Origin of the sequence: Gordonia oryzae (assembly GCF_003797185.1) — a bacterium.
In the GTDB taxonomy this organism is placed as follows: domain Bacteria; phylum Actinomycetota; class Actinomycetes; order Mycobacteriales; family Mycobacteriaceae; genus Gordonia; species Gordonia oryzae.
Genome location: NZ_RKMH01000004.1, coordinates 1 through 115,343 on the forward strand (window position 1 = coordinate 1; position 115,343 = coordinate 115,343).

The window sequence follows — 115,343 nt, forward strand, 5'->3', positions numbered from 1 at the left end:
CACAAACCAGGAAAGCAAACCTGACAAAAACAAACCAAAAAACTGGCACAAAAAACTGCACACCACACCCCACAAAATAGAGCGCAATGCACAAACTCCAATGCCACAAAAAATGGCACCAAACAATCCACCAATACACTATCGAGTTCTCAAAGAACACACACCCACCAACACCACCCACACAAGAGGCAGAATCCGATGAGTTGTTCTATTTCCGAAATGTTAACCCCTTCCGGAGCAACTCTTCCAGAGTACCAGAACCTCACAGTACTCGCAACACGCTGGTCGCGGCCGATCGGTCATGGCAAACCCGGGACCTCATCCCGACACATGACTGTGCCCAGATCGAATTCTCGGGGCGGTCAACGACTACCCGGTTTCCACTCCCCTACCAAACTCCTCACGGAGCCCTCCGGGGCGGCGCCGCGGCGCGCTGACTCCGACTAAGTTACGCACCACGGCCGGAAGTTCCAAATCGGCAGGTCAGGCGCCTCGCAGTGCAACAGCTGGGACGTCATCAGGGTGGACGCAACGGCGATTCAGCGCTGTCACGTGCCACACGATTCGGTACGGACGTACCCGTCGTCCATCGGAGTGCCCCTGTAATGCGGCGCTCGGAGGGATTCGGACCGATCACCCCCGTCGGCAGACAATTCTCCCCCAAGACGAGGGATCTCGTTGCGATTGGGTCGCAGTGGGGCGCGGCGGGCGTCCCACGCGTTAGCGTATGACGACCAGCGTCCGGTTCGCCCGGATCCACTGGTCAACCGGGAGCAGTGTCGCCTCGAGACCGCGGGCCGCTCTTGGTCATCATCTCGGTCGTGCGCGCGCGACCGAACATTCACAGAGAGGTGGACACCATGCTCTGGACCATCATCAGCGCAATCGTCGTCGGTCTGATCGTCGGCGCACTCGCGCGACTACTGATGCCGGGCAAGCAGGACATCGGGGTGATCATGACCATCGTTCTCGGCATCGTCGGGTCACTGGTCGGATCGTGGCTGACCTACCAGCTTGGCTATAACAACAGCAACGGGGGCTGGGAGGTCATCCCGTTCATCGTCGGCATCGTCGTGGCAATCGTGTTGATCGCCGGCTACCTGGCGATCCGCGGGCGTGCCGTGCGGCAATAGCTCCCACACACCCGTAGGCGTACACAGCGCAGGACGTCCGACAACACAGATGACCGCGTCCGGCCGCTGAGGCCGACGCGGTCATCTGTCTTTCCCGAGGTGTTTGTCGTGGGCTGTTGCCCCACGCACAGCTACTTGAAGACGTCGAGCTTGCCGAACTTGTCGGCGAGCAGGTAGTACACCGCCAGGCGTGGATTGGACTTGCCGTCCTTCATGCCGGCCAGGACGTCGGTGATGGCCTTGTCGAGTTCGGCGTCGCTCTGGGTGAGTCCGAGCTTCTTCTTCAAGAAGTTCTCGCGGACCGTCTTGAGTTCCGCGGGGTCACTGGCCGAGACCAGCGCCGCGTCGCGATTGCGTAGCGCGAGGGCGTAGGTCGACGCCATCTTGTCGACCACCGCGGTATCGGCGTTCGGTGCGTAAGCGAGAACGGTGTCACGTGCATCGGACATCGGGAGCCTCCATTAGTTGATGTCGGACTTCTTCACGGCCGTGGGTCACGTTACGCGCGTGAGCGTCGCCGGGAGGCCGACTCCAAATGAATTCTCACCTGCGTGCTTCGCCTCGACGGTGATGCAGTACGTCGGTACCTCCGGTTGGCAATACCGGGTTGGCGAGGACATTTCTCTCCGCGTCGAATCCCGGAGCGATAGTGGTTGGCATACTTCCCTTCCCAGCTCTGCACCGTCGAGGTCAACAACACCTTTTACCGACTGTTCGACAGCGCGACCTTCGAGTCGTGCCGCGGACGTCCATGCGCGCCCACGGCCGTCGTGGCCGCTCACATCGTCAGGTGAGGTGATCGAACTCAAAGACCGACAGGGTCTCCCGATATCCGTCGGGCTCGGCCGACGCGGATAGTCGTCAGGGGGGTGATGCCGCACTCCTTCCACCCGCGGTCCAGTTCGGCGGGTCGGCCTTCGATGACGACGTCATGTCCGAGCACCTCGCGCAGCTGTTCGGCGGTGTGCCAGGCGCGCCGCATGGAGCTGCTGACGATCGAGTGCACTGCGCCGTACCGTCCACCACCGTCGGATTGCGCCAGACGTTTGGCCTGCACTCACCCCTCATCGGTGAGGTCCCGGTCGGCACCGGAATCGTCGATAAGATGAAGCGGATCGGCATGACGAATCAGCAACAGCTCCACGCAGGTCAGCTCACGCTCAGCACAGAGGTGACGTTGCGCAGGGCCGCGACCGAACGCCAGTCGATCACCGCCGTGCAGTTGCGACCACCTCCGTGCGGTTGCGACGAAGCAGCGCCAGGATCAAGGTGTTGACGACATCGTTGTCGGGGAGCACGTCGATGGCGGCCAAAATGATGTAGAGCCCGCTGGGCAACTGGATCTGGTAGTCGGCCACCGCTGTGGTCTCGTCGTATCCGTCGGACTTGCGCGAAAACTCCTCGAGTACCGACGGATCAACCGCATCTCGTGTGTTCTCCGCACCTCGAGGCCGGTGACCTGCCAGTCGATGATCACCGCACCGACGCCATCGGCGAGGCGCTCGAACACGATGTTGTCGACCCGCAGATGAAGACGTGGCCGAGCCCGAGTTGCGCGGCCTGCGCAACTCATCGAGTGAGTCCGGAGGGTTGCTGACATATCCACCGAGGGTGCAGAAACCCAGTTGGTCGGGTGCCGACAGTTGCGTCCTCGAGCACCGCGGCTCCGGCGGCCTCGGACATGCGTCGCTCCCGAATTCGTTGCAGTCGAACGTATGCGGTCGAGCGCACCGTGATCGCGGGCATGCACGAGGGCGTTGCGGGTCATTGACACGAACAGGTGATCGCCCCGGTCGCTACGCGTGACGCCGCTGCGACCCCAACGACGAGATTCGGAAACGTGGCGATGGGGTAGTCGGCGAGCAGCCTGTCGAAGGGGTAGTCGGCGACGCCATGCGCCGGCAGTTCTTTGTGATAGACGTCGAGTAGATCGCGTTCGTGGGCGCGCTGTGTCGCGGTGACGAGCGCGCCGATGAAGTAGGCGACGTCGTCGATGCCCGGTCCGTAGATGACGGCCTACCAGTCCAATGCAGCAAGCATGCCGTCGCCATCGGCGGCGTCGAAGAGGACGTTGTTGGGTCGGAAGTCGCCGTGCTGCACGGTGAACGGGATGCGAGGGAAATCACGGCAGGTGGAATCATCCGGTCCCACCGGAGGCGACTGACGGGACCGGACGAGTCAGGGGGGACGTCAGAGGAGGGTGACGGTACCCGCAGTACCGTCGACCTCGACCATCGCACCGTCGGTGATGCGTTTGGTGGCTTCGGTTGCCGAAACCACGCACGGAATCCCAAGCTCGCGGCTGACGATCGCGGCATGGGAGAACGGTGCACCCACGTCCACCACCACGGCCGCGGCCGCGACGAACAGTGGGGTCCACGACGGGTCGGTGATGGGCGCGACGAGGATGTCACCGGGCTCGAGTGCCGAAGGATCATCAGGGCTGGTGATGACGCGCGCCCGACCCCGTGCGGTGCCCCCACACGCCGGGACACCGGCGATGCTCTCGCCCGGCGCGGCGACCGTCGCTGTGTGCGACGACCGCAACGGCCATTCGGTCACCGGCGTCGGGGTGCCGTCGACGACGAACGGTGGTGTGCGGTCGAAGAGATCAAGGTAGATGCGTTCGCGCTCGATGAGCGTGTCGCGATAAGCCGCCGGGTCGGCGATGAAGCCGTCGAGTTCATCGGCGAAGACCATGAAGACCTGGCGCGCATCGTCGATGACGTTCTTCGCAGCCGCACGACGGCCCAGTTCGAGTGCGGGTAGACGCAATTCGTGAATCAGCATCGCCGCCGTGGTCCGACCGCGTTCACGCCCGCGCATCCACAGGGCCGACGCGTTGAGCACGGCCTCGAACTGTGCCGAAGCCTCGGGGTCGGCGGCCAGCATCTCACCGATCGCGGCCGCGGCCGCGTCGCGCTGCGCACCACGATCGGCCGATTTGGTCTCCGGGGCCTCCGACGCGTCAACCCCGCGCATGCGGTCGATCGTGGCCAATGCCAGGTCCGGATCGACTCCCCAGGTCGTCGCCCGGATCTCCCACTCCGAGGGTCCGCGAAAGTCCCAGTCGGCCAGGAAGCGGTCGAGTTGTTCGGTAAAGGCCACGACGGCCGGCGACTGCGATTCCTTGAGCTTGGCATAGAGTCCCCGCGTGCCGGCATCGAAGAGCGCGGCGACCTCGAGATCGCCTGCGGCGCGACTCAATTCCCACATTCGCAGGGAGGGACCGGCGGAGTCGACATTGCCGAGCCCGGCCACCAGGGTCAGCGCCTGCTCGGGCTTGCCGACCGCCTCCGCGAGTTGAGCGATGGCACCGAGTCCGACACCGCTCTTCAGGCTGGCCTCGATGTGGTGTTTGAACAATCGGCGCAGCAGGGTCTCGAAGGAGTTCATCCGCTCGACGAGCTCCGCATCGGTCATGGCGCTCAGGTCCGGTCGCGTGCGCCGGATCTCCTCCACCTCCGCCCGATCGGCGTCATAGGCGGCGAGATCCGTTGCACCCAAGACCTGTTCGGCCAGCCAGGCGCCGGCCTTGGCCTCGAACTCCGGGTTTTCGTCGAAGTCGCGCCGCTCGCTCTCGTACGAGGGGATGCCGGGCATGTCGCCGAAGTACTGCAGGTCGACGGCCTCGGCACTCATACCCGGGACACGGACCCCGAATAGGCGCATCAGCGACATGTTGATGTAGAGATAGCTACCGAACGCAGGCAAGATGTTGAAATCCACCTGGTTGTCGTAGAGATCGTGATCCCAGACGCCGCAGGCGACGAACGCGTCGCGCCAGCCCGGCTCGAGCGTGTGCTGGAATCCGAGGGACGCATTCAGCGGGGTGATCGGGTCGGGAAAAATCTCTCCGACATTAGCCCGCGAGTACAGCGGGTACAGCTTCGAGGTCTCGTCCATCAGGGGCCAGCTGTTCATCCGTGGCGTCCTTCCCTGTCGTGTGTGATCGTCATGGCGTCGGGTGTCGAGGAATCGATTCGAGGTCCATTAGCGAATCAATAGTCACATTATGGTGTGACTGACCTCACGCTGTCAATGGATTACCCGCCCGAGTTTCCCTCTGGTAGCGCGATGCATGCGATACCGCACCGGAGCAAACTAGACACTTATGTGATTCGTCAGTCACACTTACGGGATCGAGACGCGACGGACGAACGGAGATCGCGATGCGGATTCTGGTGACCAACGACGACGGCTACGACGCACCCGGGCTGAATGCCGCGGCGTCGGCCCTGATCGAGGCAGGTCACGAGGTGATCGTGGCTGCGCCGCTCACCGAACGCAGCGGAAGTGGCAGTTCGCTCGGCAGCATCGAGGACGGCGCTCACATCCCGGTGCTGTCCACGTCATTGCCGGGGCTGGGCGCAACGCCGGTTTATGCCTTCGACTGTCCGCCTGCGCTCGCCGTGGTCGCCTGCTGCGCCGGAAGCTACGGCCGGGCACCCGATCTCGTGGTCAGCGGCATCAATCCGGGCCACAACACCGGTCGGTCAATCCTGTTCTCCTCGACCGTCGGTGCCGTCCTGGCGGCTCGTGTGGCGGGCATCAGCGGACTCGCGGTCAGTTGCGGGTTCCCGCCGGCGCATCGCTTCGACACCGCCGCGACGGTGATCACCCGCCTCGTTGAGTGGATGACGGCATCGGGGGCACCGCGAATGTCGTTGAATGTCAACGTGCCCGACGTCGACTACGCCGACCTGGGCGGTATTCGGATCACCGGCCTGGCCGCCCGTAGCATGTTCAGCATCCGCATGTCGCCGACCGAGAGTGGGCTGATCCTGCATCGCGAGGAACGCTCACGGGGCTTCACCGAGGGCACCGACAGCGCCGCCGTCGCGGCGGGATTTGTGTCGGTGACCGCGCTGAGCGGTGTCGGCGACGAGAACGAAACCCTCGAGCTCGGCTCCCGACACGACGAGATCCTGGGCGCCCTCGAAAGGCTGTGAGTCAACGCCTTTCGAGGGTGCCGGCCCTGGTTTGGGTCACTCCTCGTCTGCGGCCTCGCGTTCGCGGCCCGTCGTCAGCAGCAGGTCCTGATGCAGTTCCATCCAGATGTCGTGGTAGCTGTCGTACATCGGCCGGGCGAAGGCCGCCGAATCACCCCCACGAACCTTCTTCAGGGCTGCCTCGAGCCGCCCGGCGTAGCGATACAGGCGGGGCGCAGCCGTGTCGGCGGGAGCGAGGGCGGCGGCGACGCGCTCGTGAATCCCGCACAGCTCGTCGATAACCCCGGCATCATAGGCGGCATCGGAATGATCGTTCGGCGACCCGTCGGCGGTCATCTGCCATGCGGCACAGACCTTCTTGAAGTCGGAGTTGATCGGTAGGAACTTCTCGTAGATGCCGAGGACCTGGGCCAGGACGGCATCGTCGAGGGCGGCCTCCGCGGAGCGCCGGTCGTACTCGGAGCGTCCGGCCGGGGTGATCATGGTGCCGCTCATCCGCGGAGTATCCCGACGGATCGCCCACCCGTTTTCCACGACGCGGGCGAGCGCCGTGGCACGCGTGGCGTCGTCGAGTCCGGTCATGTCACCCAGGACGGTGTCCGAGGCAAGGCCTTTGACCTTCAGGGCATGCAGGATCTCGACGACAGCGGGGTCGGTGACATTGAGAGTGCTCATACTCTTTCTCCTTGGTGTGCAGTCGATTCCGACTGTTGTACGGGTGGGGTGGCGAAGCGGGCAACGAGGGCACGTTTGTCGAGTTTTCCGGTGGCCAGCCGCGGCAGATCCGCGGTCACCTCGACGATCCGCGGAGCCTTGAAGTGGGCGATACGGTCACGGGAGTAGGCAATGATGTCGGCCGGGGCGGCGGTCCGGCCCGGACGCAGCTCGACGACGGCCTTGACCGACTCGCCGAACTCGGCGTCCGGTACGCCGATCACCCCGACGTCGGCGATCGCCGGGTGGGTCAGCAAAGCCGCCTCCACCTCGTCCGGGTAGATATTCACACCACCGGAGATGATCATGAATCCGGCGCGCCCGACGAGATAGAGGAATCCGTCGTCGTCGAGGTGCCCGATATCGCCCATCTGCTTGAGTTTGCCGCCGGCAGCGCCCGGACTGCGGTATGCCTGCTGCCAGAGCGCCTCGAAACACACTCGGCCGTCGACGCCCGCCGGCACCTCGGCACCGGAGTCGTCGACGATGTGGACGCGTGTCGCGCCCAGCGGGCGGCCCACCGAACCCGGATGTGCGCGTGCCTGTTTCGGATTGATGTAGGTGTGGCCGTATCCCTCCGAGGCGCCGTAGTACTCGTGCAAAATGTCGCCCCACCAGTCGAGGATCTGCTCCTTGACGTGCACCGGGCAGGGCGCTCCCGAGGTGAAGGCCACCCGGTGCGTCGGGGACAGCGACAGCCGCTCCCGATCGGGTAGGCGCAACAATCGGATCAGCATGGTGGGTACCCACTGGGAATGGGTCACGCCGTAGATAGAGATCGCTGCCATCGCGCCCGCCGCGTCGAAGCGCTCCATGCACACCACGGTGCCGCCGGCGGCAAGCGTGATGAGTTGGAAGGTGAAGGGCGCCGCGTGATAGTTCGGCGCCGGCGACAGCAGCACGGTGTGCTCGTCGACGCCGAGGTTGGTGACCAGACCCGAGTGACGTTGCGGCGCATCGGCCGGGTGGACGCCGAGTAACTGTTGCGCGAACCGCTTCGGCCGGCCGGTGGTGCCGCCGCTGTAGAGGACACGCGCACCGAGCAGTTCGTCGGCGACGGGGGTCTCCGGCAACCCCGCGGTCGCGGCGGCGAGGTCGGCGCATCCCTCGGGAGCGCCGTCGGCGCACAACACCAGCGGCGTCACCGGAAGCGCGGCCACGGCGGCGACGACCGTCTCGGCGAGCGCTGCACTGGTGACGATCACATCGGGGGCCGCCTCGTCGAGCAGGATGGCGAGCTCGGTGCCGGTGAGGTGCCAGTTGACCGGGGTCACGAAGAGTCCGGTACGCATGCCGGCGGCGACAACCACCGGCCAGGCGAGGTTGTTCTCCATGACGATGACCATGGTCGATCCCGGCGCCACCCCGTGTCGGCGCAGGTAATGGGCCACGCGGTTGGAGCGACGGTCAAGGTCGTCGTAGGTGAGCCGCTCCCCCGACCCGGCCATCACGTACGCCAGGTCGTCTGGGCGCTCACGCGCTGTGGTGGGTGGGTACACGTTCCTCCTGAGGCTGAGTACACGGGCGATGGCGGACGATTAGTTTGCGAACTGTTAGTCGCATTGGAGCTTGTCGCCCGCGGCGTCGACATCACATCGGTGTGTCATATTCGGTTCAGATTTGTGGTTCACACCACACCCTAGTCTATGATTTAGTGAAACTACAGTCGCAAACCACAGCCTTCTGGAGATGAGATGACCATCGCCGACCACATCGACCTGATGGACCTGGCCCCGTTTGCCGCGGGAACCGACGGCGCACTCTTTGCGCGCCTGCGCAACGACGACCCGCTGCACTGGAACGAGGAGCCAATGGGTCCGGGTTTCTGGTCGGTGACGCGTTACGCGGACATCAAGACCGTCGCCGCCGACGCCGAGACGTTCTCGGTGACCCAGGGGACCCAGATCCAGAGCCGACGCGCCGAGGGTGAGGGCGCTCGCAGCATCCATCACGTCGACCCGCCGGAGCACACGAAACTCCGCGGTATCGTCACACCGCAGGTCCGGCCGGTCAAGCTCAAAGCACTCGAGGCCGATATCACCGCCGTCATCGATCAACTGCTCGATGACGCCGCGAGCAACGACGGCATCGATTTCGTGTCGGCGGTGGCCGCGCAGCTGCCGCTGGTGATGATCGGGCGCCTGCTCGGCGCTCCCCTCGAGGATTGCCCGAACCTGCTGCGCTGGACCAATCAGATGGCCAGTGAGGACCCCGCCTACTCCGAGGGGCCGCAGACCGCCGTCCGCGCCCGGGACGAAGTGTTCGACTACTTCCGTGGTCTCGAGCGGCTGCGGCGCGAGTGCCCGGCCGACGACCTGATCAGCGTCCTGACCGCCGCCGAACTCGACGGGGTGCCGCTGAGCCGCGGATACCTCGACGCCTACTACCTGATCCTGATGGTCGCGGGGAACGAGACCACCCGGAACCTATTGTCGGGTGGGGTGACCGTGCTCGCCGAGAATCGGCAATGGTGGGACCACATGCGGGAGAACCCCAACAAGATCCGGGTCGTGGTGGAAGAGATGGTCCGATGGGTGACGCCGGTGATCTCGATGCGCCGCACCGCAACCCGCGACGTCGAGATGCACGGCAAGACCATCGCCGCCGGGGACAAGGTGGTGATGTGGTTCTGTTCGGCCAATCGCGACGAGCGGGTCTTCGACGACCCGGACACCTTTATCGGCACCCGATTCCCCAACGAGCACCTCGGTTTCGGTTGGGGTGCCCACGCGTGCCTCGGATCCAATCTGGCCAAGCTGGAAGCGAAGTTGTTCTTCACCCGGGTCATCGAGCGTGGCCTGGCGATCGACGTCCTCGATGGCCCGGACCGATTGCAGAGCAACTTCTTCCGCGGCATCAAGTCGTTGCCGGTGACGGTACGGGCGCACCGATGACCGCCTCCGTGCGCACCCGGCACGCGCCCGCCGCCGTCATCGGGCACGACGAGGTGGCGGGCTCGGCCACGGTGGACGTGGTGGACCCGTTCTCCGACCACGTGATCGGCACCACCGGGATCGCCGAGCCGGCGATCGTGGCGCAGGCCGTCGACGCGGCGGCAGACGCCTTTCCCGGGTGGTCGGCGACCCCGGCTGCCGACCGGGTCGCGGTGCTGCAGCGCGCCGCCGACCTGATCGAGAATCATGGCTCGCTGGCCGCCACCGTGACCGGCGAGATGGGCATGCCGATCAGCCTCGCGGGCGTCACGCAGCAATCGATGCCGGCATCGGTGCTCCGCGAGTTCGCTTGCGCGCTCGAGACATTCGCCTTCACCGAGGACATCGACGGCGCGCGGTTGCGCCGCGTACCGGCCGGTGTGGTCGGTGCGATCACACCGTGGAACATGCCCGTTCACCAGATCATCGCCAAGGTCGGGGCGTCACTCGCGGCCGGCTGCACCGTCGTCCTCAAACCATCGGAGGCCACGCCGTTCGACGCGCTGTTGGTGCGCGAATGCCTGCTCGCCGCCGGGCTTCCCGCCGGCGCGCTGGCCGTCGTCAACGGCACCGGTGAAAGCACCGGGGCCGCGCTCGCGAGCAACCCGGGGGTGGCGCACGTATCGTTCACTGGCAGTGTCCGGGCTGGGCGCTCGGTGGCCGCCAATGCCGCCGTCTCACTGCGCCGGGCGACACTCGAACTCGGCGGCAAATCGCCGGCCGTCGTTCTTCCCGACGCCGACCTCGACGCGGTGTTACCCCGGGTGCTGGCCTCCGGGCTGGTCAATTCCGGGCAGGCCTGCAATGCGACCACGCGCCTGGTGCTGCCGGCGAGCCGCGCCACCGAGGCCGAATCCATCATGGCCGAGGCAATCTCGGCGTTCCGACTGGGCGATCCGGCCGATCCGTCGACCACCCACGGACCACTCGCGTCCCGCGCGCACACCGAAAAGGTGCTCGCCTACATCGAGGCGGCCCGCGCTGACGGCGGGCGCATCGTTGCCGGCTTCGGCGAGAACCTGGCCCTCGGCCGGTCACGGTGCTTCGTCACGCCGGTGGTGTTCGCCGACCTCACCGCCGACGCCAAGGCCGTCCGCGAAGAGATCTTCGGCCCTGTGCTCGTCACGCAGTACTACGACGACCTCGCCGACGCGATCGCCATCGCCAACGACTCCGACTACGGCCTGTCGGCCGAGGTCTGGTCGACCCGAACCGAATTCGCCGTCGAGATCGCCGGCCATCTCGACGTCGGCCAGGTCAAGATCAACGGCGTGCGCACCCGCGAACGCCCGGCGGTGCCCTTCGGCGGCACCAAGAACTCCGGCTACGGCCGCGAACTCGGCGCCATCGGTATCGCCGAGTTCACAGAGATCAAGGCGGTGATGTCATGAGCGACCATCTCGATATCGTCAATGACCACGTCGAGGGCACCGCGGACGCTCCCGGGGGACGCACGATCGTGGTGACGGGCGCGGCGTCGGGTATCGGTGCAGCCCTGGTGCGTCGCCTGCTCGACGCCGATCCGCAGACCACGGTGATCGCACTCGATCTCCGCGAGAGCACCGACCCGCGAGCACGATCCGTCCACTGTGACCTGTCGGATCCGAGGTCGATCGACGCTGTCGCACTCCCCGACCACATCGACGCGCTGGCCAACGTCGCCGGGGTCCCCGGAACCGCATCGGCGTCGGTCGTCCTGGCGGTCAACACGTTCGGCGTACGCGCACTGACACTCCGCGTCCTGGAGCGGATGACCACCGGTGCGGTAGTGGTCAACGTCGCCTCTCTCGCCGCCCATCGCAACACCCAACCGCCCGAACGCATCACCGAGCTCCTCGCGGCCGAGAGCCGCGCGGACATCGACCGCTGGGTCGCGCAGACCGGAGTCGACGGCTCGGCGGCCTACGACACTTCCAAACGCGCACTGGTGGACTGGACCGTCGCGCTCTCCGCGGCGTTGCAGCCCCGTGGAATCCGCGCCGCCTCGGTGAGCCCCGGCCCCACCGAGACACCCATACTCGGCGACTTCGAGCAGACCATGGGAGTCGAGGCAATCAGCCGATCGGCCGGCGCGGTGGGCCGGCACGGCACCGCCGCGGAAACCGCCGCCGCCATCGACTTCCTGCTCTCCCCGGACGCCTCATGGGTCAACGGCATCGACATCCCGGTCGATGGTGGGCTCAGCGCCATCCGTGCCGCCACCGTCGAGAACCCACTGCGCCCCGTCGCCACTGACTCCCGCTCCTCCTCGCCCGTCTGAACGCACCGGACCAAAGGATCACCCCGATGACCACCACACACACCCGACACGTACTCGCACTCGATGGTTCGGCCCCCGCCGACCGTGAACTGCTGGGCGGCAAGGCCTTCAGCGTCAACCGGATGCGGGCGCTCGGCCTTCCGGTCCCACCGGCCTTCGCGCTGGCGACCCCGCTGTGCGGCAGGTATCACGATGCCGGCGGTCACCTACCCGACGACGTGTGGCACGACGCCCTGGCCGCGCTCCAACAACTCGAGCGCGATACCGGAAAGCGCTTCGGGCAGGGCCCCTTCCCGCTGTTGGTGTCGGTACGGTCCGGAGCCGCCCAGAGCATGCCGGGGATGATGGACACCGTGCTCAATCTCGGGCTGACCGAAGCGCTGGTGACCGACCTCGGCGCGGCAACCGGGGACCCGGCGTGGGCCCACGACACCTGGCAGCGTTTCTGCACCGGTTACGGCGAGATCGTGCTCGGCGACAACACCGCCCTGCCGCCGGCGGATCCCTACGACCAGCTGCGGGAGGCGATCGGGGCGGTCTTCGGGTCCTGGACCAACGACCGCGTGGCCGCCTACCGACGGCGCCATGGTCTCGGAGTAGGCGGCGGCACCGCGGTGACCGTCCAGGCGATGGTCTTCGGCAATCGGGATGACCACTCGGGTACCGGCGTGGTGTTCAGCCGCGATCCGGCCACCGGCGAGCGAAGGTTGTTCGGCGAGTGGCTGTCTCGCGCACAGGGCGAGGACGTGGTCTCCGGTGAGCGGACACCCGAGACGATCGCGCAGTTCGCCGCACACGACCCGGAGCTCTATCGGCAGCTGGCCGAGATCGCCGAGGTCCTCGAGCAGGAGAATCGCGACCTCGTCGACATCGAGTTCACCGTCGAATCCGGACGTCTCTACATGCTGCAGTGCCGTTCGGGCAAACGGTCGGCACGTGCGGCGGTGCGGATCGCGGTGGAACTGGTGCGCGAGGGTGTGATCTCCGAGGCCGAGGCGCTCCAGCGGGTCAGTGCCGAGCAGGTGCACACACTTCTCGAGGACTCCACCGTCAGCGGGGTGGCCGAACCGATCGCGCGAGGGGTCGGTGCGGGACCCGGAGCCGCGACGGGCACCGTTTACACCGACACCGATGCCGCGTGCGCGGCCGCCGCCGTCGGCGAGTCGGTGGTGTTGGTACGTCCATCGACCTCACCGGTGGACGTCCCGGCGATGTTCGAGTCCGTGGCGGTGGTCACCGAGGTTGGGGGCACCACCTCGCATGCCGCCCTCGTCTGCCGCGAGATCGGCGTGCCCTGCGTGGTCGGCTGCGGCACCGGGCTCAGCGCGGAACTCGACGGTCGCACCGTCACCGTGGACGGGACCACCGGAACGATCTACGACGGCGACACCCTCGCGGCCGGCGACGGGCAGGACGAGTACCTGACCGCGCTGGTCGGGTTCCTGCCCGATCCGCTGCCCGCCGACCATCCGCTCGCACTGCTCGCGCGACCCGCTCAGGAGGACTCAGACCGATGACATCCGAGTCAGGCAGCCCCGGCACCGACGGAATCGATGCGGTCTACACCGCCGCCGGGTTGATAGACGGGTCTGCGTCGATTGCCAAGCGCCCCAACCGACGTGGCGAGCAGACCCGGGACAAGCTGGTCAAAGCCGCGGTCGAGTGCTTCACCGAGTATGGGTACACCCGCACCAGGATCTCCGATATCACCCACCACGCCGACACCGCGCAGGGAAACTTCTACCGACACTTCACCAGCCTCGACGATATTTTCCTCGCAGCTCTACGCCCGTCACTGACCGAACTCGCCGCCGCGCGACTACGACCGGATCACGCGCACGGCGAACTCGAATCACTCATCGAGGTGAACACGACCTACCTACAGTCCTATGCACGCAACCGGCACATGCTGCGCCTTCTCCGTGAGGCGGCCGCCGCGAGCGAGAACAAGGGATTCCAGCAATTGTGGCTGAACCTGCGCGCCGACTTCGTCCGGCGCACTGAGCGGTGGCTGACGCGACTGGAGGATCAGGGGGTCATCGCGCACTGTGACAAGAGCCTGCTGGCCGAGACCCTCGGTTGCGCCACCGAACAGATGGCCTACGTGCACGTCGGCCTGCCGGTGACCGCTCCACGACGCGAACGAATCGAAGATCTCGGTCGCGCGCTGGGGGAATTGTGGTACCGCGCATTGCCACTCGCGGAGGCCGTCAGCGAGGTGCACCGGTGACGGCGGCGACCACGGGGACCGGCGAAGTGCCGGTCGAATCACGCTCGCGCACTCTGGGTATCGATGTGGAGGTGGTCGGGGTCGTCGACGAGACCACTGATGCCCGCACCATTCACTTTCGGCTGCCCGACGGAATCGAGCAACGTCCGGGACAGTTCGTCACCATCCGCATCCCCAGCGACCGGACCGGTTCGGTGGCGCGCAGCTATTCGTTGAGCACCGCACCCGGAGTCGACGACATCCCGGCGGTGACCATCAAGCGCGTCACCGACGGCTACGGTTCGAACTGGTTGTGTGACAACATCTCCGCGGGCGATGTACTGCATATCATCGCACCGTCGGGGCTGTTCACCCCGCACTCGTGGGACCACCGGCTGACGTTGTTCGCAGCGGGCAGTGGCATCACCCCGGTCATGTCGATCCTGCGATCGGCGCTGGAATTGCACACCTGTCCGGTCACCCTCTTCTACGCCAACCGCGACCGGCCGTCGACCATCTTCGCCGACGAGCTCGACCGGCTGATCGCACGCCATCCGGAGCGGCTCCGCGTGCACCATTGGCGAGAGGACTCCGACGGGCTACCGACCGCCGAGGCCGTGGCCGCGCTCTGCGCCGCTTCCCGCGGTGAGGTCGCCGGCGGAGAGGTCTTCGTGTGCGGACCCACTCCGTTCATGGATCTGGTGGAGCGCCAAGCGCTCGCAGCGGGAGTGCCACACACCGATCTGCACATCGAGCGCTATGTGTCGTTGACCGGCGACCCGTTCACGTTGTCGGTGACCGACGAGTGCTCAACACAATGCACGCTGACCATCCACATCGACGGTACTGTCTCAGAAATTGTTTGCGCCACAACGACTCCCCTGCTCGACGCGATGCTGTCGGAGGGTATCGACGCACCCTACTCGTGTCGGGAGGGTGATTGCGGGTCCTGCGTCGCCCGCCTGGTCTCGGGCACCGTCGACCACGGGAACGGCGTCGCGCTCGAACCCGAGGACATCGACGACGGCTACCTCCTGACGTGTCAGGCAACGCCTCGCTCGCTCGAGCTGGAGATCGAAATCGAGTAGTCGGCGTCAGCCGTCGTAGGCCAGACCGACACCCCATCGACCTGTAGGTGCCCGGAACTGGGTGTCGTTGCCGTGCGGAACACGGCGCGGTGTCTGGGCGATCACACCGGCAGCGAACTGTATCGGTGTCGTGCTGAACCGTGGGTGAGGCGGTGACGAGCGGCCGTCGACATCGGGGGTCGTGGACGATTGGCACCTGGGTCCTACGAATGGGGGGATCCTCGCGCGCGACACGGCACTTGATGGTGAGGATCCGTAGCCTCGCTACCAGCGCATGAGGCAAGCCCGGTCATGATGCAGCCCGAATAGAACCAGACGGGCCCTCGAGGAGCCGGATCGCCGAGCGGTGGCGGACGCGGGTTACACCCGGATGAGAGGTGCGGGATGGGCGCAGAGCGTGCAGACGACATGCGCGGCCACGTCGACTTCGACACGGCCGTCAACGAGGCCTGGGCCCGATACCGTCATCTGCTCGCGGCCCTTCTGTCCGACCTCGACGACGGCCAGGAACTCGTCGTCCAACAGAGCCTCGAGATCCCCGAAGGATCCCACGGCGTACTGAGCTTCTCTGCCCGCGACGACCGTATCGTATGCACGATCGTCGAGGACGATCTGCATCCGCACCCCGACGTGATGCGCGGGAACATCGCCGATCTCACACTCCTCGGCTGGGATCGCAACGACGGTGACGGATCATTCACCTCGCAAGCCGATCGAGCACAGGTCGACGCTCTCGCCGCGCTGACCACCACCACACTGATCGAGGTTTGGGGTGTCGGACATCCGGCCTTCCTGACCGGTGACGCACCTGCCCGACACGAGCCGGCGCTCGAGGTGATCGCTCTGCCCGCGCGGCACAGTGACCTGCGGGCCATGGTGGTCGAGGCGCTCGGGACCATGTCGGGGCATCCGGTGATGGTCGACGACGACGGTGACATTCCATTGCCGACCGGCGAGGTGAAGTCGTGGCTGCGGATTCTGCGCGAGCGCCCGACATTGGAGTTCTTCGGCATCGTCGTCGATCGCGTCGCCGATCTGCCTGCGGCCTACCGCTTCGTGGCAACCGAGACCCTGCCCTACACCGGGATCAAACTCGTCGTGCACGACACCTGCGTCGTCGCCGTCCTGACGGTCGAGGCCACCGCGTTCGCACGCCACAACGTCGCGGCTGGTATCGGCCAGTGGTTGCAATTCGTCGACGAGGTGCGCCCGAAGATCGTCTCGGCGCTCACCGACGACGCATGCGGACCAGGTCTCTGAAGCGAGTCCCCGCCTACCGCGCCCACCCCAGCGCATCGGCCCACGTGAGCGCAGCGGTCTTGGTGTATGCGCCGAGTGGGTAGTCACCACCGTGCGGGTTCTTCCCGGTGATCGAGACGCTACCGCGGACGGGGATCCGCTCACCCTGGCGTCCTCCGAGAGATGGGTCATGGCGATCACCTGCCGGCCGATCATGCGGGCGTCCCTCTGATTCGTGGGTCCGGCGGTACCGGGCACTGTGCCCGCGCCCGTCGTGGACGTGAGACTCGGGGACTCGGGGGACGCCTGCGCACGTGATGACCTGGAAAGGGGCGGCCACACCCCGGGCGAGGTCTCCGATCAATAGCGCACTCAGCAACGGTGCTCGTCGACGCACTGCAACGCGTCCCCCTCACGCATCGGCTGCGGGCCGTGGCTCGCTGCACACCCAACATCCCCACCGTCGGTGAGGTTGGTTGACCGCATCCACCGTGAGCCTGGTTGGCCACGACCATCGAGGCGGGTTGATGCAGATGAGGAACCCACATCCGCCGGCCGGGGTGACTGTGCCCCCCGTGATCCGGCACCCTGGTTGCTGTGCCGGATGACCTGCTGATAGCGCGCAATCCCGAGGAGGGCACGTCGCTGCCCTATCTCGTGCGTTTGCCCTTGGGCCCCGACGGGATTGTGTTGAAGACCCGGGAGACCTGGCCACGTACCACCAAGGTGTACTGCCAGCGCGTCGGCGAGTGGCCGGAGGACCCCGAGATCGTCGAGTGCCTGGCGGTACGGTCGATCAGCCGTCGTGGCGCGGCCATCGACCTGGTGCTCGAACGCGGACGGGAGAATCGCTCGCAGTTCGTACTGACCCGCGCTCGCGGGCGCGAGATGGTGTTCTGGCAATCACGACGCACCGCCAAACAGGCCCGACCAAACGTGACGGTCCCCACCGCGCGAGCGCACGGTCGCATTGTCGACATCGTGGTCGACACCCGAGAACGCTACGGCTACAAATTTTCCGCACAGCAGGCGCACACGAGCAAGCGTGGTCTCCCAGTCGGCGACTATGCGGTCTTCGACGGCGAGGACCTGGTGGCGACCGCCGAACGCAAGAGCATCGAGGACCTCGCGTCGAGCCTGTTGTCCGGCAAGATGACCTACGTCATGGCCGATCTCGCCGCACAGCCGCGTGGCGCGGTGATCGTCGACTCCGGGTACTCGAAACTCTTCAAACTCGAACACGCACCGGCCTCCTCAGTGGCCGATGCCGTCGCCGAGGCCCAAGCCAGGTTTCCGACGGTGCCGATCGTGTTCTGTGAGACACGCGCTCTCGCACAGGAATGGCTGTACCGCTGGTTCGGCGCCTGCCTGGCCGAGTGGGATCTCGACCGGGCGGGAAAGAGCTCGCCGACACAGCTCAGCGGCGGCATGGTGGGCATGCCGACCGACCCGGATGGCCTATGACCACTCTCCCCCGGAGCAGGTGATCGATGAGCCCTGGCTCCACCGTGTGAATGATTGCGATGCTCGCGGTGGCCCCGAGCATCCCGCCTCCAACTCGCTCCGCGCGAGGGGACGGTGCAGAAATGGCCTTGCTTCCTACGCTATGCCGATCGCCCTGGTCGGAGTGTGCATCGTGGGATTCGGCGTCGGCGACGGTATCGTCGCCGCGTGCTCCGTCATGATACTTCCCACGATGGCGTTCCTGCGCTGCAAGAACCTCCGATGATCTATTGACCCTCGCGTCGCAGACCGATCGACGTGGGCAGTCGGCGGCGGCCTCGGTTCGTTCGCGGTAGCACCTCCGCCAAGACCGCGATCGCTGATGCATTCGATGTACGGTCTCACTCCCCGTGGATCGGGCAGTACCCCGAAGCAGTTGCACATGCGCGCCACTCAATGGCCATCGCGTACATTGACTGCCAGCCACGCTGGCCCGGCACGCGGGTCGATCGATCGAGGGGGAATTGGGTGAACAGTCCGAATCCGCCCTACGGGCAACCCAGTCCGTACGGGCAACCACCGCCGGGGCAACCCCCGTACGGGCAGCCAGGGTACGGGGCGCCAGGGTACGGGGCGCCGCAACCCGGAAGTCAACTGCCCGGTCAACCCCAGTACGCGCAACCACCGAGCCCCGGTCAACCCCAGTACGCGCAACCACCGAGCCCCGGTCAACCCCAGTACGGGCCGCTACCCCAGCATCCGGGTTCACTGCAGAAGAATCCGGCCCCGGACGCCTATCACCCCGGAGGCGGGCAAGGCGCGCCGCCGGTGCAAGCAGGTCAGCAGCAGGGCGTCACCATCGACGCGAAATTCTTCCCGCTCATGTGGTTGCTGTTCTTCATCAAGCCGAAGATCGCCGTCGACGGCCAGGAACGCCCCGGCACGTGGGGCCGCAACGAGATCCCGCTGCCGCCTGGAGCGCATCACGTGCACGTCCATGTTCCGTACCTTCTGCCACCGCGTATCGGGCCTGCCGATCTCCCGGTGCTCGTGGCGCCGGGCCAGGGCGTCGAACTGGAGTATCGGGCGCCGGTGTGGGCATACTCCCGCGGGTCGCTGGGGCCCGCGCCACAGCAGTACAACGGTGTCGGTCTGGCCATCGCTGTGTCGGTCATCCCGATCGTGTTGATCGTGCTGATCGTCATCCTGAACGTGGCGATCGCGACGAGCTGATCGCACTCGCGTCAAGCGCATCGCATACGAACAACCCCGCCCGGTATCGGGCGGGGTTGTTCGTATGTCGCACTGGTCAGGGCGCAGCGCGCTGGCTCACTGCCACGTCCAGAGCCACCGGCGCGAACGCGGGTCGTAGCGGCGGACGCGGCGGCGGCGCTGGACCGGGGCGGGGTGGTTGTTGCGACTGGGTGCGGCCATGTGTGGCTCCTTTTGGTTGGCACCTCCGAGATCCGCTGTGTGCGTTTCTCTCTGACGGGTTCTACGATGCACGGTCAGACTTGGCAGACGATGCCTGTCGCCTTCGGAGTTGCTGCTTCCCTTGAAATATGGGGTGAGTCACCGCAATCGGGGTGCTTGCGAGGAGCTGCTCGGATCTTGACGACATCTTGGCGCCGGTATACCTGTTGCTGTGTTGCAGAGCCGGGTAGACCAAAGAGGTGAGCTTGTTCGAGCTACTGCCCTCTCTGAAAGGTGTTCTGGTGTCCCGATCCTTCGATCCCGCACTCTGGCCGGTCGTGATTCATTCGTCGGGGACCGATCTTTTCATCGGTGGGACCGCCCTGCGCGCCGAATCACTGCGTCACACAACAGGATTCTTCATCGATGCCGCAGGCGAACCGCGCTGCCCGACGACCGATGAGTGCCACCCCGCATCCTTGATGGACTCAGCACGCCGGGTTCTAGTCACCAGGATCATCGCAGCGCACGTCACGGGTGGACGCGCGCTGGTGCGTGTCGATGCTGCACTGCCGCAGACCACCGCGATCGCCGATGTGGCGTTCGTCGGTGTCGGGCTGACCGGAGCGGCCATGGCCGACATCACCGTGGTCGATACCACCGGGCATCGGCGGACGGTGCATGCCGAGTTGCCTGCCGGGGCCATCGCCACCGCGACACTGGTGATCGCATTGCGTCCGGTCGCCGATCGGGCCGTCGCCGATCAGGCCGTCGTTGGTACCCACGGCCCGCGCGCCGCCTCACCCTCGAGCTGCATGGAGTCGCCGGGAGGCAGACGGTAGACGCTTCGCCCCCTTTCCCGGACTCGTCGCCTAGCCTCGGGCACATGAGTGTCCTGGTAACGACGCCCACGGCGGCAGCCACGCGGCGCCGGGAAAATCGTCGTCCGCCCTGCCTTGACGCGGCGGTGGTCGCCACGGTCATCGCCTTGCTTCTTGCGGCGGCGGTGTACGGCATCGCGGGGCGCACGTCGTGGGGGTCAGCTCGTCAACCAGTACGTCCTCGACGCGAGCCGGCGCGCATCCGCCGTGGCCCACGTGCCGCACGCCGCAGTCACCTCATGCGTGGTGGTGGTGATCACGGCGGCACCGACGTGGCTGCAGCCCATCATCGGTGCGACGTGGGCCTCGGTCATCGGATTCGGACTGATCGCCGACGGTCGGCACCGACCCAGTGATGTAGTGATGTCGGTGCTTGTCGTCGTCTGTCTCGGCGCCTTGCTGCCCGATCCGTGGGCCGACTCCCCGCCACCTCGGGCTCGTTCCTGATGCGTTGCCTGGCAATTCTCGTCACCGTCAGCGCCAGGGGCAGCGCTGTGCGGATTGCTCGCCGTGTGTGAACGACGCGAGGGAGATTTCCGCGAGCCGTCCAGTGTTCACCGAGGCAGTCACTGCTCGACGCCGTCGGCGTCGGCTCGGGGCTCACCGGTGATCTCTCGACCATCCGGGATCCAGCTGACCCGGCGGTGCATCGATCAGGCCGTGTGCGACGGCGAGTTCACCGCGGCCGACATTGCGCAAACAGTGGGAGTCACTCTGCGGCCCTGGAATCGGGCATGCGCGGAGTCCGCAACATCGGCGAGCCAATAGTCCGCGGACAGCGCCTCGCCGTACTCTCGACGACCTGCGTATCAGGAGCCGGACGAACGTCGGCGACATCGCGGCGAAGTCCGGATTCAGCGCTCACGCGCAGTTGTGCACCACGGTGCGACGGCGACGCGGTATCTCTCACCGATCGGATTGAGGCGCAGCGAGATCGCGCGTCCCTCGTCGGCCTAACGGTGCCATTGACTAATGGCACGGTTGGTGCTGTCATGTATGCATGACCGTGGCACCGCTCACCTCCTCCACCGATTCGGGTCCCGACGAGGTCTCGGCGCGTCTCCTCGCTTCGGCTGCGCGCCTATCCCGCAACGCTATGACCGAGATCGACTGGGACGCCCCTATGGACCCGACCAAATACGGCTGTAGTCCCGAATGGTCGACGCTCTATGGAACTCCGTACTGGCAGGAGATGACCGAAGAACAGCGAATCCGACTGACTCGGCACGAGTTCGCCTCGATCATGTCGATCGGGATCTGGTTCGAGATGATGCTGCAGGCGGTGGTGATCCGCGACCAATATCTCACCGACTACCATCGCCCCGAATTCCAGTTCGCGCTCACCGAGATCGCCGACGAATGCCGCCACTCGATCATGTTCGCCAAGGCGACCGAGAAAATGGTCGGTACGTCCTACACGCCGCATCCACGGCTCGGTCGGTTCGGCAAGTTCTTCATGGCGACGGTCAAGGACGAGGTGGCCTACGCGGGCATCCTCGTGGCCGAGGAGATCCTCGACGTGTTCCAGCGTGGTTGCATGCGTGACGAGCGCGTGCTGCCGTTCATTCGCACCGTCAACGAGATCCACGTGCTCGAGGAGTCGCGGCACATGAAATTCGCCCGCGAGGAAGTCCGTGAGTCGGTGCGCGACCTCGGCTACATCAAGCGGCAGTGGAGTGCCGTCTACCTCGCCACCGCTGCGTCCTACATCTTCACCAGCCTCGTCCGCCCCCAGGCCTACATTGACGCCGGGCTCGACCATCACCGCGCAATCAGCGAAATGCGGCGCAACCACCACTTCCAGTCCATGGTGCGCACCGGCTGTGCGCATCTCATGGAGTTCCTCGACGAGGTGGGACTCCTCACCCCAGCCGCAGCGCGGATCTATCGTAAGGTGCACATGCTCTGAGAGGTCTGACGCGGTGCCCTCATCAGGCAGGGCGCACCGACGAATTCTTCAACTCACGCAACGCAGTCCGAAGTCCGCGACGCTTTCCCGTCACCGGGTCGACACCAAATTGTGTGCGGATGCCCTCGCGGAAGGCAAAACGCAACTCCGAGGCGGTCTCGGGAGCGTCGTCGGCGGTTGCCTTGAGAAATGCGTTGGGCACCGACAGCTTCAGGATCGTCCGGAACGTCTGCGCGTACTGATGCACGATGCTGCCGGTGGTGTAGGGCAGGTCGTATGTGTCGCACAGTTCCCGCACCCGCACTCCGATCTCCTCATAACGATTGCTCGGCAGGTCGGGGAACATGTGGTGCTCGATCTGGTGACTGAGATTGCCGCTCATGAAGCGCATGATCGGTCCGGCCCGGAAGTTGGCTGATCCCAACATCTGTCGCAGATACCACCGCGGCTGATCCTCTTCCTCGTACTCGGCGACGGTGAACTTCTCGGCACCGTCGGGGAAATGACCGCAGAAGATCACCATGTACGCCCAATAGTTCCGGATGAAGTTGGCGGTCAGGTTCGCGGTGAGCGTGGTGCGCCAGTAGGGGCCCGACAGCGCCGGGAAGATCAGGTAGTCCTTGGCGGCCTGCTTTCCGATCTTGCGGCCGATGATGCGCAAATCCTTGGCGGCCTGCCGATAGGTCTTCTCCTTCTTGCGCAGCTTCTCGGTCTCGAGATGGTGCAGCGCGACACCGTATTCGAAGAACGTTCCCAGCGTCAGGTTGATGAACGGGTTACCGAGATTCCACCATTCCCACGGTTGATCGCGGGTCACGCGCAGGATGCCGTAACCCACGTCGTCGTCCATCCCGACGATGTTCGTGTACTTGTGGTGCACGAAGTTGTGCGAATGCTTCCACTGCACGCTTGGGCACGCGGTGTCCCACTCCCACGACGACGAGTGAATCTCGGGATCGTTCATCCAGTCCCATTGACCGTGCATCACGTTGTGGCCGAGTTCCATGTTCTCGACGATCTTGGCGAGCCCGAGCATGCCCGCTCCCAAGAACCAGGCTGGACGCCGATTGCTGAACATCAGTACCACTCGGCCACCGGCGGCGAGGGATCGTTGAATGGTGATGACGCGCTTGATGTAACGAGCGTCATCAGCCCCGCGCGATTCTTCGATGTCGCGTCGGATGGCGTCGAGTTCGGCGCCGAGCGCCTCGACGTCGGCCTCGGTCAGATGGGCATAGGTGTCGATGTCGGTGATCGCCATGAGCATCGTCCTCCCGATGATCGGACTGGTGTGCGGCGACGTGAGCCGCAGGATGGGATGCGGCCGCGGGCTGGACCGGCATCAGTGGTTTCTTCTACAGGTCGAGCGTGCATTCCCCGGATACTGCGCTGATACACGTCTGGATACGTTCGCCCTCGCGACGTTCTTCTCCGGTGCGCAGGTCACGCGCGTACCCCTGGGCCAGCGGGACCACACAGGTTTGGCAGATGCCCATCCGACAGCCAAAGGGCATCTGGATTCCGAGATCCTCACCGGCCTCAAGGAGTGTGGTCGCCCCGTCGAGCTCCGCGGTCCTCTGGGACTTGGTGAAGGTAACGGTGCCGCCCTCGCCGCCGACGTCGGTCCGCGCGATGGCGAACCGCTCGATGTGCAGTTGATCGCGGAGGTCGGCCGCCGAATACGCCGACTCGATGTCGTCGAGGAAGGCGACCGGCCCGCATGCCCAGCACGACCGCTCCCGCCAATCGGGGACCTGCGCGTCGATATCGTCGATGGAGAACTTGCCGTCCGACCGAGTCAGTTGCAGCGCAAGCGAATACGTCGGAACCTGCTCGTCGAGGGACTCGAGTTCGTCGAGGAAGATCACCTCGTCGCGGGTGGGCGCGGAGTGCACGTGGACGGTGTCAGGGATCGCGCCGCGTGCACTCATCGAGCGCAGCATGCCCATGACCGGGGTGATCCCGCTGCCCGCGGTGAGGAACAGAATCGACTCGGGCAGCGGCTCGGGAAGGTGAAAATCGCCTTTGGGGGCGGCAAGGCGAATCACCGTCCCTGGGGCGACACCGTCGACGAGGTGCGTCGACAGGAAGCCGTCGGGGTTTGCCTTGACGGTGATAGAGATGGTGTCGTCGGTGTTCTCGCCGAACGATGTCAGCGAGTACGAGCGCCAGTGCCAGCGACCATCGACCTGCAGGCCGATCCCGACGTACTGACCGGCCTTGTAGTCCGCGGGGAATCCCCAGCCCGTCTTGATGACGACCGTCGCCGAGACGTCGGTCTCCTTACGAACCTTGATGATGCGTCCGCGCAGCTCGCGCGCCGACCACAGCGGATTGATCAGGTGCAGGTAGTCATCGGGCAACAGTGGCGTGGTGGCCCGTGCGACGAGTCCGCGCACGACGTTGGCCTGCGGACTTCTCGCGTTGACCCCCGCGGCTGGACGTTTGCTCCAGCGGAGAAGATTCATCGGCCTCCCTCGGTCACAGTGTGCACGACTGTACACCCACAGAGTGGCCTACATCACCGCGTTCACGGCTTCCTGGTCAGCGGTGAATGTGGACGTCGAGAAGATGCGCACCCCAGCCCGGCAGCATGACGAAGATGTACTCGTCGGGGTCGGCACTACGGTGATGGTCGGTACCGGTGAGCAGATCGGTGAGGGTGGCCGTGGACCCGGCGAGCTGCGGCCACGGGGTCTGCACACGACCGGCAGCCGCGGCGTCGTCGAGGTTGACCACGATCAGGTGGCGACAACCGCCGTCCGAGGCGTCACGCGCATCGGTCCACGCCCAGGCCACCAGTCCCCCGGTAGACCGGTCTGACCAGCCGTGAACGTGCAGTGGGTCGAAAGTACCTGTGCTCATCGGACTTTCACTGATCGCATCCAGAAGGATGCGATAGAAGTCGCGGAGGTCGGGGTCCACGGGTTCGGCAGGTTCGCGCCGCAGTTGGACCGGTAGGCGGATGGTCCGACCGTCGGCCTGGCCGTCGTGGACGAGGCGGGCGCCCGGCTGGGTCAGTGCGGTCAGCGCCGCCGTCCGGTGGCGGTGACCGAACACCGATTGCGCGCGCGGCTCGTCGTGATTCTCGACGAAGCGCACCTTACCTGCGGGGTCCGGATCGTGGTGGATGAGGCGCGCGACCTCGTGCGGATGACGCTCGAGGGCGTCGGTGAACGCCTTGTCGTAGCAGTGGTCGAAGCCCTGGACTCGTAGCAACTGTTCTGTGCCCCAATAGGACTCGGCGACGAATAGGAAGCCGGGGTGCTGCTCGCGGACCGCGGGGATGACCCGCGTCCAGTAGTCCTGCCCCGGTGCCGGACCGACCCGATTGCCCCAGGTCCGGGCGAAGATATCGGTGGTCATGAGCATCGCCATGTCACAACGCGCGCCGTCGCAACGCTCGGCTATCCCGCGTAATTCGTCGATCGCGGCGTCCACGGTATCCACGTGGAAGGCATTGAGCTGCAGAACATCGCGCCACGGTGGAAAGTGAGGATCACGGCCATTGGCCAGCACCCGTCCGCCGACCCCGATGAACTCGGTCGGGCGGGCAGCGAGTTCCTCGGCCGAGCCCGCGACGAAGCGTTCGGGGTGCGTGGTGACCCACGGGTGATCCGTCGCGAGATGGTTGGGGACGTAGTCGAGGATCAGTCCGATCCCTCGGGCGGCGAGCGCCTCGCGGGCGGTGGCCAGCCCGTCGCACCCGCCCAGGTGCTCGTCGACGACATAGTCGCGGATGCAGTAGGGCGAGCCGACGACGTCGTCGGAGGTGTAGTCGGGCAATGCGGCACGAAAGGTGTCGACGAGCGGGCCGTCGGCCAGCGCAATCTGCACACCGGCGGGACTGCGCTGCCACACGCCCATGAGCCAGACGGCGTCGACGGGTCCGACGGCGATGCTGTCCCACACGTCCTCGGGCACCGTGCCGAGGGTGACCGGGTGCCCGAGCTGCCGACCGATCCGCTCCAACCACGGCCAGGTGTTGATCTCGTAGAGGACCGGGTGGGGCTGCACAGCGTTACTGTGCCAGATCTCTGGCCGTCAGCCACCTCGACGGTCGGGTTCGGTGCTCGACCACATGCGTCTTGTACACGAGGCGTTACGCCCGGAGATGCAGCAGTACTTTGTCGAGCAGAACTTCGATAGTCGGCACCGTAGGCGAGACACCCGCATACTGCTTTTCGAATGCGCCAGAGGCGCTTCCGCCGAGCTCCTCGGCACCGAGCGTGACATCGGCCGGCCAGGCTACGAGTATCTTGTCCACTGGAACGCCCCGATTGAGAATCCCCCCGGCCGTTTCACGTCCGTATCGGCGGACCCGACTGCACCCGCCCGTACGTCACGGTGTTGCTGAACGAGTCGTGGATGCGCTTGGGCGCACTCGTGGCGAATGCGTTGCGCGCCTTGAACAAATATGCGATGCAGGGTGGGTTCGTCGAACGACGGTCTTACTGATAATCCTTCCCGACCCCGGTCGTGCAGGTGGCGGGTGTCATGCGTGCCCGCTACTGCGGGCTTTCGCGCGCTGCAAACCGTGCAAGACTCTGTGTCAACTGTTCAGCCGTAATGCCGTTACGCATGACATAGATCGGGATCGACTTTTGTTTGATTGAAGGTTCGAAGTTGCCGCCAACTTCGCGCTGAATCGTATATCCCTGGCTTGGGTAGAGGTAAATCTCTCCTGCACCCTGTGGGAACAGTGAAACCCTACCTATTCCGGCAAGGGGGATATGTAGCCGCCTGCGAAAATATTGAACGGTGACACCTTTGGCGGATATCTCAATGGCAGGTCTCCGCACGTAGTTGATATCCATCAGGATAGATCCGACAAAAGAGATCAGTGATATGAAAATGCAAGCTACTCCCGTTAGTGGGCTGCGGATACTGGGCGAAATTTGCGCCCACGACGGAGCGGCCAGGGCACCTATCGCAATCCATGCGTAGACGAAAGCGCACAGATGCGCGATGAGCTTCAACCCTTGCCACCACCTGCTACCTCGGGCCACAGAAAAGTAGGTCGATGTCTCCGCGGTATCGGGACGTCCGGTGGCCAGAAGTAGGAGTGCAGCACCAATCAATTGCAGCGAAACTATCGGAATCAACGCCTCGGGCTCGCCTCTGACCAGCGCCACGACGATACCGACAATGCCGGCGACGATGAATAGGGCTGCTACTGCCATTCCTGCCGCGGCTACGCGTGGCGCACGCCGATCAAATTCGACGATCTCCTCGTGCGAGGGCAGATCCATATTGCTTCCTTACTTCCACAGCCACTGGATGGCAGATGTCGTAGCGGTCAACGCGACAATGCCAAGTCCCGCACCGACGAGTGCACCGACAGGTCCACCCACTGCGGCCCCGACCAGAGCCCCCGTGGCAATTCCCGCTCCGAGTCCGGCGGTCTCGAAGACAACCGCTTTGGGCACCGACATCCCATTGTCCATCTCGGAGCGGATTTGCGCGCCCAGCGCCGATGGTTGCGCTTCGGGGCTGGCGTAGAGGGCCCATGCGGGTGGCGGCGGTGAGTTGATCGGTGGACACTTGGGCTGGATCGTTGCCGGTGGTGGGATCGGTCACGCGGGCGACCGGGGTGCCGTCATCGGTAACGACTGAGGTGTGACGGCCAAGCGCTACCGGTCTTCTCTTGGTCGACATCGCCGCTCTCGGCGGCCGTGCACTGTGGCGGCTCGGCGCAGACGGCACATCGCGAGGGGTAATCCGGGACGTTGACGCCCGGTTCAGGGATGCACGTTCGCGACAGCCACACGCGATCCCGCCAACAACAGGCCGCGGCGCATTTCCGCAACCTGACTTTGGCATCAAACTGAGCAGGACTGCTCCGTGGTGGGCGAAGGGGGACTTGAACCCCCACGTCCCGAAGGACACTGGCACCTGAAGCCAGCGCGTCTGCCATTCCGCCACTCGCCCGTGGCCGCCGAGTTCTCGGCGGGCATGACCGTGAATCGATGGGCTCGATCAACGGCCTGGACGACGATAGCACGCACGGCACCGCAAGTGAAAAACGACAACTTTGATCCGCCGGACAAACCGCGTCACTGGCTACCCGTCACCGCGGGGGTGGACGTCCAAGCACAGGTCAGGGATGATTTCAGCGGTAGGAGCACGCCGCTGACGGTGGTGATGCGTATGTTGCAGACGATACAGCAGTTGCTTCATGGCAGCCTGGGCCGTCAGTATCGGTATCATCTGTGAAGGCCACACGCACGGCGACACGCCACACAAGCGCCGAAGGGAGGTCGACGGTGGGGATTTTGCAACGCATCGAGCGCAAGCTCGAAGGTGCTGTTGATGACGGATTCGCGCGTGTTTTCGGCGGCGAGGTCGCCCCGCAGGAGATCGAGAACGGCCTGCAGCGAGAAGCCGAGGAATCGTTGGAGAATCTCGGTGACGGTACAATCCTGGCCGCGAACAGCTACACGTTGCTCTTCAGTCCGACCGACCACGACCAGATCTCGGTTGAGTACGAGCTGAACCGCAAGCGGTTCTCCAAACACCTGGAGAACTTCATCAAAGACAACGGGTGGCAGACATACGGTCAGGTCGTCGTCGAATTCGACCAGTCTCCGTCCCTGCACACGGGTATGTTCCGTGCGCGCGGCTCGGTCAACCCGGACGCGCAGCCGCGACCGGTGCGCGACGGAGGCCTACCCGGACCACAGTCACCGCCAGATCCACATCCACACGATGCGGCCAAACAAGTAGGAGCCCCAGAGATGACGCAGAACCCCGGATACGACCAGCGCAGGGCACCGGAACCTGCGTACGACCAGGGCTACGGCCAGCAAGGCGGCTACGACTACCAACAGGGCTACGGCCAGCCCGCCCATGAGAACGGCTATGGCCAACAAGGCTATGGCCAGCAGGGCTACGACCAGGGTTACGGCCAACAGGGCTACGACCACGGCTATGCGCAGCCCGGCCAAGGTTACGAGCAGGGCGGATACAGCCAGCAAGGCTACGAGCAGAGTTACGGCCAACAGGGCTACGACCAGGGTTACGGCCAGCAAGGCGGCTACGACTACCAACAGGGCTACGGCCAACAGGCCTACGACCAGGGCGGCTATGGCCAGCAGGGCGGCTACGACTACCAGCAGGGCTACGGCCGTCAGGCAGCCGGTTACGCGCCGACCGCGATCACGCTGATCCTCGAAGACGGCAGCAACCGCACCTTTGCGCTCCGCGAGGGCTCCAACGTCATCGGCCGCGGCCAAGATGCGCAGTTCCGCCTCCCCGACACCGGCGTCTCTCGTCGGCATCTGGAGATCCGATGGGACGGCAGCACCGCGATGCTCACCGACCTGAACTCCACCAACGGCACCACCGTCAACGACGTCCAGGTCAACAGCTGGGAACTCGCCGACGGTGACCGCATTCGCGTTGGTCATTCCGACATCACCGTCCGCTTCCAGTAAGGCCATCGAGGCTCTACCGCACGACGCGCCTCCACCGTGGCGGCGACGGCCGGACGTACGCAGGCACGACTCCCGTTGATGCGAAACTGACACATCTGAATGACGGGCCCAGGGAGTTGAGCCCATAAGATGCACCTCGGGTCTTCATGCATCCCGGACCCGCACGGGTGGGGATTTTCCATATCGTCGGAGACCGACTCATTCGATCGACGACCGTTGAGATGCGCTGGAGGTGGATGACGACATGCAGGGCTTGGTGCTGCAGCTGACCCGGTTGGGTTTCCTGCTGCTGCTCTGGCTGTTTGTCTATGCCGTGATCCGCACCGTGCGCGCCGACATCGTCACCGCCTCGGGATCATCCCGGCTGCCGCGCTTTCGTGGCACGGCCGAGAAGGGACGGGCGAAGCCGAGCGCGAAGGGGTCCGCGCGGTATCTGGTGGTGACCGCGGGTGCGCTCGCGAACACGCGCATCACGCTGGGAACGCAGCCGGTACTCCTCGGACGGGCCGACGATTCGACGTTGGTGCTCACCGATGACTACGCCTCCGAGCGGCACGCACGACTGTCCCGCCGCGGGGATGACTGGTACGTCGAGGACCTCGGATCCACCAACGGCACCTACCTCGACCGCTCCAAGGTGACCACAGCGGTGAAGGTCCCGTTGTCCACGCCGATCCGCATCGGCAAGACCGTGATCGAGCTGCGCCCGTGACACTCGTACTGCGCTACATCGCGCGTAGTGACCAGGGACTGGTCCGATCGAACAACGAGGACTCGGCGTACGCCGGTCCGCGGTTGCTCGCGCTCGCCGACGGCATGGGCGGTCACGCGGCAGGTGAGGTCGCCAGCCGACTGGTCATCGAATCCATGCGCACCCTCGACGAGGACGACGCCACCGGAGACCTGCTCGATGCCCTCAATCGCGCCACGCAGGCGGGCAACCACGCGATCGCCGCGCAGGTCGAGGCGAAACCCGAGCTTGACGGCATGGGCACGACCCTCACCGCGATCCTGTTCGCCGGCTCCCGAATCGGCCTGTGCCACATCGGCGATTCCCGCGGATACCTCTACCGAGACGGTGCGCTCACCCAGATCACCCGCGACGACACCTTCGTTCAAACGCTCGTCGACGAGGGCCGCATCACCCCCGAACAGGCCCACACCCATCCGCAGCGATCACTGATCATGCGGGCGATGACCGGTACTGAGGTCGAGCCGACCTTGACGGTGCGCGAGGCCCGTGCCGGCGATCGGTATCTGCTGTGCAGCGACGGGCTCTCCGACGTCGTCAGCGAGGAAACCCTCGCCGAGACCCTCGGTTCGATCAGCGACTACAAGGATTGCGCCGACCGGCTTATCGAACTCGCCCTGCGCGGTGGCGGACCGGATAACGTGACCGTCGTGCTCGCCGACGTCGTCGACACCGACTATGGCGAATCACGGCCCATCGTCGGCGGCGCCGCGGGCACCGGTGAGGACGCCTACACCCCGGACCCGAAAACCGCGGCCGGCCGTGCGGCGGCGCTACGCCCAACGCTCGAGGCGCCGCAGCAGCCGACGATCCTGCCCGACGACGAGCCGGTACAGACCGGACACAAGGGCCGATGGTTCACCATCGGGTTCATCATCCTGGTGATCGTGGCCATCCTCGCGGGCTTCCTCGGTTTACGCTACTACCTGCACCGCACCTACTACATCGGCTATCAGGACTCGAAAGTCGTTGTCTACCAAGGCTCTCCCGACGCCGTTCTGTTCTACTCGGTGAGCAACCTGGTACAGAAGGGCTGCATCGTCGACGCCGACAAGGAGTCCGCGCACATCACCTTCGTGCCGGCGGACACCGCCGACTGCACCGCACTCAACGTCGCCGACCTGCAGCCGTTCTCGCAGTCGGCCGTCCGCGAACACCGGATCGCCGGAAAACCGCTCAACGACATCCTCGGCACCACCAGCGAGCTCGAATTGCTGCCGCTGTGCAAGGCGCCGATACCCGGCGTCAACGACCAGTCGATACCGTCGGAATCACCCGCGCCCACCCCACCGTCATCCAGCCCGGCTCCCGCACCGGCGACGCCGGTGCCCGCGACCTTCGGGCCCGGCGGTGCCCACATTGCCCCGGTCACCGAGGCGCCCGCGCCCCCTACCTCGGGTGCCGCGATCAGCTCGGCGCCCGGCAGCTCCGCACCCGCCGGTTCGGCTCCCTCCGACTCGGCGGGATCGTCGACGTCGCCCTCGGCTGACCAGCCCGGAACGAACTGCCGGGAACCGTAGATGACGCAAGCCACCGCTCCGAACCACGCACGGCCCACCCAACCCGACCACACCGGACGCAACGCCGAATTGGCGCTGCTGGTGTGTGCCATCGGGGTGGTCACCGTCTCTCTGCTCATCGTGCAGAGCGCCCAGGATCAGTCGCTGACGCGAGACCTCGCGAAGTACGTTGCCGCCTACATCGTGTTGTTCGCGATCGGCCATCTGGTGGTGCGCCGCTTCGCCCCGCACGCCGATCCCGTGTTCTTGCCGGTGGTAGCGATGCTCAATGGCCTGGGCCTCGTTCTCATCCACCGGCTCGACCTGGGGTCGGGCAACACCGGGGAGTCGATCAATCCGACGACCAAGACCGACAACGCCGACCAACAGTTGCTGTGGGCGTTCCTCGGGATGGCCGTCTTCGCCGCCATCCTGATCCTCATCCGTGATCACCGCACCCTGTCGCGCTATGCGTACACGCTGGGTCTGGGCGGGCTGATCTTTTTGGCGATCCCGGCGATCCTGCCCGCGTCATTGTCGGAGATCAACGGCTCCAAGAACTGGATTCGCACGCCGCTGTTCAACATCCAGCCCGGTGAGTTCTCGAAGATCCTGCTGATCATTTTCACCGCGGCCCTGCTGGTCTCCAAACGCGACCTGTTCACCACCGCGGGCAAGCACTTCCTGGGCATGGATCTACCCCGCGCCCGCGACCTCGGTCCGCTGCTGATCGCATGGGTCGTCGCGATCGGCATCTTCGCCCTCGAGAACGATCTCGGGGGCCCACTGCTGATCTTCACCACGATCCTGGCGATGCTCTACGTGGCCACCGAACGGGTGGGCTGGGTGGTCATCGGCTTGACCATGTTCGCCGTTGGTGCGATCCTCGCCTACCAGCTGTTTCCACATCTGCAGGTGCGCGTGTCGGTGTGGCTCGATCCGTTCGCCGACTTCTACAACACCGGTTATCAGGTGGGTCAGAGTCTGTTCGGCCTGGCCACCGGCGGTTTGTTCGGCACCGGACTGGGCTCGGGGCGACCCAATGCGGTGCCGTTCGCCAACACCGACTTCATCATCGCGACGATCGGTGAAGAGCTCGGGCTCGTGGGTCTGGCCGCGGTGCTCATGCTCTACATGATCTTCGTCGTGCGCGGCCTGCGGACCGCGGTGACCGTCCGCGACAGCTTCGGCAAACTGCTGGCCACCGGGTTGTCGGTGACCATGGCGGTGCAGGTCTTCGTCGTTGTGGGCGGCGTCACCAAGCTGATCCCGCTCACGGGTCTGACCACCCCGTTCATCTCCTACGGTGGCTCATCTCTCCTCGCGAACTATGTGTTGGTGGCGTTGCTGATCCGTGTGTCCAACGCTGCGCGCGAACCGGATCCGACAAAGCGCCGACCGACGCCCAAGCCCGTCGAGTCGCTGCCTACGCAGGCGGTGAAGCGCACGTGAACACTCCGATCCGCCGGGTGTCGGTGGCCGTCATCGCGTTGATCGTCGTCCTGCTCGCCAACGCCACCTACGTGCAAGTGATCAAGGCCGGCAAGCTGCGCTCCGACCCGCGCAACGACCGGGTGCTGCTCGATGAGTACTCCCGGCAGCGCGGCTCGATCATCGCCGGCGGCGAGGTCATTGCGATGTCGCAGGCCACCGACAGCCGCTACAAGTATCTGCGCCGCTACCCGGTGAACCCGCGTGCCTTCGCGCCGATCACCGGCTACTACTCGATCCAGTATGGGTCGGCGGGCCTCGAGCAGTACGAGAACTCAATCCTCTCCGGCAATGACGACCGCCTGTTCGGCCAGCGGTTCACCGACATGTTCTCCGGTCGGGATCCACGCGGCGGCAACGTCGTCACGACGATCGACCCGCGGTTACAGCAGATCGCCTACGACCAGCTGAACTCCGGGGCCACCTGCGACGGACCGTGCGTCGGCGCGGTCGTCGCGATGGACCCGAGTACCGGCAAGATCCTCGCGATGGCCTCGTCGCCCAGCTACGACCCGAATCTGCTGAGCAGCCACGACCAGAACGTGCGGGAGGCAGCGTGGGGTGCCGACACCGGCGCGGACAAACGCCTGCAGAACCGGGCGACCGACGAGATATATCCGCCCGGATCTACCTTCAAGATCATCACATCGTCGGCGGCGCTGCGGGACGGACTCGGCGCGTCGACGCAGCTGACCGCGGCGTCGACCTTTCAGCTGCCCGACAGCACCGCGAAGCTGCCCAACTACGGCGACGAGACCTGCCCGGGCGGTAGCGGCACCGTCAGCCTCGCCGATGCGGTGAAGTACTCGTGCAACACCGCCTTCGCCGACCTCGTGCTCAACAAGATGCCCAACGCCACCGACACGCTCAAGGAAACCGCTCGGCTCTACGGCCTCGATACGCCGGCGCCGAACATTCCGATGCCGGTGGCGCGGTCGACGGTTGGCACGATCCCCGACCGCGCATCGCTCGCGCTCAGTGCGATCGGACAGAAGGACGTCGCACTGTCGGCCCTGCAGAATGCCATGGTTGCCGCGACCGTCGCCAACGCCGGTGTGCGTATGCAGCCGTATCTGGTGGACAAGCTGCAGTCGGCGGACCTGCGCACCCTGTATACGACGCCACCGACCACCATCAACTCGCCGATCACCTCGGAGCAGGCGGCTAGCCTGACATCGATGATGGTCGGGGTGGAGAATGCGTCACACCCGTCCGGCGGGCCGGTGCAGATCGCGTCGAAGACAGGGACCGCCGAGCACGGCGACGAGAACTCCGCCACTCCGTATTCCTGGTACATCGCGTTCGGGCCGTCGACGGATGCGAAAATCGCCGTCGCAGTGGTGGTGGAGAATGGAAAGTTCGGTGTGCAATCGGTCGGTAACACCGTGGCCGGACCCATCGGCCGGGCAGTGATCAATGCTTATGTAGGAGGTGGACGATGACGTTGCAGAACGGCACCATCATCGCCGACCGCTATCGGCTGATGCGTCTCATCGCCACCGGCGGTATGGGGCAGGTCTGGGAAGCGCTCGACACCCGGCTGGGTCGCCGGGTTGCGGTCAAGGTGCTCAAGGCGGAGTACTCCGACGATCCCGAGTTCGCGGCACGATTCCGCACCGAGGCGCAGACCACCGCGAAGCTCAACAACCCGGGCATCGCTAACGTCTTCGACTACGGCGAGACCGGTGACCGCGGCGGCGGCACTCTGGCGTACTTGGTCATGGAACTCGTCGACGGCGAGCCCCTGAACTCGGTGATCTCGCGGATGGGTCGGCTGTCGGTGGCCAACACCCTCGACATGCTCGAGCAAACCGGCCGCGCGTTGCAGGCCGCACACAGCCAGGGGCTGGTGCACCGCGACGTCAAACCCGGCAACATCCTGATCACGCCAACCGGGCAGGTCAAGATCACTGATTTCGGTATCGCCAAGGCCGTCGACGCCGCGCCGGTCACGCAGACCGGCATGGTGATGGGCACGGCCCAGTACATCTCGCCCGAGCAGGCCACCGGCGACGACGCGACCGCGGCGTCGGACGTGTATTCGCTCGGTGTCGTCGGCTACGAGGCGCTCGTCGGGCGGCGGCCGTTCCTGGGTGACGGCGCGATCACCGTCGCGATGAAGCACATTCGCGAGACCCCCCCGCCCCTGCCGGATACCATCCCGCCGAACGTGCGTGAACTGATCGACATCACCATGTCGAAGGATCCCATGCAGCGCTACCCCAACGGCGGAGCGTTCGCCGACGCCGTCGCCTCCGTACGCGCCGGACGTCGGCCGCTGCGGCCCGGCGTCGCAGGGGCCGCAGCTACCGGTGGTGTTGTCGGCGCCGGAACCCCAATGGCGGCCACCAGGGCCAACGCCACTCGCGCGATGACCGACTCGGCCCCGCCGCCGACCTCCGCGCGTCCGCCCACCACCTCCGCCGCTGCTGCCACCGGTCAGGGCGGGAGCGGTTGGACAACCGGGCAGAAGGTGCTCGCCGGTGTCGCGTCGGCACTGCTCGTCGGGGCGATCGCGCTGATCGGGTACTACCTGGCCAGCGCCGACGACAGCCCACCCGCACCGGCGCCATCGTCGACGACCACCACTCAGACCGAAACGGTCACCACCACCGACGACCAGACGACAACCGAGGACACCACGACCACACGGTCGCGGCCGCCGACCAGGACTACCACCACCGAGGACACCAGCACGCCGGAGGCCACGACCCCCGAGGAGACGACGCCGCAGACCACCGATCCGGGCGCGACCACGCGGTCGTGCAACATCGGGCCGATCCAGGTGCCGTGCTGATGCCATGATGTCGACCCCGCACCACCTCTCCGACCGCTACGAGCTGGGTGAGACGCTCGGCTTCGGCGGCATGTCCGAGGTTCACTACGCACGTGATCTCCTGCTGAATCGGGACGTCGCGGTGAAGGTTCTGCGCGCTGATCTGGCCCGGGATCCGTCGTTCTATCTGCGCTTTCGCCGGGAGGCCCAGAACGCCGCCAAACTCAATCACCCCACAATCGTGCAGGTCTTCGACACCGGTGAGGCCGAGACCGACGAGGGGCCGCTGCCCTTCATCGTGATGGAGTATGTGGATGGTGAGACGCTGCGAGATGTATTGCGGCGCAACGGTCCTGTCGCACCGCGGCAGGCCATGACGTGGATGGCCGACGTGGCCGCGGCGATGGATTTCTCCCACCGTAACGGCATCGTGCACCGAGACATGAAGCCGGCGAACGTAATGATCGACTCGTCGGGTGCGGTCAAGGTGATGGACTTCGGTATCGCCCGTGCGATGAACGACTCGACGTCGACGATGACCCAGACCAGTGCGGTGATGGGCACCGCGCAGTACCTTTCGCCCGAGCAGGCGCGGGGGATCAAGGTCGATCCGCGCAGTGATATCTACTCGATGGGCTGCGTGCTGTTCGAACTCATCACCGGCGAGCCGCCGTTTACCGGTGATTCGCCGGTCGCCGTCGCCCATCAGCATGTGCACGAGGATCCGCGCTGGCCGTCGGCGGTGCGCCCGGACATCCCGCCGGAGCTCGACTCCATCGTCATGAAGTCGATGAGCAAGAACAAGGAGAACCGCTACCAGTCGGCGGCCGAACTGCGGTCGGATCTGATCAAGGTCCTCGCCGGCGGAAAGCCGTCGGCGCCGCTGCTGATGAGCGAGGAAGACCGGACTGCCTGGCTCGATACCGGCTCGGGTCCACGTCGCGCGTTGCGTACCGACACCAGTGGCCAGCCCGCCGCCGCGGGCAAGGACTCCGACACCCCGACCCGACACCGTCCCCCATGGCTGATCGCCGGCGCGGTGGCGGCCGCGGTGCTCCTGTTCGTCGGGATGCTGGTGTGGTGGTCGCCGTGGTCGTCCGGCTCGGCGCGCAAGGTTGCCGTACCCGCGGTGGCCGGACTGTCGGCTACCGACGCGCGCAGCACGCTGGAGAAGGCGGGTTTCGAGGTCAAACAACTCGACGAGTCGAGCGAAACCGTCGACGCCGGTAAGGCGACCCGCTCGGCGCCGGGCGAGAACGTCCCGACACCCGAGGGGTCGACGGTCACCTTGTTCATCTCCAGCGGGCGGGAGCGCCAGCGCATCCCCGACGTACGCAACAAGACCCAGGCTGACGCCATCGTTGAGCTGCAGAACGCCGGGTTCTCCAATATTAAAGTGCAGCAGGTCGATTCGGTGTCGGTCAAGGTCGGTCACGTGGTGGACACCAACCCGGCCGTTGGCACCGACACACCCGTGCGAGACCCGTTGATCATCCGGATCAGCACCGGCCCCAAGGACGTCACGGTGCCCAATCTGGTCGGTCAGTTCGAGTCGGCTGCGCGGGCCCAACTCGCCCAGCTCGGCCTGAAGGTGGACGTCGTCGAGGGCGACTCGGATCTGCCGCAGGGTCAGGTCGTCAGCTCCAGCCCGTCGGCGGGAGACTCCATCAAGCAGGGCGCCACGGTGCAGCTGACCATTTCGCGCGGCAACATGATCGTGGTGCCTGATCTGACCGGTCAGACCGCCGACCAGGCATTCGCGACGCTACAGCGGTCGGGGTGGAATGGCGCATTGACCCAGACACCGCGCAATGTACCGCTCGGCAGCCCCGACGATGGGAAGATTCTCTCGCAGAGCCCCGGGGACGGATCGAAGCTGGCCAAGAACGGGGCGATCAACGTCGTCGTCGGGCGCGCGAGCCTGCTCCCCGGCTGAACACAACGGGCTCATCGGGACCGGCGGCTCGGGTGCCGGCGGCTCAGGACTGGGCGGTCAGCGCCGGACCGATCGCCTCGGCCATCTCCTGTTCGAGAGCGGCGACACTCGACTGGTCGACGTCGATGCCGCAGACGTCCAACCAGTTGGCCAGCATCCGGTGGCCACCTTGGGTGAGCACACTCTCGGGATGGAACTGCACGCCGTGGATCGGCAGCTCCCGATGTTGCATTCCCATCACGATGCCCGACTCGGTGCGGCCGGTGACCACGAGCTCGTCAGGAATCGTCTCGGCCAGCACCGTCAGTGAGTGATAGCGGGTCGCGGTGAACGGATCCGGGAGCCCACGCAGCACCCCGATCTGATCGTGATGGACGAGCGAGGTCTTGCCGTGCAGCAGCTCCGGCGCGCGATCGACGGTGCCACCGAACGCCGCACCGATGGCTTGGTGACCAAGACACACTCCGAGCAGGGGTACACCGTCGGCGGCGGCAACCCCGACCAGCGGCAACGTCGCTCCGGCGCGCTGCGGCGTCCCCGGCCCGGGCGAGAGCAGCACGCCGGCAAAGCCGGACCCATCGGGACCGCGCAGCGCAGCACGCAGCGACTCGTCGGTGAACTCGCCGTCGGGTGTCGTCAGCCTGCGATCATCGTTGCGCCACACCGTTGCCTCGACACCGAGCTGGCCCAGGTACTGGACCAGGTTGTAGACGAAGCTGTCGTAGTTGTCGATGACGAGGATGCGGGCCGCGTGGTTCGTGGAACCGGTCGCCTCCGGTACTGCGCTGGTCATCGTGTCAGGTTACCTGGGCACTCGCGGGTCGCTCGTGACGGCGACCTGGTGCGATACCGTAGAGGTGATGCGCTGGGCGTGTCGCGGCCAACACACCGCGTCACGACACCTCCGCCGAACGCGAAACGGAAAGATGCAAGGGGTCATCGCCCGCCGATGTGACCCGCTCGCTGCACAACAGAGGAAGTCATGCCGAAGTCAAAAGTCCGGAAGAAGACCGACTACACCATCAACCCGGCGAGCCGCACGCCGGTCAAGGTGAAGGCCGGTCCCTCCAGCTCTATCTACGTCGGCGTGATGCTCGGCCTCATGCTGCTGGGTCTGGCGTGGCTGATCGTCTACTACCTCGCTGCCGGCGAGACCACCTACGGCGGCCCCGGTCAGGCGCTGCACTGGATGAACAACCTGGGCGCGTGGAACTTCCTGATCGGCTTCTCGATGATGGTCGTGGGCCTGCTGATGACCATGAAGTGGCACTGAGGTTGGCCGTCGATGCCGGTCAGGGCCACGCGCATGGTTATCCACAGGTGGAAATTACATGTGTGTAAGTCATCCCCACTGTGAGTAAGTCCTGTGGATAACCCCGCAGACCTGTCCACGAGGCAGTGGGCGACGCCCCGACCCGCGGCCGCCGCACTCCTGGCCGCAGGAGTCGTGCTGTTGCTGTGCGCGGTAGTCGTCGCATCCGATGCCGTGGGTTCGGTGATTATCGGTGTCGCCGGGTTGATGCTGCTCGGGTTCGGGGCGTATGCATCGCTGATCCGGCCGCGTCTTGAACTGTCGGCCGGCCCACAACTGACGATCCGGCGCATCGGCGGCGCCGTGACACTGACGCCCGCCGACGTCGAGCGCGTCCGACTGCTCACGATGCGCCGCATCGGACGCCGATCCGGTCAACTCGAGATCGACTACATCCCGGCGGGCACCGAAAGCAGCGAGGAGTCGATGCTGGTGGTGTTCAGCCGGTGGGATCTCGGCGCCGATTTACTCGAGGTGTCCGAAGCGCTCCATCACGCCGGGTTCCCGGTGACGGACTCGCGTCGCTGAGCACCTGTGCTCTGGTTGTCGCTGAGCACCTGTGCTCTGGTTGTCGCTGAAACGTACTGTGGTCGGTGTCGAGCGCGGCTCAATGAACGTAGACGAGGATCGGCCCGGTGTAGGTCACCGCTACGACGACGCTGATGGCCACCGCCGCGATGAGCAAGGCACTGGCGGCCACCCAGCCGGCAAGGGTGGCGTTGCGGTCGGTACGCAGGAACTGCGGCAGGAGCCGTGGCACCCAGATGAGTGCGGCGGTGGCCGCCGCGCCGAACATCAGGCCTCCGACATGTGCGGCGAGGGATATGCCGGGGATCGAGAACGACATCACGAGGTTGATGGCGATGATCGTCAGCACCGGCGCCGGTGAGACACGCATGCGCAGGACGACGATGAGCATGGCGCCCATCAGCCCGTAGATGGCTCCCGACGCACCGGCCGAGCGGGCCTCGTTGGATTGAGCGATCATCACCGCTGCGCTGCCACCGAGCAACGCAGTCATGTAGACCATCACGAAACCTCCGATACCGAGGGCGGTTTCAAGTTCGCGGCCGAGGATGTAGAGCGAGATCATGTTCAGCGCAAGGTGTAGCAGGCTGTAGTGCAAGAATCCCGCAGTGAGCAAGCGCCAGTACTGGCCGTCAAAGACGTTGCCACGCACCAACTCTCCGTGTAGAAGTGGCCCGGAAACTTCTACGTTGAAGGAGTGTGCGGCGTAAACGGTGTAGGCAAAGATGACGACGTTGATCGCGATCAGCGTATAGGTGGCCAGCGGGCGGCGAGCGCGTACGGGTCGCGTGACCAGCGACCGGATTCCCCGGTCGCCGAAGTCGGGACGGCGGATGTTCTGGCGGCCGGAGCCCCGCGCGCCGTCGCCGCGCACGCAGTCATGGCAATGGTGGCCGACCGCGGCCGGGTGCAGACAGCCTGGACAGGCCTGCCGCCCGCACCGCGTGCAGGACAGCGCGGTGGGGCGGTCGGGATGCCGGTAACACACCGCCGGCGGACCGACGGGGCCGATGGTCAGTTGACCTCGATCTTTTCGATGCGGACCTCATCGAGCGGACGGTCGCTGCGATCGGTGGAGGTGGTCGCGATCGCGTCGACGACCTGCTGCGACGCGGGATCGGTCACCTCACCGAAGATGGTGTGGCGACGGTTGAGGTGCGGGGTGGGGCCGACGGTGATGAAGAACTGTGACCCGTTGGTGCCCGGTCCGGCGTTGGCCATGGCGAGCAGGTAGGGGCGGTCGAACTGGAGCTCCGGGTGGAACTCGTCCTTGAACTTGTAGCCGGGGCCACCGCGGCCGGTGCCGGTCGGATCGCCGCCCTGGATCATGAAGCCCTCGATGACGCGGTGGAACACCGAGCCGTCGTAGAACGGACCGGAGTCGCCTCCGGAGGCGTTCGTCTCGCTGTAGTCCTTGGTGCCAGCGGCGAGTCCGACGAAGTTGGCGACGGTCTCGGGCGCATGGTTGCCGAAGAGATCGACCTTGATGTCGCCGCGGGTGGTGTGGATGGTCACGGTCTGCGTTGATGTGCTCACCACTCCATCCAACCAAATCGGCGGCGACAACCGAACGGCTCCGTCGGGAACATCGCCGCGACCTCAGCGGCAAGGGCGCATGTTCGGCCCCCGACCACGCAAGTAGCACCGGCAAAGCCGACCTGGCACGCTGTGGGTCATGCCGAACAAGTATCTCCTGCTGATCGCCGTTGCCTCGGCGGCGGCAATGTCGGCCGTCGCAGCGGTGTTCGTCGTACGACGTTCCCGTACCGAACTGCCGCCGGTCTCGCCAACGGTGCCCCGTGTCGACAATCTCGGCTCCGCCGACGGCATCGTCAACCAGGGCACCGCCGGGGGTGACGTGGCTCTCTAGATCCCGGCCGTCGGTGTCCCCGTAAGTCGGACAACCGTGGCCGCCGCGGGACGCACCTTGCACCATCCACCGGGTCCGGAAGGTAATTTGGACCGGTGACCTCCGACGAGAACAGGCTGGGCGGGGACCCCCGTCGCGGCGACGCGCCCGACGGAGTGCCGCCCGTCCCTCGTGACAACGCTCCCGAGGCGGGCACCGGCACGGCGTCGGCGCCCTGGGAGCGTCCGCCGACCGCGCCGGTCAGCGGGCGCAACCCCAACCTGACAGCCGGCGACGTGAGTTCGGACTCGGGCGACGGACCCAGGCTGCCGGGCGCACCGTCGAACCCACGCGTACCGATCTCCGGCACCGGTCCTGGGCTCCGACCGCCCTCAGCCCCCCCTATCGGCCCGATCGCGCCCGGCGCAGCCTCCTCTCGTGGCGGGCTGGGCACCGGATCCGGTGCCCAGCCCCCACAACCGGGTCTGCCAGTGCGTCCTCCCGGTATGTCCTCGACGGGTCAGGGTCCCCGACCGGCCCCGCCGAACCCCGGAGCGGCCGGTGGCCCGGGTGCTCCGGGCGGTCCTCCCCCCACCGGCGCACCCAGAATCACCGGTCCCGGACCGCGTCCAGGCTGGCGCGGAGGACCACCTCCCGGCGCACGCACGGGCCCGGGCACCCGGATGCCGCCGCCCCCGGCACGCCGTCGCCCCGATGCACCGATACCCCCGGGCCCACGGCCTCCGAGCCCCCCATCCGGGCCGGACGGTCCGCCGCGCGGCAGCACTCCACAAACCGGCCGACCACAGGGCCACGGACAACAGGGAACTCCGTCCCGCGGTGGCGTGCCATCCGGCGCTTCTGGAGTCGACGCCGACGAAACGGTCCGGTCCGACGAACAGTCCTCGGGTGTACCCCGTGCCTATTCGGCCGTAGACGCCACACCCAACATCGCCACACCAGCCGAAACCCCACCCGTTGGGGTTCCACCCAGGTCTGGCGACAAGAGTTCCCCACCCTCCGGCGCCGCACCGGCGCCGGAGGCATCATCGGAGTCCAAGGAAGCGCCCGTGAGCGGACAGAGTGCCACCGCAGCCCGGTTGTCGTCGCGGTCAACGACCACGACCAGCACACTCGCCATCTGGGCGATGGTGCTATCGGTCATCGGCTGCACCTCGCCGATCGGGCTGTACCTGGGGTACCGAGCGCGCAACCAGATCCGGCGCACCCGGGAATACGGCGAACCGTTCGCCACCGTCGCGATCATCGTTGGCTGGGCGTACATGCTTGCGCTGATAGTGGCGATAGCGGCGTACATCATCGTGCTCGTCCTGCGGTAAAGGTGCCCGCGATGACGCTGTTCGGGTCGCGCGCCGCCTTGCGTGACCATTGTTCGCGTATCATTCGACGAATGAAGCGTCCACTTCTGATCCTGTTCGGGTTCACCGTGCTCGCGGCCGGGTTGCTCGCGTCTCCTACGCCCCGGGCAGCCGCCGCTTCGCCGTGTGCCGACGTCGAGGTCGTGTTTGCGCGCGGGACCGCGGAGACGGCTCCACCCGTCGGCATCACCGGCCTGTCCTTCGAACAGGCCCTGCGCAATCAGCTACCAGGTAAGTCGGTCAACGTCTACGGCGTGAACTATCCGGCCGGTAGCAACTTCGACAACCGGATTGCCTTCGTCGAGGGTGTGGTCAAAGGCATCAACGACACCCAGCGCCGCGTCAAGTACCTGGCCGCGCAATGCCCGGGCTCACACATCGTGGTCGGTGGGTACTCGCAGGGTGCTGTGGTCGCGTCCTACGCGTTGAGCAACAAGATCCAGCTCGACCCGCGGTACCGGCAGTACCAAGACCGGGTGCCGCAACCGCTGGCCGACAACGCCGCCTCACACGTGACGGCCGCGATACTGTTCGCGCCGCCGTCGGCGAACTGGATCAAGCAGGTCGGTGCGCCCCCGATGAACGTCGGACCTCTCTACGTGGGCAAGACCAAGCGCTACTGCATCCCCGGCGACGTCGTCTGTGACGGTGCCCCGGTCGGGCAGCCCAACGGTCTGCATGTGCTGTACGCCGTCAACGGCATGACTGTCGATGCCGCCCAGTACGTGAAAGCTCGCCTGTAGTAGCACTCACCTCAACCGGCCGTACGTCCTGTGTAGGGACATTCGGCCGGTTGTGTGGTTCGTACACGGCGATACGGCCAGCCACTCGCCTGCCCGCGCGAGCGGTGTTCACCGACGAGCCTGGCGTTGACCGCTCGACGAATCGCCGGATGCAGCCGGTACTTCGTCGATCGCGATCCACAGTCGATTCGGCGGTGCCCGGATCCTGCGAGCGGCCCTGCAAGTTGGGCGTATTCGCCTATCTCGCCTCCCGCACCGATCCGGCGGCCATCGAGGTGGACGAACCCGTGACCGGGCTGCTGCCGCATCGTTGAAACATCTCGATTTCTTTGTGGCACAACCGCATCAGCACCGTTTCAGGTCTATCGAGCCAGGCTGCGCGCGACGAACGAGGACGTACGGCATTCGCAGCGCTGCATTCGCCGATCGAGAGGTGCCTTGCACCGGGCCGATTCCGCCCGGACCCCGAGCCATGCCTACTACGACGCCACAGACCCTTCCGCGATCTGGCCCGCCTGGCTCTGGGCGGATCACACCTGGGTCACGTGTGTGGTACTCACCGACATGATGCCGGCCGTGGTGCGCACCACCTCGTGTGCGACGGTCTGACACGACCGTTGGCCAACTACTGCACCGATGCCGAGCGCGCGGCCCGGTCAGCGGCTGGCAGGGGACCGGTGCGGGACTTGTGCGAGTGTGTCAACCGCGCATGCGGCTCGAAGATGAAGCGAGTGGAGCCTAGGAGATTCGAACTCCTGACATCTGCCTTGCAAAGGCAGCGCTCTACCAACTGAGCTAAGGCCCCGGGTTCGGGTGGTGGGCCTAGGAGGACTTGAACCTCCGACCTCTTCGTTATCAGCGAAGCGCTCTAACCGCCTGAGCTATAGGCCCCTGAACCGAGGACTGAGATTACCCGACGGGGTGGCGAGAAACCAAAACGGTGTCCGCCGTCGTCCGTGAGCTGGGCAGATGGGCCTCGGCACCCGCACTGGTTGGTACTGGTCGGGTCTAGTCGAGGTCGGCCAGAGTGATCTCAAGACCGCCGACGAGGTCGGCGACGAGGTTGTAGATGTAAGAGCCGATGGTGCCCAGCGCCGTGATCAGCACGGCGTTGACTGCGCCTAGTAGAGCTGCGTAGAAGAACACGCTGCCTGCGCCGATGATGTCGTTTTGCGACGTCGAGCCGCCGGTGGTCACCGACGTGCCGAAGGAGCTGTTCACCTGCTCCCAGACACCCATCCCGTCGAGCACCAGATACAGCACGGCGACGGCGATCATCCAGATGACGAAGCCGACGATCGAGAGCACGCCGACCACCTTGAAGGTCGCCCACGGGTCGAGTCGACGGATCTGCACGGCAGCGCGCAGCCCACGACCAGTCGAACCGACGTGGGCCGGCGCCGAGCGTTCCGCGGAGCCGGTCACCTTCGCAGGGTCGACCGCCGCGGCCCGAGCGGCCTCGGTGTTGGTGTGGTGGATCTGGTCGAGATCGGGTAGCTCCGCCTCCACAGACGGATCCCGAGCGATGGTGCGCGTGGGGGTCTCGGTGAAGCGACCACGCGGTGCCTCGGCTGTTGCGGTGGATGCCCCGGTCGGCGAATCAAGCTTCGTCACCGGCGCCTGCTGACCACTCGTGCCCGCCACAGGGGTGTCGCCACCGGTCACCACACCGCGCGGAGGAGGCCCACCGGGACGACCCCCGACGGGGATCTGCTCGGTGGTCCCCGCATCGGGCACGGGAACCTGCGCGCTTGCGGTGGTCTCGGGTCCGGCCACTGCGCCTGGGCCGCGCTGCCACGGAGGAACCAGCCCGCCACCCCGGGGCGGACCCGACTGGGCTGCCGGGCCACCGGACGCGGTCGGCGGCGTGGACGAGGTCTGGTTGTCCGGGTCGTTCGGTTGGCTCACTGGTGTCATTTCCTCCGATTGCGCACGTTGGGTCCACCCTAACGGTTGTGGCCGTCACACAAGACGAGCCACGACGCTGCAATAGCGTCGTGGCTCGTGCGTATGTCCGGAATGCCGATCAGATCAGGCGGTCGTTTCCGGGTCCAGCTCGTCGGCGTTGCGGGCGATGGCCAGCAGCGTGGTCCCCTCGTCGAGGTTCATCAGGCGCACACCCTTGGTCTGCCGTCCGGCCTTGCGGACCTGACGGGCCGCGGTGCGGATGACACCGCCCCCGGAGGTGATCGCGTAAAGCTCGGAGTCGTCATCGACGATGAGCGCGCCGATCAACGTGCCGCGGCGCTTATCGTGCTGGATGGTCAGCACGCCCTTACCGCCACGCCCCTGCACCGGGTAGTCCTCCATTCCGGTGCGCTTGGCGTAACCGCCAGAGGTCGCCACCAGCAGGTAGGTCCCCTCGCGGACGACATTCAGCGACAACAACTCGTCATCGGCGTTGAACCGCATGCCCTGCACACCGGAGGTCTGCCGGCCCATCGGGCGCAGCGCCTCGTCGTCGGCGTGGAAGCGGATCGACTGCCCCTTACGGCTGACGAGCAACAGATCATCCTCAGCACTGCACAATTGAGCGCCGACGAGCTCGTCCTCGCCGCGCAGGTTGATCGCGGCGATTCCGCCGGACCGGTTGGAGTCGAAGTCCTCAAGCTTGGACTTCTTCACCAGTCCGTTGCGGGTCGCGAGCACGAGATACGGTGCATCGGTGTAGGTCTTGATCTGAATGACCTGGGCGATGCGCTCCTCCGGTTGGAAAGCAAGGAGATTCGCGACATGCTGTCCACGTGCGGTGCGGTTGGCCTCGGGGAGCTCGTAGGCCTTGGCGCGGTAGACGCGACCCTTGGTGGTGAAGAACAGGATCCAGTCATGCGTCGAGCAGACGAAGAAGTGCGCGACGATGTCGTCCTGCTTGAGCCCTGCCCCCTGCACACCCTTTCCGCCGCGTCGCTGACTGCGATAGAGGTCGGTTTTGGTGCGCTTGGCGTAACCGGTCTCGGTGATGGTGACGACGACGTCCTCGCGGGCGATCAGATCCTCGTCGGCTACGTCACCGTCGGCGGCGATGATCTGGGTTCGTCGATTGTCGCCGAACTTCTCGACAACCTCCCGGAGCTCGTCACGCACGATCGCACGCTGACGCTCGGGCTTGTCGAGAATGTCCTTGTAGTCGGCGATCTCGCGCTCGATCTCGTCCAACTCGTCGATGATCTTCTGCCGCTCCAACGCCGAGAGTCGACGCAGCTGCATGGCGAGGATGGCATCGGCCTGGATCTCGTCGATCTCCAGTAGATCCATCAACCCGGTGCGGGCTTCGTCGGTGTTGGCCGAGGCACGGATCAGTGCGATCACTTCATCAAGGGCGTCAAGGGCTTTCACCAGACCACGCAGGATGTGCGCGCGCTCCTCGGCCTTACGCAACAGGTAGCGGGTACGCCGCACGATGACGTCGATCTGGTGGGCGACGTAATAGCGAATCATCTGATCGAGACGTAGGGTGCGGGGCACCCCGTCGACGATCGAGAGCATGTTGGCACCGAAGCTGGTCTGCAGCTGGCTGTGCTTGTACAGATTGTTCAGAACGACCTTGGCCACCGCATCACGACGCAGGGTGACCACGATCCGCAGGCCGACACGATCGGAGGAATGATCTTCGATCTTGCTGATGCCCTTGAGTTTTCCCTCGTTCACCTGCTCGGCGATCGATTGGATCATGTTGTCCGGGTTGACCTGATAGGGCAACTCGGTGATCACGATCTGCGTGGCGCCGCCCTTGGCCTCCTCGATCGCGGTCACCCCACGCATACGGATCGACCCGCGACCGGTGGTGTAGGCGTCCTTGATCCCCTGACCACCGACGATGAGGCCGGCCGTCGGGAAATCCGGGCCCTTGATCCGCTCCATGCAGGCGTCGAGGGTGGACTCGTCGTCGGCCTCGTGGTTCTCCAGCGCCCAGAAGATCGCCTCGGCCACCTCGGTGAGGTTGTGCGGCGGGATGTTGGTGGCCATACCGACGGCGATACCGCCAGATCCGTTGATCAGCAGATTCGGGATCCGCGCGGGCAAGACCGTGGGTTCGTTGGTCTTGCCGTCATAGTTGGGTGTGAAATCGACGGTGTCCTTGTCGATGTCGCGCAACATCTCCATCGCCAGCGGAGTGAGGCGGGCCTCGGTGTAGCGCATGGCCGCCGGGCCGTCGTTGCCGCGGGACCCGAAGTTTCCCTGCCCGTCGATCAGCGGGTAGCGCATCGACCACGGCTGGGCCAGGCGTACCAATGCGTCGTAGATCGCCGAGTCGCCGTGCGGATGGTAGTTGCCCATCGTCTCGGCAACTGGTTTTGCCGATTTCACATAGCTGCGATCGGGGCGGAAGCCGGCGTCGAAGGAGGCGTAGAGCAATCGGCGGTGCACGGGTTTGAGGCCGTCGCGGACCTCGGGAAGTGCGCGGCCGACGATCACGCTCATCGCGTAATCGATGTAGCTGTTCTGCATCTCCTGGCCGAGATCGACCGGTTCGACGCGATCGCCTTCCCCGCCGGCAGGCGGGAGGGTGGTGTCAGTCATGAAAAATCCTCACAGATGTGGTGTCCGGTCAGGCTTGGTGCGTGACGTCAGACATCAAGGAAGCGAACGTCTTTCGCGTTACGGGCGATGAAGCTTCGGCGCGCGACGACGTCTTCACCCATCAGCACCGAGAACAGTTCGTCGGCCGCAGCGGCGTCGTCAAGAGTGACCTGGCGAAGTGTGCGGGTGGCCGGATCCATAGTGGTTTCCCACAACTCGCTGGGGTTCATCTCACCAAGGCCCTTGTAGCGTTGGATGCCGTCGTCGGTGTTGATCTTCTTACCGGCCTCGAGGCCGTTCTTGATCATGGCGTCGCGCTCACGGTCGGTGTAGGCGTACTCGGCCTCGGCGCCCTTCTGCCACTTGAGTTTGTAGAGCGGCGGCTGGGCGAGATAGACATGCCCGTGTTCGATCAGCGGGCGCATGAAACGGAACAGCAGGGTCAAGAGCAAGGTGGAGATGTGCTGCCCGTCGACGTCCGCGTCGGCCATCAACACGATCTTGTGATAGCGCAGCTTGGCCAGGTCGAATTCGTCGTGAATGCCGGTACCGAAAGCCGTGATGATCGACTGGACCTCGGCGTTCTTGAGGACGCGGTCGATGCGGGCCTTCTCGACGTTGATGATCTTGCCACGCAACGGCAGAATCGCCTGATACATCGAGTCGCGCCCGGTCTTGGCCGAGCCGCCAGCCGAGTCACCCTCCACGAGATAGATCTCGCACTTGGACGGGTCGTTGCTGCGGCAGTCGGCGAGCTTGCCAGGCAGTCCTCCGATATCGGTGGCGCTCTTGCGCCGCACCAGGTCTCGTGCCTTGCGAGCCGCCATCCGCGCATGAGCGGAGTCGACTGCTTTGTTGATGACGATCTTGGCCTCGGCCGGATTGGCCTCGAACCAGTGCTCGAGATGCTCACCGGAAGCCTTCTGGACGAAGCTCTTGACCTCGGTGTTGCCGAGCTTGGTCTTTGTCTGACCCTCGAACTGTGGGTCGGAGACCTTGACCGAGATCACCGCCGCCAGACCCTCGCGAATGTCATCGCCGGTGAGGTTGGAATCCTTCTCCTTGAGTAACTTCTTGTCCCGCGCATAGGAATTCACCACGCGCGTCAGTGCCGCACGAAAGCCCTCCTCGTGCGTACCTCCCTCGTGGGTGTTGATGGTGTTGGCGAAGGTATGCACCGACTCGGAATATCCGTCGTTCCACTGCATCGCGATCTCAACCTCGTGGCCGGTGCCCTTGCCGGTGAAACCGATGACCGACTTGTGGATCGGATGCTTGGTGCGGTTGAGGTGCTTGATGTAATCGACCAGACCGTCCGGATAGTGATAGGTCCGGGTCTTGGATTTTGCTGCGGCAGCGGCCTTTTCCTCGTCGGACTTCACCTGCTCGGCGGCTTCGGTGGCGCCGTGTTCACCCTCGGCGCTCGGGTCCCCGGGCGCCTCGACGGCCTTGGGTCGCCGGTCGGTGAGGGTGATGGTGAGTCCCTTGTTGAGGAAGGCCATCTCCTGTAGTCGGCGCGCAACCGTCTCGGCGTTGAACGAGGTCGTCTCGGTGAATATCGACGCGTCCGGCCAGAACCGCACCGCGGTACCGGTCTTGCGAGTGGGCTTACCCTTGACCAGGCCATCCGGCTTGGACTCAGTGAAGGTTTCCGACCAGTGGAACCCGTCGACGTCGATCTCGACCTCGACCTTGGTCGACAATGCGTTCACGACGGAAATACCGACGCCGTGCAGACCACCGGAGACCGCATAAGCGTCCGAGTCGAACTTGCCACCGGCGTGCAGCTGGGTCAGGACGACCTCGACGGTGGGTTTACCGGTTGCGTGCATGCCGACCGGGATGCCACGACCGTCATCGACCACCTCGACGCCACCATCCTCGAGCAGCGTGACGTCGACCTTACTGGCGAATCCGGCCATCGCCTCGTCGACGGAGTTGTCGACAACCTCCCAGATCAGGTGATGTAGACCACGTTCACCCGTGGAGCCGATATACATGCCGGGACGTTTACGCACCGCCTCGAGGCCTTCGAGGATGCTGATCGATTCCGCACCGTATTCGGACGGCTTCTTCCGGGGCTTCTTCGATTCCGAACCACCGGTCTTGTCACTGCTGTCGGCCACGAGGTGCGTCCGCTCCTGTTCTCATCGATTTCGACCCGACGATCATGAGATGATCAGCACACAACTGCCAGCACGACATGCTGTGGTCGGACGCAATCGTCCGCTGTCACCGCTGCCATGACCGGCGGCTGATCCCCCTGTCGGGACAACTCCCTGTTCATTGTACTGTCTCAGCCAGTCAGAAACCCACATCTGGTGCCGCTGATTTGCACACAGACCGATTTTTTCCGATACCTACCGGTCCGGGCGTGGTCTGAGGACGAAATCTGGCTCAGAGTCGACGTGACGCGGGAAACTGTCGGTGGGGTGGAGTAGCACGTCACGCTACGCTCCCACCGCTTCACCGAGTCATCCGTAGGTGTCGCGGGGTCCGCGGCCTCGCACGTGTCGCTCCCCCTTGCGCCACGACGGGCCCTTGGGTCCGGTGATCTTCAGCGACGTGACCATTCCGTCGCCGATCGCGGTTGCGATCTTGGCGAGGATCTGTGACTGCACGTACCGCAGTTGCGTCGCCCAGGCCGTGGATTCGGCCTGGATGTATAAGACGTTGTCGCGCAACGATGTCGGTGTGGCATGGGCGGAGATGTCGGAGCCGACGATCTGCTCCCACATGCCAAACAACGTGCCCTCGGCGATGCGCGGTTGCCATCCGCGTTCGCGGGCCAGGCCACCGACGAGCCGCCCGAAAGGCTGCGGATCCCGTGCGTCCGGACCGGAACCCGACCACCGCCGACGGCCACCCTGACGCACACCCAACCGCCGTCGCGGTGGTGACGCGCGACCCTGACCGACCGACTTGCCGGCGGCACGGGCCGAGGCCCTCGCCTCTTCCAACGCGCGACGCGCACGCTCGTAGCCGGTAAGTCCGTCCGGGAGCGCCGCCGAGCCAGGCGCCGGAGGTGCCGTGGCGGGCGTTGGCGTCTCAGGTGCTCCTGCGTCCGGCCAGTCGGTCATAGCCTCAGTCTCCCCGGCAGGTCCGACACACTCGTCTCCGACTCCTCAGGATGTGCGACATCAGATTCGGCAACATCGCGTTTTGAGCCCTCGGCATCTGAGGTCCCGGCATCTGAGGTCCCGGCTGCCGACACGACCACCGAATACCGGACGCCCTCCTCCTCGATCATGTTCACCGCGATCGACCGACCCCCGACTCCCATGGGAACATCCTCGGCGACTGCGGCAGTGATGATCAACTGTTCCGCACCTTCGGTGAACTCGACGAGTTTGCGCCGTCGGGCGGCGTCGAGTTCGGCGAATACGTCGTCGAGCATGATGACTGGTTCTACGCCGTCAGCTCTGGCCAGTTCCACCGATCCCAATCGCAGAGCGAGCGCGAGCGACCACGATTCTCCGTGGCTGGCAAAGCCTTTCGCCACATCGGAACCGAGAACGAGATCGACGTCGTCGCGATGCGGTCCCACCAGCGACAACCCTCGTTCGATTTCTTTGCCACGGATCTCGCCGAGGCGGGTCAGCAGCGCTGCCTCGATGACCTGGGCATCGGCGGATTCTCCTGCGGCAGGAACGATATCGTCGCCGACACTGGGCCGATACCGCAGCGTCGCCGGTCGCGAGTGCGGGGCGATCGCCGCATACGATCCGGCGAAATGTGGTTCGAGATCACCGAGAACGTCGATCCGTGCGGCGGTCACTTGCCCACCAAGAGCGGCGAGTTGGGCATCCCAGACGTCGAGCGTCGAGATCACCGAAGCGGCGTCGGATCCACCGCGCCGCATAGCAGCGCCGGCTGTCTTCAACAGCGCCGAACGTTGTCGCAACACCTTGTCGTAGTCTGAGCGTGCCGCGACGAATCGTGGACCGCGTTGTGCGACAAGCTCATCGACGAAGCGACGCCGGTCACCCGGATCGCCACGTACCAGGAGGAGATCCTCAGGGGCGAAAAGCACCACGCGCAGAACGCCCACGAGATCGCGCGGCCTACGCTGCGGTGCGGTGTTGAGCCACGCCTTATTGGATCCTTCGGCATTGATCTGCAGCGACGCCGTCAATTCCCGGCCGGCGTTCTCGACGGTGGCGGTCACCAGCGCAGACGTCGACGACGAACGCACCAGCGGCGCGTCGGTGCTGACCCGGTGGGAGCGCAAAGTGGCCAGATAGTACAGTGCCTCGACCAGATTGGTTTTGCCGAAACCGTTGCGGCCGGTGATGATGACCGGTCCGGGCGCCAACTCTACGTCGACCCGCGGCCACGAGCGAAAGTCACGCAGATGCAGTTCGCGGACGAACACGGCTTAGCCCGCCGAGGTGTCCGGCGGCGAGCCGGTCTCCCCCACCGAGCGGCCCGTGGTGTCACGAACAGCGTGCCCGCCGAACTGATTTCGCAGTGCCGAGACAGCTTTGAGTGCCGGTGACCCGTCCTGGCGGGAGGCGAACCGCGCGAATAACGCAGCGGAGATGACGTTGGCCGGGACCGAGTGCCGGATGGCCTCCTCGACGGTCCAACGGCCCTCGCCCGAATCCGTGGTGTAATCCGAGATCTGCGCCAGCCCCGGATCTTCCTGCAGCGCTCGCACCAGCAGATCAAGCAGCCACGAGCGGATCACTGTGCCATGGGTCCAGGCCCGCAGGGTGCCCTCGACGTCAGTGATCAGGGGTTCGGCCGAGAGTAGCTCGTAACCCTCGCCATAGGCGTGCATCAGCCCATACTCGATACCGTTGTGCACCATCTTCGCGTAATGACCGGCACCCACCGGCCCGGCGTGCACGAAGCCGTCGGCGCGTTCACCCTCGGGACGCAGTGCGTCGAAGATGGGCATGACCCGTGCGACATCGGCGTCGGCACCGCCGGCCATCAGACCGTAGCCGTTATCCAAGCCCCACACCCCGCCGGAAACACCACAGTCAATATATCCAATACCCTTGTCTTGTAACATCTTTGCGTGCTCAAAGTCGTCGGTGTAACGCGAATTGCCACCGTCGATGACGATGTCGCCCGGCGACAACTCCTCGGCCAGCGAGGCCACGGTGGTGCGCGTCGGATCGCCGGAGGGCACCATTACCCAGATCGCGCGGGGCGCATCGAGCGCTCTGACGAGATCGGTAAGAGTCCTGACGTCGGAGACCTCGGGTCGCGGGTCGTAGCCGATCACCTCATGCCCGGCAGCGACGATACGGGTGCGCATATTGGCACCCATTTTCCCCAGACCGACAAGTCCCAGCTGCATCGCGATCCTCTCGAAGGTGGTGGTGGCGATCCGCTTCTAGTGTGGAAACCGTTGTGTAGGAACGTCGTGAGGGCTAAATCGTCCGCCGAAGAGGCGTATCGGCTCAGCCCGGCAAGCGGACCGGCATGAGCAGATAACTGAAGGCACTGTCGGGAGCGACGAAGGCACCGGACTCGTCGGCGACCGGCTCATCTCCCCTCGATACCCGCAGCACCGCCGGGCGACTGGGTGTGGTGAACCCGAAATCGACCGACTTGGCGTTGATCGCCGACAACCCGTCCTGCAGGTAGCCAGGGTTGAACGCGATCGTCAACGGCTCACCACGGAACTCGACCGGGAGCTCTTCCTCTGCCTTACCCGCCTCGTCGCCGCCTGCGGTGAGTAGCACCGATCCCTCGGTGAATTCCATCCGCACCTGAGCTCCGCGCTCGGCCACCAGCGCCACACGCTTGATCGCCTCGATCAAGGGAGCGCTCTCCACGGTTGCGACCGCGGTGTGAGCCGCCGGCAGTAGCTGACGGAACTTGGGGAACTCGGCATCGAGCAGGCGCGTCGTGGTCTGCTTGGACTCGCCGAGAACGCCCAGGATGCCTTCGGAGCCGATGGCATCGCCGGACCCGAACGCGAGTCGGACGACTCCGGTACCCTCGGCGCCTGCTGTCTTCGCGCTCTCCGACAACGTCTTGGCGGGCACCAGGACCGCTCCACTGACGTCGGGCTGGGCCGGATCCCACTCGAGTTCACGAACGGCCAACCGGAAACGGTCTGTGGCGGCGAGGACGACGGTGTTGCCCTCAATCTCGACGCGCACACCGGTCAGCATTGGGAGCGTGTCGTCACGGCCAGCGGCGATTGCGACCTGAGATACGGCCTCGGCAAAACGGTCAGCCGGAATGGAACCGGTGACTGTGGGCACGTCGGGTAACTGCGGATAGTCCTCTACGGGCATCGTCGGCAGCGAGAACTTCGCGCTGCCACAGGCGATGGCTACCCGGGATCCATCGAGCGTGACATCAACGGGCTTGTTGGGCAGAGCCCTGGTGATGTCGGCGAGCAGGCGTCCCGAGACCAGAACCTTGCCCGGCTCAGCGATCTCGGCGGCGATCGATTCCTGCGCGGAAACCTCGTAGTCGAAACCGGAGATCGTCAGGCCGGCATTGGCGTCGGATCCGGTCTGGTCAGGAGCCTCGAGCACGACACAGCCGAGCACCGGCACCGGCGGACGGGACGGCAGGCTTCGGGCAACCCAGGCGACGGAATCGGAGAACTCGTCGCGCGCGACACGAAACTTCATAACTGGGGATGCGCCCTTCTCTCGTCTGCCTTGGTTGCTGTGGGGTCGGTGTGCGGGACGGCATGGATCCGCTGAAGCGACGTGTGGGGACGCGCTCGGTGCGAATCGGGAATTCCCACTCTAGAACGCCAACGCGCGCGGGTGAGCGGTTGGGGTCAAGTCGCCACGCCGCGAATCAGCGATCTCCACCTCGAACCTGGAGTGGGTGTGTACACAGATCCTTCTTCAGAAGAGATGTATTGAAAGAGAAATCAACAATAGTCATAGGAGCTGTGGATCCTGTGGAGATCGCCGTGTTTGTGCAGGCCATGTGCCTGATCGGGGTGTGCACTGTGGTGGGATGAGCCGTGGAGGTGTGGCGCGGTTGATGTGGATGACGAGTGTTGTTCGATTCCTGTCCACCGTCGATGCACATGTTTGCTCGCCCGATCCCAAGCTCCATCCACAGGGCGGCCGGCACGGATTTCCCGCGTCGCAAGACCGGGATCGGTGAGTGAGGACGGCGCGTGGGAACCACAGAAGGCTCGGGTGCGAGTTGAGAGTTGATGTCGGCGAAGGTGTCGATGCGACGCGGCCGTTGAGGCGGGTCGGTGAGGCGTGCCTGGGCGACCGGTCAGCGGTCGGCGCGTTGTTTGATGCGCGCGGTGAGTTCCTGCACATGGTCGTAGACCTTGCGCCGCTCGGCCATCTCTTTGCGGATCTTGCGTTCGGCGTACATGACCGTGGTGTGGTCGCGGTCGAAGGTCTCACCGATCTTGGGCAAGGAGAGGTCGGTGAGCTCGCGGCACAGGTACATCGAGATCTGGCGCGCCTGGGCGATCGCTCGGGCCTTGCCTGGCCCGCGGAGTTCGTCGACGGAGATGTCGAAGTACTCGGCGGTGATGGCGAGGATGCCGGCGGCGCTGATCTCGATGCTGCCGGAGTTGGGCAGCAACGCTTGCAGCACGACGTCGGCCAGGGATTTGTCGAGCTCGGTGTTGTTCAGCGACGCGAATGCGGTGACCCGGATGAGAGCACCCTCGAGCTCGCGGATGTTGCGTTCGATCTTGGAGGCGATGAGCTCGAGGACGTCGTCGGGCACCACGATGTTGTCCATCTGCGCCTTTTTGCGCAGGATCGCGATCCGGGTTTCCAGATCCGGCGGCTGAACGTCGGTGATCAGGCCCCACTCAAATCGAGTGCGAAGCCGATCCTCAAGTGTCGCAAGCTGTTTCGGTGGACGGTCGGAGGAGATGACGATCTGCTTGCTGGTGTTGTGCAGGGTGTTGAAGGTGTGGAAGAACTCTTCCTGGATACCTTCCTTGCCGATCAGGAACTGGATGTCGTCGACGAGGAGGACGTCGACATCGCGATAGCGGCGTTTGAACGCCACACGCCGATCATCACGCAGGGAGTTGATGAAGTCGTTGGTGAATTCTTCGGTGGAGACGTACTTGACTCGCATGCCCGGGAAGAGACGCTGGGCGTAGTGGCCGGCGGCATGGAGGAGGTGGGTCTTGCCCAGTCCGGATTCGCCCCAGATGAACAACGGGTTGTAGGCGCGCGCGGGTGCTTCGGCCACCGCGACGGCCGAGGCGTGCGCGAATCTGTTCGACGCACCGATCACGAAGGTGTCGAAGGTGTACTTCGGGTTGAGACTGACCGGAGTTCCCGATGCCGACGAGGTGGAAGTGGTGGGTCGCTCGGCGAAATACGACGACCACTCGGCGCCGGGGGTCGCGCTCGGCGCGCGCGGACCGGAGGGATTGGTTGCGCCGGAGTAGTCGGAGCCGGTTGGCGTGGAATGGCGGAACGAATCGGACGGTGTTGGGTGCTCTCGACCGGCGAAACCTTGTCCCGGTAACTGTCCCGACCCGTCTGACGATGGGCGACCGGCCGCTGACGGATCGATCGGCCGCCCGGGCCCTGATTCGTCGAATGCGATGGGAGACAAGGGAACCGGATCGATAGTCGCCGGGTCGGTTGTGTCTTCGAGAGGAGTGGGCGTGGTTGTTCGCACGCCGAGGTCCACGGCTTGACCGAGATGACGGCTCAACGTGGTGCGGATCGTATCGCGTAGATTGCGTTCGATCTGCTCCTGGACCAGTGGCGTCGGCACCGCGAGCAGTGCGAACCCCTCTGCCAGCGTCAGTGGTTGAACGAGGGACAGCCAGGCCTTCTGCTGTCGGCTGAGAGGCTCATGATGGGCGGCGTCGTCGTTGAGTTCGGCGACAACCTGCTTCCAGACTTCGCCGAAGGAGTCGCGATCCGATGTCACACTGACCCTCCTGCTCGACGCCTGTTTACCATCGACGCCTGCTCTTCATCACTGCGGCGAAGGATGGCGGCGTGCCCTACCTGCTCCCGCCTCCGACGAAACTACCAGCATCGGCGAGGGGTCGGTCGGGGGTGGACGGACTCAACCTTGGCGGTCTCGGGCGGACTTGTCCACACACTTATCCACATCTGTGAATAAAAGGATATGGAGGATCACCTGCTGTGGGTCGCGGTCACCGCATACCGTCGACCAAATACGTCACCAAACGTTCCTCGCGTCACCGCAATTGTGCGGCGTGAGAGCAAGGTAACGCGCGAAACCGTAACAGACCTGATCGGCCCCGACAAAGGATGTGAGCCGTCGATCCTCCGATCGGGTGAACGCGCCGGGCTGGCCTGCACGATCGATGCTCGTTTGATTTGGCCGGGTTGACTCCCGTACTCTCGACTGGTCATCCAGGTTGCGGATTTGCGGTGGATCGCGTCCTCAGCAGCGTCGTCGGGCACTCGGCGTCGGTGCGGGGGGCGCCACCACTCCGGCACTAGTCCGGCACCGCGTCAGGATAAGCAGAGACCACCACAGGATGTGGGAACGCGAGTTTTCGGCGTGCCCATCTCACCGAGCACAAGGAGTTACCGTGGCTAAGGGAAAGCGGACTTTCCAGCCCAACAATCGTCGTCGCGCACGCGTGCACGGCTTCCGGCTGCGTATGCGCACCCGTGCGGGTCGCGCCATTGTCAATAGCCGTCGCAGCAAGGGCCGCGCGAAGCTCACGGCCTGATCTCGACTTGCGCTGCCGGTCGTGACCACAAGTCCGGCCGGCGTCGTGTTGTGTGATGATGTCGGCCCAACATGGGATCTCTCGTGGATCTGACTTCTCCCGCACGCTGAAACGCGGTGTGCGGGTTTCGACGCGTGATCTTGTGGTCAGCATCGCCGTGGTGCCCTTGGTTTGGCCGGACCCGTCCGGACGTCGTGCCCAGGTGGCTATGTCTGGCGGTCCCTGGCTGGGGCTGATTGTCAGTAGGTCCGTCGGCCCGGCAGTGGTTCGTCATCGCGTGGCGCGTCGTTTGCGCGCCGCGTTCCGTGAGGTCAGTGGGCGGGTTCCGGCCGCGGAGAGCTTTGTAGTGGTCCGTGCTCTCCCAGGCGCGGCACATCGTTCTAGTGATGAGCTGGCCGATCAACTGCGAGAAGTGATGGGTCGTAAGCGTGTTCGCGAGCTTGCGGTGCGTTCCGCACGGATCGATGCCGTCGCTGGCGGGGTGTCGGCATGACCGGTGTCGAGACCTTCCCCTACTCCCCCTCGCCCACCGTCATCGAGGACTCGCGGCTAACGCGGGTCAGGCGCCGGATCCATATGTTCCCGCGACGCGGACTGATCTTTGTCATCGAGCTGTATCGCACCTGGGTGTCGCCGATGCGGCTGCCGACCTGTCGGTTCGAGCCGACCTGCTCTGCATACGCGGTCGAGGCGTTGACTCAACACGGGTTTTTCCATGGCGGTGCGCTTGCGGTGATCCGGCTGCTCAAGTGCGGACCGTGGCACAAGCCCGGCTATGACCCTGTCCCCGATCGTGGATTCCGCCATCCGCGGGTCCGCTCGCAGGGCACGCGGGGTGATAGCGCTGCGAGCAATACCGCTTACGAAGACCTTTCTCAATCGGACGCGGCGGAAACGTCGTATCGCATCGCCGACGACGGCGTACGCGCATCTATGGAAGTGAGGGATAGCTGACCCGTGCTGAACTTCATCTATTGGCCGGTATCCGCGATCATGTGGTTCTGGCACTGGCTGTTCGACTTCATTACGCCGGACTCTCCCGGCGGTAACGGTGTCGCCTGGGCATTGTCTGTGGTGTTCCTGGTGTTCACCCTGCGCGCGATTCTCTACAAGCCCTTCGTGAAGCAAATCCGCACCACGAAGAAGATGCAGGAAATCAACCCACAGCTGCAGGCGATCCGGAAGAAGTACGCCAAGGACCGGGTCAAGATGACCGAGGAGATGCAGAAGCTGCAGAAGGAGCACGGTTTCAATCCGCTGCTCGGCTGCCTCCCGATGCTGCTGCAGGTTCCGGTGTTCATCGGCCTGTTCCACGTGCTGCGATCGTTTAACCGCACTGCACACGGTATGGGTCAGCTCGGCATGTCTCCCGAGGAGACGCGATCTGTAGGCAACTACATCTTCAACGTCGATCAGGTGCAGAACTTCCTCGACGCTCGCCTGTTCGGGGTGCCGCTGTCGTCATTCATCACCGAACCGAAGACAGAGTGGGCGGCGTTCGTCCAGCCGGGGCAGCCGATTGACTTCACGCGAGTTGACATCGCCATCGTCGTCATCCCGATGATGATCATTGCGTCTATTGCGACCCATATGAACTCCCGTGCGTCGGTCGCGCGTCAGCCCCAGGCTGCTCTCGAGAATCCGCAAACCCGGATGATGAACATGCTCGCGCTGTACATCTTTCCGCTCGGCATCTTGGTCACGGGCGCATTCTTTCCCGTCGCGATCCTGTTGTACTGGATGAGCAACAACCTCTGGACCTACGGGCAGCAGCACCTCGTGTTCGGTCGCATTGCCAGGGAAGAAGAAGAGGCCAGACTCGCCAAGCAGGAGAAGTTGAAGGCGAATGCTCCTAAACCAGGCGCCAAACCCGATCGCACCAAGAGACTCGGTGACGGTCAGGGGTCGGGGAATGGGGCGGACCTCGAGAAGGCCGACGGTGCGGGTGAGGCCTCCGATGGTTCGGCGGAGGGCACCTCGAACGCATCGCTGATGGATCGACTAGCCAAGGGGCTCGGGATCGGCGGAGCCGGAACAGTGAAGCGGAGTGCCATCAAGGCGAGTGTGTCGACGGGCCCGGGATCGGCGGTGGATGCCTCGTCATCCTTTGCCGCCACTGAGTCCGAGTCCAATGAGGCGGGTGCCGGCTCCTCGTCACAGGCAACCGGGTCCACACCCGCCAAGCCGAAGCCAGGGCAGAAGCCCGCCGCGCAGACTCCCGGAGCGTCGGGTTCGAGCTCGAAGAATCAGGGGACGAAGAATCAGGGGACGAAGAAGGGCGGGAAGCGAGGCGGCCGCAAGGGCGGCCGGCGCTGAACCGTTGCAGTATTGCCCCATCGCGGGCCGGGTCATACCGGCGACCGCCCCAGACATCGTAAGTACTAGTAAGAAGGTGGAACCGAGATGACAGCCGAGACCGCGACGCACGGTGAGTCAGATGTGAGAAAACCCGCAGTAGGTGATTCTTTCGAGACCGAGTCTTCTACGACCGATTCGCCTGTGACAGCACTCGATGTCGCTGGGTCCGGATCGACGGGATCTGGTGTCGCCGAGTTGGAAGGGCCGAACGGTGATGACTCGGTACAGGTGGGTGCTGACGAGGAGCGCGCTGAGGACGAGGGAGACCGCCTCTTCGAAGAGGGCGAGATCGCTGGTGATTATCTCGAGCAGCTCCTTGACGTCTTGGACTTTGACGGCGACATTGATTTGGATGTCGACGGCGACCGCGCGGTGGTGAGCATCGATGGCGGTGACGATCTGTCGAAGCTTGTCGGTGGCAAGGGCGAGGTTCTCGACGCGCTACAGGAGCTGACCCGGCTCGCGGTTCAGCAGGTGACCGGTGACCGCAGCCGGCTGATGCTCGATATCGCACGGTGGCGCGCCGACCGTCGGGATCGTCTCGCGCGTCTGGGCACGGAGGTGGCCGAGCGAGTCCGCGATGGTGGCGGGCGTGAAGCGCTGGATCCGATGACCCCGTTCGAACGCAAGATTGTGCACGATGCCGTAGCGGCTGTAGATGGTGTCATCAGCGAGAGTGAGGGCGTCGAGCCCAGGCGAAAGGTCGTCGTCATCAAAGTCGACTGACATTGGGTCGCGGTACGACACGCTCGGTGCCACGAAGCCGACCACCATTTCGGTAGTTGCGAAGTCCCGGTTAGCGCCGGGACTTCGCCATTTGCGGCCTACTAATGACATGGATGTCATTTCTACCGAGCGCGTGTGTTTCACGTGGAAGTGTCGGCGTGGGGACTACGAATGGAAGGATCACGTTTCACGTGAAACATGACGGCGACGGTGCGCCCGGTGATGGAGTGGACCCCTCCCCTCCCCCAGCGGCCCATGCGGTATTCGAGGGCCGGGTGGAACTTGCGATGCGCTATCGCGAGATTCTCGCGACCGACGGCATTACGCGTGGCCTGATCGGTCCGCGGGAAGTCCCGCGTCTGTGGGATCGACATATTGTCAATTGCGGCGTACTGGGTGAGGCTATCGCCGGAGGAGAGTACGTCATCGACATTGGTAGCGGCGCCGGTCTACCAGGCATCCCACTCGCGCTGGCGCGACCAGACTTGCGCATCACGCTCGTTGAGCCTCTGTTGCGTCGATCAACGTTTCTGGAAGAGGTCGTGACTCTCCTTGGGCTGGATGTCACAGTCGTCCGGGGTCGCGCCGAGGAGCGATCAGTGCGCGCGGAGGTCGGCGTTGCCGACGTGGTGACCTCGCGTGCTGTTGCGCCTCTGGATCGGTTGGCCTTATGGTCTGCTCCGTTGATCAGAACCGGCGGACGACTGGTAGCGATCAAGGGATCGTCTGCGTCCGACGAGATCGATCGGGATCGGTTGGCTGTATCGCGTCGTGGTCTGATCGATCTTGAGGTGCGGCGGTGCGGTGTCGGCGTGATCGACCCGCCGACGACGGTTGTCGTAGGCGTTCGAAATGATCGTGTCAGCGGGTCTCAGTCGTCCAAGAAGAAGCGGGTTAATCGGCGTAGCCGATCGGACCCTCGTGGGTCAGGGAGGTAGTTGGTGCGCATCGGTCGCAGGGCGCAGAATAGAAGAGCATCATCAAGTGGCTCGGAGGTCGTTGGTGATGGCGCCCCATCTGTCGGTCGAAGGAGTCCTCGCGTGGTCCAGCAAGATCGCAACGTTTCACGTGAAACCGTACTTACCGGCAAGAGTGGATCCGACCCTCGCGCTACCTCTCCCACTACTTCGACGGCCTTGGAGGCATCGTTGGACGACACACCCATTGCCGCCGCGGCCGCCCGAGCCAGCCAGGTCCTGACACCCGGTGCGGCTGGACGACTACCCCGGCCGCGGGATGCTCGCGTCCTGACGGTTGCGAACCAGAAGGGTGGCGTCGGTAAAACGACGACAGCCGTCAATCTTGCAGCGGGACTGGCCGTCCACGGCCTCCGCGTTCTCGTCGTCGATCTCGACCCTCAGGGCAATGCCAGTACCGCGCTCGGAATCGATCATCGCGCGCCCGACATTGCCTCGGTATATGAACTGCTCCTCGGAGAGGTCGGGGTCCGCGAGGCGATCAAACAAAGTCCCAGCAACGAGAACCTCTACTGTGTCCCCGCAACACTCGACCTTGCCGGTGCCGAGATCGAGTTGGTGTCGCTCGTCGCGCGTGAGAACCGCCTTCGGAACGCGTTGAACGATGACGCAATGGCGGACTTCGGCTTCGACTACGTCTTCATCGACTGCCCACCGTCGCTCGGTCTACTGACCGTCAACGCGATGGTCGCGGCGCGCGAGGTGCTCATCCCCATCCAGTGCGAGTATTACGCGCTGGAAGGTGTCGGGCAGCTACTCCGCAATATCGAGTTGGTCCAGGCACATCTCAACAAAGAGCTCCATGTGTCCACGATCCTCCTCACCATGTACGACGGGCGCACGAAGCTTGCCGACCAGGTAGCCGAGGAAGTGCGCCGACACTTCGGCGAGAAGGTCTTGTCCACGATCATCCCTCGAAGCGTGAAGGTCTCCGAGGCACCCGGATATGGCATGACGATCATCGAGTACGACCCGGGTTCACGTGGGTCAATGAGCTACCTCGATGCTGCCCGGGAACTCGCGATGCGCGCTGACACGGCGCCCGTGCCCTGATAGCGCCCGATACCGAATATCGCCCGAGGGTGTCAGCCCGCCTTGCCTGAGAGGAATGCAGTGAGTCAGAAAGAAACCGCACACCGACGAGGTGGACTCGGCCGCGGTTTGGCGGCATTGATCCCCACCGGTCCCACCGAGGAGGACCTGACCACTCCGAGGCTTGGAGCTGCCGCTGCAGACGTCGTGATCGGCACCGGAAATGGTGGCGGTTCGGTAGCGTCGTCGGCCGGCGCGCCGAGCTCAAAGATCGCTGCGGCTACAGCCAACGCTGCCGGTGAGCGAGGTGCATCCACTCCCCCGGCCGTGATCGGCACACCCGATGAGGTCGGCGCAGTCTACCGGGAGATCCCACCAACGCTCATTCAGCCGAATCCGAATCAGCCGCGGACCGTCTTCGACGAGGATGCGCTGAATGAGCTGATTCATTCGATCCGCGAGTTCGGTCTCATGCAGCCAATCGTGGTTCGCAAGTTGCCCGCCCCCACCGCGGAGGGTGTCCAGTTTCAGATCGTCATGGGCGAACGTCGGTGGCGAGCAAGTCAAGAGGCCGGCCTCGAGGCGATCCCGGCGATTGTGCGAGAGACGCCCGACGGTGACATGCTCCGCGATGCACTCCTGGAGAACATTCACCGTGCGCAGCTGAATCCGCTCGAGGAGGCGGCCGCGTACCAACAACTCCTTGAAGAGTTTGACGTGACACATGAGGAGTTGGCCGCGCGGCTCGGGCGATCGCGCCCGGTGATCACCAACATGATCAGGTTGCTCAAGCTACCCATTCCGGTCCAGCGACGCGTCGCGGCCGGGGTTCTGTCCGCAGGACACGCTCGCGCGCTGTTGTCTCTCGAGACCGGAAGCGATGCTCAGGAGGCGTTGGCGGCGCGTATCGTCGCGGAAGGAATGTCGGTCCGTGCGACCGAAGAAGCGGTCACTCTCGAAAACCATGACGGCGGATCGACGACCCCCTTGCCGACCGCCAAGCGCAAACCGATGCAGATGCCCGGCCTCCACGACCTTGCCGAACGACTGTCGGATCGTCTAGAAACTCGCGTCACGGTCAGTCTGGGTAAGCGGAAAGGCAAGATCGTCGTCGAGTTCGGTTCGGTGGATGACCTCCAGCGAATCGTTGGAGTGATCGATCCGGGTAAGTGACTTTTGCCGAAGATTTTCCACTACCTTCCACCCGCGGGAGCAACGTCACTGTGACGAAACAATGCGAGAGCGCATCGGCTGGAACCGAATACCGTTATGGCACAAGCATTTCCGGTGTGGCGGCGTCTTCCGACGGCGGTGTGGCGATGGGATGGATGAGCTGACATGGAACCGGTGGTCTCGCGGCTGACTCTCGAGTCGTTCGAGTCACTACCTCCGCATGCGCGTCGGTGTGTCTTCTGGGAGGTCGAGCCAAGCATGGCTGGCCCGCTGGATCGGCCCGAGTCTGCGGAGGCTACCGAGGTGGTCAGTCGCGGCGTTGCACGCGCTCCGTTCGAGAGCGAGTTCGACAAGGAGGCGTGGATCTCTTCGGTGCTCTTGGAGTGGGGTGCATGCGGTCAGCTCGCCACCGATCCGGCAACCGGAGTCATCGTCGGCACGGCGTTCTATGCACCGCCCGGACGTGTCCCACGATCTCGGTTGTTCCCGACATCGCCGGTCAGCGCCGACGCCCTCCTCCTCACTTCCATCCAAGTCGAGCCCGGTTATGAGGAGGTGGCCACTCCCCTACTCGATGCCGTGCTGGTCGACCTCATGCGTCGCGGTGTCCGCGCGGTTGAGGCATTCGGATTGGTTCGTGGCGGAGGGCCGGACGGTGGGGGTTCCGGCACGGCGCGTCGTAACCCGACACCTGACGCGACTCCGGGGATGCGCGACATCAGTGAGTGGTCGGACGAGGAGATCGTCAGCGTCGCACGCGAAATCCTGGACAACCCACAGCCAGATCTGTGCACTCGATGCCTGCTCGACGCTGCATTCCTGAAAGCATCAGGATTTGATGTCATTGCATCTCACTCCCGCTTCCCCCGGCTGCGGTTGGAGCTCGATGAAGGCCTCGGGTGGAAGTCGGAGGTCGAGGGGGCTCTGGAGAAGCTGGTGGTGATGGCGTCGATTGACATGATGGGTCGGGAACGAACCCTCGCCCCGGTGGGACGCCGACTCTAGAGCCTCGCCGAAAAGCCAAGTAGCGCGACGCTTTGCGCGAATCGGATCAGGAGATTTCTTCGGCAGCAAGAAGATCGGCGAAGGTGTATGTCCCTGTGGGCCGATCGTCATCGCCGAGCAGATAGAGTCGCTTGACGGCGACGAGGATGGCCTCCGCGATGACGTTGCGGTAGTCGGCGCCCTCGAGAACCCGAGCGTCTTCGGGGTTGGTGATGTAGCCGACGTCGAGGATGATGACCGGCATCCTGGTGAGCCGCAACAGTTCCCACGTGCGTTCGTGAGTGCGGCAGTCCGTCAACGGGGTCCGCGCGGCAACCTCGCGTTGGACGAAGCCGGCCAAGTTGCGACCGATGGTCGAGAACGACCCGTGGCTGTTGCCGAAGTAGAAGGCCGCCACGCCGTTCGCCGCCGAATTCGGATAATGCCCGACCCGCAGGGAGATCATGACATCGGCGTCGATCATGTTCGCGACCCGGGCGCGCTCCTCGTCGGTGGGCCGACCCCGACCATCATGTGACAAGAAGGTCTCCATGCCGGCCGCCGACATCCGGCCTTCGAGGCGGGCAGCGAGATCCCACAGGAGGCGACTTTCCGTGTCGGCGAGATCACCGGTCGAAAGGTCATGTAGCCCACCGGATCCGGGATCGATGACGATGCGCTTGCCAGATAATTGCGGGCCGGAACGACGAACGTGCTCTTCTTCGCGGATGGCGAGAGGCGAGCCACCGGTCACTCGGGTACCGAGCCGTTCGAGAGAGCGCAGAGTGGCGGGCCCGCAGATTCCGTCGGCGAAGAGCCCGTATTCGCTCTGATAGAGGCAGACAGCGTTGTGGGTTGTCTCGCCGAAGACGCCGTCGACCAGCGCGGTGTAGTAGCCGAGGTTCTGTAGGCGGTTCTGTAGCTGTGCGACGTCGTCGCCGACCATCGGCGCCGAGAAGCGGAACGCGAGCACACGTGCACCGAGTTGATAGGAGGCCTCGCGCAATGCGCGGTAGGTCGCGGGTCCGACGATTCCGTCGACGATGAGGCCCCGCTGCTGCTGGAAGGCCCGCACTGCCTGGTCGGTGTCGGCGTCGAAAGTGTCGCCCGGCGTGTCAGCCTCGGCGGCGTGTCGGCCGCGAGTTGTGCTGAGAAGACCCTGTCCGGCGAGGATCGAACGGATCTCGGCGACTGCCGAGCCTTGATCACCCAGTCGGAATTGCGGCATCTTCAGACTCCTTGGTCGCGACGAACAATCAGTGTCCGCGCGGATCGCGATTCGACGCCGGTACTCCCGGAAACGCACTCGGCAGAATCACGAGCATTCTTTCAGGTCGACCGATGTGGGCCAAACTCGAGCAGGTCACAATGTTGCGACAGGCACCGTCACCAGCCTGAATGTTGCTGACCGTGCCTGTCGCTATACCATCGCCAACGATGTCAGGCGTTGGTGCCGACCACCGAATCGAGCTCGCGTAGCAGTGCGGCCTTGCCCTTGGCGCCGACGATGGTCTTGGTGGGCTGTCCGTTCTCGAACAGGATCAACGTCGGGATCGACATGATCTGGAAATCACGTGCGGTCGCCGGGTTCGCGTCGACGTCGAGTTTCGCTACGGTCAGCTTGTCGCTGTGTGCGTCGGCGATCTCCTCGAGAACCGGTGCGACCATGCGGCATGGACCGCACCAGGTGGCCCAGAAGTCGACAAGTACCGGTTTGTCGGAGCCGAGTACGGCGTCGGAGAACGTGTCGTCGGTGACGGCGACGGTGTGTGCTCCCATGATGATTTCCTCCTGTGATGAGTCGGGGTTGTGAATGCCGCTTGGGTTCGGCGCGACTGGGTCAGCTGTGTGCGTCGACGACCATGAGGTCGGCCTCGACCTGGGTGGTGTCGATGTCGCCCTGTTCGGCCAACCACCGCTCGGCGTCGATCGCCGCCGCGCATCCGCTGCCCGCCGCGGTGATGGCCTGCCGATAGGTGTGGTCGACGAGATCGCCCGCGGCGAAGACACCGGGCAGCGACGTATAGGTGGTCCGGCCCTGGACCTGGACGTATCCGTCGGAATCGAGGTCGACCTGGCCGCGGACGAGTTCGCTCCGCGGGTCGTGACCGATGGCGACGAACATGCCGGTCACATCCACCGTCCGCGTGTCGCCACTGCGGGTGTCTATCAATTCCAGACCCGTGACCGACCCGTCACCGATGACGGATCTGACCGCGGCGTTGGTGACGAACCGGATCTTGTCGTTGTTGCGGGCACGATCGAGCATGATGCGCGAGGCCCGGAATTCCTCCCGGCGGTGGATCAGGGTTACCGAACGCGCGAATTTCGTGAGGAACGTGGCCTCTTCCATCGCCGAGTCACCGCCGCCGATGACCGCGATGTCCTGGTCCTTGAAGAAGAAGCCGTCGCAAGTCGCGCAGGCCGAGACGCCGCGGCCGAGCAACTCTTGCTCACCGTCGATACCGAGGTAGCGCGCGGCGGCACCCATCGCGAGGATGACCGCGCGGGCGCGGTGGGTCTCACCGGACGCCACGACCTCCTTGATCACGCCGTTGAGCCGGAGTTCGTCGACGTCCTCCATGCGCAGGTCGGCGCCGAAGCGGATTGCCTGCTCCCGCATCTCGTCCATAAGTGCCGGACCCTGGATGCCGTTCTGGAATCCCGGGAAGTTCTCCACCTCGGTGGTCGTCATCAGAGCGCCGCCGAACTGTGTCCCCTCGAAGACGAGCGGGGCGAGTTCGGCGCGAGCCGCGTAAACCGCCGCGGTGTAACCGGCAGGCCCGGATCCGACGATGATCAGCTCGTGGATCTGCTGGTTGTCTGACTGGGTCAATTCGTCCTCCGCGTCATCGACGTATCGGCCGGTGAGCCGTACGTACCTGGCATTCAACACAAGGGTATGCGGACATGTTCCCCGACGCGTCGGCCCCACGACGAGCGATCGGATGATTCGGCTGCATGGTGGACGAACGATATACCCGAGCGTTCTCGCCGGGGTCATCCCCCGATGATCGTGCGCGAGATCGTGGCCGGGTTGCCGGAATCACATTCGGGGCCGACCACGAGCGCCAGGAACCGCCCGGCCGTCCCGGTGGCAAGCAGAATCACGACCTGGCGGACGCCGTTGACCGTCACCGGTCCCGACCCCAGAATCGGTGTCGCGGCAGAGACACCGTTGGCAGCGGTGCACCGGCGTAATGCAGCGGTGGAGGTGAACGGTGCACCGTCGGTCCGGCCGAGCACGGACAGCACTGTTGCGGCACCCGGTGTAGTGACGGTGCGCGCAACAGACGAACTCATGGGGATGCCATCGGCCTGCACACGGTTCGCAGCGCCGGTCTGGGCCGAGTGGTTGACCAGGACGACACCCACGATGACGGCAATGAGGACGGCTGCGGCCACCGAGAGCAGAGCCACTGCCTGCGGGGCAGAGCGCAGCTGCCGACGGCGTCGAAATTGTGTGACCACCGTGTCGGAACTCTCGTCGTCCCGACCGCCGTCGCCACTTCCGTCGGCACCCCTGCCGCTGCCGACCTCCGCGGCGATTCGGGCGAGCGTTTGCTGCGTGCGCGCGTCAACCCACTCGGGCACTGGCCGCTCGGACACGGGGAGATCGCGCAGATCGACACGCAGATCCTTCAATGCCGCGAGAACCTTCCGAGCTCCGGGGTCGTCGGCAAGTCGGGAACGGATGTGCATGGCGAGGGTGGGTTCGAGTATGCCGGCATCGAGATCGGTCAGCTGATCCACGGAATACGGTGGTTCCGGAAGGCTCGGTGACTCTTCAGAGCGCTGGTACTCGTCGGTCATCCGCGCTCCCCTCGTGTCAAGTCGCTGTACCCGGTGGGAACCCGGTCGTTATGGGACCCACGAGTAGTTGGACGCAGCAGGACCTCCAGGAGTTCCATGACGTTCGAGCCGGTGTTCACGCCCGGCCTCGCTCCGACCCGTCCCGCACCGACTCGTGACGGAGATGACCCAGCAGAGCGGCCAGGCGTAGCCGTCCGCGCGAACTCCGACTCTTGATCGTGCCCTCGGGCACGCCGAGCAATTGCGCAGCCTCCGAGATGGAGTAGCCCTCGACGTCGAGTGCGAGGACCGCCGCGCGCTGACCCGCCGGCAATTCGTCGAGCGCTCGAGAGATCGTCTCGGTCAGGTCGACGCGCTGATAGTCGTCGGTGTGGTCGACGAGAATCGCGGAGTCAAACTCCGGTAGTGGCACCGTGCGGCGAGCCGCGTTGCGCCGCAGTCGATCCAGCGAAGCGTTGACCACGATGCGATGCAACCAGCTCGATACACGTGCCTCGGCGCGAAAGGAGCCTGCGGTTCGGTGAGCCGAAAACAGTGCCTCCTGCAGGGCGTCGGCGGCATCGTCGGGGTCTCGTGTGGTGCGCAGGGCGACATTCCACAGGTAGGTGTGGTGTCGGGTGATGAGTGTGGTGAATGCGGTGGGATCGCCATGGGTGTGCGCGGCGAGCAGTTGCTCGTCGCTGCGTGTATCGCCCTGTGGCGAGTGGGTCCCCCCGGACATGGGATCGAGAGTAGTGGGCCGGGCCGGGGGTCGGATAGTCGTGGTGCGGTGCCTGTGGACAACCGCGTCGACGGTCGGCAGACCTGGATCAATCGCGTGTCCGCGAGCCACGCGACCGAGGGCCGCAGGGGAGGCGGTGGTCGATGTCATCGAGTGGACTCCCTTGATGTATTCCCTCCGGAAGTGCTTGCGGCGTAACCCAACCGGTCGCCGACATACTCGTGCAGGTCGCGCTGTCGAACGTGCGCGGGGCTCAGCCGGGATCGCTACCCGGCCGGTGTTGTCCATTGGATTGTTGATGCACCGTGATGACCATGAATTGCCTCGACATCGGCAATCCTGTCCACGCCGCGGGCGAGCGGTGTTCGCCGGCCACCCAAGGGGTTCGCTTGCGTCGGTGCATTCGACGCTCTCGGCGACCACACCGGTGCCGCCCACCTGGAATCCGTCTACGTCACGGTAGAGAATGAACGTGGGCATGGTGTGCTCCCCGGAGCGGTTATCAAGTCCGTCGCCCCGGGGGTGCCTTCCGAGGAAGATCGGATATCAGAAAGGCGCGATTTGCTACCGCATTGCAGAGCCGTGACCAAGATCTCCACGCCGATCCCGGTCCTGGAGTCACCGTGAGACATCCAGGACATGCCCTCCGGACGCTCCCGGAAATCCTTGAGCGCCAGCCTTCCATACCGTTCGCGGCTACAGTCAGGAGGTGCCCCACACCCGACTGCGACTCCTCGACGATGTCGAAGTACGACGGCTGGGTGCCGAGGAATTCACCTATTCGGAAGTCGGCGAGACGACCGGGGTGATGCCCACCGGCTATCGGCACGTCCACTTGCGGACGCAATTGGGCAGCGGCCGTAATCATTTCGAAGTAGCGCGCGAGGCCATGCTGTCCTGGCAGATCCAACTGCGCGCGAATATTGCGGTCGCCACGTCGCATCCCACCATCACCGATAATGCGGTGGCCATATTGGGACTACGGATCGGGAGGGTGAATGCCGTGCGGGCACCTGTCGCGATCGTCGCAGTGGAGTCGGACGAGACCATGGCCGGGTTTACATACGGGACGCTGCCCGGGCATCCGGAAATGGGTGAGGAACGATTCGAACTGCGTCTGATGTCTGACGAGTCGGTTCAGTTGTCGATCACCGCCTTTTCGAGGCCGGCCACCCTCTTGACCAGGTTCTGCCGACCCGTGGCCGCCGCACTCCAGGATGCGATCACCCGGAGATACGGCCGCGCATTACAGGCGTGAGGAGTATCCATCGAAGGAGAAGACCCGATACCCCGACGTCAGTCGACGTCGTGAATCAGGTACCGGGTCTGTTCATTGATCGTGGGATTAGGGAGCAGGTCAGTGTGCCGCGTCGTAAGCGTCGAGGATTTCCTTCGGGAGTCGGCCACGCAGCGGCACCTCGTAGCCCGCTTCCTGCGCCCACTCGCGAATCACCTTGGTGGACGGGCGTGCTGAACTCGACGACGATTCCGCGCTCGCCGCGGGGGTACTGACCTTTGGCGCGGTCGACTGTTTACGGCCACCAACCCGGGTCGATACCTCGAGCAGTCTGGCGACCGGAACACGACCGTTTTCGATCTTGTCGAGATTCGCCGACGACACATCGATCTGGTATTCGACGCCCGACCACGACCAAGAAATGGTGTGAGCATCGTCGATATCGAGCTCACGGCCGTCGAGGTCATCTATGAACGACACTACTTGTCTTTTAGCCACGCGACGAGAATAACGCACGCTGTGGGCCCCACGTCGCATATGTGTGCACCGGCTGCGCGGAGGGACGCCGACGGCGCTCGACGGCAACCCTCGCTCGACGCCACCAGCAGCGTCAGATGGGGCATCTCGGCTCGGTGGTGCGACATCTACGACTCGTGCGGGATATTTCAATCAGCTTGCAGTCCAACAGTTATCGACACTCCTGAAACACCCGCGGCGAATCGAGTGCGATTGCCGGCCTCGGTCAGCGAGAGAGAATCGCCGACTCTGTGGTGCCCACCGAATCGCCGGTGGAACGGAAATTCGGATCTGCGATCAGTCGGCGATGTCGAATACCGCATTCACCTTGGTGGGCGTGAGGCGGACGACAAGCTCGCCGGGTACCGCGTTACGCCTGCCGTACGCGTCGGCGAGATCCGGCCCCATATATCGGGCAGCGATACGTGTTGCGGTATCGAGGAGATCGGCGGGATCCTCACCGATCTGCGCGGTGCCTTGAACCTGAACGAAGGAGAAGGGCGGGCGCTCGTCGTCGACGAGCACTGTGAGTCGCCGGTCACGGCTGAGCGCTCGCCCTTTTGCGGTGTCTGCCCCGGTATTGAACACGAGGACACCGTCATCCACGATGAACCAGATGGGCGTGACGAGCGCTTGTCCGGACGCGGAGACGAATGCCACCTTTCCGGTACGCGTGCCCTCGGTGAGAAATGCAACTACCCGGTCGTCGAGTTCGGTGTGTGCCATCACCCCATCATGGCCGACCGCGCGAGGAAATTCTGCGCCGATAGTCCGGCGAGGGAAAGGAAGATGACACCGAACCCTCTCACCGCATGAGCTGATCGTAGGTGGCAGCGAACATATCGACACAGACGTCGAGCATGACGTCGAGGTCGGTGGGTGCAGCACCGATATCCACCGGATCGGGCGCGACATTCGTGAAATACCAATCAACGAGCAATTGCGTGACCGCGCCGACGAGTCCGACCGCGGCAAGATGTTGTGCCGACGACACCTCGCGCTCCCCCATCGCCAGCACGAGAATGAGATTCGCCCAGTCATGGATGGCGCGCAGGCGAGTCGACTCCACCGCCGGATCCACCCCCACAACCTCGACGAGCATCACGCGTGCGCGGCGCGGATCACCGGTCAGCGTTGCGAGGAACGCCCCGAGGGTGTCGCGGGCTGCTGCGCGGACCGCGTCGGGCGCGACACCTGCCGGGTGGAGGACATACCCCGCGGCGGCACCCACGGTTGCGGTTCGGGTGACCTCGACGCAGCGCTCGTATACGGCGATCAGCAACGCGGGACGGTCGGCGAACGACTCGTAGAAGTAGCGCTGGGTCAGACCGGCCTCATCGCAGAGCCGTTTGACCGTCACCGCGGGATAGCCGAGCTCCCCGAACAGCTGGAGGCCGGCGTCGATGAAGGCGCGTCTCCGGCGGGCGCGCCGCTCGTCGGCCTCCGCGCCTCCGTACCGGCGTCCCTCCGCGGACTCGGGCTCCAGGGAACGGCGCTGCTCTCGGGACGGCGGCAAGGTGCTCCCCTTTCGGTGTGTGCGATCCAACGGGAACCGTGGACAACCCGTCATCTGACACGCTAGCGTGTCACACGCAGCATCTGACACGATCCTGTGTCAGATTATTCGACAATCACCGGAGAACGACACCGTGCTCGACCTACTTCCCGACCCGATGCGTGAACCGACAGTGCTCGCGATACCGTTCTTCCTGGCGCTGCTGGTGCTGGAATGGTGCGCGGCCTGGAAACTCGAGGAACGGGCGACCGATGCCGAGGACACTGTTCCTGCCGTCGAACGCCGGCCAGCGGTCGGTGCCTACGACAAGCGGGACGCTCGGGCCAGCATCTCGATGGGACTGGTGTCGATAGTCACGAGCGCGGTGTGGAAGCTCGCTGGGCTGGTGGTCTACACGGCGATCTTCGCTTACCTCGCGCCGTGGCAGCTACCGATCGGTTCCTGGTACGTGTGGGTGATCGGATTCGTCGCCGTCGACGTCCTCTACTACTGGAATCACCGCATCTCCCACCGGGTCCGGTTGGTATGGGCGACACATCAGGCCCATCACTCGAGCGAGTACTTCAACTTCGCAACCGCGTTGCGGCAGAAGTGGAATATCAGTGCCGCGCTGGTGATGTGGCTACCGCTGCCGTTCCTGGGTATCCCGCCTGCGGTGGTGTTCGCCAGCTATGGCGTGAATCTGGTGTACCAGTTCTGGATTCACACCGAACACATCGACCGCATGTGGCGGCTCATCGAATTCGTCTTCAACACCCCGTCACATCATCGGGTGCATCACGGCAGCGACCCAGAGTACCTCGACCGCAACTATGCCGGCGTGTTCATCCTGTGGGATCGGATGTTCGGATCGTTTCGCGCCGAGGCGCATCGGCCACACTATGGGCTGACCACACCTGTTGGAACCTACAATATCTGGACACTGCAGACGCACGAGTACGTCTCCATCGTCGGTGATGTGCGGGCGGCCGAGGGCTGGCGTGCCAAGCTCGGCTATATCTTCGGTCCCCCCGGGTGGAGCCCGACGACCGGGGATGCCTCCTCGGCGCCCGACGGGGTCAGCTCGTCGCGTTGATCGTGGAGATCTGCACCTGGTAGCTGCTCCCCGTGCCGGGCAGCGAAGTGATCCACACCAGCAGATACCGCGACTGCGCGGCACTGGCGATCGACAGTGTGGTGTCGGGTTGATCAACGGTCTGCTGTGCGAGTGGGGTTGTCTGGGCCAGGGTGGCATCGGCGCTCTGCGCGCCGCGCAGCGAAACCGCGAATCCCGGTGTGGTGGTGGTGATCGAGACGGACTTGACCGATCGCGGTGATCCGAGATCCAGCATCAGGCCGAGCCCCTGTTTGAGGTTGCCAAAGTCGGCGGTGCGGTAAGTGTCGCTGCGCCAACCGGTTCCGGCTCCGGTGATCACGTTGCGGGCCAGCTCAGGATTGTCACCGGGCTGTCCCGAATAGTCGACAAGGGTCGCCGAGCGCAGCGCGATCGGTACGCCTCCGCCGGATGCCGGTGCAGGCGCCGAGGTGGTCGACGACAGGAATGTGTTGATGTCTGTCTGCTCGTCACCGCCGCCGAAGACACCGGTGAGCCACACCACCAGGGCGATCACGACGAACAGCACGAGCAGGGCCACCCCGACCAGCAGTGCGACAGTCCGGTTGCTGCGCGCGGGCTCGTCAGAACCCCTCCGACCAGACGGGCCGATCGACACCGGCGGCTCGTCGGAGTCACCGAGCGCGGGGATCATGTCCGTCTTGAGGTCGACGACGGTGGCCTGATCTAGAACGTGCTGAACCGTTGCGGCAGTGCGGATTCCACGACTTCCCGCCAACGCGCGGGCGGCGACGGCGGAGATTTCGAACGGTACCTCTGGTTCCACCTCGCGCGGTTCGATGGGGCCCTCGCCGTCGGCGGCGGGTGAGGCGATTGCCAGTCCGCCGACCGGGGTGGTCGTGGTGAGGCTGGTCACCAGCTCAGAACCGGTGGAGCCGTCGAGCGGCCACCGTTGCAGCAGCAGCGCGTAGAGCACCGCTCCGAGTCCGCGCACATCGGAGGTGGCATCGTCGCCGGCGAGGGTACCGGGGAAGGCGAGCACCGCGTTGCCCTCGGCGGAGATGCGAACGCGATCCGGGTGATCGATGGACAGGGCGCCGCCGGAGCGATGTGCGGCCTCAGCGGCGGCTGCCAGCGCGCGGACCGCACGTGCGGCACCGATCGGTGACGGATGCGTGGCCGCGACCTCCGACAGCGAGGAACCTTGAACCCATTCGGCCACAACGATGCCGCCCGATGAGCCGCGGACCACGTCGAGCACGCGGGCGACGCCCGCCGAGCTGATCTGGCCAAGACGCAACGTTCGGGTGAGCACGGCCTGCGGTCCGGTGTCGCCGGATTTGCTCGGCGCTGCCTTGTCCGGTGGGGGTGCGAGCTGTTCGGCGTCGACGAAGGTCAGTCCGACCTCGCGGTCGAGGTTGATGTCCTGGGCCTTCCAGAACTGCAGACCCCGTGTGCCACCGTGATGTTCGAGCAGGCGGTACCGACCGCCGGCGACCGCTGCGCCCGGCACGAGGCGGGGTCCGCGACGTCGCGCCGGACGGATGGGCTCGGCGCGGTCGGGATCGACCGGGGTGGCGGGCGCCGCGTTGGACAGCTGACCGCCGTCTGAGCCACTGACCGAATACGTTTGTGCGGCCGGTCTTTCCGGAGATGTGGCGGTATCGGACGCGGTGGCGACGCCGCGTTCGGTCGATCCGATCGGAGATTCCGGTGTGGCGTCGATTCCGCTCTCGTTCACGCGGCGAACTCCTCTCCTCCGATAGCGCATGTCCGGGGGTCGTTGGGGCGGGGTCCACGGCGCCGCACCGGCGCCGCCCGCGGCGCCACCGGTGTGCACCGCATACGACTGCCACGTCGCGGAACCGCGATCGAACCGTCGAACGACCTGTACCTGACCAGAGTACGGTAGCGATTCGTCGCTGGTGACCCGCGGAAACTGAACCGTGATCGTTGCCGATGGTTGCTGTTGCGGTTCGCCGGTCGGAGCAACGACCGGGATGAACCGACCGACCACGCGTCGCACCGACATCAGAACGGAGACCACGTCGGGAAGACCGGCCGCCGCCAGGCCCGCATAGATCACGCCGAGCACCACGATTGCGGTGAGCAGAAGGTAGGCGATCGACCCGATCTTGCCGTGCTGTGTCGCCAGGTGCAGGCCCGAGATCTCGGCGATCAACCACACCGCGAAAGCGCTGCCGACGGAGACCGCAAGCGTCACCACTGTCGTGCGGGTGACGTTGGTCAGTTCGGCGTCACGTGGATCGCGGGCATCGGCGCGCAATCGGCTGCGCAACAGATAGTGACCGACGACCGCGCCGACGAGATAGCCGAGACCGTTGGACAGGGCCAGCCAGCGCACCACGAGGTCGGGATCGGAGAACAACACCGGGCCGAGATAGGAGGCGGCGATCTTCACGACGGTGATCCCAAGGACCATGAAGGTCGGCGTCCACGCATCCTCACGGGCGTAGAACACGCGCAACTGCACCAGCGTCATCGCATAGGGGATCAGGGTGAAGGCACCCCAGGCGAGCGTCGACCCCAGCTGCGTGGCCACGTGCGCATCGAAGCGGCCGAGGTTGAATACCGAGACGCCGATGGCCGGGCCGAAGAAGGTCATGTAGGCGACGACGGGCACCAACGCGACCATGGTGAGCCGGGTGGCCAGCGACATGTCGTCGACGACGGCCTTGGTGTCGTCGCCGGCGGCATTGCGCGAGAGCCGCGGCATGATCGCGGTCAGAATCGTCACGCCGAGCACGCCGTAGGGCAGCTGCAACAGCTGCCAGTGCGTGACGTAGACGCTGATACCGGTTTCGGTGGCGGCCGACGCGATGCGATAGGTGACGATGAGACCGACCTGCAGGATCGCGACGTAGGAGACGATCGCCAGTGCCATGTTCCCGAACGTGCGCAACCGTGCGTCGAGCCCCCACTCGACGCGTAGCCGGATACCGGCACGACGCAGGTAGGGCAACAGCACCAGCGCCTGCAACACGACGCCCATCGCGCAGCCGATGCCGAGAACCAGCAACTGCGGGTCGGTCATCCGGAACGGGTTGAGCGTCAATTGGCCGGGCATCAGCCAATACCCGATGAGTGCGCTGATCTGGACGACGTTGTTGAGGACGGGCGCCCACGCTCCGGGCTTGAAATAGCCGCGCAGATTCAGGATCGCGGTGAACAATGCGGTCAGCCCGTAGAAGAGAATCTCGATGAGCAGGAAGTAGGCCAGTCCGGTCGCCAGCGGACGCTGTGTGGCGTTGTCGATGTTGAGGCTGGTCAGCACGGGTGCCGCGGCGACTGCGGCGACAGTGCCGATACCCAGCACGACGACGGTCAGCGTGAAGATCTTGTTGATGAACGACGCACCGCCGTCGGGATCCTCGGCTTCGGCGCGGGCCAGCAGCGGGATGACGATGGCGGTGAGGACCGCGCCGAGCAGGATCTCGGCGATCATGTTCGGTAGGACGTCGGCAGCCTGGAAGGCCGATGCCACCGAGCCGCCGAGCAGGGCCAGGATGAGCACTGTCCGGACGAATCCGGTGATGCGGCTGGCCAGGGTGGCGATCGCGATGGACCCGCTGGTCCGCAGGACGCTCGAATCGGAGTCGCGTGCGAGTCCGGTGCCGGACTCGTCGGACGAGGTGTCCTCCGGTCGGGTTTCGTCGGACCGGGGGTTGCGGTCGAGCGTCGGGGTCGGGGTGCGACGCGGGGCCCGCGCGGGTGGCGCGGTGCCGCCGTGCGCGGCGCTGCTTGTGCCCCCATGTCGGGTCTCGGGAGCGACCGGTTCGCTCGACAGCGGCGGGGCGTCGGCGAGCGGGCCGGCCAACGGTGGTGGTCCCGACCGGGTGGGACTCTGACGGGCCGGTCCGTCGGTCGGTCGGGGCTGGCTCTGGCTGGGCCGGCCCTGCCGGGACCCAGTCCGGCGGGGCGGGGTTCGACGGTCGGGAATCTGTCGTTCCGGAGCCGGTGTAGGGGGAATGCGGCGAGGTGCGGCGCGACGTGGTGGTTGGCCCGGTCCGCGCTCGCTCATTCGCCTGCCTTGTCGGTCATCTCGGTGGGGTGCTGCTGTGCTCTGCCGGGGTCGTCGGATTCGCCGCCGGTTCCGGCTCGTAGGGCTTCGGACCGGGAGCCGGACCGTCGGTGGATCCGTGGTCGGCGTGGTGGTCACCCGGGTCCTCAGACCCGTGACCGCCTGGCGAGGTCCGGACCGCACCGGCATCGTCGGCCCGCTCGGAATCCGGTGGCCACGAGTACCCCGCGTCGTCCGACCACGCACCCGAATGAACTTCTTCGATGTGCAGAGTACGTCGTCGTTGCTGATAGCTTGCCGCGGCGAGCAATCGCTCCTGCTCGTCGGGCTCGGGGCGGTCGGCGTCGGCCGGGTCGGGTTCGCCGCGGAAACGGTGCCAGAGTCGCCGTGCGGTCAGCAGCACCAGGGCGGCACCGGCGATGATCGTGATGATGAACAACGCCTTGCCGTAGGCGTTGGAGTGCACCGAGAGCCGGATGTCGGAGCCCATCGTCAGGCCGGTGACCGTCGCGATCGAGATGGTGACGGTGATCGCCTCGGAGGTATGGGCCCGCGTCGGCAGTTGCAACTGGCGCGTGCCGCGTGCCGGGATCTCGATCGTTCCGACATCGCCGATGTCGAGGTCTCCGGGCGCGCTGGTCCTGATGTCCACCCGAATGGGCAACGCCAGATCGTTGCGAACCACCAGGAGCAGTGGGCTGCGTTCGGAGGCGAGCGTGTAGCGACCGCCCGGGTCGAGGATCGTCACCGCGGCCCGCATGCGATCCAGCGTCGAGGTGACCGCACGGATCGTCTGTGCCCGGGTGTCGGCCAGACGGGTGCGCGTCGCAGCGCCGGCTCGGGCGGGAACGGTCAGCGAGCGCAGGATGTCCTCGCGTAGTGGCGCCAGGTATCGCTCCGGGGTGGTCTCCACGTCGGCCGAACTCACCAGCGAGCCCTGCAGCTGGTAGCTGAGGTCGGCCTGCTCACGCATCACGGTCGCCGTCTGCTCCGGCAGGGGCACCGAGACCGATGTCACCGGTCCCACACCGGGCAGCGGGGCCAGCCGGGCGTCGGTGCGCGCCGCGTCCGCTGTGTCGACGACGCTGGTCAGCGGGGTGGGGGTGGCTACCCGGGCACCCAACAGCACCTCGGCGGTGGAGATGAGCGCATTGGCGTCGTCGGTGGTCGGCGACCAGTACAGGGACGGAAGAACCACCTGCGAGCGACCGGTCGTCGGCTGCTCCGCCGTCGGGGCGACGGAGCCTTGCTCGGAGTCTCCGCGCGAGTTATCGGGAGTGTCGATCGCGGCGAAGGCCAGCGCGCCGATGCCTGCCTGACGTCTGCTCAGGGGCGACTCCGCAGCGAGGTCGACCATTTGGTCGGCAGGTGTGATCGCCGGTGTCGACGGGTCGGTTCCGAGAGCCGCGAGTGCGGCGGTCACCGGCTCGTCGTAGGACTGCGCGACCAGTGGTCCGACGCGGTAGGCGCCAGTGCTTTGCGGTTGCGTGGTCGACAGATTGCCCGCGGAGGTCAGCATGAGGGTGTGCTTGGTGTCCTCAAGCAGTGATGCGCCCGCCTGGTTGATCGCGCCTAGGGACGGAATAGTTAGTCCTCGAACGCTTTTGACGTCGAGAATGGAGTCGACGACGTCGGCGGGTGAGTCCAGTGCGGCCGCGGTCAGGCCCGAATTGCCGATCTCGGCGAGTGCTGCGAGGTCCGCCCCGGCAAAGGGCAAGGCCACCACGCACAGTCGTGAGGCGACGTCGTGGAGCTGGTCGAGCCAGGTGGTTGCCGCGTCTTGACCGGTGCCCGGCACGGTCGACGACGTCGGGTCGGACGGATCGGAGGAGACCACATAGCCCAGTGACATCGCGCGCACCGTGACGAGCAGATTCGGGTCGATGGCCAGGCACATGCTGCGTGCGAGGTCCGAGGTCGGACCGGACTGTGCACCCGGTCCGGGGATTGCGGCCGACGGTGCGTCTGAGTTGGGCGCCGACGGCGGTGCGGCGTCAGCGACCGCCCGCAGCGGCGCGAGCACCGAATCCAACCGACCACCCGGCGACAAGGAGCGGGCCATGTCTTCGCTGATCAGCCGCACCGGTTCGGTGCTCCCGCCGAGGGTGCCCGGAGCGAGCTGCGGGGGCGCGGCGATCGGCCACAACAGGGTGAATCGCGACGGGCTGGAGGTGTCGGCGGACACCGAGCCGTCGGTACCGAGACCGGGAGTCACCGACGATGCGTCGCTGCCCGGATCGGTGTAGGAGGCCGCCCGACTCCGGTCCGGCGGCAATGACAACACCGGCAGCAGCGTGCGCGATCCGGCGACCTGGGCAACTCCGCCGTAATCGGGTAGGCCGTTGACGTTCAGTTGCAGCGGATACACCCCTCGCTGCGAGATCTCCAGACCACCTGGACCCGACAACGGCACCGTCATCGAAAAGCTCGCCTGCGCTCCCGGACTCAGGGTGTCCGAGGACAGATCGGTGAAGTCGGTGGCCGCAGCGATCGGTGGGTGGTCACCGGCCAGCGCGGACCGCAACTGTGCGGCATCGGTCAGTGCATCGCCCCGCTCGAGCCGGATACCCAGATCACGCAGCGTGCGGCTACTGGTGTTGATCACATGTCCGGAGATCGCCACCGTGGAAGCCGAACTGCTGGTGACCATCGACGGCGTCATCGAATCGATGATGATCTGGGCAAACCGATCCGGTGGTGCGGTGGCGTCGTTGCCGGGCGCCGGGGCGGCCGACCCCACCGCGGCCGGGGCCGCCGACAACATCGTCAGCACCGCCACCGCGACGACCGTGCAGAAGCGAGCCCACCATGCGAGCCCCGACGAGCGTTTAGCCATCACCCGCCGCGGGGCGGCGGTGACGCCTCCGGCGCCGACGCGAGGGCGCCGCTGGAGGCGGCTCGTTTCGGCGCTGGTTGCGGGCGGCTGCGGCTCTCTCATAGGCGTTGGGTTCTGTGCGACTGCTCTCGGCCTCGGACTGGGCCAACCGCTGGGGGTCGGCGGCGAGGTCGGCGATGACACCGCGGGCCATACGGGCCAGTCGTCGCTCGTCAGAGTACGTCAGTCGACGGGGTAGTTCGTGCAGCGGCACCCACGCCACCTCGCTGACCTCGTAGTCCGCATCGGAGAGCTCGCCGCCGACACTGCGCAACAGGTAGTGGTGCACGGTCTTGTGGATGCGTCGACCCTCGCTGACGAACCAATAGTCGATCTTGCCCAGCGGCGCGACCACCAGGCCCTGGATGCCGGTCTCCTCGGCCACCTCGCGGACCGCGGTTTGCTCGGCGGTCTCCCCGCTCTCGATGTGGCCCTTCGGTAGCGACCACATCATGCGCCCACGTCGGTCCACGCGGCCGATCAAGGCCGCCGACAGTTTGTCAACCGGTAGATCGAGATCGGAGATCACCAGCCCACCCGCCGACGTCTCCCGGACAGTGCGCAAACGCTCCGAGCGCTCCGGACGACGATTGCCGCGCCTGCGTCGACCCGGCGCAGGCGCCGCCGCGTCCTTGGTGAGGCCGGTCTTGGTGATGTGGGCCGACATCACGGCCATATCCGACGGCTTCGGCGCGCTCACTCGCGTGCCCTTGCCGGTCGGCGTGGCGGCGGCAACCGACGCCGGCGACGGGTGTCGGGGACCCCCGGACGTGGGCGCGTGCACCCCTGATCCGTGGCCTCCCGTGCCGTGCGCGCCGGTCCCATTGACCGCGGTTCCGTTCCTCGGAGCCGCCGACCCTTTTACCGGGCCGGGTGTGGCGGTTCCGTTCTTGCCTGTGCGGCTGTTGCCCGGGCCCTTGTTGTCGGCGCTCGTGGTGGTGTGGTTTCTGGTGCCTGCTGCCCGATCGGCAAGATCTGCCGGAGACGGCCGTCTCGGGCGGGGCGTGGGATGTTCGGCACTGGTCGGCGGCGTTTCCGGTCGCGGATGAAACTCGGTATCCAACCGCGATTCCGCAGTACCCCGGCGCTTCCGGCGACCCCGGCGACCCCGCCGCCGGCCCTGTCCAGCGACACCATGCGCCTCACCCGACCCGGCCCCTGCGGCCTGACGCCGACCCATGTTGACGTCGGCGGGGACGTCTGTGGGGTCGGTTGACGGGTCGGTGGGCACGCCCTCGATGCTAGCTGCTGGTCATCGGCCGTTTGCCCACATGGTGCCGGTGACAGCGCAGACAGGTCCATCCGGCCCGCTCGCTTCGCTCCCGGCGCCGGTACCCATCCGGCCCGCTCGCTTCGCTCCCGGCGCCGGTACCCATCCGGCCCGCTCGCTTCGCTCCCGGCGCCGGTAGGCTGTCGTGCCGTGACCGAGCAGCCCCAGCCCGCGACCACCGCCGAGCGCCGCACCCGGCTCCTCGCCGCGGCGGCGGTGTCGCTGCGCGGGCTCTCCGACATCACCGACCCGCTGGGCGCACTGTTCGCCGACGCCGGTCACGAGCTGTATCTCGTCGGCGGCTCGGTGCGCGACGCCGTCCTCGGCCGCCTGGGCACCGACCTCGACTTCACCACTGACGCCCGACCCGAGAAAGTTCAGGAACTGTTGTCCGGCTGGGCGGACACCATCTGGGACACCGGTATCGAGTTCGGCACGATCAGCGCGCGCCGCAAAGACCTGATCCTCGAGATCACCACCTACCGCGCCGAGAAGTACGACGGCGTCGGTCGCAACCCCGAGGTCACCTTCGGCGAGTCCATCGATGACGACCTCGTGCGCCGCGACTTCACGATCAATGCGATGGCCGTGCGTATCGGCCGCGGGGGCGCCGAGGAATTCCACGACCCCCTCGACGGATTGTCGGCCGCACTCGCCGGGATCATCGACACCCCCGCGACCCCGCAGGAGTCCTTCGGCGACGACCCGCTGCGCATGCTGCGTGCGGTGCGTTTCGTTTCCCAGCTCGGTTTCGGTGTCGCACCCCGCGTCTCCGCCGCGATCACCGATATGGCCGAACAGATCGATCGCATCACCCCCGAACGTGTCCGAGTCGAACTCGACAAGATGATCACCGGTGCACATCCCCTCGAGGCCATCGAGCTGATGGTCGGCACCGGACTGGCCGAGCGTGTTCTTCCCGAGGTGCCGGGGATGCGTCTGACCATCGACGAGCATCACCAGCACAAAGACGTCTACCAGCACTCGCTGACAGTCCTGCGTCAGGCCATCGACCTCGAGGACGGCGATCCCGATCTGGTCCTGCGCTGGGCGGCGCTGCTACACGACATCGGCAAACCAGCTACCCGACGCCACGAATCGGGCGGCGGCGTGAGCTTTCACCACCATGAGGTGGTCGGCGCCAAGATGGTCCGAAAACGTATGCGCGCGTTAAAGTATCCGAAGGCCGTCGTCGAAGACGTAGCGTCGTTGGTGTTCCTGCACCTGCGCTTTCACGGTTACGGCGACGGCGCCTGGACCGATTCCGCTGTCCGCCGCTACATCACTGACGCCGGGCCGCTGCTGGATCGTCTGCACAAACTCGTGCGCGCCGACTGCACCACCCGCAACAAGCGACGGGCCCGACGCCTGCAACAGAACTACGACGACCTCGAACGCCGCATCGACGGACTGCGCGCCGCCGAGGATCTCGCCCGTGTCCGGCCCGACCTCGATGGCAACGCGATCATGGAGCTGCTGGGTCTGCCCCCGGGGCCGCTGGTCGGGGAGGCGTGGCGATACCTCAAGGAGTTGCGCCTCGACCGCGGGCCACTGGCACGTGATGAGGCGGAGGAGGCACTTCGTGAATGGTGGGCCGCGCACGTCGCCGACCGCTGATCACCACACACCGCCGTTCGCGGCGACGTTCTCCGAGGAGGCCGTCGGATTCCGCACGGCCGTGACGTCGAGGTTCGCCTGGTGACGGTGTCCCACAAGAACGTCGGTCGCCTTCGTAGACCCGTCTACTCGTTCCCACCTTGCTTGCCGTGGCCGGTGCGGCATCGCACCTGCGTCGGCTCTGCGCGCACAGCACTGCGCGTCACGCTCACGCGAGTACACGGCGGTGATCAGTACCCCATGATCCGCAGGGCGTCGGCGAGTTGGTCGAGGTCCTCGCGGCGCACATCGAGGTGAGGGCTGATCCGCAGCACCCCCTGGTCCCCGGCCAGCGGTGCGCGCCACGATTCGGCGGCGGTGACCAGGATTCCGAGCTCGTTGAACAACCGATCGCGAGCAGCCCGGAGGTCGGCGTCCTGCCACCCCGGCGGCGGTGCGAGGGTCACCAGCGCCGACGGCTCGTCGACGGGTTCGCACACCACCCAGCTGCCGATCCCGTCGAGGCGTTCGCGGGTCGCGCGGCCGATCGCCGCGAGCTCGCGGAAGACTCGTTGCTGGCCGATCCGTTGTAGCTCGGCCACCGCGACACCCAGCCCCAACCGGCCCGCGAGGAACGCCTCCGAACTTTCGATCTCGACGGTTCGCAACGAGTCCCGGCGCACCGCGAGAAAGCCAACCCCGCGCGGCCCGGTCAGCCACTTGCGGCTGGTGCCGTAGACGATGTCGGCGCCGGTGACGGTCGGGACGTGGCCCACCGACTGCGCCATGTCGACGACGACGGGCACCTGTGCCGCATGGGCGATCTCGACGATTCGCGCCACCGGCTGCACCACCCCCGACATCGACCCGATGTGGCAGATGTGGATGAAGTCGGGCTGCTCGAACTGCAGCATGTTCTCGAGCGCATCGAGGTCGATGTGCCCGTCGAGGTCGTCGGGCAGTGGCCGCACCGCATAACCGCGACGTTCGAACTCGACAAGGTTGGGCCCGAACTCGTTCTTGGCGACCCACACCGTGGTCGAGACCGGCAGGCTCCACCCGTTGAGCAGTGCCCGCAATGCCGCCCGCGCACTCTCGCGAAAGGTGATCTCCTCGGCGGTGTGTCCGATCAGTGACGCGAGATCCCTTGTGTCTCTGGCAAATTCTTCGGCTTGATCATCTGCGGCCACATAGGACCCACGCTCGGCCTCACGCCACAGGTGCGCCGAGATGGTCCCGATGACGGCGTTGGACGACCGACCCGCCGATGCCGAATCGAGATGGGAGATCGCCGGCGACAATCGCGCCCGGTGGAACTGCTCGCCGAGAACGCTGACGTACATACCCGTTGAACCTACCGTGTGGGTACTAGCCGCGACCATCGACCGTCGAGGGAACCGTGCCGCCGGCCCGTGCGTCCAATACCCCATGGATCCTGTCCTGGAGTACGTGTTCGGCAATGGCGACTCCGAGCCCACGCACTGGCACACCCGCGCCGACACCGATAGCGACGCCGACGGTGCGCTCGACGCGATCGCGCTCGACTTCGACGGCGACGGTCGTTGCGACGATCTGCTCATCGACACCGACGCCGACGGCATCGCCGACCTCGCGGCCCTCGACCTTGACGACGACGCCACCGTGGAGCATCACTATCGCGACTCGGGAAACGGGATCTGGGGTGTCGCCGTCGCGACACGGGAGGCGCCGCCCGCGCCGCACACCCCCGGCACTCGCACCCCGGCCACCCCCGTGCCTGCGGGTCCCGCTCCCACCGGCACCCGGGTCCAGGCGCACGACCTCGACGGCGACGGCATCCCCGACATCGAGATCTTCCTCGACGCAGGGGCGATCCGAAGGCTCTACGTCGACACCAATTCCGACGGTCGCCCCGACCAGGTGCTCATCGACTCCGACGGCGACGGAACCGCCGACGCCGCCTATGCCGAGGGGGAGCTGGGTTTCGGCAGGTGATCGTCGGGGACCGGCGCCGGTGAGTAGTAGTGGCGAGCGGGATGCACGCCGCGGACGACCACCACTCCGACGAGATAGAGCGCGCACCCGATCAGCACGAGCGGCAGCGAGCGGCCGTCCGGGGAGATGGTCACCGCGGCGATCACCATCGCGATGACGTAGGCGAGGTTGAACAAGGCGTCCTGCACGGAGAAGACCTGTCCGCGCACGGAGTCGGAGATGTCTACTTGCATGGCGACGTCGCCGCACAACTTGGTGGTCTGTCCGACCAATCCGAGTACGACGGCGGCCACACAGAAGCCGGGGATCGTGAACGTCAGCAGCAGCACCTGGGCCAGCGCGCCGAGCAGCAGCATGAGCATGAGCGTGGCGCGTCGGCCGTAGCGGTCGACGAGGATGGGTGTGGTCACCGCGGCGGCGAAGGCGCCGGTCGCCACGCATCCGAGGACCAGGCTGATCCGGCTCAGTCCGTCACCGCCGCCGTGCACATGCCGGGCGAAGACAAACAACATCAGGGTGTTCAGACCGAAAGCCAACCGGTGTAACCCGATCGCCGACAGCGCTGCCGACGCCGGACGGCATCCGGCGATCGCCCGCGCGCCGTGTAGGAAGCCGCCGGCCACCGCGTGCGCAGCCGAGTGCCCCATGTCATCGGGGCGGTCGGGTCCGAGCTGACGGGCCGGAAAACCATGTGCGATAAGGCCGGCGACGAGCGCAAGCACCCCACCGATCAGCGTCGTCTCCGCGCTACCGACGTTGTCGTTGCCGACGAGGGCGCGCATTCCGAGCGCGAGACCCGCACCGACCGACAACATCGCCCCGCCGAGTGTGGTGAACAGCGCGTTGGTCGCGACGATGACTTCGCGATGCGCCACGTGCGGCAGCGCCGCCGACAGCCCCGACGCCACGAAACGGCTGGCCCCGGTGACCGCGAGGGCGCTGATCAGCACCAGGGTGTCGGAACTGCCGGTACTGATCGCGATCGCGACCATCACGATCAGCAGGGCGCGCAGGACGTTGGCCCACAGCAGGACATTGCGCCGATCCCACCGGTCCAGCAGCGCTCCGGCAAACGGACCGATCACCGAATAGGGCACCAAAAGCACCGCAAAACCGAGCGCCGCGGCGAGCGGATCGGCATGGCGTTCGGGATTGAACAGTACGCCACCGATGAGCGCGGCCTGGAAGACACCATCGGTGAATTGACTGGTCAGCCGCACGGCGAGTAGCCGGCCCAGACCGGCTGAGTGGCTCAGCGAACGGGTAAAGATCCTCCACGAGGACGCACCTTTGGGCACCGTGGAATTCACGTACCCACATTACCGACCGAGTCGATGTCTCATGCGATGATGGTGGTCGTGGACGGCGGTGACAGCGCAGACGATCTCACCCCCGACCGGCCCGAGCGCGGCGTCGGCGGTGACGGCGGAGCCGCGGATGCGGCACGAGACATCGAGTCGGCCAACAGCATTCGGGCCGGCACACTCTTGCTCGCGTCCAGCGAACTGCTCGAGCCGACTTTTGCGCGCACCGTGATCTATGTGATCGAGCACAATGACGCGGGCAGTCTCGGAGTGGTCCTCAACCGGGTGAGCCAGACCGCGGTCCACAACGTGATGCCGACGTGGACCGATCTGGCTGCACAACCGCGTGCGCTGTTCGTCGGCGGCCCGGTCAAACCGGATTCGGCTCTATGTCTCGGCGTTGTCCGGCACGGTGCCGACATCTCCGGGATTGACCAGATCCGGCCGGTCAGTGGCCGCGTCGCCCTCATCGACCTCGACGCCGATCCCGAGCTGATCGGGCCGGTACTCGAGGGCCTTCGCATCTTTGCCGGATACGCCGGCTGGGGGATCGGTCAGCTCGACGCGGAGATGGTCCAGGACAGCTGGATGTTGGCCTCGGCGCTCCCGCGCGACATCCTTGCCCCGTCGACTACCGACATCTGGTCCGACGTACTGCGCCGCCAACCATGGCCGTTGCCGCTGTTGGCCACTCACCCTGGCGACGTCATGGGGAACTGAGCGCCGACCCCCGGTGGGGCGATCCCAACGGACCGGTGACACGCCTCATAGGTCTTGCTAGGCTCTCGACCGGTCACATCTCACGGGGGGACGGCGATGCGGGTACGGGAAATTCAGATGCGGGGAATCGTCGTTGCGGCGGTCATCGCGATTGTCGCGCTGCTGACCGGCCCGACTCTGGGAGCGGCCGGGACGGCGCACGCGGCCACCGGTCCCGACGGCGGAGCTCCGGCCGAGCGGTGGCTCGCCTCGCATGACGGTCGGCAGCCCTACGCCGACGTCAACACCCAGTGGGATGTCCCTATCCGCATGAGTGACGGCACCATCCTGCGCGCCAACGTCTACCGCCCGGCCAACGCGGCCCGGATACCGACGACGGCCAAGACGCCGGTCATCGTGACCATGACGCCTTACACCAAACTGGTCTCCGCGATCACCGCGGCCGCGTTGGCCAACCCGGTGCTGGCGCCGCTGGCCGTCCAGGTGGCCTCGGCGATCAACCTGTCGGGCACCCCGATCGATGGCATCAACGACGTCGCGCACTTGATCCGTGATCAGGGACTGCGCACCTTCTCCGTCGACTTCGATCTCGTGCGTAGCGGCTATACGGTGGTGGTCGTCGACGTCCGCGGAACTGGCTTCTCCCAAGGGGATTGGGACGTCTTCCAACAACGGGAGCAGCAGGACTCCGTCGAGGTCATCGACTGGGCTGCCAGGCAGAAATGGTCCGACGGCAAGGTCGGCATGTCCGGCGTCTCGTACTCGGCGATCAACCAGATCCAGGCAGCCAACAAACGTCCCGAAGCCCTCAAGGCGATCTTCCCGGTCGAACCAGGCGGCGACCTGATCCGCGACATCGTCGCACCGGGCGGCGCGCTCGGCGTCGGATTCCTGCCGCTGTGGCTAACCCTGGTCAATTCCACCAAGCTGGTCCCCAACGTCGCCTCGATGCTCAACGGCACCTTCGACTGGACGTGGCTGGCCGACCGTGTGCGAGACCCGTTCACCTTCTTCCCGCAACTCATCCAGGCGCTGACCGTGCCGAACATCGCGTCGATCCCACCCCAGCTACGCGATCTGCTGAGCCCGGATTCCGGTCCGCGTACGGCGTGGCAGGACCACGCCGACACGATCACCACCCCGACGCTCATCTACGGCGGATGGTTCGATCTGTTCACCAACTCCGAGGTCGCGATGTACAACAAGATCCCGCTCGCGCCCGGACGTAAGCAGTTGATCATGGGCGACGGTTACCATCTCACGATCGGCGGTGGGCAGGGCCGGCCGGGTACGCCACCGCGTCTCGACGTGCTGCAGAAGGCGTGGTTCGACAAGTGGCTCAAGGGAATCGACAACGGGATCGACCGCTACGGCCCGGTGAACCTCAAGCAGGTCGGGGACCGGTGGATCACCGCCTCCCAATTCCCCCGCGCGGGCATGACCCGTCAGCGCCTCTACCTGGGTGATCGGCGCTCGGGCACCGCCCCGTATGCACTGGGCGACGGCAGTCTGGGCAGCGGCGTCCCGGCGACCCGCTCCCGGATGACCGTGGCGCCGGGCCTGGCGACGCTGTGTTCGCGCGACTCGGCACAGCAGATGGCCGGCCTGACCGCGATCTTCCCCGACTGCGCCGACGACGCACGGATCTCCGAACGCAACGCGCTGAGTTTCACCAGCGCGCCGATGACCACCACCCGCAGCGTCAGCGGCTACAGCAACGTGCATCTGAACACCGTGCTCGACGCCCCGGACGGTTACTGGACCGCGACACTCAACGACGTCGCCCCGGACGGCACGTCCAAGGTCATCAGCTCCGGGCAGGTGGTCGCGTCGCTGCGCGAATATGACCGTAGCCGTTCGCAGTTCGCGCCCAACGGGGATGTGATCGAGCCCTTCTACACGCTCAGCCTCGACACCCGCCAGCCCGTGACGCCGGGTAGGCCGCTCAGCGTCGACATCGGACTCCTGCCGACGGAGGCACTGATCGGCAAGGGCCACCGGCTGCGGATCGACGTGTTCGCGATGAACCTGCCTCGCGGGCTCCCGCTGCGGCCGCTGCTCAACGATTCTGGGCTTCGGCCCCAGCACATCGAGCTGGATCCGAGTAGCCCCAGCTTCGTGAACCTGCCCCTGTCGGCACCCCTGTGAGAAACCCCCTGGACGGTTCATCGTTACGGTGACGTGGTGCAGACCTTCGCCGACTGGCTCACCGGGGTCATCGAGTCGGTGCCCTCCTGGGCGGTCTATCTGATCGCGGCGGGCATCGTCTACCTCGAGACGGCCCTGCTGATTGCCGGTCTGGTGATGCCGAGCGAGGCGGTGCTGCTCGCGGCCGGCGTCGCGGCAGCGGTCGGCTCCACCAACATCGCTTGGCTGGTGGTCATCGTGGTGCTGTGCGCGGTCGCCGGGGATGCGACCGGATATTGGTTGGGCCGGCTCGGTGGGCAGCGGCTCAAGGAGTCGGGGCTCGGGCGCCGAATCGGCGAGCAACGCTGGCACAACGCCCAGCAGCGTCTGGAACGATCCGGTCTGCTCGTCGTCGGTACCGGCCGCTGGGTCGGGTACGTGCGGACGATCGTGCCGAGGGTGGCGGGTATCAGTCGGATGAGTGTCGTGCGGTTCGGTATCGCTGATGCGATCGGCGCACTGACGTGGGCGTCGGCGGTGTTGCTGGCCGGCTATTTTGCCGGCGCGGTGCTCGGTGCGACGATCCTGCTCTACGCCGTGATCGCCCTCGGCGGTGTGGTCGCGGTCTTCTACGGTGTCAGCTGGACGGTGCGCCGCTGGCATCGCGGTGACATCGGCTAAAGCTGTTCCCCGGAGGAAGGGCGAATACAGCCTCCACCGATCCGGCGGGAGACGCGTGGAATCCGGGTCGGTGGCCCTCTCCGGTGTAAGCTGTATTCGTACGCGACGCTCTCAGCCCGGTTCCGACTCGGATTCGGCGGCGCCGAGGGCGGCGGCCGCGCGGCCGTAACGGGTGGCCAACCACGAGCACATGATCAGTTGAATTTGGTGAAAGATCATGAGCGGCAACACGATCAGGCCCACCACGGACCCGCTGAACAACACCGTCGCCATCGGCAGACCGGTCGCGAGGCTTTTCTTGGTGCCGCAGAACTGGACGGCGATGGCATCCTCGCGATGGAAGCCGAGCCGTCGTGGCAGCCATCCGGTCAGCCACAGCATGAAAGCGACGAGCACGATCGCGACGACTGCCATTGCCACCACCTGCCACACCCCGACGATCGACCAGATGCCGTTGCGCACACCCTCGCTGAACGCGGCGTAGACCACGAGCACGATCGACCCGCGATCCACGTACTTCGTCGGCTCGGCGAATCGCTTCAGGATCGGCGTCACTAATGGTCGGCACAGCTGGCCGAGGATGAACGGCACCAGGATCTCCAGCAGGATCTCGAGGACCTGCGAGCCGGTGATGTGCACACCGTTGGTGCTCGACATGAGCACCACGACCAGCACCGGGGTGAGGACGACGCCGAGCAGGTTCGACGCCGACGCACTCACGATCGCGCCCGCGACGTTGCCCCGGGCCATCGAGGTGAACGCGATCGACGACTGCACCGTCGACGGCACCAGGCACAGATACAGCAACCCCGACGTGAGGTCGTCACCGATCACCGGCCGCAGCAGCGGTTGCAGCGCGAGCCCGATCAGCGGGAACACCACGAAGGTGAAGGCCAGGATGATCAGGTGCAGGCGCCAGTGCGTCAGTCCCTCGAGTGCCTGCCGGGGGTGAAGCCGGGCGCCGTAGAGGAAGAACAGGAAGCCGATGGCGACCACGACGACCCAGTCGAGGACGTCGGCGAATTCGCCACGGGCGGGCAGGACGGCCGCGACGACGACCGCTGTGAGGATCGCGAGGATGAACCCGTCGATCGGCGAGCGGCTCAGCAGGGAGCGCATGCGAATCGCTCAGCGCTGGGCGGTGTCGGCGGCCGGTTCGGACGCGCATACTCCGCGCAGCGTGCACGATGCACAGCTCGATTCGCCACACTCGCCGGCCGGGCCCCGCGCGTCGGATCTCGCCGAACCCGCGGCGGGGGCGGCGTGGTCATGGGAGCCGGCATCGGCCGAGCAGCACGAACAGCCCGAGTCGTCGTCGGGGTCGACCGCCCAGCGTGCCGCGCGCACGCCGTAACCACTGACCGCGCCGACCACCAACAGCGCGGCCAACAGGGCACCGACGGCGAACAGGAACGACCACGTGCCGCCGACACCGAGCGTCAGCAGGCCGCCGGCGATCAGGATCGCCGCAGCGCCGAGGGTGCCGGGGGCGGCCACCTTGTTGGCCAGCGCGAAGGCTTCGTCGGAGACCAGTGTCTCCGGTGCGCGGACGCCGAGCCACCGGTTGCGTTGCAGCGTGCCGCGCAGACCGGCGACCCCGACCACGACCCACACGAGGGCCAGGACGAACACGCAGACGGCGGCGACGACGGACAGAACGCTCACCCGACCACCATACGAGCTGGGGCAGGCAGGGGCGAAACTAGCCCGCGGACTCCGGATGCGAGTGGGACGAGTGCCGCTGCAGTGTGCCTCGGGCCACCATTTACGCTGGTGGGGTGACTTCAGCGGATACCTCGACCTCACCGGCCCAGGGCACCCATCGCTACACAGCTGAATTGGCGGGACAGATCGAGCAGCGCTGGCAGCGGAACTGGTCCGACCGGCACGCCTTCGAGGCGCCGAACCCGGTCGGACCGCTCGCCGGTGATCTCAGCGCCTTCGGTGGCGGCGCTCCCGACTCGCCGGAGAAGGTCTTCGTCCAGGACATGTTCCCGTATCCCTCGGGTGCGGGTCTGCACGTCGGACACCCCTTGGGGTTCATCGCCAGCGACGTGTTCGCCCGGTATCAGCGGATGATTGGCCGCAACGTCCTGCACACGATGGGTTTCGACTCCTTCGGCCTGCCCGCCGAGCAGTACGCGGTGCAGACCGGTACCCATCCGCGTACCACCACCGAGGCCAACATCGAGCGCTACCTCGGGCAGATCCGTCGGCTCGGGCTCGGTCATGACGAACGGCGACGCGTGGCCACTACCGACGTGGACTTCTATCGCTGGACGCAGTGGATCTTTCTGCAGATCTACAACGCCTTCTACGACGCCGAGCAGCGCAAGGCGCGGCCGGTCTCCGAGCTGATCGCCGAATTCGATTCAGGTGCACGTACTCTCGATGGTGGCGGCAAGTTCAACGGACGTGTGTGGGCTGATTTGTCACCGGTGGAGCGCAACGAGGTCGTCGACTCTTATCGACTGGTCTATCAAAGTGATTCGCTGGTCAACTGGTGCCCCGGGCTGGGTACGGTGCTCGCCAACGAGGAGGTCACCGCCGACGGCCGCAGCGACCGCGGCAACTTCCCGGTGTTCCGTAAGCACTTGCGGCAGTGGATGATGCGAATCACCGCCTACTCCGATCGCCTGCTCGACGACCTCGACGACCTGGATTGGCCGGAGAAGGTCAAGACCATGCAGCGCAACTGGATCGGGCGTTCGCGGGGCGCGCAGGTCCGCTTTGCCGCGGGCGGTACGACGATCGAGGTTTTCACCACCCGGCCCGACACGTTGTTCGGCGCTACCTACATGGTGCTCTCGCCCGAGCATCCGCTGGTCGATGAGCTCACCGCCGATGCCTGGCCCGCCGGCACCGATCCCCGATGGACCGGTGGCGGTGCCGGCACCCCGGCCGCCGCGATCACGGCCTACCGCACCGCGATCGCCGCCAAGTCCGATCTCGAGCGGCAGGAGAACAAGGAGAAGACCGGCGTCTTCACCGGCACCTACGCCACCAATCCCGTGGACGGGCGCGAGATCCCGGTGTTCATCGCCGATTACGTGCTGATGGGCTACGGTACCGGGGCGATCATGGCGGTGCCCGCTCACGACGGTCGTGACTATGAGTTCGCCACCGTCTTCGGCCTGCCCATCCTGGAGGTCATCGGATCCGAGCAGGGGGTGGCCACCGAGCCGTTCGTCGGCGATGGGCCGCTGGTCAATTCCGGTTTCCTCGACGGCTTGCGCGTCGAGGCGGCCAAGGCCGCGATCATCGCGTGGCTCGAGGAGCGCGGCGCCGGCGCCGGCACCATCCAGTACAAGCTGCGCGACTGGCTCTTCGCCCGCCAGCGGTATTGGGGCGAACCGTTCCCGATCGTCTACGACGCAGCCGGTCAGGCCCACGCGTTGCCGGAATCGATGCTGCCGGTGGAACTCCCGGAAGTCGACGACTACGCGCCGGTGTCCTTCGACCCGGAGGACGCCGGATCCGAGCCGTCGCCGCCGCTGGCCAAGGCGACCGAGTGGATGACCGTCGAACTCGATCTCGGTGACGGTCTGCAGACCTACACCCGCGACGCCAACGTGATGCCGCAGTGGGCGGGCAGCTCGTGGTATCAGCTGCGCTACATTGATCCCACCAACGACGAGTCGTTGTGCGCCAAGGAGAACGAGGCCTACTGGATGGGCCCGCGACCGGCTTTGCACGGGCCGAACGATCCCGGCGGCCTCGACCTCTACATCGGTGGCGTCGAGCATGCCGTGCTGCACCTGCTGTACTCGCGCTTCTGGCACAAGGTCCTCTTCGACCTCGGTTATGTGACCAGCCGCGAGCCGTACCGAAAGCTGTTCAATCAGGGCATGATCCAGGCCTACGCTTACACCGACTCGCGCGGCATCTACGTGCCCGCCGAGGAGGTGACCGAGCGTGACGGGAAGTTCTTCTACAACGGCGACGAGGTCTCCCAGGAATACGGGAAGATGGGGAAGTCGCTGAAGAATTCGGTGACCCCCGATGACATCGCCGCCGACTACGGCGCCGACACCCTGCGTCTCTACGAGATGTACATGGGGCCGCTCGACCAGTCTCGCCCGTGGGCCACCAAAGATGTTGTGGGACTTCAGCGATTCCTGCAGCGGGTGTGGCGTCTGGTGGTCGACGAGGAGACCGGCGCGGTGCGGGTCACCGACGCCGAGCTCGATGACGTGACGAAGCGGTTGCTGCACACGACGATCGCCGAGGTGCGAGAGGAGTTCGCCGGGCTGCGCTTCAACATCGCGGTGGCGGCGCTGATCAAACTCACCAATCACCTCACCAAGCAGTTTGAGGGTGGTGCCCCGCGCGCCGCCGTGGAGCCGCTGGTCACCATGCTCGCCCCGCTGGCACCGCACATCGCCGAGGAACTCTGGCACCGGCTGGGCCACGGTGAATTGTTGGTGCGGGGGCCCTTCCCGGAGGCCGACCCGCGGTGGCTCGTCGCCGACTCCGTCGAGATCGCCGTGCAGGTGAAGGGAAAGGTCAAGAGCCGCATCACCGTTGCCGCCGATGCCGACGAGGCGACGCTGCGTGAGGTGGCGCTGGCCGATGAGAAGATCCTCGCCCTCCTCGACGGGGAGCCCCGTAAGGTGATCATCGTGCCCGGGCGGTTGGTCAACATCGTTCCATGAGCCGAGTCTCGGATGATCTCGGGCAGGAGCCGAGTCAGGCGTGCGAGGGCATCGTCGTTGCGTCGGTAGGGTGACCACTGGCCGATAGTGGTGCAGTGCGGGAGATCATGAGCGACGCGGGCCTGCCGCGCGCGCCACCGCATGGGCGGCGACAACCCCCGTCGGCTGCCGACGAAGTCATCAACATCCGGGTCCGCTCTCATGGCATTGCCTGAGGTGACCGCCGCCAAATAGCGGGTATGGCATGCGATGGTCGCCGCGTACGGACTGGAGCCCATCCCGTGCGCGGACGTGTCGTCTCCTCTTGGCAATGCGACGATGTGGTGTTGGGCTGGGACTTCGACGTGATTGCCGATACCTACCTCCGAGATCCGGCCGCTACCTCCAAGATCCGGTGGCCCGGATTCCATGACGAGATCGAGACCGACGTGATGGGCACCAGGATTTTCGTGCAACTCCGGGAGCGGAGACTCCAGGAGTACCTCGGTGTGCTCAGGCGGCACCCGCACCATGAGGCCACCGCGGGAGTTCGCGGCCAACGCCCTCGTGGCGGTGAGGAGCAAAGCGACAGCACCGAACATCGGCTTCGCGTCCACACGTGGTCTCACCGCGGAGCGACGCGCGGATCCGAAAGGCGAGTCCACCGTGGTAGGTCAACCCTCGAGGGTAGAAATCGCCTTGCGGGAACATGGGCTGGACAGCAACTTACCTATGAGTAAGATAGCCCGCATGGCGATCAACCTGGAGCTCCCGAAGAAGTACGATTCGGCGGTCGAGCAGGCCCACCTCGCGGCCGAGCACATCTTCCGACCGGTCTCGCGCAAATACGACAAGGCCGAGCACGAATACCCCAAGGAACTCGACGACCTGGGTGCACTCGCCAAGAAGGCGCGCGAGGCGGCCAAGCAGTCGGACAAGTCGGGTGACACCGATGCCGATGCGGGCACCGTCAACGGTGCCAACATCCGCGGTGTGCTGCACGGCGTCGAGATGGGGTGGGGTGACGTCGCCCTGATGCTATCCATCCCGTATCAGGGCCTGGGCAACGCGGCGATCTCCGCGGTCGCCACGCCGGAACAGCTCGAGAAGTTCTCCGGTGTCTGGGCGGCAATGGCGATCACCGAACCGAGCTTCGGCTCCGACTCGGCGGCGGTATCGACGACGGCCACACGTGACGGAGACGATTACGTCATCAACGGCGAGAAGATCTTCGTGACCGCCGGATCCCGTGCCGACCACGTCGTGGTCTGGGCCACCGTCGACAAGAGTGCCGGTCGCGCCGCGATCAAGAGCTTCGTCGTGCCCCTCGACGCCGACGGCGTGAGCGTGGTGCGTCTCGAGCACAAGCTGGGCATCAAGGCCTCCGACACCGCGGTCCTGCGGTTCGAGAACGCGCGTGTGCCCGCCGAAAACCTGCTCGGCTCACCGGAAGTGGAGACCAAGAAGGCCTTCGCCGGGGTCATGCAGACCTTCGACAACACCCGCCCGGTGGTCGCCGCGATGGCCGTGGGACTCGGCCGGGCCGCGCTCGAAGAACTGCGCAGCCTGCTCGGCGACGCCGGCCACACCATCGACTACGATGCCCCCGCGGCCACCCAGCATGCCGCGGTCGCCGAGTTCATCCGGCTCGAATCCGATTGGGAGGCTTCCTGGTTGCTCGCGGTCCGGGCGGCCTGGATGGCCGACAACAAGGAGCCCAACTCCACCGAGGCGTCGATGTCGAAGGCCAAGGCGGGCCGCACCGTCACCGACATCACCAACAAGGCGGTGGAACTCGGTGCGACCGCGGCATTTTCGGAGACCATGCTGCTCGAGAAGTGGGCGCGCGACGCCAAGATCCTCGACATCTTCGAGGGCACACAGCAGATCCAGCAGCTGATCATCGCCCGCCGAATCCTCGGGAAGTCCAGCGCCGACCTCAAATAACCGTCGAGTCCATCGGTTACCGCGGTCGATGACCGGAAAGCTCAGCGCAGCAGACGTGTCCGCAGCCGATCCTCGCGGGCCAGGCGCGCGGAGTCGCGTTCCCGCCGTGCTGCCATGACCGCCGCGAGGACGTCCTCCGTCGGCGCCTGCGGCGGGGGAGCGGGCGCGACGAATGGCGCGATCGCGAAGATCAGACGCTCGGCGAGAGCTGAGCGCGCCGCCGGACTGTAGGCCTCGCGACGAGTGAGGAACTGCCGTACCGACACCGCCAACGGGTCCGGGAGAGCGGCGATGTCGGCAGCCCTCGCCCACGGGACCAGGGCCGGCGGCATCGGAATCGGTTCGGGCAGTGAGATCGTGAAGCGTTCGCGGATCACGTAGGTGCCTGCGACGAGATCGCCGATGCGCTTGTTGCGGCGGTTCACCGCCGCGCAGATCATTGCCGGGACGCCGAAGAACGTGTAGATCTCGACCACGCCGATCATCGCCCGGGTCAGGGCGTGGCGGAATCGGATCGGCCCGGCGTCGTCGCGGACGGTCCGTAGCCCGAGTATCACGTGCCCAAGGGTTTTCCCACGCGTCAGTGTCTCCCACGTCGTCGGCACCGTGGCGAATGCGATCACCGTCGACACCGTGAGGCAGGCGCCGAACAACGCGTCGTCGACGTCATAGGCCAGCTTGAACGACAGATAGACGCCGAGGATCAACACAAGGTAACCGAGGATCAGATCGATCACCCCGGACAGAATGCGCAGCCCGAACGAGGCGGCCGGCAAGTCGAGGGCGACCGCCTCACCCGACACCTGATCGTCGCGTCCGACGCCGACCGTGCCGAGGCCGCCCCGACCCCAGGTGACCGGCGGATACGGCCGCACCGAATAGGGCATCTGCTGCGGATACATGCGCCACACTCTAGGGCACCACGCCGGCTGCGGTGTCGATCAACCGGTTCACACGGGTACTCCACGATGGCTCGGCGTTCTAAGCTGTCCAGGTGGATCTCGATGCCTACGTGAGTGACAAGCGGCCGACCTGGGAGCGGCTCGAGCAGCTCACCAAGCGCCGCCGGCTCTCCGGGGCGGAGGCCGACGAACTGATCGACACCTACCAGCGGGTCGCCACGCACCTCTCGGTCATCCGGTCCACCGCTCCCGACGCGTCCCTCGTCGGGTACCTCTCTGCGTTGTTGGCCAAGGCGCGGACCCGATCTGCGGGTGTCAAGGAAAGCAGTTGGACGATCGTCGGTCGCTACTTCGGACGGACGTTCCCCGCGGCGTTGTATGCGACGCGCTGGTGGTGGCTCAGTGTCTTGATCGTGTCGTTCGTCGGAATGTTCGCGATGACCTGGTGGTTCCTGGATCATCCCAGCACCGAGACCGCGTTCGGCAGTCCGGCCGAGATCCAACGACTCGTCGACAACGATTTCGCGAACTATTACACCGAGAACGCCGCGACGTCGTTCGCGCTGCGGGTGTGGACTAACAACTTCTGGCTCGCCGCCACCTGTATCGCGTTCGGTGTCTTCGGTTTTCCGATCGTGATGGTGGTGTGGAGCAACATCCTCAACGTCGCGGTCACCGCCTCGATCATGATCCGCCACGGTCGCGCCGACGTGTTCTTCGGTTTGATCACCCCGCACGGACTACTGGAGATGACCTGCCTGTTCGTCTCCGCCGGAGTAGGTCTACGGGTCTTCTGGTCGTGGATTGCGCCCGGCGCGAGAACACGAATGCAGTCGCTGGCCGAGCAGGGGCGCGCGGCGATCGGTGTTGCGTTGGGACTGGTTGTCCTGCTGCTGATCACCGGGCTCATCGAGGCATTCGTGACACCGTCGGGGCTGCCCACGTGGGCACGTGTCGGGATCGGCGTGTTCGTCTGGGTGGGATTCTTCGTCTACGTGTTCACCGCCGGCCGGTGGGCCTACAACGACGGAGAGCGCGGCGATATCCCCGATCCGGACCGCGGCGACGCAGTGCCCGTAGCGGCCTGAGCGCAAGTGCCCTGAGCTGAAGTGCCCCCCGACCTGAAGAGTCGTGGCCGGGGATGGCGTGGGCCAGTCCCGGCCCTACCGCGTGCGTGAGGGCTGCTGGCGGCTGACGGCACCGGCCGAGTGCGGCGCGTGGCAACGGGTTTGGTCCGGGTCGAGTGTTGGTCGGGTGGAACAACCGGGTGCCTAGACCGACGCTGTCGTGGGGTGCACCTCGTTGACTCGCTTCGTCCAAGTCGCGAATCAGTCCCCCGTGTTTCCGCCGTCCCGGTTACTTTTCGAGGCCCGGCGTGTGCTGTTGGCGGGTTGGTGTCGGTAGCTGCTGCTTGGCGCCTGCGGGGGCCTCAGCGACGGCCCGGTGGTCGTTGCGGGGGCGGTCGCTGATGGCGAGCAGGGCAGCGACACTGGGCCGGGTGGCCTCGGTGTCGGTGGTGATGGTGGTGTCGTCCTCGGCGCCGCGGGCCAGCAGGGCTGCGGTTTCGCGGGCGCTTTGGCGGCGTTGTTCCATCATGGCGCGCATGCCCTCGACGGTGTCGTAGCCGTAGTCTCCGAGCATTTGCGGAGTGGGGTTGAGCATGAGGCTCCAGCTTGGTTCGCGGCCGTCGAGAGCCATGCGTTCGACGCGGGCGTCGTTGGCGGCGCGGTCGGCAGCTTCGCGGAGTTCGCGTTGCGGGGTGGTCCCGGACGCCACGCGATGATCGTGTGTAGGACGCGAGTAGCGATGGTTCTCAACCAGATTGGGTTTCCTGACCGCCACGAGGGTAGCGAACGGGCCGGGTTGGGGAGCGCGCCGACTGGTTCAGAGCAGACCGCGCGACTTGAGGGTGAGGTAGTGATCGGCGAGCGCCGCCGGCAGGTCTGCCGGGTCTGCATCGACCACATCGACGCCCAGGCGCGACACGGCCGATCCGGTGCGTCCGCGTAGCGCCAGGGTGCGGGCGGCAGCGGCGGCGTCGTAGATCTCTGCTGCGTCATCGCGCCGACCTGCCATTGCGGCGAGCTGCGGGTCACGGACTGATCCGATCACCACGCGGTACCGCTGGGTCAGCACCGACAGTGGTGCCAGCATCGACTCCTCGATGGCGGCCGGTTCCAGGGGCGTCAACAATACGAGTAGTGCCCGTTGCCGGGTCAATGCGCTCACCTCGGCGGCCAGCAGTGGCCAATCCGCCTCCAGTAGAGCGGGTTCCAACGTTGTCATCGCGTTGACCAGGTCGCCGAGCACGGTGGTGCGGGAGGCGCCGACCACGCGCCGGTGGACGACGCGATCACCGGCGATCAGATCGACGCGATCACCGGCATGCGCCGCGAGGGCGGCCAGCAGCAGGGCCGCGTCCATTGCCGCATCGAGACGCGGAGAATCTCCGATGCGGCCCGCCGAGGTGCGCGAGGTGTCCAGCACGATCACGATGTGGCGGTCCTTCTCGGGCTGCCAGGTTCGCACCACCGTCGACCGGCGCCGAGCGGTGGCGCGCCAGTCGATGCTGCGCACGTCGTCGCCGTCGACGTAATCACGCAGCGAGTCGAATTCGGTGCCCTGCCCACGAATCCGCACTGCCGAGCGGCCGTCGAGCTGACGGAGCCGGGCGAGTCGGGACGGCAACAACTTTCGGGAGTCGAACGGTGGAAGGGCACGGATGGACCCGGGTACGATATGGCCCGATTGCCGCCCGGCCAGTCCGAGCGGTCCCATTCGCCGTACCGTCACCCGATGCGTGAGCCGATCTCCCCGGCGGGTGGGCCGCAGCGCGGTCACCAGTTGTTGCTGCTCGCCGGGAGCCAGCGACACCGCGTGCACCACGTTCGCCGCGCCTGCCGACGGCTGCCACGAATCGTTGATCCGCGCGTGGAATCGGCGGGCGGTCACGTTGTACGCCATCAGAACTGAGCTCCCGGACTCGCCGAGGCGGATAGGCGCCGACGGAAGCCGGTAGAGCCGCAGGGTTCTGGTGGATCCGGCGGCGACAACATCGACGACCATGAGAATCACGCATCCCAGAACCCATAGCAGGGCCACCCAATAGCGTGGGTAGGCGATCACCGGGATTGCACCCGCTACCACGAGCGCGAAGAAGCGGCCGGTGAGCACCATCAGCGCGGCACGGGAACCGAGGCGATGGCTGCGTCGAGGACCGCCGCCACCGACACGCCTTCGAGCTCCGCCTCCGGTCGTAGCGACAGACGATGTGCCAGCGTCGATTGGGCCAGCGCCTTGACGTCATCTGGTGTGACGAAGTCCCGTCCGCCCAGCCATGCCCACGCCCGGCTGGTGGACAACAGTGCGGTGGCGCCGCGCGGGCTGACCCCGAGTGCAAGTGACGGTGAGTTCCGGGTGGCCCGGGCGAGGTCGACGATGTACGCCGCCACCTGCGGGGCCACCGCAACGTGCCGCACGGCATCGGCGGCCGCGACGATGTCGGCGCCGGAGGCCACCGGTTGCAGCCCGGCCGCGCCGAGATCCTTCGGGTCGAATCCGGCGGCATGTCGTGCGAGCACCGTTATTTCATCGTCACGTGGTGGGACGGGAAGGGTCACCTTGAGCAAAAAGCGATCGAGCTGCGCTTCGGGCAGCGGATAGGTGCCCTCGTACTCGACGGGATTCTGGGTCGCGGCCACCAGAAACGGGTCGGGAAGCGGGCGGGGCACACCGTCGACCGAGACCTGCCGCTCCTCCATCGCCTCCAGCAGCGACGCTTGTGTCTTCGGTGGAGTTCGATTGATCTCATCTGCCAGAAGGAGATTGGTGAACACCGGTCCGGGACGGAAGCTGAACTCGGAGGTAGCGTTGTCGAAGATCAGCGAGCCGGTGACGTCACCGGGCATCAGATCTGGGGTGAACTGCACGCGCTTGGTGTCGACCGATAGCGCTGCCGCGACCGAACGCACCAGCAACGTCTTCGCCACGCCCGGAACACCTTCGAGAAGGATGTGGCCACGGCATAGCAGTGCGATGAGGATGCCGGCGACGGCCGGATCCTGACCGACGACGGCTTTGGCGACCTCGCCGCGCACCGCGCTCAACGCGGCACGCAGATCACGCGTAGGCGTGTAGGCGGGGGAGTACGTGGAAGCGGCGTGTGTCTCGGGATTCATGGTCTGCGGAGGACTTCCTTGTCGAGGGCGGTCAGGGCGTCGGTGAACCGAACCAGGTCGGGATCGGTAGTGGGCAGCGGGCCGGCGAGTAGAGCGCTCACCTGCGCCGGGTCCCGGCCGGTGACGTCGGCGACGGCGGAGATGATCGCAGCCAGCGCGGGATCGGTCGATGACGTGTGGAGATCCGGTGCGCCGAGAGTGTCGAGAGCACGGCCGGGGTCGTACGGCAGCCCTAGATACCCGGCGATCCCGGCGATGGTGTGCACACGCAGCACGGCCGCCGCCCGGTCGGCGGCGCCGGCCCGCCGGTACATGCGGCCTCGGGACCGGGTGGTCTCGATGGCTTTGACGACGGCGGGTAACGGCTCGGTCGCCAGCGGACCGAAGCGTCGTCCCCGCCAGAGGATCAGGACAAGCACGGCGAAGAACGCCAGCAGGAACATCGGCCCGACGGCCCGTGGGAACACCGATGCAGAGCTGCCGGTGTTCGAATCCTGATCCGACACCTTGTCATCGCGTTGCGGGACGTACCAGAGAACACGATCGGTGGTGGCCATGGTGCGTATCGCGACGCCGGAGTTGTCGTAGCGCGCCAGATTCTGGTTGAGGGTCATCGGGGCGGTCATCGCCACCACCGAAAGCCCACCCGGCTCGGCGGCCACAGTGACCAGGTTGGCGCCGCTGCCCTGTCCGCGTGAGAAGCACTGGGTGACCCCGGTCGCCGTATTCACTGCCCCGACAAAGCCGGTACTCGGATCGGAGGTGACCACGTCGGTGGGGGAGATGCCCTCGAGGGTGCAGTTGGCCTTGCTCACCGGGAGAAGGCTTGCGCCGTAGGCGGTGCTGACCTGCGAGGTGAAGGCAGCAAGCAACGGGTACGTCGGATTGATCAGGACCACCCGATGCGCCGAGCGCACCCGATCGTAGACGGCTTCGGCGACATCGGCGGAGATCACCGCCTGGCCGCTGATGACCACGGTGGTGTCGGCACCGGGGGCCGACGTCGCACGCAGGCTGTCGAGACCGCGGACGACCGAGACGTTCACGCCGTGGTCGTCGATGATGGACGCGAGCGCGCTCGTTCCGTCGGAGCCACGGTTGCCGGGATCGAGCGGGGTGGTGTTCGACGAGCGGCTCCCGGCTGCGGAAACCAGGGCGAGCACCGCGAGTACAAGGACCACCGCGACGACGACACCGCCGACCACCCACCACACCCAACGGCCCGATCGTGTCCGTCTGGTTTCGGCAGCGCCCAGGCTCGAATACGGCGTCCCGCCGGTCTTCTCGAGTGTCGGCGTGGGGTTCGGCGCGCTCATCGTGGCACCGCATAGGCTTCTTCGGCGCCGACTCCGCTCTCCGCGGACGGTCGTGCCGAACGCAGCTCGGCGTCGAGGGCCAGCAGTCGCCGCGCCTCCTCGGCGGTCGCCGATGCCTGGCCGTAGGCGACGCGGTCGAACAGGTCGGCGGCCGCGCCCAGATCGGCTGCATGGTCGGCGAACACCGGGCGCAGTCGGGTCACAACCTCGTGCGCAGTCAACGACGGCAGGTCATCGAGCACGGTGCGCTCGATGCAGCGTCGGGTCAGAGCGCGCATGGCGTAGACGACGGCACCGTTCGTGTCTCCTTCTGCGAGCAACGATTCGGACCGGGCGCGCAAGGTGCGCGCCGATGACGGATCGTCGGACAGGACACTGCGGTCGACCTCGGCAGCGGCGGTCCGCGGGGTGCGGTGCATGAATCTGATGCCGTAGATCAGCAGGGCAACCACCACGACTGCCGCGATGATCGCGATGATGCCCGGTACGGTCTTGCCCGCACCCACCACGTCGAGCAGGCGATCAGTGATCCAGCGCCCGATGTCGTCGAAGAGCCGGTCGGCGGCGCTGGGTCCTGAACCCCGCGAATCCGACCACGCATCGCGGGCCCACTGGCGAGCCTCGTCGTTGCCCGGCGTCAAGCCGTCGGCCAGCACGGTCAGCGCGGCGCCCACGGCGTACCCCCTCCGGACAAGGACTGGTTCAGTTCGATATCGAAGCCCTCCGTGCGGATTCGGGCATCGACATGCATCAGTGCCGTTGCCACCGCGATCAGCGTCTGTATGAGTGCTGCGACGAGCGTCGCCGCCACGATGGCGATTACACCGCCGAGCACTCCACCGCTGAGGCCGGTCACCGCATCGACGACCTGCGACAGCACGAACTCGATGACCACGGTGATGAGGTTCAGCAGCAGGACCACAGCAAAGTAGCGGCCGAACGATCGCCGGGTCAGTGTGACCGAACGCGCCAGGGCCGCAACGGGACCCAGACCCTCGACGGCAGCCGCGGGCACCGTCAGCGACATCCGGATGTAGAGCCACGAGTACGCGAGCACCAGCACCGCGGTGACGATCAGCACGGCGACGAACGTGGCGACGCCCACCGAATCGAGACCGAGTTCGATCACAACGACGGCAGGAGTGAGGCAGACAAGCGTCACCAGCCCGAGAAGTGCTGTGCCGCCGAGGATTCGCCAAATGGATCCGCGCATGAATCGCCACGATTCGACCCACCCCGAGCGGGCACCCACGACATCACGCGCGACCGGGTAGGCCACCAGCCCGGCGAGCATCCATCGCCCGACCCACGCGGCGTCGGACACCGCATCGGGCCCGCCGGCCAGCCATGCTCGTACATCGAAGAGTCCCGCGTCGCTCACCAACCGAACAACGACCAGGACCAGCAGGCCGCCAACCGTGGCGACCGCACTGACCACCGCCGACCACCCGAAGTAGACGCGCGGATTACCGAAGACCGCCGCGAACGTCCCGCTGATCAGATCACCGACGTTCAGCGGACGCAGCGCGATGATGCCCGGCTTGTGCGTCGGCGGGGGACCCACGTGGCGTGGCACATACCGGGGATTCTGCGGGGCGACGACACCCGGCTGCCCGCCGACCGCAGTCCCCCACTGGGGGCCGGTGATCGGCGGAGGCGGTGGTGTCGGCGTCCACTGGTCGACCGCTCCGAATGGCGCGGGCCACTCGTAGCCCGCTCGCTCCGCTCCCGGCGCCGGTGGATCGTAGCCCGCTCGCTCCGCTCCCGGCGCCGGTGGATCGTAGCCCGCTCGCTCCGCTCCCGGCGCCACCCACCCCGAGTGCCCTGAGCCGTCTCCCGGTGGCTGGCTCATGGGGCTCCCTCGACGAACCGATGATCGCGTCCGCGCCGTTGTCGGACACACAAGTGTGAACCTATCAAATTCGCGATGTTCGATGCCGTGCGGACAGCTGTGGGTATCAGTTGTCCGGATGACAGAAGAACCCATTCGGGCGTTGCCCGCCGCTGCTATCGTCGAACGAGAACACGTTCTAATTTCTGGAAACAGAGGGGATACTCGATGAGCGTCGAGCAGGACAGCAATGCGCAGGACTCCGACAGGGCGCACGCCCAGATCGCCGAGGTCGTCGAGAAATACATCGACTTCCTGACCAACGGCACGGCCGAACAGATCGCCGACCTCTACGCCCCCGACGCGACCGTCGAGGACCCGATCGGTGCCGACGTTCGCAACACCCGCGAGCAACTCGTCGAGTTCTACTCGATCATCACGAACATGGACGAGCGCACCGCCACGCTCAAGTGGAAGAAGATCGCCGGCGACACCGCGGTCTTCGAGTTCACCCTCGTCACCGGCACCTCCGGCATGCGCTTCGAGATCACCCCGGTCGACATCATGGTCTTCGATGCGGACGGCAAGATCGCCTCGATGCGAGCGGTGTGGCAACCCGGCGATCTCGTCCAGCTCTGAGCCGCAGTCACCTATCGGCGGTCATCGGCCCGTCGGCCGCAGCACGATCTCGGCGGGATGGGCATCAGCAGGCGTCTGGATGGCATGCACGACGGCCGACGCGACGGTCTCCGGCTTGAGGAACTGACCAGGGTCGTACTCCTTGCCCTCGATCGCGATCAGGTCGCGCTGCATGCGGGTGTCGATCCGACCGGGGAAGACCGAGGTGACCCGCAATGACGGTTCCTCGAGGCGTAGCGCGTCGGCGAGCGCGCGCAACCCGAACTTGCTCGCCGCGTAGGCGGCCCAGCCCGGATTGGCGCGCAGGCCCGCACCCGAGTTGATGAAGACGATGTGCCCGCCCGATGCACGCAGCGCCGGGAGCAAGACGCGGGTCAGCTCAGCCGCCGCGATGAGATTGACCTCGAGAAGGTGACGCCATTCGTCGACGGGAGTCTCCCCGACCGGCAACAGACTGCTCCCGACACCCGCGTTGTGCACGAGCACATCCAGCGACGAGATGGTCCGCGCGGCGGCCTCCACCGCCTTGTGATCAGTCAGCTCGACCGCAAACGTCGATGCTCGGTGACTGGTCGGCCCGCTCGCTTCGCTCCCGGCGCCGGGTGAATGCGGCCCGCTCGCTTCGCTCCCGGCGCCGTGTGAATGCGGCCCGCTCGCTTCGCTCCCGGCGCCGGGTGAATGCGGCCCGCTCGCTTCGCTCCCGGCGCCGTCGAGCTGAGCGGCAAGGGCGTCGAGTTCAGCCGACGGACGCCCGCCCAGCAGCAGATCATGGGTCGGGGCGAGTTGACGGGCGATGGCGGCGCCGAGGCCACGACTGGCCCCGGTGATCAATGCGGTGGGCATGAGCCGAGCTTAGAACCGGGCGTCGCATTGTTCGCCGATCCTCATCCGGCGCCGAGGAGCACGACGGGGCAGAATCTCCGCATGGCGCGCAACGGTTTCACCCCCACCCAGCTCGCGGCGCGTGCCGCATACCTGTTGCGTGGCAACGACCTGGGCACGATGACCAGCGCCGCCCCTCGTCTGTACCCGCACATGTGGAGTTGGGATGCGGCGTTCGTCACCGTGGGACTGGCGCCGCTGTCGGTGGAACGCGCGGTCATCGAGATGGACACGTTGCTCTCGGCGCAGTGGTCCAACGGGATGATCCCGCACATCGTGTTCGCCAATGGCCGCGACGGCTACTTCCCCGGACCCCAACGCTGGGAGTGCGCGCGCCTGGCCGAGTGTGCGCCCGACTACCCCGACACCTCCGGGATCACCCAGCCGCCCGTGCACGCGATCGCCGTGCAACGCATTCTGGACCACTCGCGCCGCCACGGTCGGACCACCCGCTCGATGGCCAACGAGTTCATCGACCGGCGGTGGGGCGCCCTGGTGCGCTGGCACCGCTGGCTCGCGCACGCCCGCGACCCCCACGGTCGTGGACGCATCACGATCTATCACGGGTGGGAGTCCGGGATGGACAATTCCCCGCGCTGGGACAAGCCCTACGCGGGCGTCATCCCCGGCGACGATCTCCCCCCGTACCAGCGCGCCGACCTCGATCATGTCACCGACCTGTCGATGCGACCCTCCGATGACGAGTACGACCGCTATATCTGGCTGGTCGAGGAGATGAAGCGCGCCAATTACGACGACGAGTTGCTCCCCAAGGTGATGAGCTTTGCCGTGGAGGACGTCTTCGTCAGCGCCATCTTCTCGCTCGCCTGCGACGTGCTGGCGACCATCGGCGAGGAGTACTCCAAACCGCGGTCCGACGTTCGGGACCTGCGAGCCTGGGCCGATCGCTACCGAACCGGAGTGGCCGCGGCGGCAAATGAACGAAATGGCGCAGCAAGGGATTTCGACCTTCGCGCCGACAGGTGGATCACCACCGAGACGATCGCGCAGTTCGCGCCGCTGCTGTGCGGCGGGTTGTCGCGCGAGCAGGAGCGCGCACTGCTCCGACTGTTCGACGGGCCGCGGTTCTGCGGACATCCCGACCTGCGTTACGCCGTACCGCCGTCGACATCGCCGATCTCTGCGGACTTCCGGTCGCGCGAATACTGGCGCGGACCGGTCTGGCCGGTGATGACGTGGTTGTTCAGTTGGGCGTTCGCGCGTCGGGGCTGGCCCGAACGGTCGGCGCGACTGCGCGAGGAAGGTCTGCGTCAGGCCACTGACGGCGCCTTCGCCGAGTATTACGAACCCTTCACCGGCGAGCCGCTCGGCAGCATGCAGCAGAGTTGGACCGCCGCGTCGGTGTTGGATTGGTTGGACTGACACACCAAGCGACACATGACGACCGCCCCGCATGTCGAGGGCGCGACATCGCAGTAGGTGTCGCTCCCTCGTGCTGGCACCGGTCTTGCGTGACGCATACCCGCGGCATTCCGCGGCTCGCGCTACCGACGACGACACCACCGGTCATGTCCGCGGCGGGCACTTCGCCGCGACCCGACCCAGTTCGTCAAGAACCCTGCGCACTGAAATCTCATGCCGCGCAAACCCTTGCGGCGCAGCACCACCAGAGTTCACCGCCCGTTCGCTCAGAACCGACCGCCGACCCCGATCCGCCCGGAACTCGACGATCCGCCGAACGACCCGGGACTACGCCCACCACTGGTGTAGCCGCCCCCGAATCCACCAGTACCGAATCCACCACCACCGAAACCGCCGCCGCGCATTGTCCCGCGCAGGAAGCTGTCGACCAGGATGCCACCGAGAACCGCTCCGGCCGTAGATGATTCATGCGCTCGCGGTTGCTGACCCTGCTGCCAGCCGACCACGTCTGCCTGCGCGGCCATCAGCGCCTGATCGGCCAGCGCGCCCGCTCGCCGAGCCACATCGGCGGCCGCGAAGGGATCAGTGGCGCCGACGTGCTGCGCGTCGGCCAGCAATCGCTCGGCCTCGGAGAGGCGGGTCCGCGCGACCGACTGCACCGCACCGCGTCGGGTACCGATGAAGTCGCGTGCCGCCGACACCTTCGCCTGCGCCGATGTCAATGCCGCACCGAGCATCTCGGACCGCCGGGTGCGTTCGGCAGCCGCCCCGCGTGCGGCGTCGAGAGCCTTGTCCAGCGCGGAGTCGGCGTCGACGAGGGAGGTGAACACACCGAGCGGGTCGGCATCGAATCCGCTGCGCGCGGCCTGCACGGCCGAGGTCGCCCTCGCGACCGCCGACGCCAGCTCCGGCCCGCCGTCGGCACCGAGCTGTGCGGCCTCGGCCAGCTCTCCCTCGACCTCGGTGATCAGCGCGGGCATCCGGGAGTGTGCGGCGGCGATGTTGCCCTCGGCGTTGTCGATGGCGTCGAGCAGGTGGGTCGCCTGGGTGATCGCGCCCTCCGCGGCGCGGATGTCGGCGACCGCCGGGCCCTGTTCTCCAGCCGGCCGGGAGATCGCCTCGCGCCCCTGATCGGCGCTCCGCTCGGCGAATCCGATCTCCTGACGCGCCAGCTCCACGTTGTGCAGGATCGAGGCACACTGTTGCGCACCGTGACGGGAGACGAGAGCGTCGAGCTGCCGAGCCGAGGCGTCGGCACGGGTATGCAGATCGACCAGCCGCCGGGTGATCTCGTCAAACCGGGCGTCGGCGTTGATCAGCAGGTTACGCATCTCGTCGAACGCCGCCACCTGCTCGTCGAGGGCGTCGTCGGCGTCGGTGCAGGCGGTGATGATCTGCAGAAGCATCGCCCGTTGCTCGTCGGGGGTCTCGGGGATGTTGTCGTCGAGACGCTGGCGCACCGTGAACGACGCCGCCAGCGCCTTACGTGCTTGCGCCACCGCAGCGGTGAACGGAGCGGTCTGCGCCTCACCGAATTCGCCGACCGCAAGCCGCAATTCCTCCTCGCTGGTGCGGATCGCGTTGTCGGTGTCGGTGAGTACCTCCCGCGACCACGGGTCGAGCACGTCGAGCGGTTGCGCGGCCAGCTGGTCGACCGTCAGTTCCTGCTCCCGCATCGTCGCGAGCCCGCTGTCGAGGGCGCGGCGCTTGCGTCGACGGGAGTAAACCCACATCCCACCCGCACCGACGACGGCGACACCGGCTACCGACCCGGCGACGATCAGTCCGGTGTGCGACGGGGTGAGGACATCGGAGAGACCGTCGACGGCTGCCACGCCGGCACCTGGGTAGTTGCCCTTCTTGAGGGCGGGAACGATGTCGCCGGTGGCGATGTCCGACAGGTTCGACTGGGTCACCCCGTCGACCGAGCCGATCGTGCCGAACCAGTAGGCGCGGTCCTCGGTGGCGACGGCGAGCAGTACCTCATGGTTGTCGAGCCCGCTGAGTTCGGCGGTCTTGCGGCCCCAATCCTCGGGGTTCCGGCCGTCGAAATTCTTGACGTAGACCACCCATAGTTGGACGCTGTGATCGTTGTACAGATTGTCGGTCGCCGTCTGGATCTGGGCGCGCTGATCGACCGATAGCACGCCGGCCGGGTCGGAGATCGGCTCGGGTAGCCGGCTAGGTGGCTCGGCGTGGGCTGCGCCCGTCCCGAGCAGAAGCGGTCCGAACAGAACGGCGGCGACAAACGCCACCGCCGCGAGTCCGAGGTTGGCCGGCGAGACTCGCCCCGTCGATCGCATGGCGTGCCGGGTCTGCCCCGGCGATCCCGAACACAGCATGTCACTCAATCTAGGCCATCAGTGCGCGGGTGTCGGCGAGGTGCGGTGCGTCGGCAGCGACCGGCTTGCCCGAATTGCGGCCCGTGGCCGGTGGCGGGTCGTCGGGATTGCCGGGGTCGGCGACGCCGGGCTTGCGCGCGGCGCACTTCGGTGCCAGCCTTGCTTCGCAAGGTGCGCTTGTTCGCTGAGGCTCCTTCGCGGAAACAGGCCAGCGACCCCGAACGTCGAGAGACGCCAAGGGTCAGGACAGATTCATTCGGATCAAGGGTGAGTCCCGATTGGCTCCCGTCGTCGTACGGGTGACGCCGCGAAGTGCCAAAGGTCTGACGAGGAGACGTAGGAGGTGGGGCACATGAGTGACGGCCCGTCTATATCCGGTACCCGGCGCTGACGCGGGTACCACCCCCCATGATCAACTGACTCTTCCGGCTGCTGGCCGGTCCGTCGTCGTGCTCGCATACCCGCGCGACCGGTCCGACGCGGCCGTTCACCGCTGTGCCGTCGGGTAGCTGACGCCGAGGAGCGCCTTGTGCCTCCGGCGCTATCCGCCAACAGCACTGTTCGCGAAAGGCTTTCAGACATGACCACAGTTCTGCGTCGGGGTGCGCCGCCGACCGCCGGGCGGCCCGAACGGGTACGTCCGCGCGCCTGGCCCGCCGACATCCTGGTTCTCGTCGGGGCCGCGGCCCTGATCTGGTGCATCATCACCCTGGCTCACGCCATGGGCGCGCCAGCCGATTTGGCCGGCGCCCCGTCGTCGATCGACACCGATCCCGCGAAACTTCCCTATTACGCGGCACGTTCGCTTCTTCGGATGTTCATCGGCCTGGGGTTGTCGATCGTTTTCACCCTCGTGTACGCCACGCTGGCAGCCCGATCGCGGCGGGCACGGACGGTGCTGTTGCCGATTCTCGATATCCTGCAATCGGTTCCGATCCTCGGCTTTCTGTCGGTGACCGTGACGTTCTTCGTCGCCCTGTTCCCCGGATCGGAACTCGGGCTGGAGTGCGCGTCGATCTTCGCGATCTTCACCTCGATGGCCTGGAACATCACGTTCGCCTTCTACCAGTCGCTCGTCAGCCAGCCCCGCGATCTCACCGAGGCCGCGGTGAATCTGAGACTGACGCGCTGGCAACGATTCTGGCGGCTCGACGTACCCAGCGGTCTGATCCCGATGGTGTGGAACGCGATGATGAGCTTCGGTGGTGCGTGGTTCTTCCTCACCGCGTCGGAGGCGGTCACCGTCGGCGGCAACTCTTACGCACTGCCGGGGATCGGCGCCTATGTCGCCTCGGCATCGGATGCCGGTCAGCTGTCCCGGATCTGGTGGGCGATTCTGACGATGGTGATCGTCGTCGTCGTCCTCAACGCGGTGTTCTGGAGCCCGCTGACCGCCTGGGTCGAGCGGTTCCGCATCGAGAACTCGGCATCGGGCGTGGAACCCAAGTCGGTGATGCTCTCGCTGCTGCGCCGATCCAATGCCGGCCGGGCCGCGGGCATCGTGTTCGCGCCGGTGTCCGCGTTCCTCGATCGGGTCTGCGGATTCCTCGGTGGCCGTACGCAACCGGTGACCACGACCACCGTGACCCGCCGCCGCACCGGTGACGTCATCTTCGTCGTCGCGGTGCTCGCGGTCCTGGTCTACACGACGTGGCGGGTGGTCGAATCGATCGCGGCCTGGGCTGACCTCAGCACCGTCGGCAGTGTATTCGCCATGGGCCTGGCGACCATGGCGCGCGTGGTGGTGCTGATGATCGTCGCCAGCGCGATCTGGGTGCCGATCGGTGTGATCATCGGACTCAACCCGAGGCTGACCCGGATGCTGCAGCCGGTGGTGCAGGTGTGCGCCAGCTTCCCGGCAAACTTCCTTTTCCCGATGGTGATGGCCGTGTTCATCGCCTGGCACATTCCGCTGAACATCGGCGGCATCGTCCTGATGGCCCTCGGCACGCAGTGGTACATCCTGTTCAACGTGATCGCCGGGGCGGGCGCGATCCCCAACGACCTGCTCGAGGCGTCCCGCGACATGCGGCTGCCGCGGATGTTGCGTTGGCGATATGTGTTGCTGCCGGGCATCTTTGCCAGTTTCGTCACCGGCGGCATCACCGCGGCCGGCGGGGCGTGGAACGCCTCCATCGTCGCCGAATTCGTCAGTTACAACGGCACCGACCACCATGCCTACGGGCTGGGCAACTACATCGCCGAACAGACCGCGTCGTCGGCGCCGGGACATACCGCACTGCTGTTGCTGGGCATCGTCGTGATGTGCCTTTTCGTCGTCGCCACCAACGCCGCCTTCTGGCGCCGGCTCTATGCCCTTGCCGAGCGCCGCTACTCACTGTGAAACTGCTTGCGAAAGAGGAATTCCCATGACCGTCACCATCACCGACGAGCAGACCCGAGGTGCCACCGTGCCCGCACCCCTGATCGAGATCAGCGGATTGACCAAGAGCTTCGACGGCCCGCGCGGCGACGTGCTGACCGTGCTCGACGGCATCAACCTCCGTATCGAACCGGGTGAGATCGTCGCCCTGCTCGGACGTTCCGGCTCGGGTAAGTCGACGCTGCTGCGCATCATCGCCGGGCTGATCCCGGCCAGCACCGGATCGGTGCTCGCCAATGGCAAGGAGTTGTCGGGCGCCAACGCGTCGACGGCCATGGTTTTCCAGTCGTTCGCACTGATGCCATGGCTGACGGTGCAGGCCAACGTCGAGCTGGGGCTGGCCGCGCTCGGTGTGAGTCCCGACGAGCGGCGCCGGCGGGCCTTGGCCGCCATCGACACCATTGGACTCGACGGCTTCGAATCAGCCTATCCGCGTGAGCTTTCCGGTGGCATGCGGCAACGCGTCGGATTCGCGCGGGCGTTGGTACTGCAGCCCGACCTGTTGCTGATGGACGAGCCGTTCTCCGCCCTCGACGTGCTGACCGCGGAGAACCTGCGCAACGAGTTGATCGATCTGTGGACCGGATCGGACTTCCCGACCAAGAGCATCTGCATCGTGACCCACAACATCGAGGAGGCGGTGCTGCTCGCCGACCGCGTCGTCGTCCTCGGTTCCAAGCCCGGCCGCATTATTCACGAGGCACGAGTCCCGATGCCCCGACCCCGGGATCGGGAGTCGCCGCAGTTCGTGTCGTTGGTCGACGAGCTGTACGGGGTGCTCACCGGGCGGTTCGACCCCAACGGGTCGGTACCGGTGACCGAGCTGAATGCCGTTGCCGTCGAGGCGACCCCGGTGAGCCGGCCGCTGCCCGCCGCGTCGGTCGGCGGGATCGCCGGCCTCATCGAGATCCTCGTCGCGCAAGGTGGTGACGCCGATCTGCCTGACCTCGCCACCACCCTCAACTTCGAGATCGACGACCTCCTCCCGCTGGTCGACGCCGCGGTGCTTCTCGGCCTGATGGAGGCCCGGGACGGTGACCTGCACATCACCGAGGTCGGTACGCGCTTCGACGGCGCCAGCATCCAGGACAGCAAGGAGATCTTCGCCACCCAGGCCAGTACGGGGGCGCCGTTGGTACGCACCATCATCCGCGCCCTGCGCAGCAGTTCCGACGGCAAATTGCGGGCCGGGTTCTTCCTCGACCTGCTCAGCCGCGGCTTCGGTACCGCCGACGCAGAACGTCAGTTCGCGATCGCCGTGGACTGGGGACGATACGGGGAGATGTTCGACTACGACTCGGACTCCGACCAGGTCTCGCTCGATCCGGCGTTCAAGGGGTGAGCCGTGGCGGCCGAAGCATGAGCCCAGCGCTCGGCGTCATGACGTGGCGTCGAGCGCGGTGTCGCGGTGGTATCGGCGCGAAGCCGGCCGTGCGGCGCTGGTAGTCGGCGTACTCCGGGTATTTGCCCAGCGTGGTCGACTCGGTGAACCTCGCCGATCCGACGAACAACAGGGTTAGGAGCGTGGCGCCGAGGAGGGGTTGGCTGCCGCACCGAGCCCGCTGCCGACGCGCCGAACGCGACGATCACCCACCACTGCGCCGGGTAGACCACCGGGGTGATCGACCAGATCCGGTCCACCTACGAAGTGTCGCCGCTGATCAGTGACGATCCATAGCACTGACATGGGTGTCAGCTCATCCGCGCCAGCGGCACAGTGCCTCGACGGGGGTCATGTCGTAGTCGGGGCCGGTGATGCCCACGGTCAGCAGCGTCACGCCTTCGGCGCTGATGGCGTCGGCGTCGCGGAGCAGGGCATCGACGTCATCCTTGTACTGCACGCCCGCGGACCGCTCGATGCTCTCCGGGTCGCGGCCGGCGGCGGCGCAGTGCTCGGCGAGCACGCTCGACTTGTGGCGGTAGGTCTCAACGTCGTTGAAGCCGTGCCACGCGTCGCCGTACTGGGCGACGAGGGGAAGCGTCTTACGCTCGCCGCTACCGCCGATCAGCACCGGGATGTGCCGGGTGGGCGCCGGATTCAGCTCCTTTAGCCGTGAGTCGATACGAGGCAACGCCTCGGCGAGGTCGGCGAGTCGTGAACCTGCGGTACCGAACTGGTAGCCGTACTCGTCGTAGTCCTTCTGGAACCAGCCGGCGCCGATGCCGAGGATC

At 65.9% G+C, this 115,343-nt stretch carries 100 protein-coding genes, 3 tRNA genes and 1 riboswitch (1 of these 104 running past the window's edge); of the genes, 52 read left to right on the top strand and 51 right to left on the bottom strand.

Going from position 1 to position 115,343, the window contains the following annotated elements; genetic code table 11:
* Both EF294_RS21655 and EF294_RS05900 read left to right on the top strand, forming a co-directional pair.
* Positions 1 to 202: hypothetical protein (locus EF294_RS21655; RefSeq protein ID WP_221182441.1), on the top strand; the 202-nt coding region annotated here is incomplete at its 5' end.
* A gap of 658 nt (positions 203 to 860) precedes the next feature.
* Complete coding sequence (locus tag EF294_RS05900; RefSeq protein WP_006368925.1) at positions 861 to 1,133, top strand: GlsB/YeaQ/YmgE family stress response membrane protein; 273 nt, start codon at positions 861 to 863, stop codon at positions 1,131 to 1,133.
* Positions 1,134 to 1,264: 131 nt separating this feature from the next.
* On the opposite strand, the gene EF294_RS05905 is transcribed toward EF294_RS05900, so the two are convergent.
* Positions 1,265 to 1,582, bottom strand: coding sequence for a DUF2853 family protein (locus EF294_RS05905; protein WP_123926769.1), 318 nt, complete (start codon positions 1,580 to 1,582; stop codon positions 1,265 to 1,267).
* 204 nt (positions 1,583 to 1,786) lie between these two features.
* Here EF294_RS05905 and EF294_RS22535 point away from each other — a divergent pair, with 204 nt between their 5' ends.
* On the top strand, positions 1,787 to 1,927 hold the full coding sequence (locus tag EF294_RS22535; protein WP_342774323.1) for a hypothetical protein: 141 nt from the start codon (positions 1,787 to 1,789) through the stop codon (positions 1,925 to 1,927).
* An 11-nt stretch (positions 1,928 to 1,938) separates the two neighbouring features.
* Here the strand turns inward: EF294_RS22535 and EF294_RS05915 are convergent, their stop codons facing one another.
* The 4 genes from EF294_RS05915 to EF294_RS05930 form a co-directional block, all read right to left on the bottom strand.
* Positions 1,939 to 2,190, bottom strand: a complete 252-nt coding sequence (locus EF294_RS05915; protein ID WP_246007711.1) for a histidine phosphatase family protein — start codon at positions 2,188 to 2,190, stop codon at positions 1,939 to 1,941.
* Positions 2,191 to 2,341: 151 nt separating this feature from the next.
* Positions 2,342 to 2,491, bottom strand: coding sequence for a hypothetical protein (locus EF294_RS21945; protein WP_246007712.1), 150 nt, complete (start codon positions 2,489 to 2,491; stop codon positions 2,342 to 2,344).
* Positions 2,492 to 3,149: 658 nt separating this feature from the next.
* Positions 3,150 to 3,284, bottom strand: coding sequence for a phosphotransferase (locus EF294_RS21950; protein ID WP_246007713.1), 135 nt, complete (start codon positions 3,282 to 3,284; stop codon positions 3,150 to 3,152).
* Between the two features lie 39 nt (positions 3,285 to 3,323).
* A complete protein-coding gene (locus EF294_RS05930; RefSeq protein ID WP_123926772.1) occupies positions 3,324 to 5,057 on the bottom strand; it encodes a PEP-utilizing enzyme in 1,734 nt (577 codons plus the stop codon).
* A gap of 248 nt (positions 5,058 to 5,305) precedes the next feature.
* Between EF294_RS05930 and surE the strand changes: the two genes are divergently transcribed.
* Positions 5,306 to 6,085 carry a 5'/3'-nucleotidase SurE gene (gene surE, locus EF294_RS05935; RefSeq protein WP_123926775.1) on the top strand — a complete coding sequence of 260 codons (780 nt, stop codon included), beginning with the start codon at positions 5,306 to 5,308 and terminating at the stop codon, positions 6,083 to 6,085.
* A gap of 36 nt (positions 6,086 to 6,121) precedes the next feature.
* Here surE and EF294_RS05940 read toward each other — a convergent pair whose 3' ends face one another.
* Entirely contained in the window at positions 6,122 to 6,760 is a 639-nt protein-coding gene (locus tag EF294_RS05940) for a MarR family transcriptional regulator (RefSeq protein WP_123926778.1), read from the bottom strand.
* A complete protein-coding gene (locus EF294_RS05945; RefSeq protein WP_123926781.1) occupies positions 6,757 to 8,298 on the bottom strand; it encodes an AMP-binding protein in 1,542 nt (513 codons plus the stop codon). The genes EF294_RS05940 and EF294_RS05945 overlap by 4 nt, the downstream gene beginning before the upstream one ends.
* Before the next feature lie 195 nt (positions 8,299 to 8,493).
* Here EF294_RS05945 and EF294_RS05950 point away from each other — a divergent pair, with 195 nt between their 5' ends.
* From EF294_RS05950 to EF294_RS06010, 12 genes are all read left to right on the top strand, one after another.
* Positions 8,494 to 9,693 (top strand): cytochrome P450, encoded by a 1,200-nt coding sequence (locus EF294_RS05950; RefSeq protein ID WP_123926785.1) that lies wholly within the window; start codon positions 8,494 to 8,496, stop codon positions 9,691 to 9,693.
* Positions 9,690 to 11,123 carry an aldehyde dehydrogenase family protein gene (locus EF294_RS05955; protein WP_123926788.1) on the top strand — a complete coding sequence of 478 codons (1,434 nt, stop codon included), beginning with the start codon at positions 9,690 to 9,692 and terminating at the stop codon, positions 11,121 to 11,123. The genes EF294_RS05950 and EF294_RS05955 overlap by 4 nt, the downstream gene beginning before the upstream one ends.
* Positions 11,120 to 11,992 (top strand): SDR family oxidoreductase, encoded by an 873-nt coding sequence (locus EF294_RS05960; protein ID WP_123926791.1) that lies wholly within the window; start codon positions 11,120 to 11,122, stop codon positions 11,990 to 11,992. The genes EF294_RS05955 and EF294_RS05960 overlap by 4 nt, the downstream gene beginning before the upstream one ends.
* Positions 11,993 to 12,018: 26 nt before the next feature.
* A complete protein-coding gene (locus EF294_RS05965; protein ID WP_123926794.1) occupies positions 12,019 to 13,509 on the top strand; it encodes a pyruvate, phosphate dikinase in 1,491 nt (496 codons plus the stop codon).
* Positions 13,506 to 14,222: a TetR/AcrR family transcriptional regulator gene (locus tag EF294_RS05970; RefSeq protein WP_123926797.1), complete on the top strand. Its 717-nt coding sequence runs from the start codon at positions 13,506 to 13,508 to the stop codon at positions 14,220 to 14,222. Before EF294_RS05965 ends, EF294_RS05970 begins: the two co-directional genes overlap by 4 nt.
* Positions 14,219 to 15,289: a ferredoxin--NADP reductase gene (locus EF294_RS05975; protein WP_123926800.1), complete on the top strand. Its 1,071-nt coding sequence runs from the start codon at positions 14,219 to 14,221 to the stop codon at positions 15,287 to 15,289. The genes EF294_RS05970 and EF294_RS05975 overlap by 4 nt, the downstream gene beginning before the upstream one ends.
* Positions 15,290 to 15,673: 384 nt before the next feature.
* Positions 15,674 to 16,549 (top strand): TY-Chap domain-containing protein, encoded by an 876-nt coding sequence (locus EF294_RS05980; RefSeq protein ID WP_123926802.1) that lies wholly within the window; start codon positions 15,674 to 15,676, stop codon positions 16,547 to 16,549.
* A 576-nt stretch (positions 16,550 to 17,125) separates the two neighbouring features.
* A complete protein-coding gene (locus EF294_RS05985) occupies positions 17,126 to 17,992 on the top strand; it encodes an ERCC4 domain-containing protein (RefSeq protein ID WP_123926805.1) in 867 nt (288 codons plus the stop codon).
* Between the two features lie 807 nt (positions 17,993 to 18,799).
* Positions 18,800 to 19,204, top strand: coding sequence for a hypothetical protein (locus EF294_RS05995; RefSeq protein WP_123927527.1), 405 nt, complete (start codon positions 18,800 to 18,802; stop codon positions 19,202 to 19,204).
* Between the two features lie 446 nt (positions 19,205 to 19,650).
* The gene (locus tag EF294_RS06000) at positions 19,651 to 20,226 is read left to right on the top strand and encodes a hypothetical protein (RefSeq protein ID WP_246007737.1); all 576 of its coding nucleotides are present in this window, start codon (positions 19,651 to 19,653) and stop codon (positions 20,224 to 20,226) included.
* A gap of 255 nt (positions 20,227 to 20,481) precedes the next feature.
* Positions 20,482 to 20,712: a phosphatase PAP2 family protein gene (locus tag EF294_RS21960; protein WP_246007714.1), complete on the top strand. Its 231-nt coding sequence runs from the start codon at positions 20,482 to 20,484 to the stop codon at positions 20,710 to 20,712.
* Positions 20,713 to 21,265: 553 nt separating this feature from the next.
* Positions 21,266 to 22,174, top strand: coding sequence for an AurF N-oxygenase family protein (locus tag EF294_RS06010; protein WP_123926808.1), 909 nt, complete (start codon positions 21,266 to 21,268; stop codon positions 22,172 to 22,174).
* Positions 22,175 to 22,196: 22 nt separating this feature from the next.
* Here EF294_RS06010 and EF294_RS06015 read toward each other — a convergent pair whose 3' ends face one another.
* The 6 genes from EF294_RS06015 to EF294_RS06040 form a co-directional block, all read right to left on the bottom strand.
* Positions 22,197 to 23,435 carry a fatty acid desaturase family protein gene (locus tag EF294_RS06015; RefSeq protein WP_185090961.1) on the bottom strand — a complete coding sequence of 413 codons (1,239 nt, stop codon included), beginning with the start codon at positions 23,433 to 23,435 and terminating at the stop codon, positions 22,197 to 22,199.
* A 94-nt stretch (positions 23,436 to 23,529) separates the two neighbouring features.
* Positions 23,530 to 24,642, bottom strand: a complete 1,113-nt coding sequence (locus tag EF294_RS06020) for a ferredoxin reductase (RefSeq protein WP_123926815.1) — start codon at positions 24,640 to 24,642, stop codon at positions 23,530 to 23,532.
* A gap of 76 nt (positions 24,643 to 24,718) precedes the next feature.
* Entirely contained in the window at positions 24,719 to 26,191 is a 1,473-nt protein-coding gene (locus EF294_RS06025; protein WP_123926818.1) for an alpha-amylase family protein, read from the bottom strand.
* Positions 26,192 to 26,682: 491 nt separating this feature from the next.
* On the bottom strand, positions 26,683 to 27,426 hold the full coding sequence (locus tag EF294_RS06035; RefSeq protein ID WP_123926821.1) for a hypothetical protein: 744 nt from the start codon (positions 27,424 to 27,426) through the stop codon (positions 26,683 to 26,685).
* 9 nt (positions 27,427 to 27,435) lie between these two features.
* The gene (locus tag EF294_RS21330) at positions 27,436 to 27,609 is read right to left on the bottom strand and encodes a hypothetical protein (RefSeq protein WP_185090976.1); all 174 of its coding nucleotides are present in this window, start codon (positions 27,607 to 27,609) and stop codon (positions 27,436 to 27,438) included.
* A 410-nt stretch (positions 27,610 to 28,019) separates the two neighbouring features.
* Positions 28,020 to 28,105: transfer RNA gene (locus EF294_RS06040), tRNA-Leu, on the bottom strand.
* On the opposite strand from EF294_RS06040, the gene EF294_RS06045 reads away from it, so the two are divergent.
* The 8 genes from EF294_RS06045 to pknB all read left to right on the top strand — a co-directional run bounded on the left by EF294_RS06045 (position 28,106) and on the right by pknB (position 38,063).
* Positions 28,106 to 28,390, top strand: coding sequence for a hypothetical protein (locus EF294_RS06045; protein WP_123926824.1), 285 nt, complete (start codon positions 28,106 to 28,108; stop codon positions 28,388 to 28,390). It abuts the tRNA gene before it with no gap.
* A gap of 50 nt (positions 28,391 to 28,440) precedes the next feature.
* Complete coding sequence (locus tag EF294_RS06050) at positions 28,441 to 29,610, top strand: FHA domain-containing protein (protein WP_123926827.1); 1,170 nt, start codon at positions 28,441 to 28,443, stop codon at positions 29,608 to 29,610.
* A 244-nt stretch (positions 29,611 to 29,854) separates the two neighbouring features.
* Positions 29,855 to 30,322: an FHA domain-containing protein FhaB/FipA gene (locus tag EF294_RS06055; RefSeq protein ID WP_123927530.1), complete on the top strand. Its 468-nt coding sequence runs from the start codon at positions 29,855 to 29,857 to the stop codon at positions 30,320 to 30,322.
* On the top strand, positions 30,319 to 31,881 hold the full coding sequence (locus EF294_RS06060; RefSeq protein WP_123926830.1) for a PP2C family protein-serine/threonine phosphatase: 1,563 nt from the start codon (positions 30,319 to 30,321) through the stop codon (positions 31,879 to 31,881). The genes EF294_RS06055 and EF294_RS06060 overlap by 4 nt, the downstream gene beginning before the upstream one ends.
* Positions 31,882 to 33,312, top strand: a complete 1,431-nt coding sequence (locus EF294_RS06065) for an FtsW/RodA/SpoVE family cell cycle protein (RefSeq protein ID WP_123926833.1) — start codon at positions 31,882 to 31,884, stop codon at positions 33,310 to 33,312. It begins immediately after the preceding gene.
* Positions 33,309 to 34,793 carry a peptidoglycan D,D-transpeptidase FtsI family protein gene (locus tag EF294_RS06070; RefSeq protein WP_123926837.1) on the top strand — a complete coding sequence of 495 codons (1,485 nt, stop codon included), beginning with the start codon at positions 33,309 to 33,311 and terminating at the stop codon, positions 34,791 to 34,793. The genes EF294_RS06065 and EF294_RS06070 overlap by 4 nt, the downstream gene beginning before the upstream one ends.
* Entirely contained in the window at positions 34,790 to 36,148 is a 1,359-nt protein-coding gene (locus tag EF294_RS06075) for a protein kinase domain-containing protein (protein WP_123926841.1), read from the top strand. Before EF294_RS06070 ends, EF294_RS06075 begins: the two co-directional genes overlap by 4 nt.
* A 4-nt stretch (positions 36,149 to 36,152) precedes the next feature.
* Positions 36,153 to 38,063, top strand: a complete 1,911-nt coding sequence (gene pknB, locus EF294_RS06080; protein ID WP_123926845.1) for a Stk1 family PASTA domain-containing Ser/Thr kinase — start codon at positions 36,153 to 36,155, stop codon at positions 38,061 to 38,063.
* Positions 38,064 to 38,106: 43 nt separating this feature from the next.
* Here the strand turns inward: pknB and EF294_RS06085 are convergent, their stop codons facing one another.
* On the bottom strand, positions 38,107 to 38,856 hold the full coding sequence (locus EF294_RS06085) for an aminodeoxychorismate/anthranilate synthase component II (RefSeq protein WP_123926848.1): 750 nt from the start codon (positions 38,854 to 38,856) through the stop codon (positions 38,107 to 38,109).
* 189 nt (positions 38,857 to 39,045) lie between these two features.
* On the opposite strand from EF294_RS06085, the gene crgA reads away from it, so the two are divergent.
* Together crgA and EF294_RS06095 are read left to right on the top strand one after the other, a co-directional pair.
* Positions 39,046 to 39,336 carry a cell division protein CrgA gene (gene crgA, locus EF294_RS06090; protein ID WP_123926851.1) on the top strand — a complete coding sequence of 97 codons (291 nt, stop codon included), beginning with the start codon at positions 39,046 to 39,048 and terminating at the stop codon, positions 39,334 to 39,336.
* A gap of 93 nt (positions 39,337 to 39,429) precedes the next feature.
* Positions 39,430 to 39,903, top strand: coding sequence for a PH domain-containing protein (locus EF294_RS06095; protein WP_123926853.1), 474 nt, complete (start codon positions 39,430 to 39,432; stop codon positions 39,901 to 39,903).
* Between the two features lie 79 nt (positions 39,904 to 39,982).
* Here the strand turns inward: EF294_RS06095 and EF294_RS06100 are convergent, their stop codons facing one another.
* Both EF294_RS06100 and EF294_RS06105 read right to left on the bottom strand, forming a co-directional pair.
* Positions 39,983 to 40,891: a rhomboid family intramembrane serine protease gene (locus tag EF294_RS06100; protein ID WP_123926857.1), complete on the bottom strand. Its 909-nt coding sequence runs from the start codon at positions 40,889 to 40,891 to the stop codon at positions 39,983 to 39,985.
* 26 nt (positions 40,892 to 40,917) lie between these two features.
* Complete coding sequence (locus EF294_RS06105; protein ID WP_123927533.1) at positions 40,918 to 41,451, bottom strand: peptidylprolyl isomerase; 534 nt, start codon at positions 41,449 to 41,451, stop codon at positions 40,918 to 40,920.
* A 127-nt stretch (positions 41,452 to 41,578) separates the two neighbouring features.
* Between EF294_RS06105 and EF294_RS06110 the strand changes: the two genes are divergently transcribed.
* From EF294_RS06110 to EF294_RS06120, 3 genes are all read left to right on the top strand, one after another.
* Positions 41,579 to 41,773 (top strand): hypothetical protein, encoded by a 195-nt coding sequence (locus EF294_RS06110; protein WP_123926860.1) that lies wholly within the window; start codon positions 41,579 to 41,581, stop codon positions 41,771 to 41,773.
* A gap of 1,049 nt (positions 41,774 to 42,822) precedes the next feature.
* Positions 42,823 to 43,092, top strand: a complete 270-nt coding sequence (locus EF294_RS21335) for a DUF4190 domain-containing protein (protein ID WP_185090962.1) — start codon at positions 42,823 to 42,825, stop codon at positions 43,090 to 43,092.
* 71 nt (positions 43,093 to 43,163) lie between these two features.
* Complete coding sequence (locus EF294_RS06120) at positions 43,164 to 43,874, top strand: cutinase family protein (protein ID WP_123926866.1); 711 nt, start codon at positions 43,164 to 43,166, stop codon at positions 43,872 to 43,874.
* Positions 43,875 to 44,606: 732 nt separating this feature from the next.
* Here EF294_RS06120 and EF294_RS06125 read toward each other — a convergent pair.
* From EF294_RS06125 to dnaA, 10 genes are all read right to left on the bottom strand, one after another.
* Positions 44,607 to 44,679: transfer RNA gene (locus EF294_RS06125), tRNA-Ala, on the bottom strand.
* Between the two features lie 9 nt (positions 44,680 to 44,688).
* Positions 44,689 to 44,765 (bottom strand) — tRNA-Ile (locus EF294_RS06130).
* A 117-nt stretch (positions 44,766 to 44,882) separates the two neighbouring features.
* A complete protein-coding gene (locus tag EF294_RS06135; RefSeq protein ID WP_123926869.1) occupies positions 44,883 to 45,791 on the bottom strand; it encodes a DUF3566 domain-containing protein in 909 nt (302 codons plus the stop codon).
* 114 nt (positions 45,792 to 45,905) lie between these two features.
* Complete coding sequence (gene gyrA, locus EF294_RS06140) at positions 45,906 to 48,395, bottom strand: DNA gyrase subunit A (protein ID WP_123926872.1); 2,490 nt, start codon at positions 48,393 to 48,395, stop codon at positions 45,906 to 45,908.
* Between the two features lie 47 nt (positions 48,396 to 48,442).
* Complete coding sequence (gyrB, locus tag EF294_RS06145; RefSeq protein WP_123926875.1) at positions 48,443 to 50,521, bottom strand: DNA topoisomerase (ATP-hydrolyzing) subunit B; 2,079 nt, start codon at positions 50,519 to 50,521, stop codon at positions 48,443 to 48,445.
* A gap of 348 nt (positions 50,522 to 50,869) precedes the next feature.
* Complete coding sequence (locus EF294_RS06150; RefSeq protein WP_123926878.1) at positions 50,870 to 51,475, bottom strand: DUF721 family protein; 606 nt, start codon at positions 51,473 to 51,475, stop codon at positions 50,870 to 50,872.
* The gene (gene recF, locus EF294_RS06155) at positions 51,472 to 52,770 is read right to left on the bottom strand and encodes a DNA replication/repair protein RecF (RefSeq protein ID WP_123926881.1); all 1,299 of its coding nucleotides are present in this window, start codon (positions 52,768 to 52,770) and stop codon (positions 51,472 to 51,474) included. Before recF ends, EF294_RS06150 begins: the two co-directional genes overlap by 4 nt.
* Before the next feature lie 3 nt (positions 52,771 to 52,773).
* On the bottom strand, positions 52,774 to 53,706 hold the full coding sequence (gene gnd, locus EF294_RS06160; RefSeq protein WP_123926884.1) for a phosphogluconate dehydrogenase (NAD(+)-dependent, decarboxylating): 933 nt from the start codon (positions 53,704 to 53,706) through the stop codon (positions 52,774 to 52,776).
* A 103-nt stretch (positions 53,707 to 53,809) separates the two neighbouring features.
* Positions 53,810 to 55,000, bottom strand: coding sequence for a DNA polymerase III subunit beta (gene dnaN, locus EF294_RS06165; RefSeq protein WP_123926887.1), 1,191 nt, complete (start codon positions 54,998 to 55,000; stop codon positions 53,810 to 53,812).
* A gap of 613 nt (positions 55,001 to 55,613) precedes the next feature.
* Positions 55,614 to 57,257, bottom strand: a complete 1,644-nt coding sequence (gene dnaA, locus EF294_RS06170) for a chromosomal replication initiator protein DnaA (RefSeq protein WP_123926889.1) — start codon at positions 57,255 to 57,257, stop codon at positions 55,614 to 55,616.
* Between the two features lie 637 nt (positions 57,258 to 57,894).
* On the opposite strand from dnaA, the gene rpmH reads away from it, so the two are divergent.
* The 9 genes from rpmH (at position 57,895) to EF294_RS06215 (ending at position 65,309) form a co-directional block, all read left to right on the top strand.
* Positions 57,895 to 58,038 (top strand): 50S ribosomal protein L34, encoded by a 144-nt coding sequence (rpmH, locus tag EF294_RS06175; protein WP_006368615.1) that lies wholly within the window; start codon positions 57,895 to 57,897, stop codon positions 58,036 to 58,038.
* A gap of 55 nt (positions 58,039 to 58,093) precedes the next feature.
* Positions 58,094 to 58,531, top strand: coding sequence for a ribonuclease P protein component (gene rnpA / locus EF294_RS06180; RefSeq protein ID WP_123927536.1), 438 nt, complete (start codon positions 58,094 to 58,096; stop codon positions 58,529 to 58,531).
* Positions 58,528 to 58,992: a membrane protein insertion efficiency factor YidD gene (gene yidD, locus EF294_RS06185; protein WP_123926893.1), complete on the top strand. Its 465-nt coding sequence runs from the start codon at positions 58,528 to 58,530 to the stop codon at positions 58,990 to 58,992. The genes rnpA and yidD overlap by 4 nt, the downstream gene beginning before the upstream one ends.
* A 3-nt stretch (positions 58,993 to 58,995) precedes the next feature.
* The gene (gene yidC, locus EF294_RS06190; RefSeq protein WP_123926896.1) at positions 58,996 to 60,354 is read left to right on the top strand and encodes a membrane protein insertase YidC; all 1,359 of its coding nucleotides are present in this window, start codon (positions 58,996 to 58,998) and stop codon (positions 60,352 to 60,354) included.
* A 183-nt stretch (positions 60,355 to 60,537) separates the two neighbouring features.
* Positions 60,538 to 61,122 carry a Jag family protein gene (locus EF294_RS06195; protein WP_425459401.1) on the top strand — a complete coding sequence of 195 codons (585 nt, stop codon included), beginning with the start codon at positions 60,538 to 60,540 and terminating at the stop codon, positions 61,120 to 61,122.
* A 287-nt stretch (positions 61,123 to 61,409) separates the two neighbouring features.
* Entirely contained in the window at positions 61,410 to 62,060 is a 651-nt protein-coding gene (gene rsmG / locus EF294_RS06200) for a 16S rRNA (guanine(527)-N(7))-methyltransferase RsmG (RefSeq protein WP_425459402.1), read from the top strand.
* Positions 62,061 to 62,270: 210 nt separating this feature from the next.
* Entirely contained in the window at positions 62,271 to 63,152 is an 882-nt protein-coding gene (locus EF294_RS06205; protein WP_123926903.1) for a ParA family protein, read from the top strand.
* A gap of 60 nt (positions 63,153 to 63,212) precedes the next feature.
* Positions 63,213 to 64,304, top strand: coding sequence for a ParB/RepB/Spo0J family partition protein (locus EF294_RS06210; RefSeq protein ID WP_123926906.1), 1,092 nt, complete (start codon positions 63,213 to 63,215; stop codon positions 64,302 to 64,304).
* A gap of 165 nt (positions 64,305 to 64,469) precedes the next feature.
* Positions 64,470 to 65,309, top strand: a complete 840-nt coding sequence (locus EF294_RS06215; protein WP_123926909.1) for a hypothetical protein — start codon at positions 64,470 to 64,472, stop codon at positions 65,307 to 65,309.
* Between the two features lie 46 nt (positions 65,310 to 65,355).
* Here the strand turns inward: EF294_RS06215 and EF294_RS06220 are convergent, their stop codons facing one another.
* The 5 genes from EF294_RS06220 to sigM all read right to left on the bottom strand — a co-directional run bounded on the left by EF294_RS06220 (position 65,356) and on the right by sigM (position 69,822).
* A complete protein-coding gene (locus EF294_RS06220) occupies positions 65,356 to 66,516 on the bottom strand; it encodes an N-acetylmuramoyl-L-alanine amidase (RefSeq protein ID WP_123926913.1) in 1,161 nt (386 codons plus the stop codon).
* Positions 66,517 to 66,728: 212 nt separating this feature from the next.
* Positions 66,729 to 67,067, bottom strand: a complete 339-nt coding sequence (gene trxA / locus EF294_RS06225) for a thioredoxin (RefSeq protein ID WP_123926916.1) — start codon at positions 67,065 to 67,067, stop codon at positions 66,729 to 66,731.
* 61 nt (positions 67,068 to 67,128) lie between these two features.
* Positions 67,129 to 68,124, bottom strand: a complete 996-nt coding sequence (gene trxB / locus EF294_RS06230) for a thioredoxin-disulfide reductase (protein WP_123926919.1) — start codon at positions 68,122 to 68,124, stop codon at positions 67,129 to 67,131.
* Positions 68,125 to 68,288: 164 nt separating this feature from the next.
* Positions 68,289 to 69,101, bottom strand: a complete 813-nt coding sequence (locus tag EF294_RS06235) for a hypothetical protein (protein WP_123926922.1) — start codon at positions 69,099 to 69,101, stop codon at positions 68,289 to 68,291.
* Between the two features lie 115 nt (positions 69,102 to 69,216).
* Positions 69,217 to 69,822, bottom strand: coding sequence for an RNA polymerase sigma factor SigM (gene sigM / locus EF294_RS06240; RefSeq protein WP_123926925.1), 606 nt, complete (start codon positions 69,820 to 69,822; stop codon positions 69,217 to 69,219).
* Between the two features lie 709 nt (positions 69,823 to 70,531).
* Between sigM and EF294_RS06250 the strand changes: the two genes are divergently transcribed.
* Positions 70,532 to 71,080 carry a DUF1990 domain-containing protein gene (locus EF294_RS06250; RefSeq protein WP_123926928.1) on the top strand — a complete coding sequence of 183 codons (549 nt, stop codon included), beginning with the start codon at positions 70,532 to 70,534 and terminating at the stop codon, positions 71,078 to 71,080.
* Positions 71,081 to 71,179: 99 nt separating this feature from the next.
* On the opposite strand, the gene EF294_RS06255 is transcribed toward EF294_RS06250, so the two are convergent.
* The 3 genes from EF294_RS06255 to EF294_RS06265 all read right to left on the bottom strand — a co-directional run bounded on the left by EF294_RS06255 (position 71,180) and on the right by EF294_RS06265 (position 73,091).
* The gene (locus EF294_RS06255) at positions 71,180 to 71,596 is read right to left on the bottom strand and encodes a histone-like nucleoid-structuring protein Lsr2 (RefSeq protein WP_281275980.1); all 417 of its coding nucleotides are present in this window, start codon (positions 71,594 to 71,596) and stop codon (positions 71,180 to 71,182) included.
* Between the two features lie 276 nt (positions 71,597 to 71,872).
* Positions 71,873 to 72,301, bottom strand: a complete 429-nt coding sequence (locus EF294_RS06260) for a PPOX class F420-dependent oxidoreductase (RefSeq protein ID WP_123926933.1) — start codon at positions 72,299 to 72,301, stop codon at positions 71,873 to 71,875.
* 79 nt (positions 72,302 to 72,380) lie between these two features.
* Positions 72,381 to 73,091, bottom strand: a complete 711-nt coding sequence (locus EF294_RS06265; RefSeq protein WP_246007716.1) for a TetR/AcrR family transcriptional regulator — start codon at positions 73,089 to 73,091, stop codon at positions 72,381 to 72,383.
* A 133-nt stretch (positions 73,092 to 73,224) separates the two neighbouring features.
* On the opposite strand from EF294_RS06265, the gene EF294_RS06270 reads away from it, so the two are divergent.
* Positions 73,225 to 74,166, top strand: coding sequence for a sterol desaturase family protein (locus tag EF294_RS06270; protein ID WP_123926936.1), 942 nt, complete (start codon positions 73,225 to 73,227; stop codon positions 74,164 to 74,166).
* On the opposite strand, the gene EF294_RS06275 is transcribed toward EF294_RS06270, so the two are convergent.
* From EF294_RS06275 to EF294_RS21340, 3 genes are read right to left on the bottom strand one after another with little or no spacing between them, the layout of a single operon-like run.
* The gene (locus EF294_RS06275; protein ID WP_123926939.1) at positions 74,150 to 78,187 is read right to left on the bottom strand and encodes a lipid II flippase MurJ; all 4,038 of its coding nucleotides are present in this window, start codon (positions 78,185 to 78,187) and stop codon (positions 74,150 to 74,152) included. The two genes, EF294_RS06270 and EF294_RS06275, sit on opposite strands and share 17 nt — an antisense overlap.
* A 16-nt stretch (positions 78,188 to 78,203) precedes the next feature.
* The gene (locus EF294_RS06280) at positions 78,204 to 81,023 is read right to left on the bottom strand and encodes a DUF6049 family protein (RefSeq protein ID WP_281275983.1); all 2,820 of its coding nucleotides are present in this window, start codon (positions 81,021 to 81,023) and stop codon (positions 78,204 to 78,206) included.
* Complete coding sequence (locus EF294_RS21340; protein WP_185090963.1) at positions 81,016 to 82,293, bottom strand: NUDIX hydrolase; 1,278 nt, start codon at positions 82,291 to 82,293, stop codon at positions 81,016 to 81,018. The genes EF294_RS06280 and EF294_RS21340 overlap by 8 nt, the downstream gene beginning before the upstream one ends.
* Positions 82,294 to 82,482: 189 nt before the next feature.
* Between EF294_RS21340 and EF294_RS06290 the strand changes: the two genes are divergently transcribed.
* Positions 82,483 to 83,949, top strand: coding sequence for a CCA tRNA nucleotidyltransferase (locus EF294_RS06290; RefSeq protein WP_123926942.1), 1,467 nt, complete (start codon positions 82,483 to 82,485; stop codon positions 83,947 to 83,949).
* Positions 83,950 to 84,179: 230 nt separating this feature from the next.
* Here EF294_RS06290 and EF294_RS06295 read toward each other — a convergent pair whose 3' ends face one another.
* On the bottom strand, positions 84,180 to 85,271 hold the full coding sequence (locus tag EF294_RS06295) for an aminotransferase class V-fold PLP-dependent enzyme (RefSeq protein ID WP_123926945.1): 1,092 nt from the start codon (positions 85,269 to 85,271) through the stop codon (positions 84,180 to 84,182).
* 85 nt (positions 85,272 to 85,356) lie between these two features.
* Here EF294_RS06295 and EF294_RS06300 point away from each other — a divergent pair, with 85 nt between their 5' ends.
* The gene (locus tag EF294_RS06300) at positions 85,357 to 85,902 is read left to right on the top strand and encodes a hypothetical protein (protein WP_123926949.1); all 546 of its coding nucleotides are present in this window, start codon (positions 85,357 to 85,359) and stop codon (positions 85,900 to 85,902) included.
* Here EF294_RS06300 and EF294_RS06305 read toward each other — a convergent pair.
* Entirely contained in the window at positions 85,869 to 87,212 is a 1,344-nt protein-coding gene (locus tag EF294_RS06305; protein ID WP_123926952.1) for an MFS transporter, read from the bottom strand. The two genes, EF294_RS06300 and EF294_RS06305, sit on opposite strands and share 34 nt — an antisense overlap.
* A gap of 36 nt (positions 87,213 to 87,248) precedes the next feature.
* Between EF294_RS06305 and EF294_RS06310 the strand changes: the two genes are divergently transcribed.
* The 3 genes from EF294_RS06310 (at position 87,249) to EF294_RS06320 (ending at position 90,734) form a co-directional block, all read left to right on the top strand.
* The gene (locus EF294_RS06310) at positions 87,249 to 87,926 is read left to right on the top strand and encodes a YqgE/AlgH family protein (protein WP_123926955.1); all 678 of its coding nucleotides are present in this window, start codon (positions 87,249 to 87,251) and stop codon (positions 87,924 to 87,926) included.
* A gap of 96 nt (positions 87,927 to 88,022) precedes the next feature.
* Positions 88,023 to 90,074 carry a CocE/NonD family hydrolase gene (locus EF294_RS06315; protein WP_123926958.1) on the top strand — a complete coding sequence of 684 codons (2,052 nt, stop codon included), beginning with the start codon at positions 88,023 to 88,025 and terminating at the stop codon, positions 90,072 to 90,074.
* 36 nt (positions 90,075 to 90,110) lie between these two features.
* On the top strand, positions 90,111 to 90,734 hold the full coding sequence (locus tag EF294_RS06320; protein WP_123926960.1) for a DedA family protein: 624 nt from the start codon (positions 90,111 to 90,113) through the stop codon (positions 90,732 to 90,734).
* Between the two features lie 111 nt (positions 90,735 to 90,845).
* On the opposite strand, the gene EF294_RS06325 is transcribed toward EF294_RS06320, so the two are convergent.
* Positions 90,846 to 91,853 (bottom strand): bile acid:sodium symporter family protein, encoded by a 1,008-nt coding sequence (locus tag EF294_RS06325; protein WP_123927010.1) that lies wholly within the window; start codon positions 91,851 to 91,853, stop codon positions 90,846 to 90,848.
* Between the two features lie 9 nt (positions 91,854 to 91,862).
* Positions 91,863 to 92,399, bottom strand: coding sequence for an SdpI family protein (locus tag EF294_RS06330; protein ID WP_123927013.1), 537 nt, complete (start codon positions 92,397 to 92,399; stop codon positions 91,863 to 91,865).
* A gap of 113 nt (positions 92,400 to 92,512) precedes the next feature.
* Here EF294_RS06330 and leuS point away from each other — a divergent pair, with 113 nt between their 5' ends.
* On the top strand, positions 92,513 to 95,389 hold the full coding sequence (gene leuS / locus EF294_RS06335) for a leucine--tRNA ligase (protein WP_123927016.1): 2,877 nt from the start codon (positions 92,513 to 92,515) through the stop codon (positions 95,387 to 95,389).
* 729 nt (positions 95,390 to 96,118) lie between these two features.
* On the top strand, positions 96,119 to 97,315 hold the full coding sequence (locus EF294_RS06350) for an acyl-CoA dehydrogenase family protein (protein WP_123927019.1): 1,197 nt from the start codon (positions 96,119 to 96,121) through the stop codon (positions 97,313 to 97,315).
* Positions 97,316 to 97,356: 41 nt separating this feature from the next.
* Here EF294_RS06350 and EF294_RS06355 read toward each other — a convergent pair whose 3' ends face one another.
* A complete protein-coding gene (locus tag EF294_RS06355; RefSeq protein ID WP_123927022.1) occupies positions 97,357 to 98,226 on the bottom strand; it encodes an RDD family protein in 870 nt (289 codons plus the stop codon).
* An 83-nt stretch (positions 98,227 to 98,309) separates the two neighbouring features.
* On the opposite strand from EF294_RS06355, the gene EF294_RS06360 reads away from it, so the two are divergent.
* Complete coding sequence (locus EF294_RS06360) at positions 98,310 to 99,305, top strand: stage II sporulation protein M (protein WP_123927025.1); 996 nt, start codon at positions 98,310 to 98,312, stop codon at positions 99,303 to 99,305.
* A gap of 268 nt (positions 99,306 to 99,573) precedes the next feature.
* Here EF294_RS06360 and EF294_RS06365 read toward each other — a convergent pair whose 3' ends face one another.
* From EF294_RS06365 to EF294_RS06390, 6 genes are all read right to left on the bottom strand, one after another.
* Positions 99,574 to 99,993, bottom strand: a complete 420-nt coding sequence (locus tag EF294_RS06365; RefSeq protein ID WP_123927028.1) for a hypothetical protein — start codon at positions 99,991 to 99,993, stop codon at positions 99,574 to 99,576.
* Between the two features lie 108 nt (positions 99,994 to 100,101).
* Positions 100,102 to 101,394: a DUF58 domain-containing protein gene (locus EF294_RS06370; protein WP_123927031.1), complete on the bottom strand. Its 1,293-nt coding sequence runs from the start codon at positions 101,392 to 101,394 to the stop codon at positions 100,102 to 100,104.
* On the bottom strand, positions 101,394 to 102,395 hold the full coding sequence (locus tag EF294_RS06375; protein WP_123927035.1) for an AAA family ATPase: 1,002 nt from the start codon (positions 102,393 to 102,395) through the stop codon (positions 101,394 to 101,396). Before EF294_RS06375 ends, EF294_RS06370 begins: the two co-directional genes overlap by 1 nt.
* Positions 102,392 to 103,711 carry a DUF4350 domain-containing protein gene (locus EF294_RS06380; RefSeq protein WP_246007717.1) on the bottom strand — a complete coding sequence of 440 codons (1,320 nt, stop codon included), beginning with the start codon at positions 103,709 to 103,711 and terminating at the stop codon, positions 102,392 to 102,394. The genes EF294_RS06375 and EF294_RS06380 overlap by 4 nt, the downstream gene beginning before the upstream one ends.
* Complete coding sequence (locus EF294_RS06385; RefSeq protein WP_123927038.1) at positions 103,708 to 104,385, bottom strand: DUF4129 domain-containing protein; 678 nt, start codon at positions 104,383 to 104,385, stop codon at positions 103,708 to 103,710. The genes EF294_RS06380 and EF294_RS06385 overlap by 4 nt, the downstream gene beginning before the upstream one ends.
* Positions 104,370 to 105,563 (bottom strand): hypothetical protein, encoded by a 1,194-nt coding sequence (locus EF294_RS06390; protein ID WP_246007718.1) that lies wholly within the window; start codon positions 105,561 to 105,563, stop codon positions 104,370 to 104,372. The genes EF294_RS06385 and EF294_RS06390 overlap by 16 nt, the downstream gene beginning before the upstream one ends.
* Positions 105,564 to 105,770: 207 nt before the next feature.
* On the opposite strand from EF294_RS06390, the gene EF294_RS06400 reads away from it, so the two are divergent.
* Positions 105,771 to 106,181, top strand: a complete 411-nt coding sequence (locus EF294_RS06400; RefSeq protein WP_246007719.1) for a nuclear transport factor 2 family protein — start codon at positions 105,771 to 105,773, stop codon at positions 106,179 to 106,181.
* Between the two features lie 21 nt (positions 106,182 to 106,202).
* Here EF294_RS06400 and EF294_RS06405 read toward each other — a convergent pair whose 3' ends face one another.
* Positions 106,203 to 107,024, bottom strand: coding sequence for an SDR family oxidoreductase (locus EF294_RS06405; protein WP_246007720.1), 822 nt, complete (start codon positions 107,022 to 107,024; stop codon positions 106,203 to 106,205).
* A gap of 81 nt (positions 107,025 to 107,105) precedes the next feature.
* Between EF294_RS06405 and ggh the strand changes: the two genes are divergently transcribed.
* Entirely contained in the window at positions 107,106 to 108,446 is a 1,341-nt protein-coding gene (ggh, locus tag EF294_RS06415) for a glucosylglycerate hydrolase (protein WP_123927042.1), read from the top strand.
* A gap of 266 nt (positions 108,447 to 108,712) precedes the next feature.
* Here ggh and EF294_RS06425 read toward each other — a convergent pair whose 3' ends face one another.
* Positions 108,713 to 110,788 carry a TPM domain-containing protein gene (locus tag EF294_RS06425; protein WP_123927045.1) on the bottom strand — a complete coding sequence of 692 codons (2,076 nt, stop codon included), beginning with the start codon at positions 110,786 to 110,788 and terminating at the stop codon, positions 108,713 to 108,715.
* A gap of 169 nt (positions 110,789 to 110,957) precedes the next feature.
* Positions 110,958 to 111,130: riboswitch (M-box (ykoK) riboswitch) on the top strand.
* A 238-nt stretch (positions 111,131 to 111,368) separates the two neighbouring features.
* Between EF294_RS06425 and EF294_RS06430 the strand changes: the two genes are divergently transcribed.
* Positions 111,369 to 113,132 (top strand): ABC transporter permease, encoded by a 1,764-nt coding sequence (locus EF294_RS06430; RefSeq protein ID WP_123927048.1) that lies wholly within the window; start codon positions 111,369 to 111,371, stop codon positions 113,130 to 113,132.
* A 25-nt stretch (positions 113,133 to 113,157) separates the two neighbouring features.
* Positions 113,158 to 114,513 carry an ABC transporter ATP-binding protein gene (locus tag EF294_RS06435; RefSeq protein ID WP_123927051.1) on the top strand — a complete coding sequence of 452 codons (1,356 nt, stop codon included), beginning with the start codon at positions 113,158 to 113,160 and terminating at the stop codon, positions 114,511 to 114,513.
* 355 nt (positions 114,514 to 114,868) lie between these two features.
* Here EF294_RS06435 and EF294_RS06440 read toward each other — a convergent pair whose 3' ends face one another.
* Positions 114,869 to 115,343 carry the 3' portion of an LLM class F420-dependent oxidoreductase gene (locus EF294_RS06440; protein WP_123927054.1) on the bottom strand. It continues 308 nt past the right edge of the window, so only the last 475 of its 783 coding nucleotides appear in the window; its start codon lies beyond the right edge, outside the window; the stop codon is at positions 114,869 to 114,871.

Bases quoted from the DNA above. Each gene is read 5' to 3' on its own strand.
- EF294_RS06075 (WP_123926841.1), top strand. From the start codon at position 34,790: ATGACGTTGCAGAACGGCACCATCATCGCCGACCGCTATCGGCTGATG.
- sigM (WP_123926925.1), bottom strand. From the start codon at position 69,822: ATGTCCGGGGGGACCCACTCGCCACAGGGCGATACACGCAGCGACGAG.
- EF294_RS06350 (WP_123927019.1), top strand. From the start codon at position 96,119: ATGGCGATCAACCTGGAGCTCCCGAAGAAGTACGATTCGGCGGTCGAG.
- crgA (WP_123926851.1), top strand. From the start codon at position 39,046: ATGCCGAAGTCAAAAGTCCGGAAGAAGACCGACTACACCATCAACCCG.
- EF294_RS06215 (WP_123926909.1), top strand. From the start codon at position 64,470: ATGGAACCGGTGGTCTCGCGGCTGACTCTCGAGTCGTTCGAGTCACTA.
- EF294_RS05970 (WP_123926797.1), top strand. From the start codon at position 13,506: ATGACATCCGAGTCAGGCAGCCCCGGCACCGACGGAATCGATGCGGTC.
- EF294_RS06110 (WP_123926860.1), top strand. From the start codon at position 41,579: ATGCCGAACAAGTATCTCCTGCTGATCGCCGTTGCCTCGGCGGCGGCA.
- EF294_RS06065 (WP_123926833.1), top strand. From the start codon at position 31,882: ATGACGCAAGCCACCGCTCCGAACCACGCACGGCCCACCCAACCCGAC.
- EF294_RS05940 (WP_123926778.1), bottom strand. From the start codon at position 6,760: ATGAGCACTCTCAATGTCACCGACCCCGCTGTCGTCGAGATCCTGCAT.
- EF294_RS05965 (WP_123926794.1), top strand. From the start codon at position 12,019: ATGACCACCACACACACCCGACACGTACTCGCACTCGATGGTTCGGCC.
- EF294_RS06280 (WP_281275983.1), bottom strand. From the start codon at position 81,023: ATGGCTAAACGCTCGTCGGGGCTCGCATGGTGGGCTCGCTTCTGCACG.
- EF294_RS06430 (WP_123927048.1), top strand. From the start codon at position 111,369: ATGACCACAGTTCTGCGTCGGGGTGCGCCGCCGACCGCCGGGCGGCCC.
- EF294_RS06015 (WP_185090961.1), bottom strand. From the start codon at position 23,435: ATGGCGATCACCGACATCGACACCTATGCCCATCTGACCGAGGCCGAC.
- EF294_RS06150 (WP_123926878.1), bottom strand. From the start codon at position 51,475: ATGACCGACTGGCCGGACGCAGGAGCACCTGAGACGCCAACGCCCGCC.
- EF294_RS06260 (WP_123926933.1), bottom strand. From the start codon at position 72,301: ATGGCACACACCGAACTCGACGACCGGGTAGTTGCATTTCTCACCGAG.
- EF294_RS06235 (WP_123926922.1), bottom strand. From the start codon at position 69,101: ATGACCGACGAGTACCAGCGCTCTGAAGAGTCACCGAGCCTTCCGGAA.
- EF294_RS06255 (WP_281275980.1), bottom strand. From the start codon at position 71,596: ATGCGACGTGGGGCCCACAGCGTGCGTTATTCTCGTCGCGTGGCTAAA.
- EF294_RS05955 (WP_123926788.1), top strand. From the start codon at position 9,690: ATGACCGCCTCCGTGCGCACCCGGCACGCGCCCGCCGCCGTCATCGGG.
- yidD (WP_123926893.1), top strand. From the start codon at position 58,528: ATGACCGGTGTCGAGACCTTCCCCTACTCCCCCTCGCCCACCGTCATC.
- EF294_RS06435 (WP_123927051.1), top strand. From the start codon at position 113,158: ATGACCGTCACCATCACCGACGAGCAGACCCGAGGTGCCACCGTGCCC.
- EF294_RS06055 (WP_123927530.1), top strand. From the start codon at position 29,855: ATGCAGGGCTTGGTGCTGCAGCTGACCCGGTTGGGTTTCCTGCTGCTG.
- trxA (WP_123926916.1), bottom strand. From the start codon at position 67,067: ATGGGAGCACACACCGTCGCCGTCACCGACGACACGTTCTCCGACGCC.
- EF294_RS05930 (WP_123926772.1), bottom strand. From the start codon at position 5,057: ATGAACAGCTGGCCCCTGATGGACGAGACCTCGAAGCTGTACCCGCTG.
- EF294_RS06325 (WP_123927010.1), bottom strand. From the start codon at position 91,853: ATGCGCTCCCTGCTGAGCCGCTCGCCGATCGACGGGTTCATCCTCGCG.
- EF294_RS06220 (WP_123926913.1), bottom strand. From the start codon at position 66,516: ATGCCGCAATTCCGACTGGGTGATCAAGGCTCGGCAGTCGCCGAGATC.
- dnaN (WP_123926887.1), bottom strand. From the start codon at position 55,000: ATGAAGTTTCGTGTCGCGCGCGACGAGTTCTCCGATTCCGTCGCCTGG.
- EF294_RS06295 (WP_123926945.1), bottom strand. From the start codon at position 85,271: ATGTACGTCAGCGTTCTCGGCGAGCAGTTCCACCGGGCGCGATTGTCG.
- ggh (WP_123927042.1), top strand. From the start codon at position 107,106: ATGGCGCGCAACGGTTTCACCCCCACCCAGCTCGCGGCGCGTGCCGCA.
- EF294_RS06275 (WP_123926939.1), bottom strand. From the start codon at position 78,187: ATGAGCGAGCGCGGACCGGGCCAACCACCACGTCGCGCCGCACCTCGC.
- EF294_RS06120 (WP_123926866.1), top strand. From the start codon at position 43,164: ATGAAGCGTCCACTTCTGATCCTGTTCGGGTTCACCGTGCTCGCGGCC.
- EF294_RS06035 (WP_123926821.1), bottom strand. From the start codon at position 27,426: ATGGATCTGCCCTCGCACGAGGAGATCGTCGAATTTGATCGGCGTGCG.
- gyrA (WP_123926872.1), bottom strand. From the start codon at position 48,395: ATGACTGACACCACCCTCCCGCCTGCCGGCGGGGAAGGCGATCGCGTC.
- gnd (WP_123926884.1), bottom strand. From the start codon at position 53,706: ATGCAGCTGGGACTTGTCGGTCTGGGGAAAATGGGTGCCAATATGCGC.
- EF294_RS06390 (WP_246007718.1), bottom strand. From the start codon at position 105,563: ATGAGCCAGCCACCGGGAGACGGCTCAGGGCACTCGGGGTGGGTGGCG.
- EF294_RS06310 (WP_123926955.1), top strand. From the start codon at position 87,249: ATGATGGTGGTCGTGGACGGCGGTGACAGCGCAGACGATCTCACCCCC.
- EF294_RS05950 (WP_123926785.1), top strand. From the start codon at position 8,494: ATGACCATCGCCGACCACATCGACCTGATGGACCTGGCCCCGTTTGCC.
- EF294_RS06425 (WP_123927045.1), bottom strand. From the start codon at position 110,788: ATGCTGTGTTCGGGATCGCCGGGGCAGACCCGGCACGCCATGCGATCG.
- EF294_RS06020 (WP_123926815.1), bottom strand. From the start codon at position 24,642: ATGAATCTTCTCCGCTGGAGCAAACGTCCAGCCGCGGGGGTCAACGCG.
- rnpA (WP_123927536.1), top strand. From the start codon at position 58,094: ATGATGTCGGCCCAACATGGGATCTCTCGTGGATCTGACTTCTCCCGC.
- EF294_RS06370 (WP_123927031.1), bottom strand. From the start codon at position 101,394: ATGGTGCTCACCGGCCGCTTCTTCGCGCTCGTGGTAGCGGGTGCAATC.
- EF294_RS21330 (WP_185090976.1), bottom strand. From the start codon at position 27,609: ATGTCGGTGCCCAAAGCGGTTGTCTTCGAGACCGCCGGACTCGGAGCG.
- EF294_RS06405 (WP_246007720.1), bottom strand. From the start codon at position 107,024: ATGCCCACCGCATTGATCACCGGGGCCAGTCGTGGCCTCGGCGCCGCC.
- EF294_RS05960 (WP_123926791.1), top strand. From the start codon at position 11,120: ATGAGCGACCATCTCGATATCGTCAATGACCACGTCGAGGGCACCGCG.
- EF294_RS06010 (WP_123926808.1), top strand. From the start codon at position 21,266: ATGACCGTGGCACCGCTCACCTCCTCCACCGATTCGGGTCCCGACGAG.
- EF294_RS06085 (WP_123926848.1), bottom strand. From the start codon at position 38,856: ATGACCAGCGCAGTACCGGAGGCGACCGGTTCCACGAACCACGCGGCC.
- pknB (WP_123926845.1), top strand. From the start codon at position 36,153: ATGATGTCGACCCCGCACCACCTCTCCGACCGCTACGAGCTGGGTGAG.
- EF294_RS06380 (WP_246007717.1), bottom strand. From the start codon at position 103,711: ATGAGCGCGCCGAACCCCACGCCGACACTCGAGAAGACCGGCGGGACG.
- EF294_RS06315 (WP_123926958.1), top strand. From the start codon at position 88,023: ATGCGGGTACGGGAAATTCAGATGCGGGGAATCGTCGTTGCGGCGGTC.
- EF294_RS05900 (WP_006368925.1), top strand. From the start codon at position 861: ATGCTCTGGACCATCATCAGCGCAATCGTCGTCGGTCTGATCGTCGGC.
- surE (WP_123926775.1), top strand. From the start codon at position 5,306: ATGCGGATTCTGGTGACCAACGACGACGGCTACGACGCACCCGGGCTG.
- EF294_RS06300 (WP_123926949.1), top strand. From the start codon at position 85,357: ATGGATCCTGTCCTGGAGTACGTGTTCGGCAATGGCGACTCCGAGCCC.
- EF294_RS05905 (WP_123926769.1), bottom strand. From the start codon at position 1,582: ATGTCCGATGCACGTGACACCGTTCTCGCTTACGCACCGAACGCCGAT.
- EF294_RS06375 (WP_123927035.1), bottom strand. From the start codon at position 102,395: ATGAATCCCGAGACACACGCCGCTTCCACGTACTCCCCCGCCTACACG.
- rsmG (WP_425459402.1), top strand. From the start codon at position 61,410: ATGCGCTATCGCGAGATTCTCGCGACCGACGGCATTACGCGTGGCCTG.
- EF294_RS06135 (WP_123926869.1), bottom strand. From the start codon at position 45,791: ATGACACCAGTGAGCCAACCGAACGACCCGGACAACCAGACCTCGTCC.
- EF294_RS05980 (WP_123926802.1), top strand. From the start codon at position 15,674: ATGGGCGCAGAGCGTGCAGACGACATGCGCGGCCACGTCGACTTCGAC.
- EF294_RS06400 (WP_246007719.1), top strand. From the start codon at position 105,771: ATGAGCGTCGAGCAGGACAGCAATGCGCAGGACTCCGACAGGGCGCAC.